The organism is Pseudomonas gorinensis (assembly GCF_042015035.1).
Lineage (GTDB): Bacteria > Pseudomonadota > Gammaproteobacteria > Pseudomonadales > Pseudomonadaceae > Aquipseudomonas > Aquipseudomonas gorinensis.
In genome coordinates, this window is the sequence record NZ_CP167125.1 from 5,782,350 (window position 1) to 5,891,402 (window position 109,053).

General features: G+C 59.3%; 136 protein-coding genes and 1 pseudogene (2 of these 137 running past the window's edge). 71 read left to right on the forward strand and 66 right to left on the reverse strand.

Annotation, left to right across the window (positions count from 1 at the left end; translation table 11 throughout):
- The 9 genes from AB7933_RS26190 to AB7933_RS26230 form a co-directional block, all read right to left on the reverse strand.
- Positions 1-533, reverse strand: the 5' end (the start) of a protein-coding gene (locus AB7933_RS26190) for a carbohydrate porin (RefSeq protein WP_024077087.1). Its footprint begins 814 nt before the window's first position; only the first 533 of its 1,347 coding nucleotides appear in the window; its start codon is at positions 531-533; its stop codon lies beyond the left edge, outside the window.
- Between the two features lie 86 nt (positions 534-619).
- On the reverse strand, positions 620-1,780 hold the full coding sequence (locus AB7933_RS26195) for an ABC transporter ATP-binding protein (protein ID WP_024077088.1): 1,161 nt from the start codon (positions 1,778-1,780) through the stop codon (positions 620-622).
- Positions 1,781-1,782: 2 nt separating this feature from the next.
- A complete protein-coding gene (locus tag AB7933_RS26200) occupies positions 1,783-2,628 on the reverse strand; it encodes a carbohydrate ABC transporter permease (RefSeq protein ID WP_024077089.1) in 846 nt (281 codons plus the stop codon).
- Positions 2,621-3,529, reverse strand: a complete 909-nt coding sequence (locus AB7933_RS26205) for a carbohydrate ABC transporter permease (RefSeq protein ID WP_024077090.1) — start codon at positions 3,527-3,529, stop codon at positions 2,621-2,623. Before AB7933_RS26205 ends, AB7933_RS26200 begins: the two co-directional genes overlap by 8 nt.
- An 80-nt stretch (positions 3,530-3,609) precedes the next feature.
- Positions 3,610-4,896 (reverse strand): ABC transporter substrate-binding protein, encoded by a 1,287-nt coding sequence (locus tag AB7933_RS26210; RefSeq protein WP_024077091.1) that lies wholly within the window; start codon positions 4,894-4,896, stop codon positions 3,610-3,612.
- 105 nt (positions 4,897-5,001) lie between these two features.
- Positions 5,002-6,261, reverse strand: coding sequence for an AGE family epimerase/isomerase (locus AB7933_RS26215; protein WP_024077092.1), 1,260 nt, complete (start codon positions 6,259-6,261; stop codon positions 5,002-5,004).
- Positions 6,262-6,629: 368 nt separating this feature from the next.
- Positions 6,630-7,475: an ATPase gene (locus AB7933_RS26220; protein WP_024077093.1), complete on the reverse strand. Its 846-nt coding sequence runs from the start codon at positions 7,473-7,475 to the stop codon at positions 6,630-6,632.
- A gap of 127 nt (positions 7,476-7,602) precedes the next feature.
- On the reverse strand, positions 7,603-8,601 hold the full coding sequence (locus tag AB7933_RS26225; protein WP_024077094.1) for an NAD-dependent epimerase/dehydratase family protein: 999 nt from the start codon (positions 8,599-8,601) through the stop codon (positions 7,603-7,605).
- 52 nt (positions 8,602-8,653) lie between these two features.
- Positions 8,654-9,547: a LysR family transcriptional regulator ArgP gene (locus tag AB7933_RS26230; RefSeq protein ID WP_024077095.1), complete on the reverse strand. Its 894-nt coding sequence runs from the start codon at positions 9,545-9,547 to the stop codon at positions 8,654-8,656.
- A gap of 98 nt (positions 9,548-9,645) precedes the next feature.
- On the opposite strand from AB7933_RS26230, the gene AB7933_RS26235 reads away from it, so the two are divergent.
- The 7 genes from AB7933_RS26235 (at position 9,646) to AB7933_RS26265 (ending at position 17,213) form a co-directional block, all read left to right on the forward strand.
- Complete coding sequence (locus AB7933_RS26235; RefSeq protein WP_024077096.1) at positions 9,646-10,047, forward strand: ACT domain-containing protein; 402 nt, start codon at positions 9,646-9,648, stop codon at positions 10,045-10,047.
- A gap of 5 nt (positions 10,048-10,052) precedes the next feature.
- Positions 10,053-10,652 (forward strand): LysE/ArgO family amino acid transporter, encoded by a 600-nt coding sequence (locus AB7933_RS26240; RefSeq protein ID WP_024077097.1) that lies wholly within the window; start codon positions 10,053-10,055, stop codon positions 10,650-10,652.
- 178 nt (positions 10,653-10,830) lie between these two features.
- Positions 10,831-11,427: a superoxide dismutase [Fe] gene (sodB, locus tag AB7933_RS26245; protein ID WP_024077098.1), complete on the forward strand. Its 597-nt coding sequence runs from the start codon at positions 10,831-10,833 to the stop codon at positions 11,425-11,427.
- A 149-nt stretch (positions 11,428-11,576) separates the two neighbouring features.
- Complete coding sequence (locus AB7933_RS26250) at positions 11,577-11,750, forward strand: hypothetical protein (protein WP_158244156.1); 174 nt, start codon at positions 11,577-11,579, stop codon at positions 11,748-11,750.
- Positions 11,751-11,988: 238 nt separating this feature from the next.
- Positions 11,989-14,040, forward strand: a complete 2,052-nt coding sequence (locus tag AB7933_RS26255; RefSeq protein ID WP_024077100.1) for a putative bifunctional diguanylate cyclase/phosphodiesterase — start codon at positions 11,989-11,991, stop codon at positions 14,038-14,040.
- A 126-nt stretch (positions 14,041-14,166) separates the two neighbouring features.
- On the forward strand, positions 14,167-15,510 hold the full coding sequence (locus tag AB7933_RS26260; RefSeq protein ID WP_024077101.1) for an imelysin family protein: 1,344 nt from the start codon (positions 14,167-14,169) through the stop codon (positions 15,508-15,510).
- Between the two features lie 248 nt (positions 15,511-15,758).
- The gene (locus AB7933_RS26265; protein WP_024077102.1) at positions 15,759-17,213 is read left to right on the forward strand and encodes a TrkH family potassium uptake protein; all 1,455 of its coding nucleotides are present in this window, start codon (positions 15,759-15,761) and stop codon (positions 17,211-17,213) included.
- On the opposite strand, the gene AB7933_RS26270 is transcribed toward AB7933_RS26265, so the two are convergent.
- The gene (locus AB7933_RS26270; RefSeq protein WP_024077103.1) at positions 17,170-18,228 is read right to left on the reverse strand and encodes an AraC family transcriptional regulator; all 1,059 of its coding nucleotides are present in this window, start codon (positions 18,226-18,228) and stop codon (positions 17,170-17,172) included. The genes AB7933_RS26265 and AB7933_RS26270 overlap by 44 nt on opposite strands.
- Before the next feature lie 264 nt (positions 18,229-18,492).
- Between AB7933_RS26270 and AB7933_RS26275 the strand changes: the two genes are divergently transcribed.
- Positions 18,493-19,011 carry a GNAT family N-acetyltransferase gene (locus AB7933_RS26275; protein WP_102642865.1) on the forward strand — a complete coding sequence of 173 codons (519 nt, stop codon included), beginning with the start codon at positions 18,493-18,495 and terminating at the stop codon, positions 19,009-19,011.
- Position 19,012: 1 nt separating this feature from the next.
- Here AB7933_RS26275 and AB7933_RS26280 read toward each other — a convergent pair whose 3' ends face one another.
- The 47 genes from AB7933_RS26280 to AB7933_RS26510 all read right to left on the reverse strand — a co-directional run bounded on the left by AB7933_RS26280 (position 19,013) and on the right by AB7933_RS26510 (position 49,897).
- A complete protein-coding gene (locus AB7933_RS26280; RefSeq protein ID WP_102642866.1) occupies positions 19,013-19,528 on the reverse strand; it encodes a DUF2514 family protein in 516 nt (171 codons plus the stop codon).
- Positions 19,525-20,076, reverse strand: a complete 552-nt coding sequence (locus AB7933_RS26285; RefSeq protein WP_102642867.1) for a glycoside hydrolase family 19 protein — start codon at positions 20,074-20,076, stop codon at positions 19,525-19,527. Before AB7933_RS26285 ends, AB7933_RS26280 begins: the two co-directional genes overlap by 4 nt.
- 1 nt (position 20,077) lies before the next feature.
- Complete coding sequence (locus AB7933_RS26290; RefSeq protein ID WP_102642868.1) at positions 20,078-20,659, reverse strand: DUF7338 family protein; 582 nt, start codon at positions 20,657-20,659, stop codon at positions 20,078-20,080.
- Between the two features lie 78 nt (positions 20,660-20,737).
- Entirely contained in the window at positions 20,738-21,100 is a 363-nt protein-coding gene (locus AB7933_RS26295) for a tail fiber assembly protein (RefSeq protein ID WP_158244157.1), read from the reverse strand.
- Positions 21,097-22,182: a hypothetical protein gene (locus tag AB7933_RS26300; protein ID WP_375156278.1), complete on the reverse strand. Its 1,086-nt coding sequence runs from the start codon at positions 22,180-22,182 to the stop codon at positions 21,097-21,099. Before AB7933_RS26300 ends, AB7933_RS26295 begins: the two co-directional genes overlap by 4 nt.
- A 1-nt stretch (position 22,183) precedes the next feature.
- Positions 22,184-22,825: a DUF2612 domain-containing protein gene (locus tag AB7933_RS26305; RefSeq protein WP_375156279.1), complete on the reverse strand. Its 642-nt coding sequence runs from the start codon at positions 22,823-22,825 to the stop codon at positions 22,184-22,186.
- The gene (locus AB7933_RS26310; RefSeq protein ID WP_375156280.1) at positions 22,825-24,045 is read right to left on the reverse strand and encodes a baseplate J/gp47 family protein; all 1,221 of its coding nucleotides are present in this window, start codon (positions 24,043-24,045) and stop codon (positions 22,825-22,827) included. The genes AB7933_RS26305 and AB7933_RS26310 overlap by 1 nt, the downstream gene beginning before the upstream one ends.
- Positions 24,038-24,385 (reverse strand): hypothetical protein, encoded by a 348-nt coding sequence (locus AB7933_RS26315; RefSeq protein ID WP_375156281.1) that lies wholly within the window; start codon positions 24,383-24,385, stop codon positions 24,038-24,040. The genes AB7933_RS26310 and AB7933_RS26315 overlap by 8 nt, the downstream gene beginning before the upstream one ends.
- Positions 24,382-25,089, reverse strand: a complete 708-nt coding sequence (locus AB7933_RS26320; RefSeq protein WP_375156282.1) for a Gp138 family membrane-puncturing spike protein — start codon at positions 25,087-25,089, stop codon at positions 24,382-24,384. Before AB7933_RS26320 ends, AB7933_RS26315 begins: the two co-directional genes overlap by 4 nt.
- 79 nt (positions 25,090-25,168) lie before the next feature.
- Positions 25,169-25,576, reverse strand: a complete 408-nt coding sequence (locus AB7933_RS26325) for a hypothetical protein (RefSeq protein WP_305452173.1) — start codon at positions 25,574-25,576, stop codon at positions 25,169-25,171.
- A 74-nt stretch (positions 25,577-25,650) separates the two neighbouring features.
- Entirely contained in the window at positions 25,651-27,066 is a 1,416-nt protein-coding gene (locus AB7933_RS26330; protein WP_375156283.1) for a baseplate hub protein, read from the reverse strand.
- On the reverse strand, positions 27,063-27,371 hold the full coding sequence (locus tag AB7933_RS26335) for a phage baseplate plug family protein (RefSeq protein WP_375156284.1): 309 nt from the start codon (positions 27,369-27,371) through the stop codon (positions 27,063-27,065). Before AB7933_RS26335 ends, AB7933_RS26330 begins: the two co-directional genes overlap by 4 nt.
- On the reverse strand, positions 27,371-28,027 hold the full coding sequence (locus AB7933_RS26340; RefSeq protein WP_375156285.1) for a phage baseplate protein: 657 nt from the start codon (positions 28,025-28,027) through the stop codon (positions 27,371-27,373). Before AB7933_RS26340 ends, AB7933_RS26335 begins: the two co-directional genes overlap by 1 nt.
- A 2-nt stretch (positions 28,028-28,029) precedes the next feature.
- Positions 28,030-29,433, reverse strand: coding sequence for a hypothetical protein (locus tag AB7933_RS26345; protein ID WP_305452178.1), 1,404 nt, complete (start codon positions 29,431-29,433; stop codon positions 28,030-28,032).
- Positions 29,434-29,589: 156 nt separating this feature from the next.
- Positions 29,590-29,991 carry a hypothetical protein gene (locus tag AB7933_RS26350; RefSeq protein ID WP_375156287.1) on the reverse strand — a complete coding sequence of 134 codons (402 nt, stop codon included), beginning with the start codon at positions 29,989-29,991 and terminating at the stop codon, positions 29,590-29,592.
- Positions 29,992-29,994: 3 nt separating this feature from the next.
- Entirely contained in the window at positions 29,995-30,402 is a 408-nt protein-coding gene (locus AB7933_RS26355) for a hypothetical protein (protein WP_102642881.1), read from the reverse strand.
- Positions 30,403-30,412: 10 nt separating this feature from the next.
- Positions 30,413-31,555 (reverse strand): DUF3383 family protein, encoded by a 1,143-nt coding sequence (locus tag AB7933_RS26360; protein WP_102642882.1) that lies wholly within the window; start codon positions 31,553-31,555, stop codon positions 30,413-30,415.
- 18 nt (positions 31,556-31,573) lie between these two features.
- On the reverse strand, positions 31,574-32,119 hold the full coding sequence (locus AB7933_RS26365; RefSeq protein WP_102642883.1) for a phage neck terminator protein: 546 nt from the start codon (positions 32,117-32,119) through the stop codon (positions 31,574-31,576).
- The gene (locus AB7933_RS26370; RefSeq protein WP_102642884.1) at positions 32,116-32,493 is read right to left on the reverse strand and encodes a hypothetical protein; all 378 of its coding nucleotides are present in this window, start codon (positions 32,491-32,493) and stop codon (positions 32,116-32,118) included. Before AB7933_RS26370 ends, AB7933_RS26365 begins: the two co-directional genes overlap by 4 nt.
- The gene (locus AB7933_RS26375) at positions 32,490-33,089 is read right to left on the reverse strand and encodes a hypothetical protein (RefSeq protein WP_102642885.1); all 600 of its coding nucleotides are present in this window, start codon (positions 33,087-33,089) and stop codon (positions 32,490-32,492) included. The genes AB7933_RS26370 and AB7933_RS26375 overlap by 4 nt, the downstream gene beginning before the upstream one ends.
- A complete protein-coding gene (locus tag AB7933_RS26380) occupies positions 33,090-33,512 on the reverse strand; it encodes a DUF4054 domain-containing protein (RefSeq protein ID WP_102642886.1) in 423 nt (140 codons plus the stop codon).
- A gap of 39 nt (positions 33,513-33,551) precedes the next feature.
- On the reverse strand, positions 33,552-33,785 hold the full coding sequence (locus tag AB7933_RS26385; protein WP_256581040.1) for a hypothetical protein: 234 nt from the start codon (positions 33,783-33,785) through the stop codon (positions 33,552-33,554).
- Positions 33,786-34,075: 290 nt separating this feature from the next.
- A complete protein-coding gene (locus tag AB7933_RS26390; RefSeq protein ID WP_102642887.1) occupies positions 34,076-35,104 on the reverse strand; it encodes a DUF2184 domain-containing protein in 1,029 nt (342 codons plus the stop codon).
- A gap of 5 nt (positions 35,105-35,109) precedes the next feature.
- Complete coding sequence (locus tag AB7933_RS26395) at positions 35,110-35,604, reverse strand: structural cement protein Gp24 (protein WP_102642888.1); 495 nt, start codon at positions 35,602-35,604, stop codon at positions 35,110-35,112.
- Positions 35,605-35,606: 2 nt separating this feature from the next.
- Positions 35,607-36,767, reverse strand: coding sequence for a DUF2213 domain-containing protein (locus AB7933_RS26400; RefSeq protein ID WP_102642889.1), 1,161 nt, complete (start codon positions 36,765-36,767; stop codon positions 35,607-35,609).
- Positions 36,768-36,792: 25 nt separating this feature from the next.
- Positions 36,793-37,608: a phage minor head protein gene (locus AB7933_RS26405; protein ID WP_375156288.1), complete on the reverse strand. Its 816-nt coding sequence runs from the start codon at positions 37,606-37,608 to the stop codon at positions 36,793-36,795.
- Between the two features lie 2 nt (positions 37,609-37,610).
- Positions 37,611-38,987, reverse strand: coding sequence for a DUF1073 domain-containing protein (locus AB7933_RS26410; protein ID WP_375156289.1), 1,377 nt, complete (start codon positions 38,985-38,987; stop codon positions 37,611-37,613).
- Between the two features lie 16 nt (positions 38,988-39,003).
- Entirely contained in the window at positions 39,004-40,554 is a 1,551-nt protein-coding gene (terL, locus tag AB7933_RS26415) for a phage terminase large subunit (RefSeq protein WP_102642892.1), read from the reverse strand.
- Positions 40,554-41,201: a hypothetical protein gene (locus AB7933_RS26420; RefSeq protein ID WP_176464924.1), complete on the reverse strand. Its 648-nt coding sequence runs from the start codon at positions 41,199-41,201 to the stop codon at positions 40,554-40,556. The genes terL and AB7933_RS26420 overlap by 1 nt, the downstream gene beginning before the upstream one ends.
- A gap of 4 nt (positions 41,202-41,205) precedes the next feature.
- Positions 41,206-41,379: a hypothetical protein gene (locus AB7933_RS26425; RefSeq protein ID WP_158244159.1), complete on the reverse strand. Its 174-nt coding sequence runs from the start codon at positions 41,377-41,379 to the stop codon at positions 41,206-41,208.
- Positions 41,380-41,427: 48 nt separating this feature from the next.
- A complete protein-coding gene (locus tag AB7933_RS26430) occupies positions 41,428-41,760 on the reverse strand; it encodes a phage holin, lambda family (RefSeq protein ID WP_102642893.1) in 333 nt (110 codons plus the stop codon).
- A 350-nt stretch (positions 41,761-42,110) separates the two neighbouring features.
- Positions 42,111-42,275, reverse strand: a complete 165-nt coding sequence (locus AB7933_RS26435) for a hypothetical protein (RefSeq protein WP_155401141.1) — start codon at positions 42,273-42,275, stop codon at positions 42,111-42,113.
- Positions 42,276-42,420: 145 nt separating this feature from the next.
- Positions 42,421-43,002 carry a hypothetical protein gene (locus tag AB7933_RS26440; RefSeq protein ID WP_134939186.1) on the reverse strand — a complete coding sequence of 194 codons (582 nt, stop codon included), beginning with the start codon at positions 43,000-43,002 and terminating at the stop codon, positions 42,421-42,423.
- Positions 42,999-43,802, reverse strand: a complete 804-nt coding sequence (locus tag AB7933_RS26445) for an HNH endonuclease signature motif containing protein (protein ID WP_305452220.1) — start codon at positions 43,800-43,802, stop codon at positions 42,999-43,001. Before AB7933_RS26445 ends, AB7933_RS26440 begins: the two co-directional genes overlap by 4 nt.
- 47 nt (positions 43,803-43,849) lie before the next feature.
- Complete coding sequence (locus AB7933_RS26450; protein WP_305452221.1) at positions 43,850-44,479, reverse strand: recombination protein NinG; 630 nt, start codon at positions 44,477-44,479, stop codon at positions 43,850-43,852.
- Positions 44,476-44,754 carry a hypothetical protein gene (locus tag AB7933_RS26455; RefSeq protein ID WP_305452222.1) on the reverse strand — a complete coding sequence of 93 codons (279 nt, stop codon included), beginning with the start codon at positions 44,752-44,754 and terminating at the stop codon, positions 44,476-44,478. Before AB7933_RS26455 ends, AB7933_RS26450 begins: the two co-directional genes overlap by 4 nt.
- Positions 44,751-45,191: a recombination protein NinB gene (locus AB7933_RS26460; RefSeq protein ID WP_271673568.1), complete on the reverse strand. Its 441-nt coding sequence runs from the start codon at positions 45,189-45,191 to the stop codon at positions 44,751-44,753. Before AB7933_RS26460 ends, AB7933_RS26455 begins: the two co-directional genes overlap by 4 nt.
- Complete coding sequence (locus AB7933_RS26465) at positions 45,188-45,673, reverse strand: hypothetical protein (protein WP_305452223.1); 486 nt, start codon at positions 45,671-45,673, stop codon at positions 45,188-45,190. Before AB7933_RS26465 ends, AB7933_RS26460 begins: the two co-directional genes overlap by 4 nt.
- A 232-nt stretch (positions 45,674-45,905) precedes the next feature.
- Complete coding sequence (locus tag AB7933_RS26470; RefSeq protein WP_042948049.1) at positions 45,906-46,175, reverse strand: hypothetical protein; 270 nt, start codon at positions 46,173-46,175, stop codon at positions 45,906-45,908.
- Positions 46,172-46,360, reverse strand: a complete 189-nt coding sequence (locus AB7933_RS26475; RefSeq protein WP_305452225.1) for a DUF1382 family protein — start codon at positions 46,358-46,360, stop codon at positions 46,172-46,174. The genes AB7933_RS26470 and AB7933_RS26475 overlap by 4 nt, the downstream gene beginning before the upstream one ends.
- Complete coding sequence (locus AB7933_RS26480; RefSeq protein ID WP_305452227.1) at positions 46,357-47,133, reverse strand: hypothetical protein; 777 nt, start codon at positions 47,131-47,133, stop codon at positions 46,357-46,359. The genes AB7933_RS26475 and AB7933_RS26480 overlap by 4 nt, the downstream gene beginning before the upstream one ends.
- Positions 47,108-48,028: a hypothetical protein gene (locus AB7933_RS26485; protein WP_177428967.1), complete on the reverse strand. Its 921-nt coding sequence runs from the start codon at positions 48,026-48,028 to the stop codon at positions 47,108-47,110. The genes AB7933_RS26480 and AB7933_RS26485 overlap by 26 nt, the downstream gene beginning before the upstream one ends.
- On the reverse strand, positions 48,028-48,348 hold the full coding sequence (locus tag AB7933_RS26490; RefSeq protein WP_102642903.1) for a hypothetical protein: 321 nt from the start codon (positions 48,346-48,348) through the stop codon (positions 48,028-48,030). The genes AB7933_RS26485 and AB7933_RS26490 overlap by 1 nt, the downstream gene beginning before the upstream one ends.
- Before the next feature lie 2 nt (positions 48,349-48,350).
- Positions 48,351-49,139, reverse strand: a complete 789-nt coding sequence (locus AB7933_RS26495) for a KilA-N domain-containing protein (RefSeq protein WP_102642904.1) — start codon at positions 49,137-49,139, stop codon at positions 48,351-48,353.
- Between the two features lie 127 nt (positions 49,140-49,266).
- Positions 49,267-49,455, reverse strand: a complete 189-nt coding sequence (locus AB7933_RS26500) for a hypothetical protein (RefSeq protein WP_102642905.1) — start codon at positions 49,453-49,455, stop codon at positions 49,267-49,269.
- Between the two features lie 18 nt (positions 49,456-49,473).
- Complete coding sequence (locus AB7933_RS26505) at positions 49,474-49,662, reverse strand: hypothetical protein (protein WP_010568074.1); 189 nt, start codon at positions 49,660-49,662, stop codon at positions 49,474-49,476.
- A gap of 31 nt (positions 49,663-49,693) precedes the next feature.
- On the reverse strand, positions 49,694-49,897 hold the full coding sequence (locus AB7933_RS26510; RefSeq protein WP_102642906.1) for a helix-turn-helix domain-containing protein: 204 nt from the start codon (positions 49,895-49,897) through the stop codon (positions 49,694-49,696).
- A 99-nt stretch (positions 49,898-49,996) separates the two neighbouring features.
- On the opposite strand from AB7933_RS26510, the gene AB7933_RS26515 reads away from it, so the two are divergent.
- The 30 genes and pseudogenes from AB7933_RS26515 to AB7933_RS26660 all read left to right on the forward strand — a co-directional run bounded on the left by AB7933_RS26515 (position 49,997) and on the right by AB7933_RS26660 (position 67,261).
- Positions 49,997-50,656, forward strand: coding sequence for an XRE family transcriptional regulator (locus AB7933_RS26515; RefSeq protein ID WP_102642907.1), 660 nt, complete (start codon positions 49,997-49,999; stop codon positions 50,654-50,656).
- A 403-nt stretch (positions 50,657-51,059) separates the two neighbouring features.
- Positions 51,060-51,584 (forward strand): hypothetical protein, encoded by a 525-nt coding sequence (locus AB7933_RS26520; protein WP_305452234.1) that lies wholly within the window; start codon positions 51,060-51,062, stop codon positions 51,582-51,584.
- A 625-nt stretch (positions 51,585-52,209) separates the two neighbouring features.
- Positions 52,210-52,458 (forward strand): hypothetical protein, encoded by a 249-nt coding sequence (locus AB7933_RS26525; RefSeq protein WP_305452236.1) that lies wholly within the window; start codon positions 52,210-52,212, stop codon positions 52,456-52,458.
- 28 nt (positions 52,459-52,486) lie between these two features.
- Complete coding sequence (locus tag AB7933_RS26530) at positions 52,487-52,714, forward strand: hypothetical protein (protein ID WP_305452238.1); 228 nt, start codon at positions 52,487-52,489, stop codon at positions 52,712-52,714.
- A 21-nt stretch (positions 52,715-52,735) separates the two neighbouring features.
- Entirely contained in the window at positions 52,736-52,996 is a 261-nt protein-coding gene (locus AB7933_RS26535) for a hypothetical protein (protein ID WP_305452240.1), read from the forward strand.
- Between the two features lie 21 nt (positions 52,997-53,017).
- Positions 53,018-53,455, forward strand: a complete 438-nt coding sequence (locus tag AB7933_RS26540; protein ID WP_305452242.1) for a hypothetical protein — start codon at positions 53,018-53,020, stop codon at positions 53,453-53,455.
- A complete protein-coding gene (locus AB7933_RS26545; RefSeq protein ID WP_305452243.1) occupies positions 53,452-53,637 on the forward strand; it encodes a hypothetical protein in 186 nt (61 codons plus the stop codon). Before AB7933_RS26540 ends, AB7933_RS26545 begins: the two co-directional genes overlap by 4 nt.
- On the forward strand, positions 53,634-53,837 hold the full coding sequence (locus tag AB7933_RS26550) for a hypothetical protein (RefSeq protein WP_177024620.1): 204 nt from the start codon (positions 53,634-53,636) through the stop codon (positions 53,835-53,837). The genes AB7933_RS26545 and AB7933_RS26550 overlap by 4 nt, the downstream gene beginning before the upstream one ends.
- 107 nt (positions 53,838-53,944) lie before the next feature.
- Entirely contained in the window at positions 53,945-54,127 is a 183-nt protein-coding gene (locus tag AB7933_RS26555; protein ID WP_305452246.1) for a hypothetical protein, read from the forward strand.
- A gap of 161 nt (positions 54,128-54,288) precedes the next feature.
- Entirely contained in the window at positions 54,289-55,446 is a 1,158-nt protein-coding gene (locus tag AB7933_RS26560) for a hypothetical protein (protein WP_375156290.1), read from the forward strand.
- Positions 55,447-55,453: 7 nt separating this feature from the next.
- Positions 55,454-56,398, forward strand: a complete 945-nt coding sequence (locus AB7933_RS26565; protein WP_060773040.1) for a recombinase RecT — start codon at positions 55,454-55,456, stop codon at positions 56,396-56,398.
- Positions 56,385-57,017, forward strand: a complete 633-nt coding sequence (locus tag AB7933_RS26570) for a lambda exonuclease family protein (protein ID WP_083377808.1) — start codon at positions 56,385-56,387, stop codon at positions 57,015-57,017. Before AB7933_RS26565 ends, AB7933_RS26570 begins: the two co-directional genes overlap by 14 nt.
- Positions 57,014-57,262 (forward strand): hypothetical protein, encoded by a 249-nt coding sequence (locus tag AB7933_RS26575; RefSeq protein ID WP_083377807.1) that lies wholly within the window; start codon positions 57,014-57,016, stop codon positions 57,260-57,262. Before AB7933_RS26570 ends, AB7933_RS26575 begins: the two co-directional genes overlap by 4 nt.
- Positions 57,259-57,729, forward strand: a complete 471-nt coding sequence (locus tag AB7933_RS26580) for a hypothetical protein (protein ID WP_169956888.1) — start codon at positions 57,259-57,261, stop codon at positions 57,727-57,729. The genes AB7933_RS26575 and AB7933_RS26580 overlap by 4 nt, the downstream gene beginning before the upstream one ends.
- 69 nt (positions 57,730-57,798) lie before the next feature.
- Positions 57,799-58,287: a hypothetical protein gene (locus AB7933_RS26585; RefSeq protein WP_102642920.1), complete on the forward strand. Its 489-nt coding sequence runs from the start codon at positions 57,799-57,801 to the stop codon at positions 58,285-58,287.
- A gap of 92 nt (positions 58,288-58,379) precedes the next feature.
- A complete protein-coding gene (locus AB7933_RS26590) occupies positions 58,380-58,859 on the forward strand; it encodes a hypothetical protein (protein ID WP_375156291.1) in 480 nt (159 codons plus the stop codon).
- A 9-nt stretch (positions 58,860-58,868) separates the two neighbouring features.
- Positions 58,869-59,366, forward strand: coding sequence for an HNH endonuclease (locus AB7933_RS26595; protein WP_083377803.1), 498 nt, complete (start codon positions 58,869-58,871; stop codon positions 59,364-59,366).
- A 4-nt stretch (positions 59,367-59,370) separates the two neighbouring features.
- Positions 59,371-59,502, forward strand: a pseudogene (locus tag AB7933_RS26600) (reverse transcriptase); the annotation flags it as partial.
- A gap of 44 nt (positions 59,503-59,546) precedes the next feature.
- Positions 59,547-60,050 (forward strand): DUF4406 domain-containing protein, encoded by a 504-nt coding sequence (locus tag AB7933_RS26605; protein ID WP_256581045.1) that lies wholly within the window; start codon positions 59,547-59,549, stop codon positions 60,048-60,050.
- Positions 60,050-60,367, forward strand: a complete 318-nt coding sequence (locus AB7933_RS26610) for a hypothetical protein (RefSeq protein ID WP_102642924.1) — start codon at positions 60,050-60,052, stop codon at positions 60,365-60,367. Before AB7933_RS26605 ends, AB7933_RS26610 begins: the two co-directional genes overlap by 1 nt.
- A gap of 142 nt (positions 60,368-60,509) precedes the next feature.
- On the forward strand, positions 60,510-60,959 hold the full coding sequence (locus AB7933_RS26615) for a hypothetical protein (RefSeq protein ID WP_207280385.1): 450 nt from the start codon (positions 60,510-60,512) through the stop codon (positions 60,957-60,959).
- A gap of 67 nt (positions 60,960-61,026) precedes the next feature.
- Entirely contained in the window at positions 61,027-61,791 is a 765-nt protein-coding gene (locus AB7933_RS26620; RefSeq protein ID WP_375156292.1) for a DNA-methyltransferase, read from the forward strand.
- Positions 61,788-61,928: a hypothetical protein gene (locus AB7933_RS26625; RefSeq protein WP_375156293.1), complete on the forward strand. Its 141-nt coding sequence runs from the start codon at positions 61,788-61,790 to the stop codon at positions 61,926-61,928. The genes AB7933_RS26620 and AB7933_RS26625 overlap by 4 nt, the downstream gene beginning before the upstream one ends.
- Before the next feature lie 86 nt (positions 61,929-62,014).
- Positions 62,015-62,167, forward strand: a complete 153-nt coding sequence (locus tag AB7933_RS26630) for a hypothetical protein (RefSeq protein WP_375156294.1) — start codon at positions 62,015-62,017, stop codon at positions 62,165-62,167.
- Positions 62,168-62,300: 133 nt separating this feature from the next.
- Complete coding sequence (locus AB7933_RS26635; protein ID WP_346099816.1) at positions 62,301-62,435, forward strand: hypothetical protein; 135 nt, start codon at positions 62,301-62,303, stop codon at positions 62,433-62,435.
- A 50-nt stretch (positions 62,436-62,485) separates the two neighbouring features.
- Positions 62,486-63,532 (forward strand): DNA-methyltransferase, encoded by a 1,047-nt coding sequence (locus AB7933_RS26640; RefSeq protein ID WP_375156295.1) that lies wholly within the window; start codon positions 62,486-62,488, stop codon positions 63,530-63,532.
- Between the two features lie 257 nt (positions 63,533-63,789).
- Positions 63,790-65,031 (forward strand): Arm DNA-binding domain-containing protein, encoded by a 1,242-nt coding sequence (locus AB7933_RS26645; protein ID WP_102642929.1) that lies wholly within the window; start codon positions 63,790-63,792, stop codon positions 65,029-65,031.
- Between the two features lie 71 nt (positions 65,032-65,102).
- Positions 65,103-65,414 (forward strand): DUF962 domain-containing protein, encoded by a 312-nt coding sequence (locus AB7933_RS26650; protein WP_024077104.1) that lies wholly within the window; start codon positions 65,103-65,105, stop codon positions 65,412-65,414.
- Between the two features lie 363 nt (positions 65,415-65,777).
- Entirely contained in the window at positions 65,778-65,960 is a 183-nt protein-coding gene (locus AB7933_RS26655; protein ID WP_024077106.1) for a hypothetical protein, read from the forward strand.
- 104 nt (positions 65,961-66,064) lie between these two features.
- Positions 66,065-67,261 (forward strand): MFS transporter, encoded by a 1,197-nt coding sequence (locus tag AB7933_RS26660; RefSeq protein ID WP_024077107.1) that lies wholly within the window; start codon positions 66,065-66,067, stop codon positions 67,259-67,261.
- Here the strand turns inward: AB7933_RS26660 and arfB are convergent.
- Positions 67,258-67,671: an alternative ribosome rescue aminoacyl-tRNA hydrolase ArfB gene (arfB, locus tag AB7933_RS26665; RefSeq protein ID WP_024077108.1), complete on the reverse strand. Its 414-nt coding sequence runs from the start codon at positions 67,669-67,671 to the stop codon at positions 67,258-67,260. The two genes, AB7933_RS26660 and arfB, sit on opposite strands and share 4 nt — an antisense overlap.
- A 69-nt stretch (positions 67,672-67,740) precedes the next feature.
- Here arfB and AB7933_RS26670 point away from each other — a divergent pair, with 69 nt between their 5' ends.
- Positions 67,741-68,115, forward strand: coding sequence for a c-type cytochrome (locus AB7933_RS26670; RefSeq protein ID WP_024077109.1), 375 nt, complete (start codon positions 67,741-67,743; stop codon positions 68,113-68,115).
- Between the two features lie 84 nt (positions 68,116-68,199).
- Here the strand turns inward: AB7933_RS26670 and AB7933_RS26675 are convergent, their stop codons facing one another.
- Positions 68,200-69,621, reverse strand: a complete 1,422-nt coding sequence (locus AB7933_RS26675) for an amino acid permease (protein ID WP_024077110.1) — start codon at positions 69,619-69,621, stop codon at positions 68,200-68,202.
- Between the two features lie 646 nt (positions 69,622-70,267).
- Here AB7933_RS26675 and AB7933_RS26680 point away from each other — a divergent pair.
- Complete coding sequence (locus tag AB7933_RS26680) at positions 70,268-70,405, forward strand: hypothetical protein (protein WP_003237751.1); 138 nt, start codon at positions 70,268-70,270, stop codon at positions 70,403-70,405.
- Between the two features lie 73 nt (positions 70,406-70,478).
- On the forward strand, positions 70,479-71,438 hold the full coding sequence (locus tag AB7933_RS26685) for a Leucyl aminopeptidase (aminopeptidase T) (protein ID WP_024077111.1): 960 nt from the start codon (positions 70,479-70,481) through the stop codon (positions 71,436-71,438).
- Positions 71,439-71,629: 191 nt separating this feature from the next.
- Here AB7933_RS26685 and rluB read toward each other — a convergent pair whose 3' ends face one another.
- The 5 genes from rluB to AB7933_RS26710 all read right to left on the reverse strand — a co-directional run bounded on the left by rluB (position 71,630) and on the right by AB7933_RS26710 (position 76,466).
- Complete coding sequence (gene rluB / locus AB7933_RS26690) at positions 71,630-72,874, reverse strand: 23S rRNA pseudouridine(2605) synthase RluB (RefSeq protein WP_024077112.1); 1,245 nt, start codon at positions 72,872-72,874, stop codon at positions 71,630-71,632.
- Between the two features lie 291 nt (positions 72,875-73,165).
- Positions 73,166-74,128 carry an SMC-Scp complex subunit ScpB gene (gene scpB / locus AB7933_RS26695; RefSeq protein WP_024077113.1) on the reverse strand — a complete coding sequence of 321 codons (963 nt, stop codon included), beginning with the start codon at positions 74,126-74,128 and terminating at the stop codon, positions 73,166-73,168.
- A 12-nt stretch (positions 74,129-74,140) separates the two neighbouring features.
- Positions 74,141-74,839, reverse strand: coding sequence for a segregation and condensation protein A (locus AB7933_RS26700; protein WP_172831386.1), 699 nt, complete (start codon positions 74,837-74,839; stop codon positions 74,141-74,143).
- 120 nt (positions 74,840-74,959) lie between these two features.
- On the reverse strand, positions 74,960-75,589 hold the full coding sequence (locus AB7933_RS26705; protein WP_024077115.1) for an L-threonylcarbamoyladenylate synthase: 630 nt from the start codon (positions 75,587-75,589) through the stop codon (positions 74,960-74,962).
- 13 nt (positions 75,590-75,602) lie between these two features.
- The gene (locus AB7933_RS26710) at positions 75,603-76,466 is read right to left on the reverse strand and encodes a PHP domain-containing protein (RefSeq protein ID WP_024077116.1); all 864 of its coding nucleotides are present in this window, start codon (positions 76,464-76,466) and stop codon (positions 75,603-75,605) included.
- Positions 76,467-76,553: 87 nt separating this feature from the next.
- Between AB7933_RS26710 and AB7933_RS26715 the strand changes: the two genes are divergently transcribed.
- The 7 genes from AB7933_RS26715 to AB7933_RS26745 all read left to right on the forward strand — a co-directional run bounded on the left by AB7933_RS26715 (position 76,554) and on the right by AB7933_RS26745 (position 82,153).
- Positions 76,554-77,150: a septation protein A gene (locus tag AB7933_RS26715; protein WP_024077117.1), complete on the forward strand. Its 597-nt coding sequence runs from the start codon at positions 76,554-76,556 to the stop codon at positions 77,148-77,150.
- 1 nt (position 77,151) lies between these two features.
- Positions 77,152-77,451 carry a YciI family protein gene (locus tag AB7933_RS26720; RefSeq protein ID WP_024077118.1) on the forward strand — a complete coding sequence of 100 codons (300 nt, stop codon included), beginning with the start codon at positions 77,152-77,154 and terminating at the stop codon, positions 77,449-77,451.
- 106 nt (positions 77,452-77,557) lie between these two features.
- Positions 77,558-77,965, forward strand: a complete 408-nt coding sequence (locus AB7933_RS26725; protein WP_024077119.1) for a translation initiation factor 2 — start codon at positions 77,558-77,560, stop codon at positions 77,963-77,965.
- Between the two features lie 7 nt (positions 77,966-77,972).
- The gene (locus AB7933_RS26730; RefSeq protein WP_024077120.1) at positions 77,973-78,650 is read left to right on the forward strand and encodes a response regulator transcription factor; all 678 of its coding nucleotides are present in this window, start codon (positions 77,973-77,975) and stop codon (positions 78,648-78,650) included.
- Between the two features lie 237 nt (positions 78,651-78,887).
- Positions 78,888-79,352 (forward strand): LTXXQ domain-containing protein, encoded by a 465-nt coding sequence (locus tag AB7933_RS26735; protein WP_024077121.1) that lies wholly within the window; start codon positions 78,888-78,890, stop codon positions 79,350-79,352.
- A gap of 67 nt (positions 79,353-79,419) precedes the next feature.
- Positions 79,420-80,763, forward strand: coding sequence for a sensor histidine kinase (locus AB7933_RS26740; RefSeq protein ID WP_024077122.1), 1,344 nt, complete (start codon positions 79,420-79,422; stop codon positions 80,761-80,763).
- 40 nt (positions 80,764-80,803) lie between these two features.
- Positions 80,804-82,153 (forward strand): CoA transferase, encoded by a 1,350-nt coding sequence (locus AB7933_RS26745; protein ID WP_024077123.1) that lies wholly within the window; start codon positions 80,804-80,806, stop codon positions 82,151-82,153.
- Between the two features lie 205 nt (positions 82,154-82,358).
- On the opposite strand, the gene arcD (AB7933_RS26750) is transcribed toward AB7933_RS26745, so the two are convergent.
- The gene (gene arcD, locus AB7933_RS26750) at positions 82,359-83,786 is read right to left on the reverse strand and encodes an arginine-ornithine antiporter (RefSeq protein ID WP_024077124.1); all 1,428 of its coding nucleotides are present in this window, start codon (positions 83,784-83,786) and stop codon (positions 82,359-82,361) included.
- 446 nt (positions 83,787-84,232) lie between these two features.
- On the opposite strand from arcD (AB7933_RS26750), the gene arcD (AB7933_RS26755) reads away from it, so the two are divergent.
- The 12 genes from arcD (AB7933_RS26755) to AB7933_RS26810 all read left to right on the forward strand — a co-directional run bounded on the left by arcD (AB7933_RS26755) (position 84,233) and on the right by AB7933_RS26810 (position 98,715).
- Complete coding sequence (gene arcD, locus AB7933_RS26755) at positions 84,233-85,660, forward strand: arginine-ornithine antiporter (protein ID WP_024077125.1); 1,428 nt, start codon at positions 84,233-84,235, stop codon at positions 85,658-85,660.
- Between the two features lie 24 nt (positions 85,661-85,684).
- Positions 85,685-86,941 (forward strand): arginine deiminase, encoded by a 1,257-nt coding sequence (gene arcA / locus AB7933_RS26760; RefSeq protein ID WP_024077126.1) that lies wholly within the window; start codon positions 85,685-85,687, stop codon positions 86,939-86,941.
- Between the two features lie 69 nt (positions 86,942-87,010).
- Complete coding sequence (locus tag AB7933_RS26765) at positions 87,011-88,021, forward strand: ornithine carbamoyltransferase (protein ID WP_024077127.1); 1,011 nt, start codon at positions 87,011-87,013, stop codon at positions 88,019-88,021.
- Between the two features lie 148 nt (positions 88,022-88,169).
- Complete coding sequence (gene arcC, locus AB7933_RS26770; RefSeq protein WP_024077128.1) at positions 88,170-89,099, forward strand: carbamate kinase; 930 nt, start codon at positions 88,170-88,172, stop codon at positions 89,097-89,099.
- 18 nt (positions 89,100-89,117) lie between these two features.
- The gene (locus AB7933_RS26775; RefSeq protein WP_024077129.1) at positions 89,118-89,480 is read left to right on the forward strand and encodes a DUF5064 family protein; all 363 of its coding nucleotides are present in this window, start codon (positions 89,118-89,120) and stop codon (positions 89,478-89,480) included.
- Between the two features lie 189 nt (positions 89,481-89,669).
- A complete protein-coding gene (locus tag AB7933_RS26780) occupies positions 89,670-91,178 on the forward strand; it encodes a sigma-54-dependent transcriptional regulator (RefSeq protein ID WP_024077130.1) in 1,509 nt (502 codons plus the stop codon).
- A 413-nt stretch (positions 91,179-91,591) separates the two neighbouring features.
- Positions 91,592-91,975, forward strand: coding sequence for a glycine cleavage system protein GcvH (gene gcvH / locus AB7933_RS26785; protein WP_024077131.1), 384 nt, complete (start codon positions 91,592-91,594; stop codon positions 91,973-91,975).
- Positions 91,976-91,985: 10 nt separating this feature from the next.
- The gene (gcvP, locus tag AB7933_RS26790) at positions 91,986-94,835 is read left to right on the forward strand and encodes an aminomethyl-transferring glycine dehydrogenase (protein WP_024077132.1); all 2,850 of its coding nucleotides are present in this window, start codon (positions 91,986-91,988) and stop codon (positions 94,833-94,835) included.
- 143 nt (positions 94,836-94,978) lie between these two features.
- Positions 94,979-96,355, forward strand: coding sequence for an L-serine ammonia-lyase (locus tag AB7933_RS26795; protein WP_024077133.1), 1,377 nt, complete (start codon positions 94,979-94,981; stop codon positions 96,353-96,355).
- Between the two features lie 39 nt (positions 96,356-96,394).
- On the forward strand, positions 96,395-97,519 hold the full coding sequence (gene gcvT, locus AB7933_RS26800) for a glycine cleavage system aminomethyltransferase GcvT (RefSeq protein WP_024077134.1): 1,125 nt from the start codon (positions 96,395-96,397) through the stop codon (positions 97,517-97,519).
- A 387-nt stretch (positions 97,520-97,906) separates the two neighbouring features.
- Positions 97,907-98,119 carry a cold-shock protein gene (locus tag AB7933_RS26805; protein WP_024077135.1) on the forward strand — a complete coding sequence of 71 codons (213 nt, stop codon included), beginning with the start codon at positions 97,907-97,909 and terminating at the stop codon, positions 98,117-98,119.
- Positions 98,120-98,226: 107 nt separating this feature from the next.
- A complete protein-coding gene (locus AB7933_RS26810; RefSeq protein WP_024077136.1) occupies positions 98,227-98,715 on the forward strand; it encodes an RDD family protein in 489 nt (162 codons plus the stop codon).
- 135 nt (positions 98,716-98,850) lie between these two features.
- Here the strand turns inward: AB7933_RS26810 and nadA are convergent, their stop codons facing one another.
- Positions 98,851-99,909, reverse strand: a complete 1,059-nt coding sequence (gene nadA, locus AB7933_RS26815; RefSeq protein WP_024077137.1) for a quinolinate synthase NadA — start codon at positions 99,907-99,909, stop codon at positions 98,851-98,853.
- 640 nt (positions 99,910-100,549) lie between these two features.
- On the opposite strand from nadA, the gene AB7933_RS26820 reads away from it, so the two are divergent.
- The 11 genes from AB7933_RS26820 to AB7933_RS26870 all read left to right on the forward strand — a co-directional run.
- A complete protein-coding gene (locus AB7933_RS26820; protein WP_305452926.1) occupies positions 100,550-101,410 on the forward strand; it encodes a ParA family protein in 861 nt (286 codons plus the stop codon).
- A gap of 1 nt (position 101,411) precedes the next feature.
- Positions 101,412-102,170, forward strand: coding sequence for a hypothetical protein (locus AB7933_RS26825; protein ID WP_305452925.1), 759 nt, complete (start codon positions 101,412-101,414; stop codon positions 102,168-102,170).
- Positions 102,170-102,868, forward strand: a complete 699-nt coding sequence (locus tag AB7933_RS26830) for a DUF2786 domain-containing protein (protein ID WP_073451670.1) — start codon at positions 102,170-102,172, stop codon at positions 102,866-102,868. Before AB7933_RS26825 ends, AB7933_RS26830 begins: the two co-directional genes overlap by 1 nt.
- The gene (locus tag AB7933_RS26835; protein WP_073451672.1) at positions 102,865-103,584 is read left to right on the forward strand and encodes an HNH endonuclease signature motif containing protein; all 720 of its coding nucleotides are present in this window, start codon (positions 102,865-102,867) and stop codon (positions 103,582-103,584) included. The genes AB7933_RS26830 and AB7933_RS26835 overlap by 4 nt, the downstream gene beginning before the upstream one ends.
- The gene (locus AB7933_RS26840) at positions 103,568-103,786 is read left to right on the forward strand and encodes a hypothetical protein (RefSeq protein ID WP_056791344.1); all 219 of its coding nucleotides are present in this window, start codon (positions 103,568-103,570) and stop codon (positions 103,784-103,786) included. The genes AB7933_RS26835 and AB7933_RS26840 overlap by 17 nt, the downstream gene beginning before the upstream one ends.
- Entirely contained in the window at positions 103,783-105,132 is a 1,350-nt protein-coding gene (gene dnaB, locus AB7933_RS26845) for a replicative DNA helicase (RefSeq protein WP_073451674.1), read from the forward strand. Before AB7933_RS26840 ends, dnaB begins: the two co-directional genes overlap by 4 nt.
- A 162-nt stretch (positions 105,133-105,294) precedes the next feature.
- A complete protein-coding gene (locus AB7933_RS26850; RefSeq protein WP_020303015.1) occupies positions 105,295-105,816 on the forward strand; it encodes a hypothetical protein in 522 nt (173 codons plus the stop codon).
- Positions 105,813-106,052, forward strand: coding sequence for a type II toxin-antitoxin system HicA family toxin (locus tag AB7933_RS26855; protein WP_020303014.1), 240 nt, complete (start codon positions 105,813-105,815; stop codon positions 106,050-106,052). Before AB7933_RS26850 ends, AB7933_RS26855 begins: the two co-directional genes overlap by 4 nt.
- The gene (yejK, locus tag AB7933_RS26860) at positions 106,052-107,053 is read left to right on the forward strand and encodes a nucleoid-associated protein YejK (RefSeq protein WP_305452924.1); all 1,002 of its coding nucleotides are present in this window, start codon (positions 106,052-106,054) and stop codon (positions 107,051-107,053) included. Before AB7933_RS26855 ends, yejK begins: the two co-directional genes overlap by 1 nt.
- Before the next feature lie 34 nt (positions 107,054-107,087).
- A complete protein-coding gene (locus AB7933_RS26865) occupies positions 107,088-107,324 on the forward strand; it encodes an Arc family DNA-binding protein (protein WP_056791336.1) in 237 nt (78 codons plus the stop codon).
- Positions 107,321-109,053: the 5' portion of a ParB family protein gene (locus tag AB7933_RS26870; protein ID WP_056791333.1), read on the forward strand. The gene runs 34 nt beyond the window's last position; 1,733 of the gene's 1,767 nt are visible here — the first part of the coding sequence; the start codon lies at positions 107,321-107,323; its stop codon lies beyond the right edge, outside the window. The genes AB7933_RS26865 and AB7933_RS26870 overlap by 4 nt, the downstream gene beginning before the upstream one ends.

The window sequence follows — 109,053 nt, forward strand, 5'->3', positions numbered from 1 at the left end:
AAGTCGCATGGGAAGGTGTTGAAGTCTTCGCCTTCACCGAAGTAACCCAGCTTCACGTCCAACTTGTTGTCGAACATCTGGTGCTGGATCCAGAACTGGGTCAGACGCACCATGTGGCCGCGACCGTAGACTTCCATCGACGAACTCAGCGTGCCGGCACGCGGGTCGCCAATGCGGTCGTTGGAGATGTTCTGGCCATTACGGTTAGTCAGCTGGATCTTGGCCTGGGTGTTATCCCAGCCCCACAGCTTTTGCAGGTCCAGCGCTACGCCCAGACCGAACTGGTCGGAGTAACGGCCGGTTTTGTCGTCGTTATAGCCGCCGTGCAGGTTGGCGCCCATTTCCCCTACGTAGTCAGCCTTGATGTCGATACCTTGCTCGATCAGCTTGGTACGCTCACCGCCCCAATCGCCGGTCATCCACTTGGAATCGGCGCTGAATGCATCGGCCGCCATCGCATTGGCGGACAGTACAAGGGCTGCTGCTGCTGACAGTTGGCAGATCAGCCGAGTGTTGTTGTGTTGCTTTTTCATCCCTACATCCTCGTCTTTATTGTTATTAAACTGTTTTTATCTAACGCGGGTTACTTTTTTTCATCTAAAACAACAACTTATCTACTTCAGCGACCTTTGAATTGGGCCACATTGTCCGCATGCCCCTGTGCGGGCAATGAAGAAGCAGTGCCGAGGCGCTCGCCAGTGTTGGCGTCGAACAGCAATACCTTGGATGGATCGAATTGCAGTGTCAGGGTCTCGCCCACCTGCGGCGCCACATCAGGCGCCAAACGGCAGCAGACCTTGGTGTCATTGAGCTGCACAAACACCAGTGTGTCCGGCCCGGTCGGCTCGGTGACCTGGACCTCGGCACGAATGCTCGATGAACCATTGCCCTCACCCGCCGCCAACACGATCTGCTCCGGGCGCAGGCCCAGAATCACATCACGGTCTTCCAGACCGGCGTCGTTCATACCCAGCGGCAATTCACAACGCGCCTGGCCGCTGTCGAGCAGCGCCACCAGCCCCCCGTCCTTGCGTTTTAGGCGCATAGGAACGAAGTTCATTGGTGGTGAACCGATAAAGCTTGCCACAAATAGGTTAGCAGGGTCGTTGTAAATTTCTTTCGGCGTGCCAAATTGTTGGATGATGCCGTCCTTCATCACCGCCACTTTATCGCCCAGGGTCATCGCTTCGATCTGATCGTGGGTGACGTAGACCGTGGTGGTTTTCAGGCGCTGGTGCATCAGCTTCATTTCGGTGCGCATCTCGACGCGTAGCTTGGCGTCGAGGTTGGACAGCGGTTCGTCGAACAGGTAGATCTTCGGGCGACGCGCCAGGGCACGGCCCATGGCCACCCGCTGTTGCTGGCCGCCGGACAATTGGCCCGGCTTGCGGTTGAGCAGGTGCTCGATCTGCAGCAGCTTGGCCACACGGGCCACTTCGGCGTCGATGTCGGACTGGGCCATCTTGCGAATCTTCAGGCCGAACTCGATGTTCTCGCGCACGCTCATGGTCGGGTACAGCGCGTAGGACTGGAACACCATGGCGATGTCGCGATCCTTGGGGCTCATGCCGCTGACATCCTGGTCACCGATCATGATTGCGCCGCCGGTGATGGTCTCCAGGCCCGCGATGCAGTTCATCAGCGTGGATTTACCACAGCCCGAGGGACCGACCAGGATCAGGAATTCGCCTTCCTTGATCGACAGTTCGATGTTCTTCAAGGTGTCGGGCAGGCCGGCGCCATAGGTCTTGTTTACATTGCGAAGTTCAAGCGTAGCCATGATTACCCCTTGACCGCGCCGGCCGTGAGGCCGCGCACGAAATACTTGCCTGCGATCACATAGACCAGCAGGGTCGGCAGCCCGGCGATCATCGCCGCCGCCATATCCACGTTATATTCCTTGGCCCCGGTGCTGGTGTTGACCAGGTTGTTCAGCGCCACCGTGATGGGCTGGGAGTCGCCGCTGGAGAACACCACGCCGAACAGGAAGTCATTCCAGATCTGGGTGAACTGCCAGATCAGGCAGACCATGATGATCGGGGTCGACATCGGCAGGATGATCAGACGGAAGATGGTGAAGAATCCTGCACCGTCCAGTCGCGCCGCCTTTATCAGCGCATCGGGAATGCTGACGTAGTAGTTACGAAAAAACAGCGTGGTGAACGCCAGGCCGTAGACCACGTGCACAAACACCAGGCCGGTGGTGGTGCTGGCCAGCCCCATCTTGCCGAGGGTGAACGAGGCCGGCAGCAAAACGGTCTGGAACGGCAGGAAGCAGCCGAACAACAGCAAACCGAAGAACAACTGTGAACCACGGAAGCGCCAAAACGACAGCACATAGCCGTTCAACGCGCCGATGGCGGTAGAAATCAACACGGCCGGCACGGTGATCTTGATCGAGTTCCAGAAGTAACCGTCGACGGTGGCCCAGGCCTTGACCCAGCCGATGCCGGTGACCACGGTTGGCCAGCTCAGCAGGTTGCCGGTACTGATGTCTTCCGGGGTCTTGAAGCTGGTGAGCAGCATCACCACCAGCGGTACCAGGTACAGCAGTACCGCGAGGATCAGCACCGCATAGATCGCGATGCGACTCAGGCTGATGGCAGGTTTGGAGGCGAGACTAGTCATGACGCTTGGTCCTCAGCTCGGAATACAGGTACGGCACGATGATCGCGAGGATCGCACCGAGCATCAGGATTGCACTGGCCGAGCCCATGCCCATCTGGCCACGACTGAAGGTGAACGAGTACATGAACATCGCTGGCAGGTCGGAGGAGTAACCCGGGCCGCCAGCAGTCATCGCTGCCACCAGGTCGAAACTCTTGATTGCAATGTGTGCCAGGATCATCACCGCACTGAAGAACACCGGACGCAGGCTTGGCAGCACCACGCTCCAGTAGATGCGCGGCATGCTCGCGCCATCGATCTGCGCGGCACGGATGATCGACTGGTCCACGCCACGCAGGCCGGCCAGGAACATCGCCATGATAAAGCCAGAGGCTTGCCACACTGCGGCGATCACCAGGCAGTAGACCACGCGATCCGGGTCGATCAGCCAGTCGAGACGGAAGCCTTCCCAGCCCCAGTCACGCAGGAGTTTGTCCAGGCCCATGCCTGGGTTGAGCAGCCATTTCCACGCCGTACCGGTGACGATCATCGAGAGCGCCATCGGGTACAGGTAAATGGTGCGGATAAAGCCTTCGCGACGAATTTTCTGGTCGAGGAAAATCGCCAGTGTCACGCCGATCACCAAGGTGATACCGATAAACATCCCGCCGAAAAGGGCCAGGTTCTTGCTCGCGACCCACCAGCGATCGTTGTCGAACAACCGCTCGTATTGCGCAAGGCCCGCCCATTTGTAGCTCGGCAGGAACGTAGACGTCGTGAACGACAGTACAAACGTCCACAGGATGTAGCCGTAGAAGCCCACCAACACGATGAACATGCTGGGCGCCAGCACCAGTTTGGGGAGCCAGCGCTGCAGTGCATCGAACGGCGAGGCTTTGCTGAACACAGCAACAGAACTCATGGGGAAATCCAATACAGGAAAAAAGGACTACAGGAACAGGCCTTGTGAGGGGTCAGGGGGCCCCCTCACAAGGTCAACCGTTACTTGGCAGACTTGATCGCAGCGCCGAGTTTCTTGGCGGTGTCGGCCGGGTCGGCTTTCGGGTCGTTGATGTAGTTGGTCACGACATCAAAGAACGCACCTTGCACGGCCAGGGTGGTGGCCATGTTGTGCGCCATGCTTGGCTGCAGGCCGCCGGTCTTGGCGTCGGCCAGGAAGTCCTTGGCCGCGGTCTGGGCGCAGGAGTCGAAGCCGAGCTTGTCCATTTCATTGAGCATGTCGGTACGAACCGGGATCGAACCCTTGTTGATGCTGAACACCTTCTGGAAGTTTTCACCCAGCACGACCTTGGCGATGTCCTGCTGGCCAGCGGCAGTGCCTTTGTCTTTCTGCTTGAACACCGCCAGGGAGTCGATGTTGTAGGTGAAGGCCTTGTCGGTGCCTGGGAAGGCTACGCACTCGTAATCCTTGCCGGCGACTTTCTTGGCAGCGGTCCATTCGGACTTGGCCCAGTCACCCATGATCTGCATACCGGCCTTGCCGTTGATGACCTTGCCGGCCTCGAGGTTCCAGTCCTGGCCTTTGCCGTCGACGTCCATATAGGTCGCGACTTTCTTCAGCTCGGTCAGGGCCTTGACCATCTGCGGACCGGTCAGCGCGCCGTTATCCAGGTCGACCAGGGCTTTCTTGTAGCCATCGGCCCCCATCACCGATAAGACGACGGCTTCGAACACGGTGCTGTCCTGCCAAGGCTGGCCACCGTGGGCGAGCGGGATGAAGCCCGCGGCCTTGAGCTTGTCGCCGGCTGCGTAGAATTCTTCGAGGGTGGTCGGGTTCTTGGTGATACCGGCTTTCTTGAAGACGGCCGGGTTGATCCACAGCCAGTTCACGCGGTGGATGTTGACCGGTACGGCGACATAGTCACCGTCGAACTTCACGGTATCGGAGACTTTCTTGTCGAGCAGGGAGTCCCACTTTTCTTCTTTCGCGACGTCTTTGAGTACGTCGGTATCGAGCAGGCCAGTAGACGCCCATTCCTGGATGTCCGGGCCTTTGATCTGGGCAACACCTGGCGGGTTGCCAGCCACCGCGCGGCTTTTCAGCACGGTCATGGCTGTGGCGCCACCGCCACCGGCAACGGCGCCGTCTTTCCAGGTGAAACCATCTTTCTCAACTTGGGCCTTCAGGACATCTACGGCCGCTTTCTCACCACCGGAGGTCCACCAATGCACAACTTCAACCGTCCCTTTCGAGTCGGCGGCAAAAGCACTGAGGGGAAACAACGAGGCGACGGAAATAGCGATGGCGAGGCGATTAATCGCGTTCATCTGAGTACCTTTTTTTTGTTGTTATGCATGCAAGTCTGGAGCTTGCGCTGCACGGAGTTTAAACAGGGATGTTGCAAGCGCAGGTAACAAAGGGATGCACAAATGTCACCATCTGGTGACATAGCACCCCTCTGCCAAGGCGCTGGCCATGCTTGGGGACAAGGGCAGTGCAGGCAGCACTACCGCTTGCCAGGCGTGATACAGGTCCGGTTTGCCACCCCATATCCGACTGCTGGGCTGGTTATGCGGGCTGAGTTCGTGGTGCCAACTGCCATGGGCTCGATCAATAAAATGGGTGTCACAAAACTCCCAGAAGCACCGGTACCAGGTTTCATACTGCAACTCGCCGGTACGCTTGAGCAAAGCCTGGGCGGCGGCGCTGGCTTCGGCGTGGGTCCAGTGCAGGCGCTCGCGCACTACCGGGCGGTGGTTCCAATCCAGGGTGTAGACGATGCCGGGGGCACCATCCACCGCCCATGCAGACTCGCAGGCACTGGCGAACAGGCCTTTGGCGGCGGTCAACAGCCAGCCCGGCGTGGCCAGGCCGGCTTGCAGGCGTGCGGCTTCCAGGTGCAACACCAGGCGAGCCCATTCGAAACCGTGGCCAGGGGTGATGCCGTAGGGGCGGAATCCGTCAGCGGGGTTGTCTTCGTTGTAGTCGAGCAAGGGTTGCCACTGGGCGTCGAAATGCTCGATCACCATGAATTGGTTGCCGGCGGCGTGGGTCTGGATCACACGCTCGACGATACGCAAAGCACGGTCCAGCCAGCGGGTATCGGCGGTGACATCGGCCAGGGCGAGAAACGCTTCGGTGGCGTGCATGTTGCTGTTGGCGCCGCGATAGGCTTCGACGCTGCTCCAGTCCCGGGCAAAGGATTCGAGCATCACGCCCTCCTCCTCACTCCAGAAGAACTGGTCGATGATAGAGACGGCATCGTTCAGCAAGGTTTGCGCACCGGGTGCACCCACCGCCACCGCCGAGCTCGCGGCCAGGGCGACAAAGGCGTGCAGGTACGCGGCCTTACCGGTGTTGCCATCCAAGGCGCGAGGGGCGGCGAACCAGCCACCATGTTCGCTATCGCGCAGCGGGCCACTGAGCGCGGCGACCCCATGTGCGACCAGCTCGGCATAGCCCGGTACGCCCATGGCGTGGGCCATGGCGAAGCTGTGGGTCATGCGAGCGGTGTTCATGGTTTCGGCCTGGGCATTGGCTGGCAACTGGCCTTGATCGTCCAGGTTGCCAAAGCCTTCAGGCAAGCGGGCGGCCTTGGCGAATGACAGCAGGCGCTGGCCTTCGTTGGCGAGCCAGGCGTGATGGGCAGGTGCGTTCAGCCAACTGCTGGCAGGCAGTGGTTGCGTGGTCATGGGTAGCCCTTTTTATTTTTTATGGGATGGGCCCGAGTCTAAACAAGGGCGGGACGAGGGCAAGTAACGAAGGGGATGGGAAATGTCACCGGATGGTGACATTCACACCACTGAGTTGGCTATGGGGAGCGGGCAAGCCCTAATGCCGTTCAGTTAAGCGTACATCGCCTTCTGTAGGAGCGAGGGGGACGCCTAGTTCTTGCTCGCGAAAAACGTCAACGATAACGCGTGTTTCCTGAATCAACGCGGCGCCTGTGAGTTTTTCGCGAGCAAGCTCGCTCCTACAAAAAAGCCTTAACTGAACGGCATTAGGGCAAGCCCGCTCGCCACACGCAAGCCCTCGCCACAGGCACACTCAGGAGCGAGTGTTACTGGATGAGTGGCGTGACAGCCGCCGGCGCATTGAGGCGCTGATTCAGGTTTTGCACCTGGCTCTGTAAGGTCGTGATATTGCGGGTGGTCTGGATGCGGAACACGTCGAACTCTTTGTTGGTCGGCGCATCGCTATTGGCTGACTGGTTGTCCTGGGCGCTCTTGAGGACCATGACATCCTGTTCCAGCCGGGCGACGGCGGCGCTTGGGTTGCCCTGTTTCTTCAAGGCCGCCACGTCGGCGGCCAGCTCCCTGATCTCGGTATCACGCTTGCTGGCATCGACCTGCGCCGCCTTGAGGGTCGCCACGGCATCGGTCAGGGCCTGCACCTGGCCTTGCAGCTTGGCGTTGGCGGTCGACAGGTCGGTGGTGCTGGCGGTCATTTGCGCCAGGCGCTTGTCCAACTCGGTGGCCTGGCCGGCCACGCCCACTTGCTGCTTGCTCTGCTCCAGCAACTGGGTTTCCAACTGCTTGATCTGCAGTTTCAGCGCTTCGCTGCCGTTGTTCACGCTGGCCTCGCTGGCCACCACCTTGCCGGAAATATCCTGCAGGCGCCCCGCCGCTTCTTCACTGATGCGCGCAAAGCTTTCCTGGGTGGCGACCAATTGCTGGCCCATCAGGGAAATCTGCTGGAAGCTCCACCAGGCCAGGCCGGCAAAGGCGATCAGCAGCGCACCGACCAGCGCCCACAATGGCCCGGTGCTGGCGCTCTTGACCTTGACCACGGGGGTACTGCGCGAGCGCACGGACGTGGCGGGAGTCGGCACGAAATCATCGTCATCCCCGATGTCGGCCCGCAGGCTGGGAACATTGTCAAAATCGTCATTAGCATCGTTACGCATGAATCAACCTTGAATCGGTGAGGGAGCTACCTGGAACGCCGAGCGACGGGAGTATAAACCGCAGTCCCGCTGCACTGATCGACCCGGAACCCGGAATTCGGTTCCCGATGTGTTGCTGGTTATGAGCTTACTTCAAGTCAGGGTCCTGGGCTTTCCACCAACTGCAGAACTCGTCGAGGGCCGCCCACAGGCTGACCTTGGGCTCGTAGTCCAGATAATGCCTGGCCCGGCTGATGTCGAGGGTGAAATTTTTGTTCATCACCTGCATGCCCAGGCGCGACAACGCCGGCTCGGGGCGCCCGGGCCACATCGCACAAAACGCCTCGTTCAACGCCGCTACGCTGTAGGACAAGCCATACGACCGGTAACGGGTAACCTGAGGCATCCCCATCTGGCGCATCACGTAGTTCACCACATCCCACACCGGCACCGGCGTACCGTTGCTGATGTTATAGGCCTTGCCCAGCGCCGAACCGGTGGCGAGCAAGCCGCTGAGCAGCGCTTCGTTGAGGTTGTGCACGCTGGTGAAGTCGACCTTGTTCAGGCCGTCGCCGACGATGGCCAGGCGGTTCTTGCGCTGCATTCTCAGCAGGCGCGGGAAGATGCTCATGTCGCCGGCGCCGGTGACAAAACGCGGGCGCAGGGCCAGCACTTCGAGGCCGAACTCCTGGGCGCCGAACACCTTCTGCTCGGCGAGGTACTTGGTGGCGGCGTACGGGTGCTTGAAACGCTTGGGCACCTGCTCTTCGGTCAGCCCGAGGTGATCGCGCCCGTCGAAGTAGATCGACGGCGACGAAAGGTGCACCAGGCGCCTGACCCGTTGCTTGAGGCAGGCTTCGACCACGTTTTCGGTCACCAGCACATTGCCTTGATGGAAATCCTGATAACGCCCCCACAACCCGACAGCGCCGGCGCAATGCACCACGGCTTCGACATCGCGGCACAGGTCGCGCACCAGGTCGGCGTCATTCAAATCACCCTGGATAAACTCGGCGCCGCGCCGTACCAGGTGTTCCACACCTTCGGCGCGCCGCCCGTTGACCCGTACGTCCAGGCCCTGCTCCAGGGCGAAACGCGCAAAGCGCCCGCCGATGAAGCCGCTTGCGCCGGTGACCAGAATTTTCATGTATTACCCCGTGTTCTTTCGTTTTTCATCGCTGCTGCCTTGACGCCTGCCATCACTCCAACGGCACCAACCATTGACCACAGGCCTGAGCCAGATGGTCGGTCAATAAGCCCAGCAGTTGCCCGCCACTGCGCCAATGATGCCAGTACAACGGTACATCGATGGGCTTATCTGGCAATAACTCAAGCAACACGCCCTTTTGCAACTGGTCGCGCACCTGCAACTCCGGCACCAGGCCCCAGCCGAGCCCGGCTTCAGTCAAGCGAATGAAGCCTTCGGATGATGGGCATAAATGATGTTCAAAACCGCCTTCTACTCCAAGAGAGGCCAGGTAACGGTGTTGCAGGAAATCATCAGGGCCGAACACCAAGGCGGGCGTGCGCGCCAGTTCATCGGCACGCACGCCTGCCGGGAAATGCCGGGCAATAAAGGCCGGGCTGGCCAACGCCCGATAGCGCATGGCCCCCAGCAACAGGCTGCGTGCACCGGCCACCGGGCGTTCGCTGGCACAAATGCAAGCCGCCACTTCGCCGGCGCGCATGCGTTTGAGGCCAACGGTCTGGTCTTCCACCACCAGGTCCAACAACAAATGCTGCTCGGCGCAAAACTCGCTGACGGCCTCGGCCCACCAAGTGGCGAGGCTGTCGGCATTCAGGGCGATACGCAGGCGCTCGGGCATGCCCTCTTCGTCCAGTGCCGGCACCTGGCTTTGCAGGTCACGCTCCAGCAACCGCACCTGCTGCACATGGTTGAGCAGGCGTCGGCCGATATCGGTGGGTGTCGGCGGCGTAACCCGCACCAGCACCGGCTGGCCGACCCGCGCTTCCAGCAATTTGATGCGCTGAGAGATTGCCGACTGCGACAGCCCCAGCACCTGTGCGCCGCGTTCGAACCCGGCCTGTTCCACCACCGCCGCCAGGGCGGAGAGCAATTTATAGTCGAACATCAGTTTCTCTAATGAGCGATCAGCAATATTGGTTTTTCTTATACAACTCGCCCCATGAGAATAGCCAGCATTGCTTCTCTCTTTAAAAGGAACCTCACATGGCTGGCGAAACCGCCCTGGCGACCCTGCTGCGCAGCATGAGCCCGCAGTTGAACACGGGTGAGTATGTGTTCTGCACCCTGCCCGACCACCGTATCCCTGCGGGTTGCGAGGTCATCGGCAGCTTTCGCGAACCGCAAGGCCTGACGTTGATCCTGGAACGCCAGCAAGCCGAACTGGCCGGGCTGCCCTTCGACTATGTGGCGGCCTGGATCACCTTGAATGTGCATTCGGCCCTGGAGGCGGTGGGCCTGACCGCCGCCTTCGCCGGCGCGTTGGGCAAGGCCGGCATCAGTTGCAACGTGATTGCCGGGTATTACCACGATCACCTGTTTGTCGGCCATGCGGATGCCGAACGCGCCATGGACGTACTACGGCATTTGGCGGCGAACGCGGAGTAAACCCTATGTGGCAAAGCTATCTGAATGGCCTGTTGGTGGCCCTGGGCCTGATCATGGCGATCGGCACGCAAAACGCATTTGTATTGGCGCAGAGCCTGCGCCGTGAACATCACCTGCCAGTGGCGGCATTGTGTGTGGTGTGCGACGCGATTCTGGTCGCCGCCGGGGTTTTCGGCCTGGCGACGGTGTTGGCGCAGAACCCGCTGTTGCTGGCAATTGCCCGCTGGGGTGGGGCGGCGTTCCTGCTGTGGTACGGCACCCTGGCGTTGCGCCGGGCGTTTTCCAGACAAAGCCTGGAGCAAGGCGGCAACCTCAAGGTGCGTTCATTACGCGCGGTCATGCTCAGTGCCCTGGCGGTGACGCTGCTCAATCCCCATGTATACCTGGACACGGTGTTGCTGATTGGCTCGCTCGGCGCGCAGCAGACCGAACCCGGCGCCTACGTCGCCGGCGCAGCCAGCGCTTCGTTCCTGTGGTTCGCCACGCTGGCGCTCGGCGCGGCCTGGTTGGCACCCTGGCTGGCACGCCCGGCAACATGGCGCCTGCTGGACATGCTGGTGGCCGCGATGATGTTCAGCGTCGCTTATCAATTGATTGCTGCATGACGAATATTCCAAAACGCTCTGGAACCTCTATCCCACACAGTTGTTGCGTGGTTTTGCCGTACCCCCGGTGCTATGATCCGGACCCTGCGCCGCAAAGAGTACAAACTCCCCGGCGCTTGTTTGGCCGCCCGTGATCGGCCTTGCGCTCACCGCAACTGACCTGATTAGGAGAATCATCATGGCTTTCGAATTGCCGCCGCTGCCCTACGCACACGATGCCCTGCAGCCGCACATCTCCAAGGAAACCTTGGAATATCACCACGACAAGCACCACAACACCTATGTCGTGAACCTGAACAACCTGGTGCCTGGCACCGAGTTCGAAGGCAAGACCCTGGAAGAGATCGTCAAATCCTCTTCGGGCGGTATCTTCAACAACGCCGCTCAGGTCTGGAACCACACCTTTTACTGGAACTGCCTGGCGCCAAACGCCGGTGGCCAACCGACCGGCGCACTGGCTGAAGCGATCAACGCTTCGTTCGGTTCGTTCGACAAGTTCAAGGAAGAGTTCACCAAGACGTCCGTCGGCACCTTCGGTTCCGGTTGGGGCTGGCTGGTGAAAAAGGCTGACGGTTCCCTGGCCCTGGCCAGCACCATCGGCGCCGGCAACCCACTGACCAGCGGCGACACCCCGCTGCTGACCTGCGACGTCTGGGAACACGCTTACTACATCGACTACCGCAACGCCCGTCCAAAGTATGTGGAAGCGTTCTGGAACCTGGTCAACTGGAAGTTCGTGGCTGAGCAGTTCGAAGGCAAGACCTTCACTGCCTAAGCAACCCTTGCAGTAGAAAGAGCCCGGCAATTGCCGGGCTTTTTTACGGGCGCAGGATAGACAGGCCATAAGCACGGGAACCCAACAACAGAATTCGCCACACAAGCGATAGGAGGAATGAACCTCTTAATCAAGTGTGAGGAATGACGATGGATCCGATATCGGGAGCAGGTGCAATCTCAATGATAATGGGCCTTCTGGGGACGGGGATGGATCTGGCAAAAGACGCAATGGACATGGCCAATAAAGCAATGGACACAGCCGGCGACGGCGCGAAGATCGGCGGCGAAGAGCAACAGCCACAGGGTCCGATTAGTTTTTAAGACACTCTGCGAATAATAAAGGCGCAGCTCCTCCGCTTTTTTCCCAGTAGGGCTTGCAGCGCCTGCCCCTCTCCTCGTCCACTTCAGACAAGCCATGAGATAACCTGCCATCTCTCGCGTTTATCCAGCCAAAACGTCGATTGGGCGCTTGCTCTTAATGTCCCTTTGACTGCCCTCACCAGATTGCCAATACTCATGGCATATTGAAGGCCACCCGCATGGAACAAGGAATGACCCTTTGAAGCTGGAACTCAAAAACAGCTTGTCGGTGAAGTTGTTACGGGTTGTGCTGCTGTCGGCATTGATCGTGGGTGTGGCGCTGAGCGTCGCGCAGATCGTCTTCGATGCCTACAAGACACGCCAGGCCGTGGCCAGTGATGCCCAACGCATCCTCGATATGTTTCGCGACCCCTCGACCCAGGCCGTCTATAGCCTGGACCGCGAGATGGGCATGCAGGTGATCGAGGGGCTGTTTCAGGACGACGCGGTGCGCATGGCCTCCATCGGCCATCCCAACGAAACCATGCTCGCGGAAAAAAGCCGCGCCATGCAGCAGTCCCCCAGCCGCTGGCTGACCGACTTGATCCTCGGCCAGGAACGCACATTCACCACCGCCCTGGTCGGCAAAGGCCCCTACAGCGAATATTACGGCGACCTGAGCATCACCCTCGACACAGCCACCTATGGCCAGGGGTTTATTGTCAATTCGGTGATCATCTTCATTTCCGGTGTGCTGCGCGCCCTGGCCATGGGCCTGGTGCTGTACCTGGTGTACCACTGGCTGCTGACCAAACCGTTGTCGCGGATTATCGAGCACCTGACGTCGATCAACCCCGACCGGCCCAGCGAACACAAGATCCCTCAGCTCAAGGGCCACGAACGCAACGAACTGGGGCTGTGGATCAACACCGCCAATCAGTTGCTCGAATCCATCGAACGCAATACCCACCTGCGCCACGAAGCTGAATCCAGCCTGCTGCGCATGGCCCAATACGACTTTCTCACCGGCCTGCCGAACCGCCAGAAACTGCAGGAGCAACTGGACAAGATCCTGATCGACGCCGGCCGCCGGCAGCGCCGCGTGGCCGTGTTGTGCGTGGGCCTGGACGACTTTAAAAGCGTCAACGAGCAGTTCACCTACCAGGCCGGCGACAAATTATTGCTCGCCCTGGCCGACCGCCTGCGCGCCCACAGTGGCCGCCTCGGTGCGCTTGCCCGCCTCGGCGGCGACCAGTTTGCCCTGGTGCAGGCCGATATCGACCAGCCGTACGAAGCCGCTGAACTGGCGCAAAGCATCCTCGATGACCTGGAAGCGGAATTCGCCCTCGACCATGAGCTGATCCGCCTGCGCGCCACCATTGGCATCACGTTGTTCCCGGAAGACGGCGACAGCACCGAAAAGCTGCTGCAAAAAGCCGAACAAACCATGACCCTGGCCAAGAGCCGCTCGCGCAACCGGTACCAGTTCTATATCGCCAGCGTCGACAGCGAAATGCGCCGTCGCCGCGAACTGGAAAAAGACCTGCGCGACGCCCTGAGCCGCGACCAGTTCCACCTGGTGTACCAGCCGCAGATCAGCTATCGCGACCACCGTGTGGTCGGCGTCGAGGCATTGATCCGCTGGCAGCACCCGGAGCATGGCCTGGTACCGCCAGACTTGTTTATCCCGCTGGCGGAACAGAACGGCACCATCATCCCCATTGGCGAATGGGTGCTCGACCAGGCCTGCCGGCAACTGCGCGAATGGCATGACCAGGGCTTCACCGGCCTGCGCATGGCGGTCAACTTGTCCACCGTGCAGTTGCACCACGCCGAGCTGCCGCGAGTGGTCAATAACCTCATGCAGATCTACCGCTTGCCGCCGCGCAGCCTGGAACTGGAAGTGACCGAGACCGGCCTGATGGAAGACATCAGCACCGCCGCCCAGCACCTGCTGAGCCTGCGCCGTTCCGGTGCGCTGATCGCCATCGATGACTTCGGGACCGGTTATTCATCCTTGAGCTACCTGAAAAGCCTGCCCCTGGACAAGATCAAGATCGACAAGAGCTTCGTTCAGGACCTGCTGGACGACGATGACGATGCAACCATCGTGCGCGCCATCATCCAGTTGGGCAAAAGCCTGGGCATGCAGGTGATCGCCGAGGGCGTGGAAACCGCGGAGCAAGAGGCCTATATCATCTCCGAAGGCTGCCATGAGGGTCAGGGCTATCACTACAGCAAACCGCTGCCAGCGCGGGAATTGGCAGCTTATTTGAAGCAGTCCGAGCGCAATAACGCAGCCATTCTTTGAGCCGATAAAACAATACTGAATATTTCCCTCGTTTAAGCCTTTACACAAAATGCAAATCTTTCGCATTATGTTGCAGTTTTGCGCGGCCCCGCGCGCCCTATTAACAACCGAAGCAGGATGTTCGCCATGATTCGTATGCCCCTGGCCACCGCCAGTCTGCTGGCCATTGCCATTTCTCTCGCCGGTTGCGGCGAAGGTAAAGACAAAGCCGCTGCGCCCCAGGCGCCGACCCCGGCTGCCAGCACTACCGCTCCAGCGGCTGCCACCCCTGCCGGCCAGGTCGACGAAGCAGCCGCCAAGGCTGTGGTCGCGCATTACGCCGACATGGTATTCGCGGTCTACAGCGACGCCGAATCCACCGCGAAAACCCTGCAGACCGCGATCGACACCTTCCTCGCCAATCCGAACGACCAGACCCTGAAAGCCGCCCGTGCCGCCTGGGTCGCTGCACGCGTACCGTACCTGCAGAGCGAAGTGTTCCGCTTCGGCAATACCATCATCGACGACTGGGAAGGCCAAGTGAACGCCTGGCCCCTGGACGAAGGCTTGATCGACTACACCGACAAATCCTACGAACACGCCCTGGGTAACCCAGGCGCCAACGCCAACATCATTGCCAATACCGAGATCCAGGTGGGCGAAGACAAGGTCGACGTGAAGGACATCACCCCGGAAAAACTCGCCAGCCTCAATGAGCTCGGCGGTTCCGAAGCCAACGTCGCCACCGGCTACCACGCCATCGAATTCCTGCTGTGGGGCCAAGACCTGAACGGCACCGGCCCAGGTGCCGGCAACCGCCCTGCATCGGACTACATGACGGGCGACGGCGCCACGGGCGGCCACAACGAGCGTCGCCGCACTTACCTGCGCGCCGTGACCCAACTGTTGGTCAGCGACCTGGAAGAAATGGTCGGCAACTGGAAACCCAACGTCGAAGACAACTACCGCGCCACCCTGGAGGCAGAACCTGCCACCGACGGCCTGCGCAAAATGCTGTTCGGCATGGGCAGCCTGTCCTTGGGCGAACTGGCTGGCGAGCGCATGAAGGTTTCCCTGGAGGCCAACTCGCCGGAAGACGAGCAGGACTGCTTCAGCGACAACACCCACAACTCGCACTTCTATGACGCCAAGGGCATCCGCAACGTCTACCTGGGCGAATACACCCGAGTCGACGGCACCAAGATGACGGGCGCCAGCCTGTCGTCGCTGGTGGCCAAGGTCGATCCGGCGGCCGATAGCGCCCTGAAGGCTGACCTGGCCGCGACCGAAGCGAAGATCCAGGTTATGGTTGATCATGCCAACAAGGGTGAACATTACGACCAGTTGATCGCTGCCGGTAACGACGCGGGCAACCAGATCGTGCGTGACGCCATCGCTGCGCTGGTCAAGCAGACCGGCTCGATCGAAGCCGCTGCAGGCAAGCTGGGCATCAGCGACCTGAACCCGGATAACGCTGATCACGAGTTCTGATCCGTGCCGTGTTGAATGAGGCGACCTTCGGGTCGCCTTTTTTTTGCGCTATCTCTTCTACCACAGACCCCATGTGTGAGGGGGTTGCCCCCGATGGCGATGGGTCAGCCGGTACTTCCTTCACTGACAGGCCGCTATCGGGGGCAAGCCCCCTCCCACAGTTGACCTGCATCGTCTCGACGGCCCGGTTTACATGCCCTGCACCCCAGGTAGAATGGCGCCTCTCTCCTTTCACCCGAGTTCAATTCATGGCGTTGCCGACCCTACGCATCATCGGTTTCATCATCGGCATCTTCCTGATCACCCTCGCGATCGCCATGGTTGTGCCCATGGCCACCCTGGTGCTGTTCGAGCGCACCCAAGACCTGCCCTCGTTCCTGTGGGCCAGCCTGATCACCTTTGTCGCCGGCCTGGTGCTGGTAATCCCCGGGCGCCCGGAGCATGTGCACTTGCGGCCCCGAGACATGTACCTGCTGACTGTCAGCAGTTGGGTGGTGGTGTGTATCTTCGCCGCGCTGCCCTTTTTGCTGACCCAACACATCAGCTACACCGACTCCTTCTTCGAAAGCATGTCCGGTATCACCGCCACCGGTTCCACGGTCCTGAGCGGGCTGGACAGCATGTCGCCGGGCATCCTGATATGGCGCTCGCTGCTGCACTGGCTCGGCGGTATCGGCTTTATCGGCATGGCGGTGGCGATCCTGCCGCTGCTGCGCATCGGTGGCATGCGCCTGTTCCAGACCGAATCCTCGGACCGCTCGGAGAAGGTCATGCCGCGTTCGCACATGGTGGCGCGGCTGATCGTGGCGGCATACGTAGGCATCACCATCCTCGGCAGCCTGGCGTTCTGGTGGGCCGGGATGGGCTTGTTCGATGCGATCAACCATGCGATGTCGGCGATTTCCACCGGCGGTTTTTCCACCTCCGATGAGTCCCTGGCCCACTGGAAACAGCCGGCCGTGCACTGGGTGGCGGTGGTGGTGATGATCCTCGGCAGCCTGCCGTTCACCCTGTATGTCGCCACGTTGCGCGGCAACCGCCGGGCGTTGATCAAGGATCAGCAGGTGCAGGGGCTGCTCGCCTTGTTGTTGGTGACCTGGCTGGTGCTCGGCACCTGGTACTGGTGGACCACCAACCTGCATTGGCTGGATGCCCTGCGCCATGTGGCGCTGAACGTGACGTCGGTGGTTACGACGACGGGCTTTGCACTGGGGGACTACAGCCTGTGGGGCAACTTCTCACTGATGCTGTTTTTCTACCTGGGCTTTATCGGCGGCTGCTCGGGGTCCACGGCGGGCGGAATCAAGATCTTCCGTTTCCAGGTCGCCTATATCCTGCTCAAGGCCAACTTGAACCAACTGATTCACCCGCGCGCGGTGATCAAGCAGAAGTACAACGGCCACCGCCTCGACGAAGAAATCGTACGCTCGATCCTCACGTTCTCGTTCTTCTTCGCGATCACCATCTGCATGATCGCCCTGGCCTTGTCGCTGCTGGGCCTGGATTGGATGACCGCCCTGACCGGCGCCGCCAGCACCGTGTCCGGCGTAGGCCCGGGCCTGGGAGAAACCATCGGCCCGGCCGGCAACTTCGCCAGCCTGCCGGATGCGGCCAAGTGGATTTTGTCGCTGGGCATGTTACTGGGCCGGCTGGAGATCATTACAGTCTTTGTTCTGTGTATTCCTGCGTTCTGGCGTCACTGACCGTCGAGGTTTCCAACAGACGCGCCCGGTACTCGCCGGGCGTGCTATCGAACCAGCGGCGAAACGCGCGAAAGAAGTTGCTCGGGTCAGCAAACCCCAACAGGTAGGCAATTTCCAGCAGGGTCATGCTCGGCTGCGCCAGGTATTGCTCGGCCAGTTCGCGACGGGTGTCGTCGAGCAAGGTCTGGAAACTGGTGCCCTCCTCCTGCAAACGCCGTTGCAAGGTGCGCTGGGACAGGTGCAGGGTCTGGGCCACCACTTCGCGCTTGGGCTCACCCTGGGGCAACAGGCGGCACAGTACCTGCCGAGCCTTGTGGGTCACACGGCTTTCCGAGAAGCGCGCCAGGTATTCACCGGCAAACCGATCATGCAACAGCGCCATGGCCTCGTTAGCGGTGGGCAGCGGCGCGTCCATGTCGGCGCGCTCGAAGATCAACGCGTCGTAGGGCGCGTCGAACTCCAGTGGGGCATGGAACGCTTGCCTGTAGGGCGCCAGGTTCGCGGGCTGCTCGCCTTGCAACAGCACCTTGCGCGGTTGCAGGGTGCGACCGGTCAGCCAGCCGCACAATGCCAATGCACAGGCCAGCGACGCTTCGGCGCTTTGCCGGGTCGGTGGCAGGTGATCGCCATGAACCGTGAGGATCAGCGCATAACCTTCGGGTAACAGGCGGAAACTCAGGTCGGCACTTTCGGCAATGATGCGCTGGTAACGCACCAGGCGCATAAAACCTTCGGCCAGGGTGTTACTGGACATCAGCGCATAGCCGGCCACATGGAACGACGCCGGGCGCACCACCTTGCCCATGTTCAGGCCGATCGCGGGGTTGCCCGATAACTCAACCGCGCGCTGCCAGAGCCGCGTCATGGAGTCTTGCGGAAAACGCGCATCGGGATCGTTGAGGGCGGCGTAGTCCAGGCCCAGTTGCTGGAACAAGGCATGGCAATCCAGGCCGTCCATTTCCAATGCCTTGACTATCCCCATCGCCCAGCTTGCAGAAGTTGTTCGTTCGCTCATGGCGTCTTCTTAAAAAAGCAGGCTCAACCAGCAGCCAGGAAGCCAAGGATACTAACCTGTAGAGGTTAATTCAGAGCCCGCTAATAGCAAGCCCTCCAGCCAGATCATTTTGGCTGGATGGGGTCTCATAGGGCCTGTTGGGGCCCGCAATGCCAACATTATGACAGCTTGTCATTTCTCACGGCGTCCTGCCGAACGAACACAATCCCATAAAAACCATCGTTTGGTATAAAGTAACCAACCCAAATCATAAGGACATGCGCTATGAACCTGAATTCAAAAACCGTAAAGCTGCGCCTGGTCGAAGAATCGGATGCAGAGTTCATCGTAAGCCTGCGGATTGACGAAAAGTACAACAAGCACCTGTCTGCCGTGACTGGCGATGTCGACGCCCAGATAAACTGGATTCGCCGCTATAAAGAAGACGAAGCCAATAAGCAACAATTCTACTTCATTATCGAACGCCTGGATGGCGTGCGGTGTGGGACCGTCCGGATCTACGACTTCGTAGGCAATTCATTCAGTTGGGGCAGCTGGATACTCAACGAGCAAAAGACGCGTTACGCCGCTATCGAGAGTGCATTCCTGGTTTACAGCTTCGGATTTGAAGAGCTTGGATTTGAACGGTGCCACTTCGAAGTTCGCAAAGGAAACGAGCGTGTGATCTCGTTTCACGAAAAAATGGGAGCGGCAAAGACCGGCGAGACTGATCTTGAATATCTCTTTGAGATAACAAAGTCAGCCGTGTATGAATCGCGCGCCAAGCTACAGAGCAAGCTGTGACCTACTTGTAAATCGCGTCATAGGCCTGCTCGCAGGTCACTCCCCGGCTGTGGCTTTGATCAGCAAATCCTGCCAGGTCGCCCGCTCGCTGGTCAGCGCGCTTGAGCACGTCGGCAAGCACCATGACGGCACGGGTAGCTGCCGCGCTTGCGGCGGCAGTGCAGGAATGGCTGCCGGCTTGACCGACTGCGAGTCGAGCGGCAAGGTTGTCTGCCGCCCCGCGCAGGCTGTCAGCAGAAGCGCGAGCGGTAGCAGCATCACCAACCGCTTGATCGATCGCATGTTGTCCATCTTCCGTCACCTTGTCGAGTTTGAGTTGCCATGCTTGTTCTTTGTCGCGCGCGGCGGCCTCGTTAACGGCTTTTGCCGTAGCGTCATCCGTATCGCGGGCACTCCACTTGGCCTGCCAGTCGTCATTTGTGACGGACACCCCATGGTGATAGGCGCCATACAGCACGCCCAGGGCCAGAAGCACCGCGGCTATATAAGGAATGGATTTCAGCAGGATCGTGTTCATGCCAACACCTTCAGCGCAGTGTTGTAGAAGGCGACGCGCTCGGCCAAGCCGTTGATCCCACCATTGATGCGACGGGTGATCATCTCGAACGAGCCAGAGTCAGCCAGTTTGTTCAGGTCGCGGGAGTTCCAGAACCAGGCCGCAGACTTAGCCGCCAACTCGGCCTGCTCCAATAGCTCTGGTGTGCGTAGCAGGCGGTCGTCGCCGAACAGCGCCTTACTGCACGCCAGATAGTTGTCATGCCCTGTAATCTGGATCAGCCCGCGCCCGCGGTACTTCTGCCCGTCACCGTCGGCCTCTGGTGTATTGCCCAGCCGCTTCGCCAGGGTGCCAGTGTCGTACTTGCTCAGGTACTGATCGCCGCCCAGCTCGCGCACATACAGGAACTGGCCCGACTCATGGCCGACCTGGGCGATAAACGCCGCCATCCGGAGCTTGGTGTTGATCTGGTACCGCTGCATGGCCAGGTTCAGCGCAGATGCAAAAACACCGGCATTGCGGCCGGCGTTCGGGGTGATCTGCAGCAGTTGCTGTGCTGTGATTGGCATGTCAGATCGCCTTGTAGAAGTTGATTTTCGTGGTCATGCCTACAGGCTCGCCGTCCGTTCCGGCGTCGTCCGGCTGCACCTTGAAGCCCAGGCGTATTACAAAGGCCCGCGTCTCGCTCCACTGGTGCACCAGATAGAACCCATACCAGTGCTTCCCACTGTTCTCGGTAGTCACAAACTGCCAGCCAGCCTCGCCTGGGTGATCGCGGACGGTGTAGTCGCCGACATAGGTGATCGTGCTGCCCTTTATCGGCGCCTGCCACAGCTTGACGAACCGCATGTTGTTGACCGGGTTCCGTACCGCAGCCCACCACCACATCGCCATGAACGAGTCGACCTTCCAGCCGAAAGGGGTGTTCTCAGCCCACCAGCCGCGCCGATCACCCTGAAGGCCGTCGTAGTCATTACCGAACAGCCATGCCCAGCGCGGAAGGCTCACGATTGCGCGGCCATCACTCTTGCTGATGTCGTCAACCCTGAACGGGATAGCGGCTGCGACCACAAGCAGGCCGACTAGGTCGGTGACAATATTGCAGGCAAGCAAAAACACCCACTGGCATATCGCCCTTGAGATTTTGAGCATGGTCATCTCCAAAAGAAGCCCAAGGCGCAGCAGCCCCGGATTGTATTGCTTGATTTATTAACTTGAACTATTAAACAATTACGATGCCGGTTTTTCTGGCCAGACCGGATTAGTAACAGTGAGATCAACCGCTTTTAAAGCGCGGTAGTAAGCCTGCCAAGCTTTGGCGATTAATGCTTCTTCGTCTGTGGCATCGCCAAGCTGGAGAGACACCAAGATAGGCGCCATAACCCTCGATGCTTCATCAGTTCTTGCAAGCTGCTCGTTACCATTCCGCATAACGACCTGCTCGTGCGTTGGGACAGGATGCAGATGCGCTTCCAGCGCCGCGCCAACAAGCGGCACCATGTCAGCACCATACCCCATAGCGATCTGACTCTCGTCATATGCGTATACGAGCCCGTCAATAGGGTTTGTAAAATACAAGTATGTATCGTTCATATCATTTCTACCCATTTGCTAATGGTTGCGCCGCCGGTAAGGCCCACTTTATAAGTCTGCCCATTCCCCACAAGGAAGCTTACCGGAGCCGTCGCCCCAGAAGTTCCGAGGTCTCCAGTGTAGACAATGGTCGAGCCAACCGTGACCGTGACCGTATCTACGCCAGGCTGGGTGGCTATGGAGACAACCACGAGAATCGGAAAGTTATTTGAGTTTGTGTAAGTGGTGCCGCCCACTCGCGAGCCGGTGACATCGGAGTATGTCCTGTTGTAACCAGCAGTCATCATCAGGGCGTTATTAATTTTACCCTGAAGGCGTAGCGGGGTTACTGCTTTTGTCGACTCGGTTCCCGCCGAAACCTCTTCGGAGGTCGCTAAGAAAACTAGGCCGCGAGCGGTCTCGCTTGCGGCAATTAAATATGACTGAAGCTCTTGATAGACAAAGTTTGTATTTGCCAATCTCGCACTATTGTCGTGTAGTGGAGGAGTTGAGTTTGTGCCAGGCGTCCCGGTGAAAAATGGGCTGTTGATAGGTGCAAAAGAGGTAACATCTATTGGTAACTGGTCGAGAATTACCAAATCAGTGCCGTCGTACTCAACGTCTGCGAGCTGGTTGGCTGCGAACACGGCCGCCACCTTGGCACCGGTGGAGTCGTATTGCTTGATGCTCTTGGCGCCTTTGCCGGAAACGTTGATGGTGTCTGTGCCCGTGCTGTTTTGGCTGAATTTCACACGGAGTCGCAAAGGTGCCGAGTACGCAGAGATTGACGGAGTCGGAGTAAGAGTTAGTGCTCCAGCGCTTCCCGCAGTCGTAAATGCAGTTCCGGACTGAAGCTGCTTCAAGACCTGAAGTGCGTCGAAGAACTGCGACGCACCCACGGCATCAACAGCGCCATTGGCTGTAACGCCTGCAGCACTTAGAAGCGACTGAAAGAAACCTTCTTTGTCGTTCGCCCAGTCTTGCTCAAGATATGATCCGTCTTTGGCGTTCGGTGCAGTCCTGTTTTTGAATGATCCCAGCGGGTATTCGGAAGATGGGTTGTTGAACCGGTTTGGGTACCGCTCGTTAAGCTTCAGCGACATGTTAAGCCCCTATATATCCTGCAAATTCTGCGTCTTCGTCACCGAACTCAGCATCCATATCGCCGAACTCGACCATTCCGAACCCCTCAAGGAATCCGTTAAATCTCACCGATTGCGGCTTAGGAACCAGTCCTGCATTTAGCAGTGCGAACCGCTCAAGATTGGTTATCTGACCGTAGAACTCGATGCTGAACGACATGTCCTCGCCGTCGGTGACGCGCAAGACCTCCGCCTTCGGCAGGAGAAAATTCATGCCGTCGAGGATGTTCTCGATCGTGGCGTCGCCATTGTTCTTGATAATCTTGGCTTTAATGACCAGTCGATAAAGGTCATCCGATAGCTGTCCGTCTTGATCAACCGTCAGGGCGCTGAACATCGCGCCATCGTCGCCAAACTCATCGCCGTCAGTGAGATCAAATAGCCCAGGATTCATTGGGAATGCGCCAACGAAGCTACGCGGCGCCACGACGATCCGGCCGATTACGTTCAGTTGCTCGCCGAACGAGTTATCAATGTCGTAGCTCTTGCGCACGGCCTCAGCGGCATCCTCGATGCTCCCGCCGAGCCTCTTGGCGATCGCATACCAGGCGACTGCCTTGGGCTTGTCTCGGTATTGCGCGTAAATGCGGTCTGGGATGTTCATCAGGTGATCACTACGGTGATGTTGCTCTCCGTCCACCGGGATATCTGGTTGTAGGCGATGACAGCGTTCGCCTGGACGCCATTGAGGCTTGACGAAGGAAAGTCGACGTAGCTGTTGCCGTATGCCCCGATGACCTTGTTGACCGGCGTGAAGATCGTGCTGAACGGCACGGTCTCGCCAATATCAAATCCACTGATCTTGAAGCCCACGTCGGCCGGGATCAGATCGCCGGCCGCGTACTCCATCATCGCCTCCTTGATGAGCTGGTCGGCGTTGGCCGGGAGCGTTCCGTCGTTGACGACGTGAATGACCGGGAGCATGTCCACGTAGATTGGCCGGCTGGCGCGGATCACCTTCTTGTTGGTCGGGTATTTTGGAGATGTAACCTCGACCTCGAACGGCGTGCCGGCCTGGTACAGCAGAGGGCCGGGGTTCTTCTTCAGATAGATCGCCATGGCGATATCTTCATTGGTACCGCCGTCGACAATCACCGCATACGATTTTCTTGGTAGGCCGTGAGGGTTGTCGACTGATACGGCTGAGCTATCGGTGTCGTTCTCGTAGATCTTGACGCGGCGCACGCCAGGAACTGCGTACAGCTCGCCGTAAGTGGAGTCGATCTGGTTGTTGCCCGGTTTGCCCACGGCCGTCGCGCGGGTGACGCGCAGCTGCTCGTCGCGCTGGCCGTCAGTGCCTGGTGTTGCCGGAGCGGCGTTTGTAACGCTGGCCAGGCCTGCCACCACGTCCACGATGCGAGTAATAGTGCCGGCGTCAGCCTGGGTAGGCCCGACGACTGTGCACGTCGCGTTGACGGTAGCCGAACCCAATGAGTCGGCGGTCACAGCCTGGTCTGTCGTCCAGCGGCTGCCTGTGGTGACCGACTCGAAGCGGTTGCCTGCCTGAATCGGCGTGCCGGGAGTAGCGGTGATGGTCAGTTGCACGCTGGAGCGCGACCCGCCAGATCGGATGGTGCCAGTCAGCGAGCAGACAATGTCCAAGTCGCTACCCTTGGCCTTGTTCGGGTCTTTCGAGTTGTAGGCCTGCTGCAGCGTCTCGTCGAGCGCGTAGAAGATCTCCGAGTCGTGCGCCATCTTCAGGCCGTCGGGCGTAGAAGGGTCCAGGTTCCACAGCGGATCAATATCCAGGTAGAACTGGCGCTCCTGGGCGAACCAGTCGTTTTGCGTCTGTAGCACGTAGCCGGTCGAAGTCAGGCTAGCCATTCAGTGTTACCTCTACCAAACCGAACTCAGTGAGAGCCCCAGCTGTCACGCCGTAGGTGCGATTGTTGATGTTGAAGTCGGCGGAAAATCTGGTGAGGCGGATCACGCCCTGGGTGTTGGCGATCCTGGCTCGTAGCGCCGCCTCAGCGGTTGATAGACTGGTGAACTTGCCCAGAATCTGCTCGTACCACGGCGTGCCGTCGGTGATGTCGCGGAAGTACTCACCAAAAAATAGTCGCAGCCGGGTCAGCACCGTCTGCGCAACCTCGGACTGCCCGGTGATGAATTGTTGGCCGCGCGTCACGATGTCGCCGTTGTCGTCCAGTCTGCGAACGGTCATATAACTGGAACTCCGCTTGTCCCGGAGCCCGGGGTTACACCGCTATGGCGGTGCGTATTGAGGTTTACGCCGGCGGCGGTGATGACGTTGCCGTCCGGCGTGATCTTCAGGCCGTTAATCAGGAAGGTACCGTCCGCCTGCAACTGAAAGCTGCCGGCGCCGTTCTGCATCAGGGTTGTGCCGTCGGCCAGTACGTTGAACCTGGCCACCCCGTTGTCCATTGAGATGCTGTTGTCGTTCTTCAGCCAGACGAATTGGGTGCCGGCCTTGTTGCGCATGCGCACGCCGTTGTTCTGGAAGTTCGGCAGCACATTGGGCTTAGACCTGAACCCAGGAAGGAACATGGCGTCCTGCATGTTGTGGAATCGCCCGATTGGATTTGCCGCCACCCCGCCGCTCTGAACCCACCCGTCAATGCAGCGCTGAGAGAACAGGATGTCCCCCTCGCAGCCATCATCAATCTGGTATTCGACGCAGTAGTCACCGCCGGGGAAGTAGACCGGAACCTCGATGATTGGAGGTATCGTGAACTCGGCACCGTTGATGTCGACCCTCAATATCCCTGGCTGCACCTGGGCAAGCTGCGTGACTGGGTCGAAGGTCCGGACGTGCCCAGGCAGCGAAGTGCAAACGCCTTTCATCACCTCGCGAAAGGCGTCGCGCATCATCTTGGCCTGCTTGGTGCGGCCTTCTTGTTTGAGCATTTCCCGCTCCAGCCTTTGTCGTAGGCAATAAAAAACCCGCCGAAGCGGGTTTGTTAAATTTCATGATGCCGGTTCTGATTTATCTGACGTTTCCGAACCCGTCGGTCAGTACGCCTTTTTGGCTGTACTGACTGTTAATGAGATTGCCAATCTTGGCGTCAACCTGGCGCAAGCTGGATAGCATTCCTTTGGTGGGTCCGCCACTCAGCGATTTGCAGCCCATGCGCGCCAGGTAAAGGTCGTGCTCTCGAATCGATACAGACATGGCATTGTAAACCTCCATGTTCCTTGACCTTAGAGCCAGCGTAACAGCGCCCGCTCCGTACAAAGGATCATTGGCCACATTCACGACTCCAGAACCAGAGCTCAGCGCGGTGTCGACATAGTTGTACATCTGCCGACCATCGCACTGGCCGCCATCATCAGCTAGAGCGATGAATGGCAGCATTACTGCTGCGGTGAGGATAATCAGACTTGGCTTCAACATTTAAGGGTACCGGCGAGGCTTTGGGTATTGCTCGGAAATGTAGCAGATCGCCAGCGCAAGTCCTTGACCAGTCGTCATCGCACGAACTGCTGCCCCCGCATGTAGGAAGTGTTGACGGAGGCAACGGCCTCGCCACGGGTGATTATCCCGTTACGGCTCACGTCCAGGCCTGAGTTGGCTGCGTACTCACGCTGGTAGGGGCCGGTGTCTCGCTCCCACATTACGTATGAGTCTGGGCGCCCTACCGCTGCCGGCCATAGAACGGCCAGGTAGGCGTCTCCCAGGTTGCGGATGCGGCCTGAGTAGGGCTTGTAGTAAGCCTCCACGTAGTCGAGCTGGCGCACAGCGGTCATGCGGGCGAGCTGGGCGGTGGATGTACCAGCCTCACGCGCAGACGCCTCCAGGAACTGGATAAGGCCTGTTGCGGTGCTACCTGGGTTGCGCGCGGCCGGGCTGAACGTGTAGCCGGTCTCAAATCCCATCACGGCCATGAGCCAGTTGGGATCGAACGACACCCGGTCGCATATCTCACGCACCTTCACCCGGAACGCCTGGTCGACCCTGGCGCCCCAGATCAGCTTTCCGTTTTGCTGGGTTGCGATTTCGGTAGCTGCTGGCGCGGTACCGGCGCGCAGGCCGTCGATCTCGGTTCGCCACAGGTCGCTGTGCGAATCACCGGAGTGCTTCATGGCGAAAATGTTGTACTCGCCGTTCGCACTGGCGTCACCGCTCAGTTCGGACACGAAGAGGTTGCCGGTGTTGAAGGTGGCGAACTCGCTCTCTACGTCGATCTTGCCGTTGATGCGCAGCGCTGGGTTGAGTTGCACCGCCACGAAAACGCCGAGGCCGTCTGGCCCACGGGAGACCTCTGGGATGCCGATCATTCCGCTGAACTGGTCCACCTTCACCATCGTGGTGGTGCGCGGCATGTTCGGCTTCGTGACAACGATCCGCCCGCGGTCCTGCATCCATTCGAATTTGTAGGCGTATGCCAGGTCGGTCATGGCTTGTGGGATATCACCATCCACCACCAGACCGGACGATAGTGGCTTCGCATCGGCAAACTGAGCGTTGTCGATATCGATCGGCAGCGGCCAGGCAGCGGCCAGGGCGCGGAGCACTTCCTCGACTCTGGTGCTGATGCCGAATGACAGCTGGGCCGACGCCCGGTCAACTGCCGGCTGCCCGGACCTGCAGATCAGACGAGTAATGATCTCCGGTGCGCCTGGCTCCCGCTCCCGCAAGGTGTTGGTCACGAAGCCTGTAAAAATCGCGTCTACGTTGTCGTTGTACCCAGCGCGAAGCACGATGCTCGAGCGCTGGGCGATGGCTGAGCCCTTGTTCATGTTGTAGAGGCGGATGTCGGCGAACGACAGCGCGTCACCGGGAGAGATATCAATGTTGAACTGGATGCGGAACTGCCGGCGACCGGACTGGAGCCCAATGTACGGCTGGCCGTTCACGTCAATCGACCAAACACGCTCTCTCATGTTTCCACCAGTGGAGGTATCCAGACGAGGAAGTTATCGATGCCCAGGTTATCGAGGGTCACGTCTTTGCCGGTGAACACCATCTGCCCGATACCGGATCGGTAGCTCTGGATGATGTCGCTGCCAGGCTCGAGCATTGCACCGGCCACGATGCGGCTGCCGTCACGTAGCAGGTTCATGGACCAGGCTGGCGCATCCAGGTAGGAGATAAAGTCAATTTCAAAGTCGATCAGGTTATCGCCAAGCTGCACGCCGAACCGCTGGTGGGCATTGGCGGACCCGGCACGCAGTGGGATTGTGTACATTAGGCGACTCCGTCAAGAATTCCGTTAACCGACTTTACAACGCTGTCGGATGCCTCTTTGGCTATCGCCTGCCCGCGGTTGATTGCGCGGGTTAATGCCGACTTTGATGGGTCACCATCGCGAAGCTGGCTTTGCGTGCACTGGTAGTCTCGGCCAATCCGATCAAGATCAATCACCTCCTGCATCTCGACTACAAACTCAAGGCCGCCCTCGTTGCGCGGCTCCTTGGTTCTGGAGAGGCGCGTGATGGCCATGTTCTTGAGCAGGATGTCGCCGGCGTCGATGTCAAACGGATCGTAGGACTGCATCAGCCAGATCAGGAAGTCGAGGGTAGTGCTTGCCCTTGTCTCATCGCTGCCGGCCAGCCAGCCAGCCGACAAGCCAGCAACCGTGGAGACGATTGGGTTGTCGGTCAGATTGGAAAGCGCGCCGCCGAGGAAATCCGTCAGTTGAACCTTGACCGGGTTGTTGCTGATAGCGCCGGTCATGGTCCACTTGAAGGGATTCAGGATTCGGTGATCCGATATCCTCACCCCCGACTCAATCGGGATGGAGGTAATCGTAACCGTAGCCTCGAACGTGTCTTCCAGAACCGCATCGAACGAGTAGCCAGCAATGGTCGGGGCCTTGCGCGTGAAGATGTTGATAATGCTCACGGCTATCGCTCCGTTGTGGTCTTCAGGTCGCCCAGCGTTTCGTAGTTTTGGCGCTCGTTGACCTGGTTGATCTTGGTTTCAAGGGCCTGGCCGTCGAGCTCGAGAGTGATGCCGAGTTGGTTTTTAACGTTGATCGGTGCGCGGGCCAGCACACCCGCAAGCGCCTCAGCCGACGCCTGGCGGTCTTCGTCCGGCGTGGTACCGCTGGCAGGTGGCATGCTGTCAGATGCCGACCGGTCCCGATGTTCCAGGTAGTCGATATCCTCCTGCGATCGAATAACTTGCCCGGTGTACTCCTGCGGCTTTTCGTACTTGGCCCCGCTCCAACTCTGCGTGCCGTTTCCGTCGCCGCCAAACATGAGTTCCATCGGGCCTTTGATCCTCTCCAGCCCCGTGGCGCCCTTAAGCAGATCATCAAATCCCCGAGCTGCATCACCGTATCCCGGCACATACTCATTCAAGGACCGGTTGAGCAAGTTCGAGCCGATAGCGCCGCCAGTAATTGCAACGCCAGCTGTCCCAGACTTGCTGATCAGGCCGCCCAATGAGCCAAGCCCGAGCTTTGCAAGTGTCGCGCCAACAACGGCAGCAACGGATGAAGCACCAAGCGCAGCAGTAGCCGCGGGGTTGTCCGAGGCGTAATCAATCACACCGCTCACGTTGTCGCGGTGTTCCTTTAGGAAGTTATTGAGCGCACCACCCGCACCAATCAGGCTTTTCATGAACTTTTCAGATAACTCATTGCTGACGCCGTCGATGATCAGTCCAAACTCTGCTGAGTTCTCGGCGAGCTTCCTTGCGTTATCGGTCAGTTGGTCGACGCTTCCGGTCAGCGAGTTGGCCCGCTTCATGGTGTCGTCCAGCTTCTCTACGCCGCCGGCCAGCGAGCGGAATACACCGTCTGACAGCCCGAGCGAGCTTTGAACCTGGGCGCGCTGCCCCTCGTCCAGCTTGGGAATCATCTCCGCGAGCGCGCGCATGAACTCTTCGCCAGTGCTGGTCTGATACAGCGAACTGACATCAATGCCGGCCGTTGCCAGATCATTGATTGGTCCGGCATCACCCTTTAGGCGAAGGTTGTTTTGGATTTCCTCGAATCGCTTCAGGGTATCGACGGCATCCTCTGCGTCCCCACCCATCAGCTTTAGGGCGTTGCCATAGTTGTACACGGCGGCTTGAGACGTGCGCAGGTTCTGCGTGGACATGGCCAGCTTGTCGACCTTGCCCGCGACACCAACGATAGCGCCAGCAGCAGCACCAAACGCACCAATCAGGGATGCTGAAATGCCAAGGGCTCCAGACTTGATGCCATTCAGGCTGGCGTTGATCTTCTTGTCGCCCTCTTCAAGGGCCCTGGTGTCATAGCCGATGCCGATCAGGAATGACTTCAGAACTTTGCTAGCCATTCTTCACAGCCTCGTATTGATCCCACAGTTCGTCCATCGCCTGATTAAAGCGCTCCACGCTCGCTAGAGAGTGGGTGCCGTCTTCAAGCTGGGCCCAGGTGCAAAGCGGAGGGCAAACCCCGACAATCCCGACACATGGGCGCATCAGGAACCAATTTACTGCGCTGCGCTTTCCGCGCCCGGCTGCCTTGGGCTTTTTTCGCCGCTTGGCAGCCAGTCGAAAAAATCGGACAGGTTCCAGCGCAGAAGCTCGGCCAGCAGTTGGTTGTACTGCACCATCTTGCCGCCGAAGTCAGCGACGGTGACGGTGCGCTCTGTCCCGTTGATGAACACCCGGGTCATGAGAATCTGCACGGCCTGGGCCTTCGCATCCTGGCGCATCGACATGAACATCGAGCAGATCACCTTGTCATCGACCTCAATGCCGGCTTGCGCGGCGGTGGCGAATCGCTCCAGCACGGCGCCGGACAGCAGCGACATCAGGCGGTCCTGATCGACAGCGCTGGCCATGGCGGCGTTGTACTGCACGCCGCCAACGGTGAATGATTTAACGCTCATCTATCAGCCCCTTGTCGCTTCCCAGATATTGAAGTGCATCGTGAACTGGTCGTCCGTGATGGTGGAGCCGGCCCGGCCGCGCTGGCCGTCGTTCGCGATGATGCCTTCAGAGCCAAGCGCCGTTTCCAGCGTGCCGATCTGGGTGAAGGTCAGCGTGATGTTGGCGTTCGAGTTCATCAGCCCCTGCACGTATGCGGAGTCGGACGAGCCCGGGTTGAGGTAGACGTTCACCTCGCGGCCCGGGTTTTGGCGGTCGAGGCGCACGGCGTTCCCACCCTGGCCCCGGCGCAACTGGCTGCGCGGGTCGATCGGCGCGTCCGTGTACGGGGTAGCGGTTTCGCCCCAGTCCTGGATCTGCCGGCCATTGATGGTGACGACTGTCAGGTCGTTCGAGAAATTACTCAGGCTCATGGGTCACCTATCAATAAACGTCGAGGTCGACATCAACAATGCGGATGGAGCCTTTGCGGAATAGTCGGATACGCAAAGGAGCTGCCTTGTGGTCATCCCGATCAACATCTGAAAGGTCAAGAATTTCCTCAGGCTTGGTCAGGATCTCGAAGCCAAAGGTGTACTTCTCAAGACCATCATCAGGATCGGTGTAGTTGCGCGGGCCGAGATAACCGTTGCCGACAAAGGTCCGAAGGGTTGCGCGCGCAGAACCGATCAGCGTTGCCTGGCCAGCAGGGTCTTGACCCAATTTGGTCGGCTGATTTGCCGTCGTGTTGTAGAGGGATGTGCGCAGGAAGTTGATGCACGCATCAAGATTCACAACGTCGTCAATGGTCTCCCCATAGGTGCTATGGGTGTTGGTATTGATCCATCGACCCACGTCTTTCGAGCCCTGATTGTCCACTTCCGTGTAGAAGGCGACGTTCTTGGACTTGCTTTTCATGGTCGTATAGGCCGTACCGCTTAGAGATTCAGCGATCACGCCTGGAGATTTCTTGTACTCGCCGTCAATGGTCGAGTTGTCGGCGCTGTAGTTCACGGCAGCGAAGTGCTTGGCCAGGGCCGAGCCTGAGTAGGCGTCAGTGGCGTGCGCGGCAGTGAATGCGTGACGGAAGCCGGCAGAAGTCAACTGAGTTGCAATATCGTCAACATCAGCCGGGTCGCGAATCTCGCCTACCGATGCGCCAGTCTGGTTGTCGATGAACATGCTGGTGTTGTCTTCGCACCATTGGGCGATTGCCAGCACGTCCGCCTTGACCGCCAGAACTGGAGCCGTCCACATGGTCCAGTACCACCAGGTGATGTTCCGGGCCTTGTTGAGCGTGGCAGCACGGGTAGCGTCGGCGGTGGCCGCACCCCAGACTTGAATCTGGCGGGTTGCCGGAGTGCCGCCAAGCCAGCGCTGAGCCGCCTTGTACGTCTCGGTGGTGTCGGCGAAGTCTTCAGACAGCGCGGGAAGCGTGAAATAGGTCCGGTATGTGTCCGGCGCGAAGCCCACCGGCAGCTCAAGCTGCGGAGCGAACAGCATGGCGCTGGCAAAGTTCGCATTACCAAGGCCTGCCGGGCTGATCCTGGCGTTGATGCGGATGATTTCTGAGGCGGGGTAACTCATCTCGAGCGCTCCAATGATTTATGCGGGGTCAATTTCGACGGTGAAGGTCTCAATGACCCGCGCCTTTTCGTTCTGGAGCGCCACTTCGACGCTCAGGATGTTGTTGATAGCCGGAAGGCTGCTGGTCTCGTACATCAGGCGGATGGTGATCTGCGCCCGCTGCTCGAAGTTGGCCGATTGCAGGCTGGTGAGGTTGTTCACGGCGTCCGTGCTGTTCCAGCCGATCTTTGCCCTGAGCAGCATCATGCTCACATCGGGGCGCTTGTTGGCTTGCTTCAGGCGCTCGGCGTACATCAGCGCCTCGCCGCGATAGAAGTTGATGCTTGCCGAGCACATGATCTGCGCTCGGACATCAACCTCGACCTGATCCCCTGCTATGTCGCGCGACACGATGTTGGCCTGGCCGCGCTCACTGATGGACTGCCTGGGCGTGATCGTTGCGTATGCGCCCTTGGGCGCCGGCATGCTGCCTGGCCCGACCTGATCCGCCAGGATGCACTCAGGCACACCGGTCGCCAGCATCACGATCGGGCGCAGCTTCTTGAATAATTCTTCGTTGGTCATGCTGGGCCGCCTGACTGGTCGTCAATGCGCATAACGATGACTTTGCAGTAGTCGCGCCAGTATCGGTTGTCGCACTTGACGGCCTTCCACTGCTGGCCGAGAAACGTCCATGTCCCGGTCTGGTCGATCAACTGCATCTCGCCCTGGTTGATATAGATGCGGCGCACGTCGGTGATCCGCTCGCCGCCCTGGCGGATGAAATCCACTTCCCGGTCACTGGCCTGTTGGATGTTGACCGTGTAGGGCTTCGTATCGGTCGTGCCGGGAACCCATATGCCTTCGACATACTGACCGTCCACCGAGACAGTGCGCGATGCCGGAACACTGACGAACGTGTCATCAACGTGACCGGCCATGCTCAGCGTGCTGCTCATTCCAGTCCCTCCGTAACGGGTCCGATAGATACTTTGTGCGTGACTGACTGGCGCATGTGCCCATCAGCAATCAGCGGGTTGGAGCTGCCTTTCTTGCGAATGGTCGATGCGGCGTTTGGCGGGGTCTTCAGTTCGGTCATGTAGACCTTCACCGCGGCCGCCGCGACCACGCCGACAGCCTCAAGGATCTGATCCATCGATTGTCCGGCCTCCATGCCATCCTGAATGGTCAGCAGGACCTCTGGCGTTGCGCTCGACACTCCCGGCTCAAGCCATGGCCTAGCCGGGATGTTGATGGTGTGCGCCTGGGTCACGCCCAGTTCCATGTATCCCTTGCCCGTCTTGAGGAAGCGAACCTCATCGCGGTCGGCAGCAGCCTTGCTGGCGTAGCCGTAGGACGTTCCGCCCGGGTGTTTGATGTCGGCGCCGAACTCGTTGATCGCGCCGAGACTGGCCATGGTCAGGTCGCCTGACTCGACATCGCCGGCCTCCTCATGAATGCCGACAGTTACGACCTTGTCTGACCTCAGCGCCGCAAGTTCCTTGGACAGTTCGTCCTGCAGCTCCTGAAAGCCTTGGATGTCGAGGGTGATCATTTAAACCGCCTTGGCACCCATGCCTACGCGACGACGCAGTCGCAGGAACTGAACGCCGTAGTTGGTGAGGGACAGCCAGTCGTTTTCGGTTTCCTGAATGGCGCCGACCCGGTATGTCACTGACTCATCGCCAATCGACTTGGCAGCCACGTTGAGGCGTGCGGTCGACGGGATATTTGTCGGGTCAGTGGCGCCAAGACCGGTCGGGTACGTGACCGATAGCCAGTGCGCGGCGAAGTAGTAGAGCCCGCGGCGCTTGAGGTTGTGGCATTCATCCTCGTAAGCGCCCCAGCGGCTGCTACCGGTTTCGCAATCAGCCTCGCACAGGGATTCCTGCACCACGGCATCGGGCCACTTCGTTGTGTCCGTGAATGCGAGCTGAACCGCCCGGAATGAGGCGACAATTTCGGGCGTGATTTGCATGCGTTCACCTTGAATGAGTGGGCGCCAGGCGCCCGGGTGTTACTTCTTGCTCTTTGCAGGCGCTTGCTCTGCTTCGCCGTCTTCCAGATCATCGGCGCCAACACGGCGCAGGTCACCGTTTTTCAACAGCGCCTTGACGAAATCGATCTTGGCGGCCTCATCCGGTACTTCGACGGGTGGGTTTTCGCCCGGCAGGATCGGGTAGCTGGTCTCTTTTTCGCCGACCAAGTGGTTGATGGTGATCAGTCGTGCTGCTTCGTTCTTCAGGAACATGTCGAATCCTCTTTGGGTTAGAATTGGGAGGCCCTTGGGTATTCACCGGCCGATTTCGCCGGACACATGGAATCCCTCTTTTTAGAAGGCATGTCATGGGCCAATCATGGCGAATGGCATATCGACCATGTGATCCCACTAAGCGTATTGATCAGGCGCGGAGTAAGCAGCCCAGCAGTGATCAATGCGCTTTCAAACTTGCAGCCGTTGTGGGCTGAAGACAATCAGCGAAAATCAGCAAGGATTCAATAAAAAAGGCCCGTTCGGGCCTTTTTCATATAACCAATCAATCAAAATTGATCGCGATAAGCCCCTGCAAATACATAGCGGAATTCAACGCCAGAGCACTTGTATTCACACGGAATACTAACCGTCAGGTTATGGAACTGCGGGGCCAGGGAGCGCCACGGGATCGGCACCTGCATGCCCAGGTTCTCGTCGTTCAGCTCATAAGCGACGATGCGGTCCTTGTTGCCGTTGGACACGCCGGCGGCGGCCAGCTGGGCAGCAGACAGTTGCAAGCGGCTGAAGATGTTGATCGGGCGACCGGTCAGCGCGGTGAACTGGTTGTTGGTGCGGAAATACTCGAGGATCGTCTTGTCGGTGATGGTGCCCATACGCTTGTTCGAGATGAACGCGAAGCGGGCGGCATCCAGGATGATCGTGTCCGGGACGTGAACAGTGGCCGAGTTGATGTAGACATCAACCAGGATCTTATTCAGGTCGGCGACGATCTGGTCACCGGTGGTGGCCGCGTTGTACCAGTCGAGGGTGGAGTTCGACAGCGCCAAGTTGGGGTTGTTGAACAGGCCGGTCATGTTGCGAGCGGCGTCACCGAAGTAAGCCACACGCTGGGTGTGCTCCTGGGCGCCACGGAAGGCCAATCGCGCTTTGGTGGTGTCCAGCGGAATGCGCAACTGCTGCGACTTGCGCAGCTCATCCAGGCTGTAGCTGTACTTGTTGCCCGCGTAACCGATCGGTACGGACGACTTGTTGGCAGACAGGGTTACATCCGGCAGGTCGTCAGCGCTGGCGCCGATGAACTTGCCCAGTGTCACGCCGTCGTAGCTGATGTAGTCCCAGCTATCCACCCACTCAGGGAGCGAGGTATCGACCGGGATCAGCTCGTCGTAGTTGATGGCTGCGTACTTGGCCTCGTAGATACGAGCTTCCAGGTTCGCCAACTGGCTGATGTAAAACGCCAAGCCGTCGTCGAGGGTCGGCAGACCGTCGTTGAAGGTCACTTGATAAGCATCGCGGCCAATCTGGTGCGCAATAGCGGCATCGATGGCTACGACGATTTTTTTAAGCTGGGTCATGTCGATTAGCCCCCGATCTTCAGAGAAATTTTAGCCAGCGCGCCGGCGCCGGCGGAGCTGACCCATTTGGCGTTCGGGATCAGAACGGCCAGGGTTGCAGCAGCGCCGACCACGTTCGAGAACTGGCCCTGGTTGGTGCCGGTGCCGTCGCCGATGACCAGATACACCGGGTCATCCTTGGCGACTGCGACGCGGGCGGTCACCCACACAGGCGCTACGGTCTCGACCGACATATCGCGCTTGGCGACTGCGCCGACCACATCGGTAGCGGTGTAGGCACGGTTCAGTTCGCGCTTAACGATGCCGATGAACTGGGCCGCAGTGGAGCCGGCCACAGGCAGCTTGGCGCCGTCGTCACCATCGGTAACAACGCCCAGGCCGAACGCGATGTTCACGGTGCCCTTGTTGACTTTGGAGACGGCGTTGGACAGTTCGCCGTCGGCGACCATACCTGCGTAAGCGACGCCGTGATTGAGTGCGTTACCACCTTGAACAGCCATGGTCAGGCTCCTTTCTGGGGTTGTTTGTGGGCGCCCGACAGCTTCTGCTTGTGCTGCTGGTATGGGGTCGGCGCGGCGTCGGCGGTCGCCGTGGTGGCTGCGCCGTCCTTAGCCAACTGCATGAACTGGGCGAAGAGCGCGGCAGTGTCACCAGTAGCGGCCTTGGGCTTCTTCTTGCCTTCTTCGTCCATGTCGTCTTCGTCAGGCTCTTTCTCAGCCTCGGCGTCGAAGGCGCACTCGACATAACCGGCAGACTTGTCGCCCCACGCCATTTTCGGACGCTTGACGGCCAGCGCGGCGCGCTTTATCTCGATCACATCGAGGCTGTCGCAGGTGAACGAGTCGCCGGCGATCTTGCGGGCCAAGGCCTGGGTGCTGCCGATCAGGACGACGCGAGCATTGATCGCCTCGTCGCTCGAAGCCTTGCGGGCCTCGGCCAGATCTTCGGCTGCCTTGTCAGCGGTTGCCTGGGCCTTGTCAGCCAGTACCTGTGCATCGTTTGCCTTCTTGTTCAGGCGCTCGAAAGCGTCAGTGATCGCGACAGCGGTTGCCGCGTCTGACACTTCGACCGAGCTACCTGAGTCCAGCGTGACTTTATGGGTCATGTTGCTCTCCGGGGTGTGGTCAAAAACGCGAGCATTGGCGCCCGCCCTTGCTCTTTCTACGATCGCGACGTGATTTATCTTGATATCGCGCTGGATGTAGTCGTATGTCTGGCCGTCCTCGGTCACCCCTGGGGTTTCGTCGTAGACAGCGGTGTATCCGGCGGACAGTTCGCACTTTCCGCCAATGATCTCGTCGATGGTCTTCTGGTCTTTGACGATCAGGTCGCAGATCACGAAGTCGCCATCACGGCGCCCAGGGCCGCGCACTACGCCGACGGCGACACCCTTGTAGGTGGCAGCGGTGACCAAGGAATGCGGGTGGTTGTTCGTAACGTCCGAAGCGTCGTAGGTGCCGAGCGAGGCGTCGCTGAACACCTCATCTTCAGGCCGGTACACGCGGACAACCCGCATCGGGTCGCCATCGAGACCAAGCTCGCGGGCCAGGTATTCCTGAATCCCCGTGCGGGCAACCCGGCCCGGAACCTTGAGGAACCCCTCGTCGGTGTACTCTCGCTGGGTAATGCGATACCCGGCCCGGTCGAAAACCGTGCATTTCATGTTGCGGCCTCGCGGGATGGATGAATTAGCGAAGAACGCCCGGCGCTGTCTTGCCTGCGTCTTGGTTGGCCTTGACCTCGCGGGCGCTCACTGGCTCCGCGATGCATCGGCAGGAATAGTCAGACCCAGGCTTGATCGGGACACCCTTGTCGCTCAGCGGAAGGTTGTCCCAGCGGTAAACCCCTTTGCCGTAGGCGGTGACCTTGTTGGCGATCTCGTGATGGCGGTGCCGAACACGCTGGTCGTCCGAGTCACGCCATCTGAAGTACTCGAAGCCGGCACCCTTCTGCTGCTTCTCGGCCAGCTCGCCCTGAATCTTCGATGTCTGGTCGCGGGCGATCATCTTGGCGCGGCGCTGGGTCACCCCGAACTGCTCCTGCAACGCCTTCTCGATGTAGCCAGGCCGCATACCGGAGCGCATGTTCGCCATCACCAGCGTCTGCACCTCTTCCAGATACTTGGCGGGGATTGACTTGATCAGCTGGGCGTTCTGTTGGGCCGAGGCCTTCAGGTAGTCCTGCATGACGCTGTTGCCGCTGTACACGTCGATGCCGGCCGACTTCTTCAGGTCGCGCTCGGACTTCTTCAGCGATGACTGGACGAACTCGCCGGCTATCCTGCTCGCGCCAGCGCTGACCCTTTCGTTTTGCCACTTGCTGAACAGGAACGACATTGCGTTGCTGATTAGGTCAGACCAGGCGTCAGTCGTGGTAACCGCGTCCTGCGTGTACTCCGGCGCCAACTGGCGAACCAGCGGCATCACCTCCTTGGCGATGTCCGCTTTGATCTGCTTGACCAGCCGCTGCAGCTTGGCGTTGTACTGGATGCCGATCATGCTCATGGTCATTCAACCTTGTCGTCGTCATCCACCGGGTCATTGAACATGGTCAGGTCCTCATCCTCTTCCAGCGCGGCGATCTTCTCGTCGTTGAACTGGTAGAGCTCTTCGGCCTGCAGGCGTCGCATGATCTGGCTTGGCAAGACGATGCCGGCGTCCTTGTACAGGATGTCGGTCTCGGCCTTGGCCTTGTTCGCCGTAGCGATCTGCACCGCGTCAGGCTGCTGGAATGGGTTCCAGACGTAGTTGAAGTCTTCGAGCCAGCGGCCGGTCGCTGACCGCACCATCACCTCATCAAGCTGACGAAGGCCTGGGTCAATCTGAGTCAGGCGCTTCGAGGACAGCGAGTTGAAGTAGTTGTCCATGTCCCCTTCGCCGGTGGCGTTGAGGCCTTTGGCGGATGTGCCGAACAGCCGGGTGAGCGGGATGTCCGCCGCGCCGCTGATCCATGTCATGAGCGTGTCGAGCACCGGCGCAACCCCGGACAGGTCCAGGGTCTTGCGGTCGTAGGTCTCTTCACCGTCCAGCAGCGCCAGATTGATTGAGGACTTCATCATGCTGAACAGGGCGTAACGCGCCGTGATGGCGTCGTCCTGATCGCTCGCCAGCTCATCGGAGAGCCCGTTGCGCTGGATGATGTCGACGTTCGCTTCCTGCATCAGCTCGGCAATGCCGTCCTTGCTGGCTACGATGTCCATGACGTCGTCGAGGCACTTGCGCAGCTCTGAGTCACCCCAGCCCTGCGTCTGTGCGCGCTGGCGCCGTGGCAGCTTGGCGCCAGCAAACCGGGCGAAGTGCGTCCAGTGGATCTGCTGGGCGCCGGCGGAGATGGTGTAGAACTCCGGCTGCAGGTAGTTCGCGGCCAGGATGTTCGACTGGTTCATGTTCATCGCCGTCATGTCGAAACGATCGATCACCAGCAGGCGGTAAAGGTCGCCCTTCTTGATCTTCTCCGGCCTGAGCGGCTTGGTCAGGTCCTGATTGGTCAGCATTAGGATGCCGGCGCCACCGTACAGGCGCGCCCAGCTTGTCGCCTCGCTCACCATGGCAGGCAGGTTCAAACGGTCTTCTTCGGCCCGGATCACATCTGCGTCGTCGCACTTGAGGGTGCGCCACTCGCGGGTCATGTCCTCGGCCGGGTAGTCCACGATCGCCCGGGCAAGCCAACTGGTTTGGTAGGCCGCGTCGAGTTGCTGGAAGTTGTTCAGGAAGCCGTATTCGAACTGGTTGTGCGACCGCTTGGCCTTTTCGGTTCCCAGGCCGGACACTACGTTCACCAATCCATCGGCGGTCTGTTTCGTGCCGGCCTTATATTCAACCAAGGCCCGAGTGAGGGCCTTGCCCAGCTTTTTGGTTGCTGGCGCTTGGCCCTTCTTACTCATGGGGTCACCAATTTGGTTATAGGAGGTCGCGGATCGATCGCTTGCCTTTGATGTAAACCTCGGACAAGGCGTCGATCATCACGTCTGTCTGGTCGTCGTACTTGTGGCTGTCGTCGGCGGTGAAGGATGCGACCTCACACACGAACTCGTAGTTTTGGCTGTCGTCGTACGGCAGGCAGACCAGCTTGGCAGCGTGGAAGCCTTGAACGTCCAGGGCGCGGGTCAGCTTGTCGCGGTCCCGAGGAACTGGCGTAACCTTGAGCGGCAGGCGCTTCTCCATCTCCTGGATCAGGCCGGTACCGCTTGATTTGTCCTCGACGTAGACCCGACGCAGGATGCCGTTGGCCTTCCCGTTCTTGGCCCAGGCGCCTTTGACGAACGCCTCGAACTCACGGCGTAGCGTCTTTGCGTCCATCCGCCCGCGCTTCATGCCAACGCGGTAGATGCGGCCCTCGGCGACGCCCCACTCCGCGAACACAGTCCAGTCATTCCAGGTGTTGGTCTTCTGGGCGGTATCCGCAGTGATGAAGCGGTAGTCGAACTTCTCCGGCAGCGGCAAGTCCGCCCCAGCATCCACGTCGCCGTAGTACTGGAAGTCATCAGCCGAGAATATCCCGCCGTCCAGCGTGTCGGGGTCTTGCATGTACTGGCTGCTGAAGGTGTACGGGTGAGCCGTGCGGAGCGCGATCAGGTCATGAACGCTTTCCTTGGCCGGCCAGTACGACCAGTAGCCGTCTACCTGCTCAGACCCGCACACGCTCTTGATGCAGCGCTCGCGGATGCCGTCAGGCAGTGAGTCGATGTAGTCCTGATTGACCAGGGCCGGGATCTTGATGTGCAGGTCGATCTTCAGGCCCATGCCGCCCGACAACAGGAACGCGGTCGAGTCGTCGATGTGGCCGCGCTGCTGGATCGCTACGAACGGTGTGCCGCTGTGCGCCTTCCGGCTGCGCAAGGTGTTCACCAGGCGCGTGTGCGATTTGCGGCGCTTTGCCTCGCTGAACAGATCGTCGATCTTGTCCCAGTCATCCGCCTGGATGTGGCCGCTGTACTCGTCGCCCATGTAGCCGCCACGGACACCGGTGATCTGTCCGCCACTGGAGCGGCTGAACAGTTGGTGTACGCGCTTCCCATCCTTGGCGAGCGTCCAGTCGTCTACCTTGTCCTTCTCAATATCGAAGGGGTAGAACTCGCGAAACTCAGCAGACTTGACCAGGGCGCGGCTGCGCTCGCTGTTCTCGTCGACCAGGCTCTTGGAATAGCTGGTGTTGAGGATTCGCACCCGGCGGTGCTTGACCATCGTGTAGACCGGCAGGTGGACGGACCAGAATTCGGTCTTGGTGCCGCCTGGCGGTATGTTCACGACGATGTTCTGCGCGTCACCTGCAAGCATCTTGCGGGCGGCGTAGTCGAAGTAGTGGTGGTGCCAGTTCGTTCTGAAGCTGTCGCCCTGGGTGATGTTAAACCACAGGCTCGTGAAGGCCAGGGGGCTATGCTCGCCCGCCGCGACCAAGGCGGAGCGCTCAGCGTGGCTCAGCGCGTCCCACTCGATCGGTTTGATAGCCATCAGTCAACCAGTTTGTCTACCAGCGCGGCGATGAGCGATGAGTCGACCGGCGCCTGGCCTGTATTGCTGCCTGGAGCCCTGTCGCCTTCCGCCTCATCAAGATTGAATGCCTGGCGCTCAAGCATGACGAGCGTCTTCAGGGTGTCGGCCAATTCCTTCATAGTCTTGGTGCGATTCGGGAGCCCGCTCATCTTGCTGGCCAGCTTCAGGACATCGGCCATTGCATCGCCGTCGTCGTGATCGCCATCCTTCAGTTGAGCAATCAGTTCCTTGATCGTGCCCTGCTCATCAGTCAGCGCTTCCAGCTCATCCAGCAGTTTGTTGGTGAGCCGGCGAGACCTTCCAATGTCAGTCCGATGCGCAATCCGGACATCGGCAATAACCTGAGCGTTTGCATCAACGATGCCTTTCTCGGTTAACACCCGCTCCTTGTTAACCTCGGTGTTAACCACCTGGCTGTTAACCAGTGCATCAGCCTTTGCTTTGATCTTCCCTGCGAGGTCTCGCGTCCATCCGTCACGCTTGGCGCGCTTGTGGATGGAGACATGGGACACGGTGCAGGTTGTTGCGATCTCTCGCACTGACAGCACGCCAGCCCTGTAGAGCTGCTCGATGCGCTCCCAGTCGGTGGGCTGCTTGTCGGTCATGTCTTTACTCTTGCTCTGCTGGCTTGGCGATCAGGTAATCGAACTCGGCGAAGATGGCAACATTCTGACCACTGGCATCCTCGATATGCAGCACGCCGCAATCGACATATGCGCGCGCGCCATTGACCGACTCAATTCGGTGCCCGCCATCAACCGAAACTTCATAAACCTTTTCCATGCTCTATCTCCGCGCCACGTTTTCTAATGCGCCAAATCGTGGCGCGGATTAATCGACCTTGCGACCTGGCAACTTGAAGTCAGTCACCCGGTCAGCAATTGACCGGATCTTCTCCACGCCCAGGAAGCCAACCCAGCCGCCTGCGAAGGTGGCCATGCTCTGGGGCAGACCGAAGAAGTCCAGGCCGCTGATGATCGTCAGCGTCAGGCCGCCGCAGATAGCACCCTCGACCAGCATCTGGCGCCGCGTGCCGCCACCATAGGTGATGCGCAGGACAGCCATGATGCAGGACAGCGCAGCCGCATAGAGGATTGGCGAATGCTGGCTCAACCACGCAAGCGCTATCGCCCATGTGTCTGGTTTGTCTGGCATGTTGGACATCTCGGTTCCTCCCCGTCAGGGAGTTATGGATATGACAGGCCATGACCTGCGGAATAGATCAGCCCCGGCGGCACTCCCAGCTCAGAGCGAAGGGTGTGGCGGGGCCGAAAACAAGAAGGCCCCGATCAATGTCGAGGCCCTGAATAGGTGCGCGTGTCTTCCCACGCTGCCAGCCAAAGACCATCACGGCGTCGACACCCAAGTGCATCGATCTCGCCGTTCCTGTCTCGCGCCACCCTGAAAGCGTGTTAGGTCATGGCGCGCGGGCTGCCGGTGTTTTTCCGTAGCGCTGCACTACCGGCTTATCGACGTCTAGGCCTTCCCGAGGGCTGTCCTGGCTACAGGTGAAACTACAGATTCTTTTTGTGGATCCGCCAACCCATGGCGACACCGGGATGCAAATACTCGCCGGTGCGTGGATGGCGCGAGAAGTCGGTCTCGCCAACTTGGCGTGCGACCGCCTCCCATGCCGTTCTGGCGCGCTCCAGCAGATTGCCTTTGGCTTTCAGCTTCACGTACACCTCCAGAAGGTTGAATTCAAGGCAATAAAAAACCCGGCGCAGTGGCCGGGTTTTCTTGGATCGGTGATCAAGTTGCCGAAGGCAAAATTATCATGATGGCGCTAATATGCCACCAGCCGCACGGGAACGCAATAGGCCCTCATGCGGCCTCGCGCATTTCGTAAATTACCGCCGCCACCGGGCTGAGTGCCCGCCGGTCCAGATCCTCGCAGCAATCGAAGATCAGTTGCAGCATTCCGCCCCAATCCCGCTCCCAGTTGCATGACTCCAGGCGCACACCGTAGAACTGCCACATCCACTCCCTGAACTTCTCGGGATTGGCGAACGGGTCTTCGTTGGCCGACTGGCCACCCTGGTGCATGTACTGGTACCGACGCATGACGCCCTTCACCACATACTCCAGCTTCTCCCGCTTGGCTGCCGTCATGCGCGGTGACTTGCTCTGCACCACCAGGAATACCACTTCCTCGGCTGCCTCGCGGATATCGTCACTCTGCTCGGCGGCGTACATGAAGTCGCCGAAGACTCGGATCTGCGGGTGTAGCCGAGCGATTGCCGACTGGATATGCCCAGCCAGGGCGCCGTGGACTGCGTGATTCGCCGTAGGGCCACGCTCGGTGTTCTGCACCACCACGCCCAATTGCACAACATCAGAGGTCTGGCCCGGGGCCGGGTTGTATTTGCAGTCATGCCACGCCTGGCGCGCTGAGTTGATCTTCATGCTGCCTCCCCCTTCTTCAGCTCTCTGGTCTTTGCCCGGTACTTGGCCTTGATGGCTTCGTCTGCAATCGGCCTTTGCCGTCCTGGAGTGATAAGCGCCTCAATAGGGTCCCATCCAGATCGAACCCTGCTGATGATGGTATTTTCAGTAACCACCGCCCCATCCGTCCTGGACCACTCGGCAGCAGACATGGTCACGCCCTCGATGGTTATGGCTACGGCATTGCTACGCTCGTGCTTGTGATTGGTTTTGCGAGGAGGTGGCAACGGCTTGCGGCCGTTATGTGTGATTTTTGGCGCGAACACAGCATCGAAGTCGCTCATGCCGGATTTCTTCCGAAGGATTATCGTGTTACCAGAGACTTTTACCTCCGGCTCGCGACTCCATTCCTGTGGCGTTTTAGAAACCCCATCGATAGTGATTTTGTGGTTTTTGGAAAGCTCGCATTGCTCTGGGTAGTCTCGCCATGTATTGCAACGCGCACAAAGAGGCCTAAGGTTGTCCTCCCTGTTGTTCTTTACATCGCGATCCTTGTGATCGATGTGGCAGGTCTTCCAATACAGATCGATTCCGCACAGCTCGCAGTCAGGTAGCGTGTCTCCGTATTTTGCGAACATGACGGCCCGATGCTCAGCCACATAACCCTGGCTATCTCTCAGCGGGTGATCTGGCTCGTACAATCGCTGGTAACCCTTTCCAGGCATGGTCACCCGGTAAACCCTGGAATAACCCAGCTTCTTCCGCTTCTTTTCAAGGACCAAAGAGAAATCACCATTGCGGCGCTTGCGGTGGTAGTGCATCTGACAGAGCTGCAGGCCTCTGTACATAACCGAGCGACCGCATTCTTCTACGCAGCATTGCATTGGATTCGAGCCTCCAGGCGCAGGCACTTTTTTGTAAAAACTGCCTTGATACGTTTCAGGTATGGAATGTCGTGCCGAGCTACCGAATGGTTGCTTTCAAGCCAATCGACCTTGTTCTGACCTATTTTTTCGATGAGCTTCGGCCTATAGCCGGCAATGTTTCCGCTCAAGTGGTTATTGCAAACGGAGCAGGCGCGATTCATGTTCCAGAGGTTGTATCTGATGTGAGGTGCCGCCCCAACGCTGCGGAAGTGAGAGCAATGCCATTGGCCGCCCCAGGTCGCCGGTTTGTTGCAGCTGATGCAGCCCAGATGAGCATCACGCAACCGAACGTAGCGGTTCATGACCGTTTGGGCCTCTTTGGCATGATCCGCCCGGGTCTTGAGCGCCTCTTTGCGCACCTTGATGTCCCGGCGCCCTACTTCTGCCAAGGCCTTCCCGGCGATCGCCCGGCCTTTCTCCGACTGCCCGTGAGCAATGGCGCACTCGATCTCACCGCATACAGCTTGGGAGGCACGGACGGGCACGAACATCACCCGACAGGCTGGGCAGCGCTTACGCCGAGCGCCGCCTGAATTGAGCGGGGTTTTGCGCTGTAGTGGGGTGCGCTTCATACAGCCTCCTTGGCTTTCTGCTGCTCTGGAGCGAAGTCTCCGCGCAGGGGCATCAATTCCGATGGACGATAAAGCCGATTATCCTCACCAGAGCCATCGGTGAGGCGGCACTGCCATGCACATTCTCGAATGCGAAAACGGCTACCCGTTTCTGCCTCGACTAGGACCGATCCAGCGGCATGGAACACATCAAGCTCTACCTGCGTCATCGGTGGCCATCCCATGCGATCGCGTAAGGTAAGCGCCAGGTCGCCCGGCTTGAAGTTATGACTCATGCGGCCCTCCTTTCGCCGTAGATGGCATACATCAGGTCGTCGGGATGAGGGAGCAAGAGCTGCAGGTGTTCGGCGCAGTACGCGTCCAGGCGCTCCAGATACTCGGTCATCTCGGCGATGGTGAACTTGCGAGTCTTGGCGCGACCCACGCGGTATTGGGTGCCGTCGGGCAATTGGACCGGATGAACCTCGGCAGGCCACAGCTTAGACACGAGGATCTCGTGCCACTCTTCTGAGCTGGCGAGCTGGCCGAATGAATCGCGCAGGTGCGACTGGATGAGACCGTTCCACATCCACAGCAGCTTGTTCTGGGCATCGCTGCGCTTGCTGCGGATTTCGACGATAGTCAGCTTGCGGGGCTTGGACAGATCGAGCGCAGTCAGGTAGCCGATCAGGCGAGTTCGGTCGGATTCGTTGCGAAGCATGAGGTCGGTCATGACTGCTCTCCCTGGCCCAGGGCGACGCGACACCCGGCCACCTCCGCCATATCGCGGTCGTACTCCCGGCGGGTCACAGGGTGCATGTCGTCCGGCAGTTGTCCGCCGAACTTCTGGAGCATTTCGCCGTGCAGGGAGTCGGCGCACTCGGCCAAGGCATTGCGCAGCTTTGAGATGACCGAAAATATCTCGACCGGCAGGTGCTTCATGAAGTCCAGGGTGCATTCGACCGAAACAGCAGCACCGCAGGAGGTCGCGCTATCGCTGATGATCTGGCGCAGCGCCCCCACCTCAGCCTTCAGCTCAGCATTCACCCGCTCGTAGGCTTCGTAGCCGGTGCGTAGGCCGGCGACTTCGGCCTTGAGCGCTTCAACCTCCTGCCACAAGCGGTCTGCAAGTGGGTCATGCCAGCCTGGCATCTTCTGCAAGCTGCGCATGTGCACAGCGAGCTCGGTAGATGATTGCTCTCTGACGTAGGTCATGGCTTCACCTCAAACAGCTCAGGATGTAGTTGGCGTGCTGGACCTGCCATCCAGGGGCGCCGAATGACTACGTGGAATCTCCACGCCCAAATCGATAAGTGATTCGCCCCTCGGCTACGCATAAAGCTCCTGCATGCCTGATAGCGCCATGGCAGGAAGGTGACCTTCAGAAGGCAAGACTTCGGCAGGGCCTTGTGCTTGACCGTTGCGTCGTGTGGCATCGAATGAATGTTCATGACTTCACCTTCAGGCCGGCAGCTTCTAGGACATCAACAACGTCACGCTTGCCTTGGCGATGGCCTTTGGCGTAGTCGCTTTGGGCGTCTGCGTATTCGCATTTTTCGGGAAGTTTGATCACTATCGCCCCGATAGCGGCATCAGCCTCGGCCCACACGGAATGGTCGGCGCCAATGTCCTCAAGCTCCATGTCGCACCGGTCTTCTTCTTCGCGGCGGATATTCCAGATTGCTCTCGCAACCGCTTCACGCATCTTGTCGGTCATGTCCGTTGCTCCGCTGCTTCTGCGATCAATGCCATGCGCTCCAGGCGCTCGGTGGCCTGGCTGGCGAGATTGGCTAAGTCCGCCTCATCCACTACCGGCATGCACACGAAACGGATTCCGTGCTTGACCATGGTGTTCGCCATCTCAAGGGATTGGCGTAGCTGTGCTGGGTTTGCTCGTTTCATGTCCGCTGCTCCAATTCCTGGGCTTGCTTGATCAGTAGTGCGCGGCGATCTGCCAATTCGTTGGCCGCGGCAATCCGCATTTCGGTTTTTCGTTCGGCGCTGGCCATTCGCATTTCCATCATTGAGTTCTTGACCAGTTCCAGCTTCTTGCGCAGCACAGGCGCTGGCTGAGTGACGTTGCCAGTCAGCAAGCCGGCAATGGCGCGACCGTCTTCGGTGATCGGCTCAATGCTCAGGTCGGCGAGGTACTTCTGGGCGTGTTCGCGAGGAATGCGCTTCAGCTCCATTGCCTTGGTTACCGCCTGGATTCTGCGGTTGGCGTCAAAGCCCACAGAGACGTGCCAGTTCACAGGCTTGGCATCCTCTCGGGATTGGCCGACAAACCGCTCATACGCGCTGATGAAGGCCATCCTGGCGCCAATCTTGTCCCCGGCATCGAGCACAGGCTTGGCAGCGGCCAGGGCCAACTGGATTTCATCGGTCAGAACCACGGTTTCGTATTCGTCGTTGGTGGTCATAGCGATGGCCCAGGCTTCGTCCTTGCCTGGACGGCCGTCGGCGGCCTGGACGCGCTGGAGGATCGCGGCAAGGGTCAATTTTCCAGTGACTTCGCGGCGACAGGCCCACAGTGCGTTGGCGATCACGTCCATAGGGTGCTCTGCCAGGTCTTCAGCCATCAGCTTGGCGGCCGGCGCGCTCAGGGTTTGCCCAAGGGTTTCAGCAGTGGCGCAGATGGCCATGCTCAGTTCAGCGGTTTCGGCGTAGGAAAGCATTGGGCGCACCTCCTTCGAGAATGCTGCGGCTGGCTTCCTGGGCGGCGCTGATGTTGGCCTGGGTGTTCTCCATCTGGCGGGCGGTTACAGCATTGACCTGACGCCCGGTGAGCCACTGCGTGCGGATGCCCTCGGCGCGCGAGACCAGCAATCCGAACTCGTGCGAGGCGCGAATGAAGAACGAGTCGTTGATCGTCACGTAGAACGCGGCGACACCCGGAGCCTCTTCAGCCCCGAGACGCTGAACAAGTTGGGCAACCTGCCCATTGACCTTGGCGTTGCGCACCGGCTCCACTCCATAGCGCTCAAGGTAAGCGATGGTGTAGGCGTCCCAGGTGTTGGTGTTGGCAATCTGCGCGTCGGTCTTTTGCTTTTGCTTCGGCTTCAGAACCTTGATGTTCGTCGGCGCCGGAGCCTTGGCGACCGGCAAGGTTTTTGAATCCGGGTTCAGGACATCAGGAATCAGTGAATCAGGAATCAGAAGATCAGAATCAGAAGAGAGGGAATCAGCCCGAGTCGTACCGATAATTTCGGAACGAGTACCGAGAATATCGGAAGTGATACAACCGTCTGAAATAGAAGGGATTTCTGAGTCCTTCTCGTTCTTGTGTGGGTTCTGGTGTTTGGTGAAGTTCACGACCTCGATGTAGGCCTTCCCGCTCGCCGTGTACCGAACGATGAAGCCTTTGTGCGCCAACCAGTGCAGCATCGCGTCAACGTCGGCTTCGCGGTAAGGGAAGATTTCGGCCTTGATGCGCAGAGGGCGATCCTCAAGACGGCCCTCTTTATCAGCCAGCAGCCATAGACCCTGGAACAGAAGGGTACATAGGGGGTGTCCAACGCCGAGTATCTCATTGGTGAACAGCGCGGGTTTTATGTTGCGTGCGCGGGCCATTACGCGGCCTCCTTGGTCTTGGCAGGCCGGTATGCGTTGAGAGCCCGCAACGCGGTGTGGTGACGACGCTGGGCGTTGTACTCGGTCTTCTTGGCAGCGCGAACACGCTGGAACTGCGCCTCGGTGAAATCCATCACAGGAAAGAAGGCGTCGTTGTAGGGGTCGAACTTCCCATCAGGTCGGCCATGGGCTCGGAAGTAGGTGTCGTACAGCGATCGCAATTCAGCCTTGAGGGCCTTTTTAGTAGTCTGCGCCTGGAACAGCTCAAGGGCTGTCAGGGCTGCGCGCTCGATCAGTTGCTGGTAGGTCATGGGCTTCATAGTCAGAACTCCAGGCGCTTGATTTCGGAGAGAAGAGCCCGGCTATGGCGCTGGATGTAGATCTGGCTGAGCTTCTGCTTGCGGGATTCGAAGTCCATGCCCACGTCGATAAGGGATGCATTGACGCGCTGCAAGTGTTCAATGCAGCGGATCTCGCAGGGAGTGAGGTGGTCGCGGATCGAATCGGTTGGGCTGATGCAGTGCGCCGCCCGGTACGCCTTGGAAGGCATGCCCAGGGCAATGCGGTTGATCAGGTCGAATTCATTGCTGAAGTGGTAGTGCTTGGTTTCTTTACCGGCGGCGAGACGCCCGTGCTTGATCGCGTCAGTTAGCGCTGGAGCCTCAAGACGAGCACGCTCCCTAGCCTGCTTCCCCTCGACAAGCTGAATATGACCGATGACGACAGCGTCGAAGGTGCGGATGACGTGCAAGTGGAATCGAGCATTGACCCACATTGCATAGGCGTAGATCAGCTCCTTGACCACGTAAGTCCCGCCGCTGCGCCCCTCAATAGTCACCACAGGTAAACTACCCGGATTCTGGGTAGTTAATTCATCGAACATTTCCGTGAACGATTCGGTTGCCATGTACTTGCCCGGCTCTTTGGTGCGCTTGTTCGCGCCATCCGCCACCGCCGCCTTGTGTAGGTCATTCAGGCAATACCGACCTTCAAGGTCTTGCTTGATTTTGACGCCGCCGAGACTAAGGGCCATTGTCCGCGCCACGTTTTGCGATTGCAGAAAACGTGGCGCGGATTCGTTGGTGTTGACGACTGATTGTGGAATAGGCATTATTCGCTCCAGAACTGATTTGTATGTGCTGCACGAAAAGCCACCCTTGCCCGGTGGCTTTTTTGTGCGTCCGATTTACTGCTTGGTTGTTTCATTGGCAGATCCTCAATAGTCCCTGAGGGGCTAATCAGCCCTTGCGTCCTATGGAAGCGACGTTGCTCCGGCTTTTTGGTGGGCGCGTCATTCGATCTAGCGCCTCGTTCATGATCTTGGTGGTCAGCTGTTCGGTTGTGATGCCGTTCGCTTTGGCTAACAGCTCCAGTTGCGATTGGCCTTTCCCGTCAAGCCAGACCTCCAATGGTTTTCTTTCAGGCACAGGGACTCCTTGGCAACTTCATGCCACGTCTGTTTTCGCGTTAAGCTCTTCCATCATCTGGTTCAGGCCGCGCTCGAGGATTTCCCGGGCGAGTACTGCTTTCTGGGTCCGCTGGAACCTGGCCATGGCGGTCAGCAGGTCGTCGGCCACCTCGTCGAGGCGGACCTTTGTGGGTTTGTCGTGCATGTGGCTTGGGTCGAAGTGCATCGTTTTTGCTCCTTTGAGCATGCAAGGTGAATTAAGCGGCTTGAGTAGCAGTGTTCTTGGCGGCTTCTTCGCGATCAGCCAGCAGCAGCTCAATGGCTTTGCCGGTGCTGTAGCCGACCATCGTCCCGCTGGTTGCGCGGGAGATCGTGGCCTGCGTGGTGCCGCACTTCTCAGCTACTTCTGTCTGCGACAGCCCGAGCTGGAAAAGGCGATTCAACATCTCTTGAACTGTCATGACGGGAATCCTATGAGGTTTTGCATGACAAATCATACGAATAAGTATGAGTCCATGCAATAGAATTCGCATAACCCGTATTCGTATAATTGGTGAGCAATGGATATCGCTGGGCGCTTGCGCGCAAAAATGGCTTCTCTTGAGATGAGCGAGAGTGAGCTTTCGAGGCGGTGCGGTGTTCCCCAGCCAACCATCAACCGCATTCTTTCCGGTGAAAGCAGCAGTCCACGCAAGAGCACTGTCGAGCCGCTGGCCAGGGCCCTGAAAGTTTCGCCTGACTGGCTTCTATTTGGAGGCGATGACTCCAGATCTAACGGATCTCCCAGTGAGGCCGACTATGCACTCATCCCCCAATACAAGGCGCACGGCTCGTGTGGCGATGGATACCTGAACGACCACGTCGAGGTCACCGAGGGCCTGGTATTCAAGCGGGACTGGCTAGCGCGCATGAAGGCCAAGCCTGAAAACCTGCGCATTATCTACGCCGAGGGGGATAGCATGGAGCCCTACGTGTTCGAGGGCGATGTCGTGCTGTTTGATAGCTCAAAGACCGAGCCAAAGGATCGCCAGGCCTACGTCATCCGACGACCAGATGGTGGGATCAGCATCAAGCGCATGATTCAGCAGATGTCCGGGGCCTGGATGATCCGTAGCGACAACGGTGACAAGGCCAAGTACCCGGACGAAATGCTGTCGGAGAACGCTTTGCACGAGATTCCCATCTTGGGGCGCGTCATCTGGCGTGGCGGCGAGATGTAGTACCAGCCACATAGCCATTCACTAATAGAGCCTGCCTTGTGCGGGCTTTTTTACGCCCATGAAAAATATTATGCAAAAACGTATTGACGACTGTTATGAGGATTCGTATAGTTCATCCATCGAGTCACCCAACAGGGACTCGCCAGGGCCTCACAGCCCGCCGCTCTTTAGTCGCACAGCTTCACCCTTGCCGGATCACCACCGGCCCAGATTCAAAGGCAGCGATGAACCGGCCTCAACGGTTCAGAGGGTTGGCAACTGACCCGGGTGTGCAGCGTAAAGCACCAGAAGCAGTTATCCGGCGGACAGAGTCGCGGTCGGAGTTAAGGAAACACCCACAGATTTCCTCGATGACCTTGGCGACAGGGTCATCCGGGAAACCAACTGCCCGGAGGGCAAGACGATGGCCTACTACAAAACAAGCGATGCCGGTGTTCTGGCGGCTTGGAAGGCGTACAGAGAAAGCGCGGATCGTTTGCAGGTGCTGGGCGAAGAGTTCGCCAAGCGCTTCATAGGCGCCACCGCACTGTTTCAGACCAGCATGCACAGCGGCCGTAACTTCTACGGCCTGAAGTTCAGTCCGCCAATGCCGCAGCCACTGTGGACAAAGCCAGACCCGAAGGCAGATAGCTCGCAGTTCCCGCGTTCAAGTCTGCCGCCGGGCACCAAGGGTGAAGAGCGCAAAGCGTTGAAGCTTGAGCTGGAAAAGCTTCAGGAGGAATTCAAGGCTCATAAGCCAAAGGATAAAGCTGACCTACAGCCATTCCTGGATGCGATGGGGCTTGGCGGTGGTTCGTTGTTCTTCTCCAGCTACAAACATGTGGTAACGCCTGACTGCATTTACGTCAGCACATCCGCCAAACCCAATGGTGTGATGACCGAAATTCTCGGCAGCGAGTACGAAGCCGCTGAAGCCGCGAGCAACTAAACAACCAGCGCCACGACAGCCTGTCGTTAACTGCCCGATCCTCTCTATGAGAGCGCATCGGAGATTGATCTGGTTGCGACGGAGGTTCGCCCTCGATGGCGGATCGACGGATTGGGTCAGATCAATCTTCGATGCGGACGAGAACACACCGCGAAAGCGGCCCCCTGCATCAACCGTACGGCGGTATAGACCGCGCCGGATAGCGTAACCGGCAAGCAGATGAATGCCCAGGCTGATGGGCAGCGTGAACGATCAGGTGGCCTCTTGCTGGTCAAGATCACACCTGCGTTAGGCGCGAAAGGAAACAAGTGAACCCTTGTACGCGCTGGAGGGTAGCCGCCAGCAACCCGGAGATCAGCACCGGGCATCTGCATCACCCATTCAACAGGTAGCCACTGCCTTCCCAGTGAGCGAACAACGGAGGGCTTCATCATGGACTAGCCAATAGCTGCCCGACGCCTCATGCGCCCGGCAGGCTTGTTACATACGAAGGTAAAAGCCCGGTTTCGACTGGGCTTTTTTACGCCTCGCCTCTACCCGTCAGCACTCCCCGGCACCCATCGGTAAACAGCCGTGCGTGAGTGTTGAGCGAATACAGGTGAACCAAACAACTGAGGTATCAGCAATGAACGACGAAGACAGCCAGTCAGCACTCAGCGCGATTTCGCACCACGCGGCCCAGTGCTTCCAAACGATTTGGGATCACGCGATCCAGCCATCTGTTCTCTACCGCCCAAAGCTGAGCATTGATGGCGATCAGTGGTGCGCGCTGTACGGCGAAGACCTGCAGTGCGGCGTTGCAGGTTTCGGTGCTTCGCCCGAGCTGGCCATGTTCGACTTCAACAAGCAATTCACCAAGAAGCTCGCGGCCTAACCGGGTGAACCAACGAATGGAGAGAGTCATGAGCAAGATGATTGAGATCGAGGTGTCAGGCCCGACAGGAAGCGGAAAGAGCCACGTTATGGCCGTCATTCGAGCTGCGCTGCTGGCTGAGTACGGCGCGCGCATTCAAGTCGCGTCGTACGACCTTGCTGAAGAATCCGGCCTGAACGGCGATGACCACTCCAAGTGGAATAAGCCGCGTTGTAAAGAGACCGTATTCGTGATTCGCGAAACGAACCTTTCCTAGCGTCAAGTACTGGAGATCGCAATGGCCCGCACTTATGAATACTGGATGGTAAAGGATGGCGAAGATATTTCCATCAAGCTGACCGTCGCTTATTTCTCGGCCCGAAAAGGAAATTTCAGCTCCCAAGCCGCCGATCCCGATGAGTACTTCGGACATTGCGAAATTAATTGGGAGTCGAAAGACGACACCAGCTTCATGACTGAATCTGAGATCGCCTCGATGGAGGAATGGCTTGTGAATGAGCATTCCGAATATCTGGCTGATCAAGACTACTACGACTAACCCGCCACCTTGGAGGTGACCATGAGCGCAGTATTGAAATTATGCCAGGAGCGTTACGACGCTCAGTTGCCTCCAGAGGTCAGCGAGGCGAACCCGGAACAGGAGTGGCTGGAACACTCGGCGGAACAGTTGGTGTGCGGCATAGACATCAAGTGGAAGCGCCGCTACGGCAGGCTGAAGGTTGTTACGTTCGACCGGTACTGCACGTACCTGCAAGGCATCTTGAATCAGCGCCAGATCGACGACCTGGACGAGCGCGACTCGTTCGCACGCCTGTTTCTGTCGGCAATCCTGGGAAGCCAAGGCGACTCACGCGGCTACGCTGCCGACTTGATCGGCCAGCAACACCCCATCGAAGCCGCTGAACGGATCGCCATGGACCTGCTCAGGCCATACGCCGACGACGCGGTGGCAGCAGAGCGGGAAGCGGCCGAGGACGACGTGGATGGTGACCTATGAGCGCGCACATCCTAATCGACGAAGCACTCGAAAGCCTCATGCATGCAGCAAGCACGCGAGAGGAGGCCGTGATTGTTCAGCGGATGATCGCCCAGTTCTTGATTGACGAAACGATCACTCTCAAGGAATTCGACCACTACTGCGCACGCCTAAACAAGCTCTCGCGCAAGGAGGCTGCATGACCACTCCAGTTGTAAAATCGCTGGTCGACGAGCAAATCGAAGAACTGCCAGCCGACCGCATGATTCTGGCCTTCACTCACACCAAGTGGCTGGGCGCCCTTTCGCTGGCGCATGACGCTGGCATCCCGAACGTGCATGCATGGAGCGGCCGGGCCTGCATGTGTGGTGAGTGGACAGTGGCTTATGAGGTGAAGGCGTGAGCATCAGCGAAGACTCAGTGCCGCCATTCAAGGCCTGGCGCCTAACCCCAAAACGGCAAGCTTCACCTGTGCAAATCGTTAGTACAGAGCGGTGGGGGAACAGAACAGTGTTCGTCACCAGCCGGCGAGGAACGCTTTACGCGGGTGACCTCTGGAGCGACGAAAAGCATCTTCTACTTCATGTTCAGGAATGGCTTGAGATTCGAAAGGCCACGCTGAAAGCGGAGTTGGCAAGTGTTGAGCTGCGCGAACTCAAGACAAATCAGCGCCTTCGCGAGCTGGCCCCATGACCACCCACCAGCGGCACCGGCGCCGCGCCATCCGCTGGGCCTTCTTCATCACCGGCCTGATCTTCTACGCCGTCCTGTTCCTGGGCCCCGCTATCGGCGGCCTGATAACCGAATAACCCCCAAACCTTAAATCGCTGCGAGCATCGCGGCAGGGAGTCACCGTGTCCGCACAACAGCAAGTCATCACCATCGACGACATCAGCGCAGACAACGCGCCGGCCATTTACGTAGCAGGTGGCCTTAGCCAGTTCTTCGAAGCGGTGAAGGCCGAGGTTACCACCGAAGTTCCTGATCTCAAGACCGCCAAGGGCCGCGCTCGTATTGCCAGCCTGGCCGCAACCGTCAGCAAGTCCAAGGCTGCTGTCGAGAAGCCTGGTCGCGACTACCTCAAGCGCCTCAAGGAAATGCCAAAGGTCGTCGAGGCTGAGCTGCGCGAGTTTGTCACCAAGATGGACCGCCTGCGCGACACAACCCGCCAGCCCCTGACCGACTGGGAAAATGCCGAGCAGGCCCGCAAGGACCGGCACGTCGACAACATCCAGGCCATCAAGGACATGGAAGTGTTTGGCGCAACGCCGACTGCAGCTGCGGTGGCGCAAGTGATTGTCCAGCTGGAAGCCATCGAGCTCGGCGATTCTTGGGAAGAGTTCCTTCCGGAGGCCGCCCAGGCCAAGGACCGAACCCTTTCCTTGTTGCGGGCCATGCAAAACGAGCGCACCCAGTACGAGGCCGAACAGGCCGAACTCGTAAGGTTGCGCGCCGAATCAGAAGCGCAGGCCCAGCGAGACCGTGACGCTGCTATCGCCCAGGCCGCCGCTGATCAGGCCCGCCGTGAAGCAGCTGAGCGTGCTGAGACTGAGCGCTTGGCCGCCGCCCGCCGAGAACAGGATCTACTTGATCAGGCCGCCGCCGCACAGCGCGCCGCCGCTCAAGCCGTACTGGATGCCGAGGCCGCCGCCGAGCGCCAGCGCATGCGACTTGAACTACAGGCCGAGCAGGCCCGTGCAGCAGCGGCGCAGGCCGAGTCAAGCCGTCTGTCCGCCGAACAGCGCGCCGAGCAAGATCGTGCCGCCGCAGCGCAGCGCCAGGAGCAGGCAGTCGAGCAAGCACGCCAGAACGAACTGGCACGCCAGGCCGCAGCCGTAGCGTTCGAACTGGAGCAGGCCCAGGCCCGCGAAGCTGATGAAGCGCATCGCCGCGCAATCAACCGTGCAGCCCTGGACGCCTTTATTGCTGGCGGCATGCCAGAAGAGTGCGCCAAGCAGGCCGTTAAGTTGATTGCCCAGCGCAAGATTCCAGCCGTATCCATTTCCTACTGAGGTCGCCATGAGCCAAGCCGTCGCAACAATCACTCAGGACATCTACGGTGCGCGCAATCAGTTCGCCAACGTCCTGACCGACCGCTCGCTGAACTTCGAGCGCGAGGCTGAATTCGCCATTCAGGTGATCACCTCCAGCGAGTACGCCACCAAGATCGCCGTACAGAACCGGCAGTCAGTGGTCAACGCAATCACGAACATCGCCGCCATCGGTATCAGCTTGAACCCTGCGAAGAAGCAGGCCTATCTGGTTCCTCGGGACGGCAAGATCTGCTTGGACATCAGCTATATCGGTCTGATGGACCTGGCCATGGCCACTGGCGCAATTCGCTGGGCCCAGGCCGAGCTGGTTTATACGGCTGACTCCTTCGCTCTCAACGGCTTCGACAAGCCGCCGACCCACTCATACAACCCGTTCGCAAAGGATCGTGGCGAGGCTGTCGGCGTTTATGTGGTGGTCAAGACGGCAGACGGCGACTACCTCACCGAGACGATGAGCATCGACGACGTGAACGCGATCCGTGACCGTTCAAGCGCTTGGAAAGCATGGATCAGCAAGAAGTCATCCTGCCCATGGGTTACCGACCCGGGTGAAATGGCAAAGAAAACCGTGGTGAAGCGCGGCTACAAGTATTGGCCGAAGACGGAGCGACTTGAGCAGGCCATCCATCACCTGAACACCGATGGCGGCGAAGGCCTCGCATCGATTCAAGGCTCGGCTCCAACCGACCCTGAGATGGTGAACGACTGGATTGATTTGGCTATGCGCGCCGGAAGTCTGGAGTCACTCGCCGAGGTTTACCACAACGGCACGGCCGCGATGAAGCAAGCCAAAGATGCTGCTGGTCACGCCCGCTTTAAGGCGGAAGTGACCAAGCGCAGCGAAACCCTGAAAGCAGCAGCCGAGCCAATCGAAGGTGAAGCTGAGGAGGTGTTAGATGGAACAGCGTAGCGCTGAATGGTTTGCGGCAAGGCTGGGCAACGTCACGGCCAGCCGCGTCAAGGATGTGATGGCCAGCGGGCGCGGCGGCGCACCTTCTGCCACTCGCAAAAATTACATGATGGAGCTGCTCTGTGAGCGCCTGACCGGACAGCAAGGCGGTAGCGACCTTTCGCGCAACGCTGCAGTACAGCGCGGCGTCGAGCTTGAGCCGTTCGCCTGCATGGCCTACGAGGCTGATAAGGGTCTGATGGTGGAAGAGACCGGGCTTGTCATGCACCCCAAGATCCAGGGCTTCGGTGCATCACCAGATGGGCTTGCAGGTGATGATGGCGTTCTTGAAATCAAGTGCCCGAACACCGCAACCCACATCGCGACGATGCAGTCAGGCAAGCATGACCCTCAGTACGAATGGCAGATGCTGGCCCAGATGGCTTGCACCGGCCGCAAGTGGGCCGACTTCGTGAGCTACGACGACCGCTTGCCTGAAGAGCTTCAGTACGTTTGCTTCCGGTACGAGTTCGACTTCAAGCGAGCCCGCGAGATGGAATCCGAAATCACGGCATTTCTGGAAGAGCTGGCCGACCTTGAGAAGGAAATGCGGGAGCGGATGAGGAGCAAAGCAGCATGACCTACGTCAGCAACCACCTAAGCCTGGTAGAGCAGCACCGCCAGCACGCCGACTCAATATCGGAACGCACCGCGCAGTTCCTGGCTGCCGGCGGGAACGTCGCCCAGGTGCCAAGCCTGGCGGGCAATCCGATCCCTCCCAAGCGATCCGCGAAGATTGATCCCGAAACCATCCTCAAGCGCCGAAAGCCAGCCATCACCAGGGCTGAGCGTAACGCGCTGCGCAAATTGGCGGAGGCATTATGAGCAAGCGTAAGCCTCACAACCTGCAGGCGCGCATCGCCCGGTCGTGCCGGTCACTCCTGACATCCAACCATGTCGCGGTGGTGAACATTGATCCCAGCGGCCGCCAGGGCATGATCAATTACAAGTCACTCAAGAACATTGCGCCGGGGAAGATCGGCCAGGCCGTGTGCGGCATCCCTCACCGCTGGACGATCTACATGAGCGCAATGTGCATTGACGCTCGCGGCGACCGCTACAGCAAGTCGGTGGAACTGGCACCGGACGGGGTTTACCTGTCCGACCACCTGGAAGACGTGATCGAGCATTGCTACATGAAGCTGCGCGCCGAGGCCAACCAAAGCCAGATGGTGGCCTCCGGCTGGATCGCCATCCCCGACACTCTGTCGCTGGACGAGGAACACGCCGCGCGAATCTTCGAAGCGGTCGGTGCTTGGCGCCAGGTGAAGGTCGATTCATGCGCCGCATAGCCCGCACCCAGCAACGCAAACGTCAAACCTGGCTCGCACTGCCGGCCAGCGGAATAGAAGAGGTAGGCCATGGCAGCCGAACAGAAGGAACGCACGGCCAAGCTTGCCGAGAGGCGGCAGGAGCTGGGCGAGCAGGAGTTGCGGCACACGGTACAGCCCGGCATACGCAAGATGCTCAACGAAATGATGGCCTGGTATGGCGTCGAGGAAGTGAGCGAGGCGGTGCAGTTGTTGGTGATGAACGCCAAGCCTCAAGAAATACCGCCGGCACCGCCCAGGCAGCCCGGAAAGTCTGAAACGATCCGCCACTACTTCCGCCAGGGTATGCGCGACCGGCTGGCCGAGCTCGCATCAGGCCTGGGCGAGACGAAAGACGCCAAAGCCATCGAGCGAGTGATTGCACATGCCTACTCGCTGAGCGTCGACCAGTGCGCTGCGTACTTCTCAATTCCGCGCCACGCTTTAGATGTATCTGAAAACGTGGCGCGCAAATTACGGCAAGCAGGCTTTGCAGAAGCGCTACAGATGAACGCCGAAGACGACTGCGACAACGACTGATCCGGCTCCATGCCGGTGACCCGTAATACCCCAACCCAAACCAAATTGCCACCACCGGACTCCGGAGGGCGGCGCTTACCCGGAGTAACCCCATGACCAAGCAAGCACAGCAAACAGTACTCGCCGCCGAACTCCCTGAGCGCGGCCAGCCTCTGGCCGGCGGCGTGTTCGTTACCCGCTACTGGCTCAACGGCATCGAGCGCGCCCTGATTCTCCTGCCTGACGAACTCGGCGGGCCGTGGGGCGAGTATGGCGTCGAGATCAAGGGCGCCGGCAGCTACAGCGATGGCGAAGCCAATACCCGCGCCATGGCTGAGGCCGGCAGCGTGATCGCCATCAAGGCCCTGGAGCTGGATGGGTTCATCCCGTCCTCCCTGGAAGGCCAGCTTTTGATGGCTGCCAAGGCTGATGGCCTGGTGGAGCTTCGCGAAGACCGCTGGCACTGGCTGAGTTCGCAGCGCTCCGCCTACACCGCCTACGGCATGGCCTTTGAAGATGGCTGGCTCTACCACTACGTCAAGTTCAGCGAGCGTCTCGCGCGCCCTGTCCGCCGTATCTATGTCACCTCCTGAGGACTGAACATGACTGAAGAGCAATGGCGACGAGTATCGGATTGGCCGGACTACGAGGTAAGCAGTCACGGGCGGGTCAGGCGCGGCTCTCACATCAAGAGCCACTACTTCGACAGGAAGGGGTATCCGAAAGTAAAGCTTTGGAACAGACAGGTTTCCAAGGGCTTCCTGATCCACCGCTTGGTCGCCATTCACTTCATAGGGCCTATCCCGGACGGCCACATTTGCCGCCACCTGGATGGCGACAAAACCAACGGTCGCGTCGGCAATCTTGCCTATGGCACGCCGACCCAGAACGAGGCCGACAAGAAGCTCCACGGGACCGACGGCACAGGCGAGCGACACCCGGCGGCGAAGCTGACCGAGGCACAGGTCATTGAGATCAGGTCTATGTTCAAACCGCATAGCCGAGAGTTCGGCGGCGTCGTCTTGGCGAAACGGTACGGGGTAACTCAGGCGCTGATCAGCGCGATTGTATGCCGACGGATCTGGAAGCACGTGGCATAACCCAGCAAACAGCTACTTCGTCCTGCTCAGCCAGGCAAGCCACAGTCAGAAGGATCGTGCAGCACTCGCCCGAGTCGTGCTGAAGCGCGGCAATAGCGTCAATGCCGACCTGACCAAGACCTTCAAGAAGCAGTAACTCCCCCACTCCACTGCCCGGGCATGGCCCGGCAAGGACTCCCCATGCCTACAGAAAACCGAAATCACCCTGAAGACCATGCCGCTATCGAGCGCCTGCACCAGAACTATGTGGGCAAGATCGAGCGATTCTCCGATGAGCTGATGACGTTTCAGGACGCGGCCTACGCCATGGGCCTGGATCGCGGCAAGAAGCTCGCCAGCAAGCCACGCGTAACCCTCCAGGCCGCACGCGCCAACCGTGTGTACGTCGCCGGACCCATGACGGGTATCGCTGACTTCAACTACCCGGCGTTCAATGCCGTCGCCGACCAACTGCGGGCCCAGGGCTACGAAGTCGAAAACCCGGCAGATCACGGCATCGTCGAGGGCGCCCAGTGGGCCGACTATATGGCCTACGATCTGACCCGCCTGGGCCTGTGCGGCGTCATCGTGCTGCTTCCGGACTGGGAGAAATCGCAAGGCGCCCGCCTGGAAGTCCTGATCGCCGAACGCCTCGGCATGACGGTTGTGAATGCCCATGATCTGGTAACGAGGGAGATCGCGTGATGAGCAAGCCAATTCAAACGGTTGAAGAACTGGACGCGGTGCTGCACTGGCGCGGCAAGCACGCGCTAGCGATCAAAGAGCGAGACGCCCTGCAACAGCGCCTGACCGCAGCGGATGAGCGGGCGGATCGTCTTGAATTGGCTCTCAAGTTTTATGCCGATGGCGATCATTTGCTCCTTGCCGATCCTGATGCCTGGGACACTTGCAGTGGCGAGCCTGTCAACTTTCTGCATGACGACGCTGGCACTGCATCTGTCGAGGATGGCTCAATTGCCAAGGTCGCACTCAAGCCAGCAGAGGGTTGTGGCGATGCCTGACGTAGCCGCTCTGTTCGTTCAACCTGACGGGTGCTACGCCAATGACCCATCGATCGATGCGTGGCCGGAATCCAGGGATGCCAGGAGATACAGCGGGTGCTTGCCAGTTGTGGCGCATCCGCCTTGTCAGCTTTGGGGGCCGATGGCTGCCGTCAATTTCAAGCGATGGGGTGGTGAGCACAACCGCCCAGGCAATGACCATGGTTGCTTTGCTTCAGCTCTCGCTTCGGTACGTGCAAACCGTGGTGTTCTTGAACATCCGAAAGCAACTCGGGCGTGGGCTGCGCACGGCCTTACCAAGCCAGTCGCCATCGGATGGCAACCGTGCGGCGAAGGCTGGGTTTGCGAGGTCTGGCAGTCCGCGTACGGCCACAGGGCCAACAAAGCAACTTGGCTCTACTTTGTTGGCGAACAGAAACCCTTCGAACTTGACTGGTCACGCCCTCAAGGCACCCACCAGATTGGTTTCAAGGACCAGCGCGGGAAGGCCGCGAACAAGCCGACGCTTTACAAGCGCGAGGCAAATGCTACGCCGCCAGCGTTCAAAGAGGTTTTGCTTCAGCTGGCCAGATTCTCGAGGATCAAGCCATGAAAGCCCAACTCCCCGCCTACTGCTGGTGCCTGCTGGCACTGGCACAACTGATTTGCTGAGGTGATTTATGAGTGATGTTCAAATGATGCAAGGCGACTGCCTGGAGCTGATGAAATCCATCCCGGATGCGTCCGTGGATATGGTCCTTTGCGATTTGCCGTACGGCACTACAGCTTGCAAATGGGACAGTGTGATTCCATTCGAGCCGCTCTGGACAGAGTACAGACGCATTACTAAGCCGAATGTGGCAATCGTTCTAACGGCGAGCCAACCATTTACCACGGCGCTCATAATGAGCAATTTGGAATGGTTCAAATACCAATGGGTGTGGGAGAAGGACAAGGGGAGCAACTTCGTCCAAGCCAAGAACATGCCAATCAAGTTCCATGAGGACATTTGCGTATTTTCCGAGGGGTCGACGGTGCACGCTAGCCAGTCGGCCAGGCGGATGCCGTACAACCCTCAAGGGCTCGTAAAAGTGGATAAAAAGTGGTCGCGTCCCAAGAAATATGAGAATGGGCACAATATGAGCCGCGAGAGCCATAAGCTAGAGCGCACGATTGAGTTTGAGAACTACCCTCGCAGCATCGTCAAATTTAGCAATAGCGACAACCGTGAACGCGGCCTTCACCCAACCCAAAAGCCCGTAGCCCTTATGGAGTACCTAATCCGCACCTACACCAACGAAGGCATGACCGTTCTCGATAACTGCATGGGCAGCGGAACCACTGGCGTTGCGTGCGTCAACACTGGCCGAAAATTCATTGGCATCGAGATGGATGAAAAGTATTTTCAGATCGCGAAGGATCGGATCGAGGGCGCCAAGCCATGACCACCAACCAAACGATTGACGGCGTGCCGCGTGACTGGCTGCAAGAGTGGGCACTTGAACTTGTCGAGGCCGCGCAGGATGGCGGGCAGATGTCGAATCAAGTCGAGCACCTTCTCGAAATCCATTCCAAGCCGTAACCCCTCCCCCTTCAAAGTCAGCCGCTATAGCGGCAAGGACGAACTCGCCCATGAAAAGAACAGTCGTGCTCACCGGAAAAGCAGTCGTGAACTTCCGAAAGGTCATTGAGAACGTCGATGACGACGAGGTGGAGGAACTGCTGGCAAGCAATGACCACCGTGAATCGCAGATTGACGACGATGATCTGCTCGATATCGATTGGATCCATGACGACGTGGATATCAAGGTTACGCCATGATCGCCACCCTCTGGTTCGCCTACGTCTTCATCTACAAGGTGAATAGCTCATGACCTGTATTCGAATTGAGCACGGATTCATATGCCTATCACCGTTCTACCGCTTAAGGCTTGGTGATGGAACTTGCGTTTTCATGGCCTGGCACAACTACCTCGGCCCCACCTTCTACCGAGATCGGAATGAGCGGCGTGAGCTGGACGACTGGTACAAAAATCCGCTGATCTGCATTGCACTCGACTGGTTTTGCAAACGCGGCCATCGCGCCTAACCCCAATCCCCCTACATGCCTGCCGGTGAGCGGCGGGCGAGGATTTCTGCATGCCTGAATTTACGCTTCATCTAGGAGATTGCCTGCAAACAATGCGCGCAATGCCAGATAACTCAGTCGATAGCATTGTTACCGATCCACCCTATGGATTGTCTTTCATGGGCAAAAAGTGGGATTACGACGTGCCAGCTGTTGACGTGTGGGCCGAATGCCTGCGCGTGCTAAAGCCAGGCGGTCACCTTCTCGCCTTTGCCGGTACCCGCACGCAGCATAGAATGGCCGTCCGTATCGAGGACGCCGGGTTCGAGATTCGCGACATGATTGCTTGGGTGTATGGGTCCGGCTTTCCGAAGTCTGGAAACACAGCATTGAAGCCCGCTCTTGAGCCGATCACCATGGCGCGCAAGCCACTGATTGGAACCGTCGCAGCCAATGCGTTGAGGTTTGGTACAGGCCCTCTGAATATAAATGATTGTCGGGTAGAGCCCACAGGCGAGAGTCGTCAGCGATCGGGTGATGAGTCGCAGGATCGGCGATACACCGAGAAGGGAGGCACAAACTTCGCCGCTAAGCCGGGAGTTCGTGGTGGCGATCCTGCTGGTCGATGGCCAGCCAATCTGATCCATGATGGTAGTGCGGAGGTTGTGGCGATGTTTCCGCAAGCTCCAGGCCAGCAAGGTGACTTGAAAGAGACTGGTCGCGCCAGGCCAAGCTCTGGAAGGTTTGGAGACATGGCGCCACCTGTAGCGCATAAGGCCCGTATTGAGGCAGAAAAGAGCGCATCACGATTCTTCTACTGTGCCAAGACCAGCAAGAAGGATCGCGGCACGGACAACACGCATCCGACCGTCAAGCCTACCGAGCTCATGGCGTACTTGCTCAGACTTGTAACTCCTCCTGGCGGTACCGCGCTCGATCCTTTCATGGGGTCAGGCAGCACAGGGAAGGCGGCCATGCGCGAAGGTTTCCGGTTCATCGGCTGCGAGATTGACGAGCAGTACGCTGCGATCGCCCGAGCGCGAATCGAGCGCGAAGCGGGCCTGCATAAGTCCCGCAAGTCGGAAACAGATCAGATCGACCTTTTCGCTACCGCATAAACCATCCCACACCTTCTGCCGCCCAGCGCGGCAAGGACACCAAATGACCATCAATTCAGCGCGGCCCGGAATGGGCCGTGGGAGCGAGCTATGAGCGGGCCAGTCAGATACAAGACCGTCGAGCAATTCTCGCGAGAGTCTGGCTATACACCGGATGCCATCCGAACCAAAATCCGTGACGGCATTTGGCCGAAGCACGCCGTCTGGAAGAAAGCGCCGGACGGTCGGGTACTTATAGATGTTGAGGGGTATTACTCATGGGTAGAGATGGGGGAGGCGTCCGCGCCGCGTCTGCAAGTAGTATCGAGATCACATTCCAATACCAGGGCGTCCGGTGCCGCGAGAGGGTCCAACTCAAGCCCACCACCGCTAACCTGAAAAAGGCCGAGCTGCATAAGGCCGCAATTGAACACGCCATCCTCGGCGGTACATTTGATTACGCCAAGACATTCCCAAATTCAAAGAAGGCCCTGGCTTTCAAAACGCCGGAGGATCGGCAGAATCTGGGCGTGTATCTGCTTGAGTGGCTGGATAAGAAAAAGGCTCAGCTCAAATCCAGCACAGCCGAGCACTACCGGGAGATGATCGCCGGTCGGCTGATCCCGATGTTCGGCCACCTTTCATTGGGAGAGCTTTCCCGAAAGCACGTCAGGGACCGGCTCTCGCAGTACAAGGTTGGCAACAAGACGATGACCAACCTGCAGAGCTGCTTGCGGTCGTCTCTTGATGATGCGGTAGAAGATGAGATCTTGGAGATCAACCCGATGGTCGGGTGGAACTACAAAAACCGGGAAGAGCTCAAGGAGGACGATGATGTCGATCCGTTCACCGTCGAGGAACAGGAAGCTCTTCTGGCTGCGACGCCGCGGGATCAGCGCGCACAGATGATCTTCTCGTTCTGGACAGGACTTCGCCCGAGCGAGCTTATTGCTTTGGAGTGGGGGGATGTCGATTGGATTGGCGGATCAGTTCGCATTGTTCGCGCCAAAACGCGAGCGGCGAATTCGCCGGAGACACCGAAAACCGCGAGCGGCCGTCGGACGGTGAAATTGTTGAAGCCTGCCCTGGATGCTCTGACCCAGCAGAAGGCTCTGACATTTTTGGCGGGGGGAAGGATATTTTTGAACCCGCATAGTGGCGAGCCATGGGAAGAGTCTGGACGCATTAGAAAGCTGCTCTGGCTTCCAGCGATGAAGAAGTCAGGAGTCCGCTACCGCAGGCCGTACCAAACTCGCCATACCTACGCGTCAATGATGCTTTCTGCCGGAGAGCATCCGATGTGGGTGGCGAGTCAGATGGGACACAAAGATTGGACCATGATCGCAAGGATTTATGGTCGCTGGATGCCTTCGGCGGACACCGGGGCAGGCAGCAAGGCAGAGGCTCTTTTCGGAGCTAATGCCAAGGTTATGACAACATCACCTCTACAGGCCGCAATTTACGCGACTGCGACCAAGGATACTAAAGTGGCATCTATTGTCACTGGCTGTTACCACTGATCACTCTAGACTCAAATAAGCTCCCCGCCGAACATCTGTTGGGCGGCATAACAATCAAAGGGCCGCCCGTCGTGCAAAACATCAAGCGATTCAACAGCTTTGCCGAGTTCTACCCCTATTATCTGGCGGAGCACGCCAATAGCACGTGCCGGCGCCTGCACTTCATCGGGACCACGCTGGTGATTGGCTTTTTGGCGTATGCGGTGGGCAAAGGCTCCCTGGGCCTGTTGCTGGCGGTGCCCATCGCCGGCTATGGCTTCGCCTGGGTGGGCCACTTCTTCTTCGAAAAGAATCGGCCGGCGACCTTCCAGCACCCGTTCTACAGCCTGCTGGGGGATTTCGTGATGTACCGCGACATGATCCTCGGCAAGGTGCCGTTCTAGCCGTGCGGCCTCTTGTCACTTGCGTAAAAAAATCAAGGCTCGCACATCCGTCGATATAAAAGTCTTTTTGTCATTTACAGTGCTGTATCCTGCCAAGGCTTTTTGAGAGCGCGGAATCACCTGCGATTGAAAACCACAGACCTTGCGAGGAGCGACGACGATGCACGAGATACCTAATCTCCCCTTCCCAAGCCTGCACGAAACTGAGCAGCCAACCCCGCAGCAGGCCAGCGCGAAGCAGCCTGAGGCCAAAGAAGCAAAACCAGTCGACAGCAAAAGCCAGGACTGACGCCGTACCAGACCGTGTGGAAAGCGCACCTTTGAGCGCTTTCCACACTGCCTGAATTGCCCGAGATCCCCACCATGACCGATACCCCTCCCGACAGCCGCGACACCGCCGTGCTTGATACGGCCTTGCAGATGGTCGACGTCTGGAACCGCCTCAGCGCGGACAAACAAGCCGTTTTGCTCAAGCGCTTCGGTACCCAGGAAAATGCGCTGGCCGCCCTGGTCACCACCCAATTGCTGGCCCCCGCTCGAGCCTGAGGTCTTTTTGATCTGAGGTTTTTGCGTTTTACCGCCCTGCGCGGACCAAAGCCCCGGTATCATTAGCAGCCTATCTTTACCTGCTGCGACAGTGGACCTCTCCCATGCCAGATACCCAGCGCCCCATGGCGGTCACGCTGCAAGTTGTTTCCATCGTGTTGTTCACCTTCATCGGCTACCTGAACATCGGCATCCCCCTTGCCGTATTGCCCGGCTATGTCCACAGCGAACTGGGCTATGGCGCGGTGATCGCCGGGCTGGTGATCAGCGTGCAATACCTGGCCACCTTACTGAGCCGCCCCTACGCCGGGCGCATCATCGACAACCTGGGCAGCAAGCGTGCGGTATTGATCGGGCTGGTGGGCTGCGGCCTGAGCGGCGTGTTCATGTTGCTCGCAGCCTGGTTTTCCAGCCTGCCGGCCTTGAGCCTGGGCAGCCTGCTGATCGGCCGCCTGGTCTTGGGCAGTGCTGAAAGCCTGGTCGGTTCGGGCGCCATCGGCTGGGGCATTGGCCGTGTGGGCGCGACAAATACCGCCAAGGTGATCTCCTGGAACGGCATCGCCAGCTACGGCGCGCTGGCGGTCGGCGCACCGTTGGGGGTGCTGCTGGTCAGTCATCTCGGGTTGTGGAGCATGGGGGTCAGCATCATTCTGCTGGCGGTCATCGGCGTCGCCCTGGCCTGGCCCAAGGAAGCGGCGCCGATTGTGGCCGGGGTGCGCCTGCCGTTCATGAACGTGCTGGGTCGGGTCCTGCCCCACGGTTGCGCGCTGGCCCTGGGCTCCATCGGCTTTGGCACCATCGCCACCTTTATCACCCTGTACTACACCACCCAGCACTGGGATAACGCGGTGTGGGCCTTGAGCCTGTTCGGTGCCAGCTTTATCGGCGCCCGCCTGTTGTTCGGCAATTTGATCAACCGGATTGGCGGCTTTCGTGTGGCGATCGCCTGCCTGTCAGTGGAGATCCTTGGCCTGTTGTTGCTGTGGCTGGCGCCGGATGCCCACCTGGCCCTGGCTGGGGCGGCGTTGAGCGGCTTCGGCTTTTCCCTGGTGTTCCCGGCGCTCGGGGTGGAGGCGGTCAACCTGGTGCCCGCGTCCAGCCGGGGTTCGGCGGTAGGGGCTTACTCGTTGTTTATCGACTTGTCGCTGGGGATTACCGGCCCGCTGGCCGGGGCCGTGGCGGCAGGCTTCGGCTTCGCCTCGATCTTCCTGTTCGCCGCCCTTGCCGCCCTGGGAGGGTTGCTGCTGAGTGTCTACCTGTACCGGCAAGCGCCCAAGGCCCGTGAGTCGCGCGGCGCCTAGAAATCGACCTTGCCGCGCCCGGCCTTGATGCTGCCGCGTTTGGTCTTGGATTCCAGGCGGCGCTTCTTCGAACCCAGCGTGGGCTTGGTGGGGCGGCGCTTCTTCTCGACCTTGGTGGCGCTGAGGATCAACTCCACCAGGCGCTCCAGCGCATCGGCGCGGTTCTGCTCCTGGGTCCGATATTGCTGGGCCTTGAGCACCAGCACCCCTTCGCTGGTGATCCGACTGTCACGCAGCGCCAGCAACCGCTCCTTGTAGAAATCCGGCAACGACGATGCTGGAATATCAAACCGCAGGTGCACCGCGCTCGACACCTTATTGACGTTCTGACCACCGGCGCCCTGGGCGCGGATGGCAGTCAGCTCGATCTCGGCATCGGGTAGCTGCACATTATTGGATATCACCAGCATCGATCAAAAACCTTAGGCAACGGACACGCCCAACTCGGACAACAACATCAACAACAAGGACGCATGAACATGAAAATACTATTGATCATTTTGCTCGGCACCTTATCACTCATTCAAACGCCACTGTCCCTTGCAGACAATACCAATGGCAAAAACCTCTATTCACAGCGATGCGCCATGTGCCACGGGCCAGACCTCAAGGCAACGGGGCCGTTGGCCAAGAAAAGCAACCCACCCACACCTGACCTTACAACCCCGGCCTTCAAAAAACGGCTGGCGGCTTATCCGGGCGTTATTGTGTCTTCGGTCATACTCCGCCCGAATGGAGACCTGATCCCAAAAACGCTGCGCGAGAATGGGGTGAAGGTCGCGCCGCATGCCTGGAACGTCAAGGACTTGCGCGACTTGAACGAATACATGAGCGGTGTGATTTCAAAAAGTTGACGACTTCAACATTCAAAAACCCCGCGCCCTGAGTTCCCGACAGCGGAATACAGGGTGCGGGGTTTTCTTTAGGCGTGCGCCTGTTTACTTCAGTGTCGCACTCGCTGCGCTCAACGCGGCTTCAGCACTGCGCTTGTTCTTGATCCCGTAACACAGCGCCATGAACGCGACCCACACCGGGATCGCGTACACCGACACCTGGATCCCCGGAATCATCAGCATGATCACCAGGATAAACACCACGAACGCCAGGCAGACGTAGTTGCCATACGGGTACCACAACGCCTTGAACAGCGGCACCTGGCCGGTGCGATTCATGTGCTGGCGGAACTTGAAGTGCGAGAAGCTGATCATCGCCCAGTTGATCACCAGCGTGGCCACCACTAGGGACATCAGCAGCTCCAGCGCGTGTTGCGGGATCAAGTAGTTCATCAACACTGCCACCAGCGTGACCGCCGCCGAAGCGAGGATCGAACGCACTGGCACGCCGCGCTTGTCGATCTTCGCTAACACCTTGGGCGCATCGCCCTGCTCGGCCATGCCCAGCAGCATGCGGCTGTTGCAGTAGGTGCCGCTGTTGTACACCGACAGCGCCGCCGTCAGCACCACGAAATTGAGGATATGCGCGGCGGTGTTGCTGCCCAGCATCGAGAACACCTGCACGAACGGGCTGCCGCTGTAGGCATCGCCGGACGCGTTGAGGGTCGCCAGCAGGCTGTCCCACGGCGTCAGCGACAACAGCACCACCAGGGCGCCGATGTAGAAGATCAGGATGCGGTAGATCACCTGGTTGATGGCCTTGGGGATCACGGTGCGTGGCTGGTCGGCTTCGGCAGCGGTGAAGCCGAGCATTTCCAGGCCGCCGAAGGAGAACATGATAATCGCCATGGCCATCACCAACCCGCCGACGCCATGGGGGAAGAAGCCGCCATGTTCCCACAGGTTGCTCACCGAGGCTTGTGGGCCGCCGCTGCCGCTGACCAGCAAGTAACTGCCCAGGGCGATCATGCCGACGATGGCCACCACCTTGATGATGGCAAACCAGAACTCGGCCTCACCGAAGACTTTGACGTTGGCCAGGTTGATCAAATTGATCAGCACGAAAAACGCTGCCGCCGACACCCAGGTCGGGATCTCCGGCCACCAGTAATGCACGTACTTACCGACAGCCGTCAGCTCCGACATGCCCACCAGAATGTACAGGATCCAACAGTTCCAGCCCGACAGGAAGCCGGCGAAACCGCCCCAGTACTTGTGGGCAAAGTGGCTGAAAGAACCGGCGACCGGCTCTTCGACAATCATTTCGCCGAGCTGGCGCATGATCATGAACGCGATAAAGCCGCAGATGGCATAGCCGAGGATCATCGACGGGCCGGCGGATTTGAGCACCCCGGCCGAGCCCAGGAACAGGCCGGTACCGATGGCACCACCGAGGGCGATCAACTGGATATGCCGATTTTTCAGGCCGCGTTTCAGCTCGCCTGAAGAAGAATGGGGTCCACTCATGAAAAGGGTCTCACGCAAGGTTTGATGATGTTGAATGCACGTTGCTGGCTTGAATTACCGACTCAAGCAGCACCGCTCAAACCCCAGCGCAGGCACCAGGAGTACAGCGTCGTTCTAACGGTCATGCGTCACCTGTTTGTTTTTATCTGTGACGAAATCGAACCCGACTGGCTCGTGGCCAGGCGGAATGATCAGGGCGAGTCACCCTGAGGTCTTGGCCATTTGCGTGGTTACGCAAGGGGGTCACAGTAAAACGCGGCGCATTGTACACCGCTCGACAGCTTCGGGAGGCCGTCGCAGAGCGTGCGCGACAATCTGTCAGGTATTCCTTACAGCTTGGCGAGGCTGAGAAATGCCCGGCCAATATCGTAAATTTATTGTTACACCGCGGAAACCCAGCGTTACAGGCACGCTTATCCGTCATTCAGCAGAAAATTGTCGCCAGGAAATTGCTGACCTGTCGTGTCAGCTAGCCAACTGTTTTTTCTGAATAAATCGACGCCCTGAAAAAACAGAACAAAAAATGCAAATGAAACCGTGTCAATAAATTTTTTGCATTACCAAACACTCTCACCTAGGTTCTTTCACTTGCCCAGCGAAGCCGCTGGCAAGCCGTTCTCAAACAACGTCCTCTAGGAGATACACCATGCAAGCACTGGAAAAAGACCTGGAAACCGAACTGCAACTTGACGATTGGTTTGAAGCACCGACCCACGAGGCAGCCGTTGAAATGATGCAAGCCGACGCCGTTGTGCCCTTTGGCACCGCGATGTGGCCTTTCTAACACGCGGCAGGCATCCGGCAGGTGCTGTGCACGGCACCTGCCCCCTTACCCAAGGCACAGAAGGACATACGTCATGGACAAGGCCCGCGCCGTCGAACACTTTCTCTACTACCTCGCGCATCACCCGGCCCTTATCGGCCTGAGCCGCCCGACCGTGTTACTGGGCCATACCGAACGCTACGACGCCATTGCCCAGGCCATCACCCACGGCAGTGCCGCCCGTTTTAACTTCCAGCTACAACGCCTGGACCTGGCGCCCAGCCACCACCTGGCCCAGGCCATCGAAGCCTGCGACCTGTACCTGTTTCTGTACGACTCCTCGACCTTGCCCAACCCACGCGCCGAAGGCCCGGACTTTATTCGTGCCTTGCATGAGGTCATGGCTGAACACTGGAAGAAATCCCTGCTGTTCAAGGATTACGGCGACTATTTCTACGACACCTTCAGCGTCGAACCGCAGCGTATCGCCGACCTCAATGCCACGCTGATCCGGCGCATGTCCCAGGCCACGGTGCTGAGCTTTACCGACGAACACGGCTCGCGCCTGGAAGCGCCGCTGAGCAGCATCAAGAAGTGGACCAATATCAACGGTATCGGCAACCACGACCTGGCCCCCGGCGAGATCGCTACCCACAGCGAGGCGATCAATGGCCAAGTGCGGTTCATGGGGACCTTCCTCAGCACCATCCCCTTTGCGCGCAAATACGGTGTACTGCAATCACCCTTGGAGTTGTGGATCGAGAACTCGACCATCTGCAGCGTGGCCAGTGACGTGCCGGGGCTCGCGGAGGATTTCAACAAATACCTGAATGCCAACCCCTCCAACCGCCGGGTGGAAGAGCTGGGGATCGGCACCAATGAGGGGGTCAAGGATCTGTACGCCCGCAATGCCGGGTTCGAGGAGCGTCATTGCGGCTTGCACCTGGGCTTGGGCGGCGGGCAGAAAGGCAGCCATCACCTGGATCTGATCTTTGCCAGTGGGGTCTTGACCCTGGATGACAAACCGGTGTTTGACGGCACGTTCGCGTTCTGAGCACCGACCTTGAAAAGGATGAAGATCCAAATGTGGGAGGGGGCTTGCCCCCGATAGCGGTGCATCAGTCGCCGGATTGGCAAGCTGATACACCACTATCGGGGGCAAGCCCCCTCCCACATTTTTTGCCTGTATTCCAAGGCAAAAAAAAACGCCAACCCTAGGGTTGGCGTTGGTGTGCAGCGCTTACATCACTGCGGCTTCTTGCGACCAAACCCCGGACGCTGACCAGAACCCGCAGGAGCGCCACGGCGCTTGCCCGACGGCTCGTCTGCGACCAGTTTCAGGCCCGGGCGCTTTTTCGGCGCTGGCTTGGCTGGGCGTTTGGTGTTGGCGCTGTCGGCCGGACGATCCGATGGCGCACCGCGACCGGCCTCACCGCGATTACTGCGACCACCAGCAGGTGCTTCACCACGGCCTGCCGGGCGCGGTGCGCGTGGTGCACGCTCGCCTTCCTGGCGCGACGGAGCCGTTGGGCGGCGCTCGCCTTCAATCTGCGGCTCACGAGAAATACGCCCGCCGGTTGCCGGTGCGTTCAGTGCCGGGCGCAGGGTGCGCGCAACGCGCTCGGTACGGGCCACAGGGCGCGACGATTTACGCTGCATACGCTCGAGCTTGTCTTTGCTCTTGGCGTTCATCTGCGGCATGGCGACCGGCGTCAGGCCAACTTCGGCGCTGAGGATGTCGACTTCGTACTGGCTCATTTCGCGCCAGCGGCCCATTGGCAGGTCGGAGTTGAGGAACACCGGGCCAAAACGCACGCGCTTCAGGCGGCTGACCACCAGGCCCTGGGATTCCCACAGGCGACGGACTTCACGGTTACGACCTTCCATCACCACGCAGTGGTACCAGTGGTTAAAGCCTTCGCCGCCTGGAGCCTGCTTGATGTCAGTGAACTTGGCCGGGCCGTCTTCCAGTACCACACCAGCCTTGAGGCGTTCGATCATCTCGTCGTCGACTTCACCGCGTACACGCACCGCGTATTCACGGTCCATCTCGTAAGACGGGTGCATCAGGCGGTTGGCCAACTCACCGTCGGTGGTGAACATCAGCAAGCCGGTGGTGTTGATGTCGAGGCGGCCGATATTGATCCAGCGGCCTTCTTTGGGCTTTGGCATCTTGTCGAACACGGTCGGACGGCCTTCCGGGTCGTCACGGGTGCAGATTTCGCCATCGGGCTTGTTGTACATGATGACGCGGCGTACCGATTCGGCAGCCTCTTCACGCTTGATGACCTTGCCATCAATGGTGATTGCATCGTGCAGGTCGACGCGCTGGCCAAGGGTGGCCTCTACGCCGTTGACCTTGATGCGCTTCTGGGTGATCCAGGCTTCGACGTCGCGGCGCGAGCCCACGCCGATACGTGCCAGCACCTTTTGCAGTTTTTCGCCTGCTGGGCCGATTTCCTGGCTGTCGTTCTGGTCTTTGTCGTTCATCTTAAGCACCTCCCGGTGGGTCGATTCAGGCGTGGCCTGAAGAGTGTTGAAAGCGGGGCTTTGGCCGAATACGTCGGCAAAGGGTCGCGAATCATACGCGCATGCTGCGCGTTGCGCATCAGAGACTAGTCGATAAGCGCCAGGTCAGTGGTCTTTCCGCCGACCGGTGGTGCCCAGGGCACCACAGAACCCATGTGGGAGGGGGCTTGCCCCCGATAGCGGTGGTTCAGTGAAGGACATTGAGACTGACACACTGCTATCGGGGGCAAGCCCCCTCCCACATGGGGCGTGTCAGTCTTCTAGCTGGCGTCGCTCGTTCTCGATGGCTTCGGCCAGCGCGCGGGCTTCGTCTTCTTCATCGCTCAACGGCGGTTGTTCGAGGGCGGCGACGGCGGCCAGGAGTTTTTCCCGGGCTTCGGCGACGCCGAGGATGTCTTCCTCGGCCTCGGCCTCGGCCTCTGCTTCAGGTTCAGGTTCAATTTCGACTTCGACCACCGGCTCGGTTTCGACGTTTACCTGGGCGTCCGGTTCGGATGCGCCGTCACGCAACAAGTCGTCGAAGTCGGTCTTGATGCCCTGCTCCATGTCGTCCAGTTCCAGCAACAGGGTGTGGAAGCTGGTTTCGTCCTTTGGCTCCTCCGGCTCGGCGGTGGCATCGGCCAGTTCCTGCAGGCTGGCCGGAACCGGCACGTCGTCGAAGTCGAGCACCGGCTCGGCTTCCATCTCGCGCAGTTCGGCGAGCGGCGGCAAGTCGTCGAGGTTTTTCAGGTTGAAGTGGTCGAGGAATGCCTTGGTAGTGGCGAACATCGCCGGCTTGCCGGGCACATCGCGGTAGCCAACGATGCGAATCCACTCGCGCTCCAGCAGCGTCTTGACGATATGGCTGTTGACCGCCACGCCGCGCACGTCTTCGATTTCGCCCCGGGTAATCGGCTGGCGATAGGCAATCAGCGCCATGGTCTCGAGCATCGCGCGGGAATAGCGCTGCGGGCGTTCTTCCCACAAGCGGCCGACCCACGGGGAAAACTGCTCACGGATCTGCAGGCGGTAACCCGACGCCACTTCGCGCAGTTCAAAGGCGCGGCCATCGCAGGACTTGCGCAAAATCTCCAGCGCCTTTTTAAAGACCGGGGGTTCAGGGCGCTCGGCTTCTTCAAAAAGTTCGAACAGGCGCTCCAGGGATTGCGGCTTACCCGAGGCCAGGAGAAAGGCCTCCAGCAACGGGGCCAGTTCGCGGGGTTCAGTCAGATTCATCGATTCAGCTCTTTATTCGGCTCGCGCCCGCACGTGGATAGCCGCAAAAGGCTCATTCTGGACCAACTCGACCAAGGACTCCTTGACCAGTTCGAGGATCGCCATAAAGGTCACCACCACCCCCAGGCGCCCTTCTTCGGCTGTGAACAGCTCGACAAACGGCACGAAGCCACCGCCCTTGAGGCGTTCGAGCACGTCGCTCATCCGCTCGCGGGTCGACAGGGCCTCGCGGCTGACCTGGTGGTGTTCAAACATATCGCCACGGCGCAGCACCTCGGCCATGGACATCAGTAACTCTTCCAGGCTCACGTCCGGCAGCAATTTGCGCGCTCGGGCCTCCGGGGCGTCCAGCTTGGGCACCAGCACATCGCGGCCCACGCGGCTGAGGCCGTCGATGCCTTCGGCGGCGGCCTTGAAGCGTTCGTACTCCTGCAAGCGGCGGATCAGTTCGGCACGCGGGTCGTCCTCTTCAGCCTCGACGGTTTCCGAGCGCGGCAGCAGCATGCGCGACTTGATCTCGGCGAGCATGGCAGCCATCACCAGGTACTCGGCGGCCAACTCCAGGCGCACCGACTGCATCAGCTCGACATAGCCCATGTACTGGCGGGTGATTTCCGCCACCGGAATGTCGAGGATGTTGATGTTCTGCTTGCGGATCAGGTACAGCAGCAAGTCCAGCGGGCCTTCGAAGGCGTCAAGGAAGACTTCCAGGGCGTCCGGCGGGATGTACAGGTCCAGCGGCATTTCCATGACCGCCTGGCCGTACACCATGGCGAACGGCAGTTCCTGTTGGGCGCCGGCCTGGCTGTCGACGGTTTCCACGGCCGACATTCAGGCCTCGACCATAAACGGAGTCGGGTCACCGCAGCCGACACGCACCACTTCCGGCTCGCCGTCGGCCAGGTTGATCACGGTGGAGGCTTTGTTGCCGCCATAACCACCGTCAATGATCAGGTCGACGTGTTTTTCCAACAGGCGGCGCATTTCGTAGGGGTCGTATAGCGGCTCGGCTTCGCCGGGCAGGATCAACGACACGCTCATCAACGGCTCACCCAGCTCGGCCAGCAGGGCCAGGGCAATGGGATGTTCCGGCACGCGCAGGCCGATGGTGCGCTTCTTGGGGTGCAGCAGCAGGCGCGGCACTTCGCGGGTGGCGTTGAGGATAAAGGTGTAGGGCCCCGGCGTGTGGGCCTTGAGCAGGCGGAAGGTGCCGGTGTCGACCTTGGCGAACAGGCCCAATTGGGACAGGTCGCTGCAAATCAGTGCGAAGTTGTGGTTCTTGTCCAGGCCCCGCAGGCGCCTGACACGCTCGACCGCGTTCTTGTCGCCAATCTGGCAACCAATGGCGTAGGACGAATCCGTTGGATAGATCACCACGCCGCCGGCGCGGATGATCTCCACAGCCTGCTTGATCAGGCGCGCCTGGGGATTTTCCGGATGAATCTGGAAGAATTGACTCACGTGTTCTACCTGTTCAGACGGTGGCAGTAATGGGGTCATGCTTGAATCGCCCCCACAAGAGCGGCAAGTCTTCCGGGACGGGGCGATACTCGCCAATCTCGGACCAGCCGCCTGGGCCATGAAAGTCACTGCCGGCACTGACCAGCAGACCAAATTCGCGGGCAAGAATCGCCAGGCTGCCAACCTGTTCGGCGGGTTGATGCCCGTTGACCACTTCAATCGCGTGGCCGCCCGCACCAATATAGTCGCCAATCAGCTTGCGGCGCTTGCTGCGGGTGAAATCGTAATGCCAGGGATGTGCCAGGCTGACCCAGGCCCCGGAGGCCCGCAGGGTCTCGACGGTGTCTTCCAGGGTTGGCCAGTGTTGCTTGACGTCGCCCAACTTGCCGGCGCCCAGCCATTTGCGAAAAGCTTCGGCGCGATCCCTGACAAACCCTTCACGCACCATCCAGTCGGCAAAATGCGGACGGGCCGGCGCGTTGCCGCTGTCACCCAGTTCCTGCTGGATGGCCCGGGCGCCGTCGAGGGCGTTGGCCATGCCTTTAAGGCCGAGCTTGCGACTTATTTCTTCGGACCGCAGCCAACGGCCATCGTGCAATTGGGCGATGGCCTCGACCAGCGCAGGGGCTTTTTGATCGAAGCCATAGCCCAGCACATGAATGGTGGCGCCCCCCCAGGTGCAGGACAATTCCACGCCGTTGACCAGTTGCATGCCCAGGGCATGCGCCGCCTCGCGGGCTTCATCGAGGCCTTCGAGGGTGTCGTGGTCGGTCAACGATAGGACTCGCACGCCTTTTTCAAACGCACGCGCAACCAGTACCGCGGGCGCCAGGGCGCCGTCGGAGGCCGTGCTGTGGCAGTGCAAATCAACATTCACGGGGGAGTGTAACCTCAAGTCAGCTGGCGCTTTCGCTACCAAGGATGTTTGTTATTATGCCGCCACATCCAGCTTCTGGCTCTTACTGTGAAACAATTCATCGACTTCATCCCGCTGTTGCTGTTTTTCATCGTTTACAAACTCGACCCCAGGGTCATCGATCTCGCCGGCCATGAGCTGACCGTCGGAGGCATCTACAGCGCCACCGCGGTGCTGATCATCAGCTCCATCGTGGTCTACGGCGCCATCTTCATCTCCCAGCGCAAGCTGGAAAAAAGCCAATGGCTGACCCTGGTGGCGTGCCTGGTCTTCGGTAGCCTGACCCTGGCCTTCCACAGCGAAACCTTCCTTAAATGGAAAGCCCCGGTGGTGAACTGGCTGTTTGCCCTCGCATTCATCGGCAGCCACTTCATCGGGGATCGCCTGCTGATCAAGCGGATCATGGGCCATGCATTGACCCTGCCGGAGCCGGTCTGGACCCGCTTGAACGTGGCCTGGATCGTGTTTTTCCTGTTCTGCGGCGCCGCCAACCTGTTCGTGGCCTTTACCTTCCAGGACTACTGGGTCGACTTCAAAGTGTTCGGCAGCCTGGGCATGACCGTGCTGTTCCTGGTCGGTCAGGGCATCTACCTGTCGCGTCACCTGCATGACACCGAGCCCACCACGCCGAAAACCGAGGATTGACATGCTCTACGCCATCATTGCTACCGATGTTGCCAACTCGCTGGAAAAACGCCTGTCCGTGCGCCCGGCCCATGTCGAGCGCCTGAAAGTGCTGCAAGCCGAAGGCCGCATCGTGCTGGCCGGCCCGCACCCGGCCGTTGACAGCAACGACCCGGGCGACGCCGGTTTCACCGGCAGCCTGATCGTCGCCGAGTTCGCTTCCCTGGCCGACGCCCAGGCCTGGGCCAAGGCCGACCCCTATGTCGCTGCCGGCGTCTACGCCGACGTCGTGGTCAAACCGTTCAAGCAAGTCCTGCCTTGATTCGGGTCGCGCCGAACCTAATCGGTTCGGCGCACTCCTATTTGCTCATTATTCTCGGTAACCTGCCGACAACGTTCTGAATATTCGTGTGGAATCAGGAGTTCCGATGCGCTTACGTCAGTTGTGTCTGTTGGCAGTGTTAATGATCGGGGCTACGGCCCACGCTGAAGAAACCTCGAACACCGGCAGTTCTACGCCCCTGTCCTTGAGTGCCGGCAGCCAGATCACCGAATTGCAGCAACGTTTGAAAGAAAGCGAACGACTGCGCGAAGAACTGAGCAAGCAACTGCAAACGGCCGATGCGGCCCGCGAAAGCGCTCAACTGAGTCGCTTGCGCCAAGAGAACCAACGCCTGGTCCAGCAACTCAAAGAAACAGAGGGTGGCGGCTTGACCCGATGGCTGACCGAGCAACAGCAATGGTTCGTCACCGGTGGGGCCGTCGCGCTGATCGCCTTGCTGTGCGGGATCTTCGCCAGCGGTGGACACCGTCGTCGTCGACAATGGCTAAATTGAGTGAGTCATGAGCGAGCTGCTACTGATAGATGATGACCAGGAGCTCTGTGAGCTGCTGACCAGTTGGTTGGGCCAGGAAGGCTTCCAGGTACGCGCCTGCCACGACGGCTTGAGCGCCCGTAAAGCATTGGCCGACAGCGCCCCAGCGGCGGTGGTGCTCGATGTGATGCTGCCCGACGGCAGCGGCCTGGAGCTGCTCAAGCAATTGCGCAACGACCACCCGGAGCTGCCGGTGTTGATGCTCTCGGCCCGGGGCGAACCGCTGGACCGTATCCTCGGCCTGGAACTGGGTGCCGACGATTACCTGGCCAAGCCCTGTGACCCCCGCGAATTGACTGCCCGCCTGCGCGCGGTATTGCGCCGCAGCCACCCGGCGGCCGTGTCGACCCAGCTTGAACTGGGCGACCTGTGCTTCAGCCCGGTGCGCGGCGTGGTCAGCATTGATGAACAGGAATTCACCCTCACCGTCTCCGAAAGCCGCCTGCTGGAAGCCTTGCTGCGCCAGCCCGGCGAACCGCTGGATAAGCAGGAACTGGCGCAGATCGCCCTCGGCCGCAAGCTGACCCTTTACGATCGCAGCCTGGACATGCACGTAAGCAACCTGCGCAAAAAGATCGGCCCGCACCCGGACGGACGGCCACGGATCGTGGCGCTGCGCAGTCGCGGTTACTACTACAGCCTCTAACCCCCCCGCCCCTGTAGGAGCGAGCTTGCTCGCGAAAAACGTCAACGATAATACGGGCGGCCTGAATGCCCGCGCTTATCTTGCGTTTTTCGCGAGCAGGCTCGCTCCTACAGGGTTTTGTCAGTTCGCGACAAAACCCTCTTTACCCAAGCTTTACCCACACCTGACCGCCGCTGACCTTGATCTCCGTAATCTACTCACATCCGGACTCACCGGAATAGAGACAGGAGAATCACCATGCGCAAGACCCTAATCGCTCTGATGTTCGCCGCCGCCCTGCCGACCGTTGCCATGGCCGCGATGCCCGAAGGTCCAGGCCCGATGGGCGGCCCTGAAGGCCACATGATGGGTGGCCCGGGCCACGGCGGTGAACACGGCCCGCGTGGCAAGGGTGGCCCATTCAGCCAGCTGGATTTGAGCAAGGAACAGCGCGAGCAGATCGGCAGGCTGATGGGTGACCAATGGCACGCTCGCAAAGACCTGGTCAAAAAGTACCTGGACAAACTCCCGGCCGCTGACCAGAAAGCCATGCAGGATGAAATCGCAGCCGGCAGACAGAAAACCCAGGCCGACATCCGTGCCGTGCTCAAGCCCGACCAGCAGAAAAAATTCGACGAAATCGTCAAGAAGCAAGAACAGCGCCGTGCCGAGTGGAAGGAATTCCAGGCCTGGAAGGCGCAACAGCCGCAAAAAGCGCAATAATGCGTTAGCGTCACTCCCCCAGCCCAGTGGCTCACGCCACTGGGCTTTTCCTGTTTGAGGGTTTCCTGTGCGTTCATTGTTCTGGCGCATCCTGGCCAGTTTCTGGCTGGCCATCGCCTTGGTTGCCGGGCTGTCGATCCTGCTTGGGCATATGCTCAACCAGGACGCCTGGATTCTCAGCCGCCATCCCGGCCTCAATAACCTGGCCGAAGAGTGGACCCAACTCTACGAAACCCAGGGCGAGGACGCCGCCCAAGACCTGCTGCAACAGCGCAAGCGCCAGTACCACATCGACGTGCAAGTGCTCAACGAAAGCGGCGAGCCCGTGGTGCGCGGCACCTTCCCGCGACGCGCCGCCGCCTTCGAGGCCCGGCAGAACGACAGCAAGGACGGCCACCTGCCCTGGCGGCGCCTGACCGCCGAGTACACCAGCGAAAAAACCGGTGACACCTACCTGCTGATCTACCGCATCCCCCACCCGGAGTTGGATGCCTGGCACCGTAACAGCCTGTTGTGGCCGTTGAGCGCACTGGCGATCGCGCTGGTGGTGCTCACGCTCTTCAGCCTGTTGGTGACACTGTCCATTACCCGCCCCTTAAGCCGCCTGCGCGGTGCGGTGCATGACCTCGGCCAGGCCACCTACCAGCAAAACAGCCTGGCGCAACTGGCCAACCGCCGCGATGAATTCGGCGTGCTCGCCACCGACTTCAACCGCATGGGCGCACGCCTGCAAAGCTTGATCGGCAGCCAGCGCCAATTGCTGCGCGACGTGTCTCACGAACTGCGCTCGCCCCTGGCCCGCTTGCGGATCGCCCTCGCGCTGGCTGAACGTGCCAGCCCTGAGGAACGGGAAAAGCTCTGGCCGCGCCTGACGCGTGAATGCGACCGCCTGGAAGCGCTGATCAGTGAGATTCTGGTGCTGGCCCGGGTCGATGCCGACAACGCCAGCGCCGAGGAGGTCGACCTTATCCCGCTGCTCAAGACCCTGCAAAAAGACGCCCAGCTCAGCGCACCGGACCAGGTGGTGCAACTGACGGCCGACGCCGACCTGCATCTCAAAGGCTGGCCGACCATGATCGAACGCGCGGTGGATAACCTGCTGCGTAATGCCCAGCGCTTCAACCCACAGGGACTGCCCATCGAGTTGCAGGCCCAACACCAGGGCGAACGCATTCTGATCAGCGTGCGTGACCATGGCCCTGGCGTCGACGCCGAGCACCTGAGCCAGTTGGGCGAACCGTTCTACCGCGCGCCCGGCCAGACTGCGCAGGGCCACGGCCTGGGCCTGGCCATTGCCCGTCGCGCCGCTGAACGCCACGGCGGCAGCCTGATCCTGGCCAATCACCCCGACGGTGGTTTTATCGCCAGCATTGACCTGCCGCTGGAACCGGGAGTTGTCACACCGATGTGAGGATCTTCTATAGTGGCCCTTCTCTTACGGAGGGCCTTTGATGACTGACCTGCTGACTCCCATCCAAGCCGCACTCGATCTGCCGCAAACCCCGCTGCCCCTGACCGAGGCCGGCGCCCTGCCCTCGACCTTCGCCGTGACCGACCTGGCCAGCGCCAGCATCGGTGCCGCCGGCCAAGCGGTCGCCCAACTGATCCAGCAACAGACCGGGCGCCTGCCCAGTGTGAGCGTGGACCGACGCCTGGCCTCCTTCTGGTTCTCTTCCTCGATTCGCCCAGTGGGCTGGCAAGTGCCGCCACTGTGGGACCCGGTGGCCGGCGACTATGCCAGCGCCGATGGCTGGATTCGCTTGCACACCAACGCGCCCCATCACCGTGCCGCCGCCGAACGCATACTGGGCAAGGTCGCTGACCGCACCGAAATGGCGAGCAAGGTCGCCGCGTGGAACGCCGCCGAACTGGAACAGGCGATTGTCGAGGCTGGCGGTTGTGCGGCGCAGATGCGCACCCGTCAAGCCTGGCAAACCCATCCGCAGGGGATGGCGGTGAATGCCGAGCAGTTGGTGCAGCGCCAGACCTTCGCAAGCCCCCATGCCAACCCCTGGCTCGGCTCGGTAGCGCGCCCGCTGGGCGGGATCAAGGTGCTGGACCTGACCCGCGTCCTCGCGGGCCCCGTGGCCAGTCGTTTTCTCGCGGGCCTGGGCGCCGATGTGCTGCGCATCGACTCACCCACATGGAACGAACCCGGCGTGGTGCCGGAAATGACCCTGGGTAAACGCTGTACACGCCTCGACCTGAAAAGCCTCGAAGGCCGGCAGGTGTTCGAAAACCTGCTCAAACAAGCCGACATCCTGATCCACGGCTACCGTGCCGATGCCTTGGAGCAACTGGGTTACACCGCTGTTGAGCTGCAAACCATCGCGCCCGGCCTGATCGATGTGAGCCTCAACGCCTACGGCTGGAGCGGCCCATGGCGCAATCGTCGCGGTTTCGACAGCCTGGTCCAGATGAGCAGCGGCATTGCCGAGGCGGGCATGGCCTGGAAACAGGCGGATAAACCAGTGCCGCTGCCGTTGCAGGCGCTGGACCATGCCACCGGGTATTTGATGGCGGCCAGTGCGATCCAGGCGTTGCGCGAGCGCTTGAGCACGGGCCATGGCGGTTCGGCGCGGTTATCGTTGGCGCGGACAGCGAAGTTGCTGGTCGATGCGGGACAGGTGCCAGAGCAGCCGGCGTTGCGAGCCGAAGAACCGGACGATCAGGGTCAGGTGGTGGAACAAACAGCCTGGGGTCAGGCCCACCGTTTGCTGGCGCCACTGAGCATTAGCGGCACGCCGGTGCAGTGGGATTTGCCGGCTGGGGAACTGGGCTCACACCGGCCTCAGTGGTGACTTGAAGATCGCCATCGGGGGCAAGCCCCCTCCCACGCTCGAGCGCATTTCGAAGGAAATACTCAGTCATCCTGTGGGAGGGGGCTTGCCCCCGATGAGGCCAGCACAGCCACTATCAATCCCCGACCCAGCAATGTCCGCAAATGCCGCGCCGATAGAAAACCCACCATGGCCGCCCTGTCATCGGGCGGCTGATACGCCAGCCTCACAACGACAACACCCCGCTATACAGCCCGTACGCCGCCAACCCCGCACCGGCGATCACGCAGCCGAAAATGCCTTTTTCCACATGGCTGAACAAGGGCTGGCCCTGCTCGCGCTTGGCCAGCGCGAACAGAATCACCCCAGGGGCATACAGCAACGCCGAGAGCAGCAGGTATTTCAAGCCCCCGGCGTAGAGCAGCCACACGGCATAGCCCAAAGCGATCAAGCCAATCAGCAGGTCCTTGATGCGATGGTGCGGGGCGCCTTCATAGGTTTCGCCGCGCCCGCTCAGTAGCACCGCGTAGGCCGCCGACCACAGGTACGGCACCAGGATCATCGACGAGGCCAGGTAAATCAGGGTGGTGTAGGTGCTGTGGGAAAACAGCGTAATCACCAAGAACAGCTGGATCATCACATTGGTCAGCCACAGCGCATTGACCGGCACCTGGTTGGCGTTTTCCTTTTTCAGGAAGGCCGGCATGGTCTTGTCATGGGCAGTGGCGTAGAGGATTTCCGCACAGAGCAACGCCCACGACAGCAACGCGCCCACCAGCGATACCGCCAGGCCGATGCTGATCAGCAATGCGCCCCAGGGGCCGACAATATGCTCCAGCACGCCGGCCAGGGATGGGTTCTGCAATTGCGCCAGTTCCGGCTGGCTCATGATGCCCAGGGACAGCAGGTTCACCAGCACCAGCAGCGCCAGCACGCCAAGAAACCCGATCACGGTCGCGCGGCCCACGTCCGAGCGTTTCTCCGCCCGCGCCGAATACACGCTGGCGCCTTCGATACCGATAAACACGAACACCGTCACCAGCATCATGTTGCGCACCTGGTCCACCACGCTGCCGAATTGCGGATTGCCCAGGCCCCAGATATCACGGGTGAAAATATCCGCCTTGAATGCCACGGCAGCGATCACGATAAACAGCAGCAGCGGCACGATCTTCGCCACGGTGGTGATCTGGTTGATGAACGCCGCCTCCTTGATCCCACGCAGTACCAGGAAATGCACGGCCCATAGCAACACCGACGCGCAGCCGATGGCCACCGGCGTATTGCCCTCTCCGAACACCGGAAAAAAGTAACCGAGGGTGCTGAACAGCAACACGAAGTAGCCGACGTTGCCCATCCACGCACTGATCCAGTACCCCCAGGCGGACGAGAACCCCATGTAGTCGCCGAAACCGGCCTTGGCATAGGCATACACCCCGGAATCCAATCCCGGTTTGCGATTGGCCAGGGTCTGGAACACGAACGCCAGGGTCAACATGCCCACGGCGGTGATGCCCCAGCCGATCAATATCGCGCCCACTTCGGCGCGGGCGGCCATGTTCTGTGGCAGGGAGAAGATCCCGCCCCCCACCATCGACCCCACCACCAGGGCAATCAGGGCACCCAGCCGAAGTTTTTGGACCGGTTGAGACATGCAGACTCCTGAATCAATAACGTTTGAGCTGACAACCGTGCACTCAACTAATTAACTCAGCGAGTGTAGCGTTTATTAAAGACCGCGATAAAACTGCCACGCTCATAACTCAAGGGCATGACAGTTTTCTTAGTTTAGGCTTATTTAGAATTTAAATACGACGAATACTTTGTCGCCTCCAAGCTACTTATCGTCGCCTTTTGGAAAAGTTTGCACATTCAGAAAAAAGGACTAGCTTCAAACGTCCACGCATTGCACTAAAAGATTGACCACACCGCACAGATCGCTCTGGAAAGCGCCTTTGCGAAGAAAAGTGCTGCCCGCGGCTTTTCAGCCTAAGTCATTAATTCACAATGGAATGTGCCAATGATGTGATCTGAGTCAGCTGTTTGAATAGCGCACGGAATTATTCTGTGGTCTCTCTTCTCCTGCATTGGAGTTATGCAATGTCTGAATCTGCCGGAAAACTTCGACTCGGTGCACTGGTTGCACTTGTCGTGGGTTCAATGATTGGCGGCGGGATCTTCTCCCTGCCGCAAAACATGGCGGCCAGTGCCGATGTTGGCGCTGTCCTGATTGGTTGGGTCATCACGGCCGTGGGTATGTTGACCCTCGCCTTCGTGTTTCAGACGTTGGCCAACCGCAAACCCGACCTCGACGGCGGCGTATATGCCTACGCCAAGGCCGGGTTTGGCGACTACATGGGGTTCTCGTCCGCCTGGGGGTACTGGATCAGCGCCTGGCTGGGTAACGTCGGCTATTTCGTGCTGCTGTTCAGCACCCTCGGTTACTTCTTCCCGATCTTTGGCGAGGGCAACACCCCGGCCGCGGTGATCGGCGCCTCGGTCCTGCTCTGGGCCGTGCATTTCCTGGTACTGCGCGGGATCAAGGAGGCGGCGTTCGTCAACCTGGTGACCACCGTCGCCAAGATCGTGCCGCTGGTGCTGTTCGTGTTGATCGCCGTGTTCGCGTTCAAGCTGGACATCTTCACCGCTGACATCTGGGGCCTGAAAAACCCGGACCTGGGCAGCGTGATGAACCAGGTGCGCAACATGATGCTGGTCACCGTGTGGGTGTTCATCGGCATCGAAGGCGCGAGCATCTTCTCGGCGCGTGCCGAAAAACGTTCGGATGTGGGCAAGGCCACCGTGATCGGCTTTATCACCGTGCTGCTGTTCCTGATGCTGGTGAACGTGCTGTCCCTCGGGATCATGACCCAACCGGAACTGGCCAAGTTGCAGAACCCATCGATGGCTGCCGTGCTGGAGCATGTCGTGGGCCACTGGGGCGCCGTGTTGATCAGTGTCGGCCTGGTTATCTCGCTGCTCGGTGCGTTGCTGTCGTGGGTGCTGCTGTGTGCGGAGATCATGTTCGCCGCCGCCAAGGACCACACCATGCCGGAGTTTTTGCGCCGCGAAAACGCCAACCATGTGCCGGCCAACGCCCTGTGGCTGACCAACGCGCTGGTCCAGTTATTCCTGGTGATCACGCTGTTTTCCGCCAGCACCTACCTGTCGCTGATCTACCTCGCCACCTCGATGATCCTGGTGCCTTACCTGTGGTCCGCTGCCTATGCGCTGCTGCTGGCGGTACGTGGCGAGACTTACGAAAACGCCGCGGGCGAACGCAGGAAAGACCTGGTCATCGGCGCGATCGCGCTGATCTATGCGGTCTGGCTGCTGTATGCCGGCGGCACCAAATACCTGCTGCTCTCCGCCCTGCTCTATGCCCCTGGCGCGATCCTGTTCGCCAAGGCCAAGCATGAACTGGGCAAACCGATTTTCACCAACGTCGAGAAGCTGATTTTCGTCGCAGTGGTCATTGGCGCCCTGGTGGCCGCCTATGGGCTCTACGCCGGCTTCCTGACTATGTAATTGTTGCTCACTGGAGGATCTGTAATGACCACGGAAAAAGTGAAGTACGGCGTACATTCCGAAGCCGGCAAACTGCGTAAAGTCATGGTGTGCTCCCCAGGTTTGGCCCACCAGCGGCTGACCCCCAACAACTGTGATGAATTGCTGTTCGATGACGTGTTGTGGGTGGCCCAGGCCAAGCGCGACCATTTCGATTTCGTCACCAAGATGCGCGAGCGGGACATTGATGTGCTGGAAATGCACAACCTGCTGACCGACATCGTTGCCAACCCCGAAGCCCTGGACTGGATCCTGGAGCGCAAGATCACCTCCAACACCGTCGGTCTGGGCCTGGTCGATGAAGTCGGTTCCTGGCTGCGTAGCCTGGAGCCACGCAAGATCGCCGAGTTCCTGATTGGTGGCGTGTCGGCCGATGACCTGCCGAGCAGCTTCGGTGGCAAAACCATCGAGATGTTCCGCGACTTCCTCGGCCACGCCAGCTTCATTCTGCCGCCGCTGCCCAACACCCAGTTCACCCGCGACACCACTTGCTGGATCTACGGCGGCGTGACGCTCAACCCGATGTACTGGCCGGCGCGACGTCAGGAAACCCTGCTGGCCAGCGCCATCTACAAATTCCACCCCGAGTTCACCAACGCCGACTTCCAAATCTGGTATGGCGACCCCGACCAGGAACACGGTGCCGCCACGCTGGAAGGTGGCGACGTCATGCCGATTGGCAATGGCGTGGTGTTGATCGGGATGGGCGAGCGCTCGTCCCACCAGGCCATCGGCCAGTTGGCGCGCAACCTGTTCAAGAACAAAGCCGTGGAACGGGTGATCGTTGCCGGCCTGCCAAAATCCCGCGCGGCAATGCACTTGGACACCGTGTTCAGTTTCTGCGACCGCGACCTGGTCACCATCTTCCCCGAAGTGGTCAGCCAGATCGTGCCCTTCACCCTACGCCCTGACGAGAGCAAGCCACACGGCATCGATATTCAACGGGAGAAAACCAACTTCCTCGAAACCGTGGCCGCAGCGCTCAACCTCAAGGCCCTGCGGGTCGTCGAAACCGGCGGCAACAGCTTCGCTGCCGAACGCGAGCAGTGGGACGACGGCAACAACGTGGTCGCCGTGGAGCCGGGCGTGGTCATTGGCTACGACCGCAATACCTACACCAACACCCTGCTGCGCAAGGCCGGCGTGGAAGTCATCACCATCAGCGCCGGTGAACTCGGCCGGGGCCGGGGCGGCGGCCACTGCATGACCTGCCCGATCATCCGCGACCCTATCGACTACTAACTTTCAAACCTTGGCCGCCGCTCATAAGGCGTCGGCCCAGGGGATAACCTGAACAGAAGGAGATCCACCATGGCTTTCAATATGCGCAACCGCAGCCTGCTGTCGCTGATGCACCACACCACCCGCGAACTGCATTACCTGCTGGACCTGTCCCGCGACCTCAAGCGCGCCAAATACACCGGCACCGAGCGTCCACACCTGCAAGGCAAGAACATCGCGCTGATCTTTGAAAAAACCTCGACCCGCACCCGCTGCGCGTTCGAAGTGGCAGCCCACGACCAGGGCGCTCACGTCACCTATATCGACCCGGTGTCGTCGCAGATCGGCCACAAAGAAAGCATGAAAGACACCGCCCGCGTGCTCGGCCGCATGTTCGATGCCATTGAATACCGTGGCTTCGAGCAGGAAATCGTCGAAGAGCTGGCCAAGTTTGCCGGCGTGCCGGTGTTCAACGGCCTGACCGCTGAATTCCACCCGACCCAGATGATCGCCGACACCCTGACCATGCGCGAACACAGCGACAAGCCGCTGCATGACATCAGCTACGCCTACCTGGGTGACGCACGCTACAACATGGGCAATTCGCTGCTGATGATCGGCGCCAAGCTGGGCATGGACGTGCGCATCGGCGCGCCAAAAGCCCTGTGGCCCCATGAAGATTTCATCAAGCAGTGCCAGGCCTTTGCCGAAGAAAGCGGCGCGCGTATCACCATCACCGAAGACCCAAAAGAAGCGGTCAAAGGCGTGGACTTTATCCACACCGATATCTGGGTCTCCATGGGTGAGCCGGTGGAAGCGTGGGACGAACGTATCGAGCAACTGCTGCCGTACCAGGTCAACACCAAGATGATGAAAGCCTCGGGCAACCCGCGCGTGAAGTTCATGCACTGCCTGCCGGCGTTCCATAACAGCGAGACCAAGGTCGGCAAGGACATCGCCGCGCGTTATCCGAACCTGGCCAATGGTGTGGAAGTGACTGAAGAAGTGTTCGAGTCGCCGGCCAACATTGCCTTTGAGCAGGCGGAAAACCGCATGCACACCATCAAGGCGATCCTGGTGTCGGCACTCGCGGATATCTAAACCCTGCTGCGATCCCACTGTAGGAGCGAGCTTGCTCGCGAAAAATTCAAGGGCACCGCGTTCATTCAGGATGGGCGCGTTATCGTTGACCTCCTTCGCGAGCAAGCTCGCTCCTACAAAGGATTACGAGCTCTAGAAGGATTGCATTATGCGTATCGTCGTAGCCCTGGGCGGTAACGCCCTGCTCCGCCGTGGTGAACCCATGACAGCGGACAACCAACGCATCAATATCCGAATCGCTACCGAACAGATCGCCAAGATCCACCCCGGCAACGAGCTGGTCATCGCCCACGGCAATGGCCCGCAGGTCGGCCTGCTGTCGTTGCAGGCTGCGGCCTACACCAGCGTATCGCCCTACCCGCTGGACGTGCTCGGTGCGGAAACCGAAGGCATGATCGGCTACATCATCGAACAGGAACTGGGCAACCTGCTGGACTTCGAAGTACCCTTCGCCACCCTGCTCACCCAGGTCGAAGTGGACGCCAACGACCCGGCCTTCCAGCACCCCAGCAAGCCCATAGGCCCGGTGTACTCCAAGGCCGAAGCCGAGCAACTGGCCGCTGAAAAAGGCTGGGCGATCGCCCCGGATGGCGATAAATACCGCCGCGTCGTGGCCAGCCCGCGGCCGAAACGCATCTTTGAAATTCGCCCGATCCAATGGCTGCTGGAAAAGGGCAGCATCGTGATCTGCGCCGGCGGCGGCGGTATTCCAACGATGTATGGCGAAGACGGCAAGCTCAAGGGTATTGAAGCGGTCATCGACAAAGACCTGTGCTCATCGCTGCTGGCATCGCAACTGGAAGCCGATTTGCTGGTGATCGCCACCGACGTCAACGCGGCGTATATCGACTTTGGCAAACCGACCCAGAAGGCTATCGGCCAGGCCCACCCGGATGAAATGGAAAGACTCGGTTTCGCCGCCGGCTCCATGGGGCCCAAGGTGCAAGCAGCCTGCGAGTTCGCCCGCCAGACTGGCAAAACCGCAGTGATCGGTTCACTCTCCGACATCGAAGCCATCGTCCAGGGCAGTGCCGGCACACGCATCAGCACGGCAACACCTGGCATCACCTATCTGTGAAGTAGAGGAGATACGCCTATGGCCACCTTTGAACCCGGTCACTTGCACGTTGAACGTCACGCGCTGAATACCCAGGACTACAGCTACAACCTGTGTATTGACTACGAAATCAGCCAGGACCCAAAGGAAGGCAAGGGCATGCTGTTCAAGCTGCACGGCTCGGTGCAGGGCAAGGACCTCAAGGAAGAGTTCTTCCTGCCCAAGGACCAGGCCTTCGACTTTGCGCGGCATGCGATGAACATCGCGCAGAAATACGGCATGCCGAAGATCGCCGTGTTGAATGGATCGATGCACAAACAGTACGACCAGATGTTCGAGGATGTACGGCATCAACTGGATGTGAAATCCGGCGATCCGATCAAGCCTGAACACTTGGAATAACCCGGTTGCACTGACACAACACTGCTCAAAATGTGGGAGGGGGCTTGCTCCCGATGGCGGTGGATCAGCTGACTGACACACCGCCATCGGGAGCATGTTGAATCGTCGCACCGCCCCTCCCATATTTTGATCTCCATCCGCGCCAAGGCATACTTGCCGCCTCTCGCTCCCCAGAATTGTTAGCGCCCCATGCGTATCCACGTCAGCTTCATCGACCGCGTCGGCATCACCCAGGAAGTCCTGGCCTTGCTCGGTGGGCGCAATCTCAACCTGGATGCCGTGGAAATGGTGCCGCCCAACGTCTACATCGACGCGCCGACCCTGAGTGCCGAAGTCCTCGAAGAGTTGCGCGATGCGCTGTTCAGCGTGCACGGCGTCCAGTCGGTCACCGTGGTCGACATCCTCCCCGGCCAACGTCGCCACCTGCAACTCGACGCCCTGCTGGCGGCCATGACCGACCCGGTACTGGCCCTGGACAGCGCCGGTACGATCCTGCTGGCCAACCCGGCGTTGATCGCCCTGTACGGCCGCGAGCCGGCCGGGGAAAGCATTGCCGAGCTGTTCAATGACCCCGCGTTGCTGGACACCTTGCTGGAACAGGGCTTTCGTTTGCCGTTGCGCGAAATCAACGTCAACGGCCAGACCCTGTTGCTGGATGCCACCCCGATCACCGATGCCGGCGCCCTGCTCACGCTCTATCAGCCCAACCGCATCGGCGAGCAATTGTCTGCGCTGCACCACGACCATGCCGAAGGCTTCGATGCACTGTTGGGCGAGTCCCCGGTGATCCGCACCCTCAAGGCGCGCGCGCAGCGGGTGGCCGCGCTGGATGCACCGCTGTTGATCCAGGGCGAGACCGGTACCGGCAAGGAACTGGTGGCCCGTGCCTGCCATGCCATCAGTGCGCGGTACAGCGCACCGTTCCTGGCGCTGAACTGCGCGGCGCTGCCGGAGAACCTCGCCGAAAGCGAACTGTTCGGTTATGCCCCCGGTGCGTTTACCGGCGCCCAGCGCGGTGGCAAGCCGGGGCTGATGGAGCTGGCCAACCAGGGCACGGTGTTCCTGGATGAGATCGGTGAGATGTCGCCGTACCTGCAGGCCAAGTTGCTGCGCTTTCTCAACGACGGCAGCTTTCGCCGGGTCGGCGGTGATCGCGAAGTGAAGGTCAATGTGCGCATCCTCAGCGCAACCCACCGCGACCTGGAAAAGATGGTCAGCGAGGGGACTTTTCGCGAAGACCTGTTCTATCGGCTCAACGTGCTCAACGTCGAAGTGCCGCCCCTGCGCGAGCGCGGCCAGGACATCCTGCTGCTGGCGCGCTACTTCATGCAGCAGGCCTGTGCCCAGATCCAGCGACCGGTGTGCCGCCTGGCGCCCGGCACGTATCCGGCGCTGCTCGGCAACCGCTGGCCGGGCAATGTGCGGCAGTTGCAGAACGTGATCTTCCGCGCAGCTGCCATCTGCGAAAGCAGCCTGGTGGACATTGGTGACCTGGATATCGCCGGCACCTCGGTCGCCCGCCAAAGCGATGGCGAGGTCGACAGCCTGGAACAAGCTATGGACGATTTCGAGCGCAACCTGCTGGAGAAGCTCTACACCAGCTACCCCTCGACCCGTCAACTGGCGAGCCGCCTGCAAACCTCCCACACCGCTATCGCCCATCGCCTGCGCAAGTACGGCATCCCGAACAAGCCCTGAGATGGGCTCTGCTTACTGCAGGCGCAAGCTTGCTGGCGAAAACCCCAAGGGTGCTGCGTTCATCCAGGCTGCTTGCGTCATCGTTGACGATCTTCGCGAGCAAGCTCGCGCCTACAGGGTCGCGTTTCAAAAAAGGGTCTGAGAACGACATCCACTGTACTGAAAGCGCTACAGTGGAACGATATCGCTACAACCCTGTTTTTTACGCGCCATGCAAGGCTTTGATCCACATAGGCTTTTTTTAGACCGCCGGACTGTAGCGAAATCGCTACAGGCAAAACGCATAACGTCATAACCCATTTTATTAACCTATTGATTTGTAACGAATTAATAACATTGGCCGCAATATTGCTAAGCAACTCCCCATTATTCCAATCCCGTCCACCAGACGAATCTGGCCCCGAGGAGTTTCCATGAGCGAGTTGCGTTTCACTGAAGATCACGAATGGCTGCGCGCCGAAGCTGACGGCAGCGTCACCGTGGGTATCACCGCTTTCGCGCAGGACGCGCTGGGTGATGTGGTTTTCGTGCAACTGCCAGAGTTGCAGGCCTACGCCAAGGGCGCCGAAGCGTCCACCGTTGAGTCGGTCAAGGCCGCCAGCGGCGTGTACATGCCATTGGACGGTGAAGTGCTGGAAGTGAACGACAAGCTCGACGGCAGCCCGGAACTGGTCAACGAAGACCCGATGGGCGAAGGCTGGTTCTTCCGCTTTAAACCGGCCGATGCCGAGGCTATCGCTAAACTGTTGGATCAGGACGCGTACGACCGTCTGATCAAAGCCAACGCCGAAGCCTGAGGAGCGCGCCATGAGTATCAACCTGAGCACCGCCAACGAATTCATCGCCCGCCATATCGGCCCGCGCCAGGACGATGAGCAGCAGATGCTCGCCAGCCTGGGTTTTGACTCCCTGGAAGCCTTGAGCGCCAGCGTGATCCCGGAAAGCATCAAGGGCACCAGCGTGCTTGGCCTGGAAGACGGCCTGAGCGAAGCCGAGGCACTGGCCAGGATCAAGGCGATCGCAGGCAAGAACCAACTGTTCAAGACCTATATCGGCCAGGGCTACTACAACTGCCATACGCCGTCGCCGATCCTGCGCAACCTCCTGGAAAACCCGGCCTGGTACACCGCCTACACCCCGTACCAGCCAGAAATCTCCCAAGGCCGCCTGGAAGCGCTGCTGAACTTCCAGACCCTGATCAGCGACCTCACCGGCCTGCCGATCGCCAACGCCTCCTTGCTCGACGAAGCCACCGCGGCCGCCGAAGCCATGACCTTCTGCAAGCGCCTGAGCAAGAACAAAGGCAGCAATGCCTTCTTTGCCTCGATCCACAGCCACCCGCAAACCCTCGATGTGCTGCGCACCCGTGCCGAGCCATTGGGCATCGATGTGGTGGTGGGCGATGAGCGCGAACTGACCGACGTCAGCCCGTTCTTCGGGGCACTGCTGCAATACCCGGCCAGCAACGGTGACGTGTTCGACTACCGTGAACTGGCTGAACGCTTCCATGCCGCCCATGCGCTGGTGGCGGTAGCCGCCGACCTGCTGGCCCTGACCCTGCTGACCCCACCGGGTGAGTTCGGCGCCGACGTGGCCATTGGCAGCGCGCAACGCTTCGGCGTGCCGCTGGGCTTCGGTGGCCCGCACGCGGCGTACTTCTCCACCAGGGATGCGTTCAAGCGCGATATGCCGGGGCGTCTGGTCGGTGTATCGGTCGACCGCTTCGGCAAGCCGGCCCTGCGCCTGGCCATGCAGACCCGCGAGCAACATATCCGCCGCGAGAAAGCCACCAGCAACATCTGCACCGCCCAAGTGCTGCTGGCCAACATCGCCAGCATGTACGCCGTGTACCACGGCCCTAAAGGCCTGACCCAGATCGCCCAGCGCATTCACCACCTGACCGCGATCCTGGCCAAGGGCTTGACCACCTTGGGCCTTCAGGTTGAACAAGCCACCTTCTTCGACACGCTGACACTGGCCACCGGCACTCACACCGCCGCGCTGCACGACAAAGCCCGCGCCCAACGCATCAACCTGCGGGTCGTGGACGCTGCGCGACTGGGCCTGTCGCTGGATGAAACCACCACCCAGGCCGATATCGAGACCCTGTGGAGCGTATTGGCCGACGGTAAAGCCCTGCCGGACTTCGCCGCCCTGGCGGCCAGCGTCGACAGCACCCTGCCCGCCGCGCTGCTGCGCCAGTCGCCGATCCTCAGCCACCCGGTATTCAACCGTTATCACTCGGAAACCGAGCTGATGCGCTACCTGCGCAAGCTGGCCGACAAGGACCTGGCACTGGACCGCACCATGATCCCGCTGGGTTCATGCACCATGAAGCTCAACGCCGCCAGCGAAATGATCCCGGTGACCTGGGCTGAATTCGGTGCCCTGCACCCCTTCGCCCCAGCCGAGCAAAGCGCCGGCTACCTGCAATTGACCTCTGACCTGGAAGCCATGCTCTGCGCGGCCACCGGGTACGACGCGATCTCCCTGCAACCGAACGCCGGTTCCCAGGGTGAGTACGCCGGTCTGTTGGCCATTCGCGCCTATCACCAGAGCCGTGGCGAAGCCCGTCGCGACATCTGCCTGATCCCATCGTCGGCACACGGCACCAACCCGGCCACCGCCAACATGGCCGGTATGCGCGTGGTCGTCACCGCCTGCGATGCCCGGGGCAATGTGGATATCGAAGACCTGCGTGCCAAGGCCATCGAGCACCGCGAACACCTCGCCGCGCTGATGATCACCTACCCGTCCACCCACGGTGTGTTCGAGGAAGGCATCCGCGAAATCTGCGGGATCATCCACGACAACGGCGGCCAGGTGTACATCGACGGCGCGAACATGAACGCCATGGTCGGCCTGTGCGCACCGGGCAAGTTTGGTGGCGACGTGTCCCACCTGAACCTGCACAAGACCTTCTGCATCCCCCACGGCGGTGGCGGCCCGGGCGTCGGCCCGATTGGCGTCAAATCGCACCTCACGCCATTCCTGCCGGGCCACGCGGCCATGCAGCGCAAGGAAGGCGCGGTGTGCGCAGCGCCTTTTGGCAGCGCAAGCATCCTGCCGATTACCTGGATGTACATCAGCATGATGGGCGGTGCGGGCCTCAAGCGTGCGTCGCAACTGGCGATCCTGAATGCCAACTACATCTCCCGTCGCCTGGAAGAGCACTACCCCGTGCTGTACACCGGCAGCAACGGCCTGGTAGCGCATGAATGCATCCTGGACTTGCGCCCGCTGAAAGACAGCAGCGGCATCAGCGTGGATGACGTGGCCAAGCGCCTGATCGACTTCGGTTTCCATGCACCGACCATGTCGTTCCCGGTCGCCGGCACCTTGATGATCGAGCCCACCGAAAGTGAATCCAAGGAAGAACTGGACCGCTTCTGCGACGCGATGATCGCCATCCGCGAAGAAATCCGAGCGGTGGAAAACGGCACCCTGGACAAGGACGACAACCCACTGAAAAACGCCCCGCACACCGCGGCGGAACTGGTGGGCGAATGGAGCCACCCATACAGCCGTGAACAGGCGGTGTACCCGGTAGCTTCGTTGATCGAAGGCAAATACTGGCCACCGGTTGGCCGGGTCGACAACGTGTTTGGCGATCGCAACCTCGTATGCGCGTGCCCTTCGATCGAGAGCTACGCGTAATCAAATGTGGGAGGGGGCTTGCCCCCGATGGCAGAGTGTCAGTCACCAGAACTTTCTACTGACCCACCGCTATCGGGGGCAAGCCCCCTCCCACACTTGACCGCGTATGACCTCAAGAACAATAAGAAACCGGAGAACAACTCATGTCGTTAAGCGTGTTCGACCTGTTCAAGATTGGCATCGGCCCCTCCAGCTCCCACACCGTCGGCCCTATGCGCGCGGCCGCTCGATTCGTCGAGGGCCTCAAGCGGGACAACCTGCTGAGCGCCACCGCCGGCATCAAGGTGGAACTCTATGGCTCCCTCGGCGCCACCGGTAAAGGCCACGGCAGCGACAAGGCCGTGCTGCTGGGCCTGGAAGGCGAACACCCGGACACCGTGAACACCGAAACCGTGGCCGCACGCCTGGCGCAGATGCGCAGCGACGGTCGCTTGAACCTGCTCGGCGAACACAGCATTGCGTTCAACGAGAAAGAACACCTGGCAATGATTCGCAAACCCCTGGCCTACCACCCCAACGGCATGATCTTTCGGGCCTTTGACGCCGCGGGTATCCAGATTCGCAGCCGCGAGTACTACTCGGTCGGCGGCGGGTTCGTGGTGGATGAAGACGCCGCCGGCGCCGACCGGATCGTCGAAGACACCACCCCCCTGACCTTCCCCTTCAAGCACGCCAAGGACTTGCTTGGCCATTGCGCCACCTACGGGCTGTCCATCAGCCAGGTGATGCTGACCAACGAAAGTGCCTGGCGCCCTGAAGCAGAAACCCGCGCCGGCTTGCTGAAGATCTGGCAAGTGATGCAGGACTGTGTGAGCGCCGGTTGTCGCAACGAAGGCATCTTGCCGGGCGGCTTGAAGGTCAAGCGCCGCGCCGCTGCCCTGCATCGCCAACTGTGCAAGAACCCCGAATCGGCCCTGCGCGACCCGCTGTCGGTACTCGACTGGGTCAACCTGTACGCCCTGGCGGTCAACGAAGAAAACGCCAACGGCGGCCGCGTGGTCACAGCGCCCACCAATGGTGCCGCCGGGATCGTGCCGGCAGTGCTGCATTACTACATGCGCTTTATCCCGGGCGCGAATGAAGACGGCGTGGTGCGCTTCCTGCTCACCGCCGCCGCCATCGGCATTTTGTACAAGGAAAACGCGTCGATCTCCGGGGCCGAAGTTGGCTGCCAGGGCGAAGTCGGCGTGGCGTGCTCCATGGCGGCCGGCGCACTGTGCGAAGTGTTGGGCGGCAGCGTTTCCCAAGTGGAAAACGCCGCCGAGATCGGCATGGAACACAACCTCGGCCTGACCTGCGACCCGATTGGCGGCCTGGTACAGGTACCGTGTATCGAGCGCAATGCCATGGGTTCGGTCAAGGCGATCAATGCCGTGCGCATGGCCCTGCGCGGCGATGGGCAGCACTTTGTGTCCCTCGACAAGGTCATCCGCACCATGCGCCAGACCGGCGCCGACATGAAAAGCAAATACAAGGAAACCGCCCGTGGCGGTTTGGCGGTCAACATTATCGAGTGCTGACGCCCAACTGCGCGCCAGTACGTTTTTCAGGAGCTGAATATGTCCACCGAAACCCTGTTGAAAACCCCATTGCACGCCCTGCATATCGAGCTGGGCGCGCGCATGGTGCCTTTCGCCGGCTATGACATGCCGGTGCAATACCCACTGGGCGTGATGAAGGAACACCTGCACACCCGTGAACAGGCCGGGTTGTTCGACGTGTCCCACATGGGCCAGATCCGCCTCACCGGCGCCAATGCCGCCAAGGCCCTGGAAACCCTGGTACCGGTCGACATCATTGACCTGCCGGTGGGCATGCAACGCTATGCCATGTTCACCAATGACCAGGGCGGCATCCTCGATGACCTGATGGTCGCCAACCTGGGTAACGACGAGCTGTTCCTGGTGGTCAACGCCGCCTGCAAGGACCAGGACCTGGCGCACCTGCGTGCGCGGATCGGCGACCAATGCAGCATTGAGCCGCTGTTCGAAGAACGCGCCCTGCTGGCCCTGCAAGGCCCGGCTGCGGTGAAGGTACTGGCTCGCCTGGCACCTGAAGTCACGCAGATGACCTTCATGCAGTTCGCCTCCCTGCGCCTGCTGGGCGTGGACTGCTGCGTGAGCCGCTCGGGCTACACCGGCGAAGACGGCTTTGAAATCTCGGTGCCGGCCGCCAACGCCGAAAGCCTCGCACGCAGCCTGCTCGCCGAAACCGAAGTACAGGCGATCGGCCTGGGTGCGCGTGACTCGCTGCGCCTGGAAGCCGGCCTGTGCCTGTACGGTCATGACATGAACACCGACACCACGCCGATCGAGGCCAGCCTGCTGTGGGCGATCTCCAAGGCCCGTCGGGCTGACGGTGCACGTGCCGGCGGCTTCCCGGGCGCCGATCGCATCTTCACCCAGCAGCAGGCCGGCGTCAGCCGCAAGCGCGTAGGTCTGCTGCCCCAGGAGCGCACACCCGTACGTGAAGGCGCAGAGATCGTCGATGAACACGGCACCGTGATCGGCAGCGTATGCAGCGGTGGCTTTGGCCCGAGCCTGGGCGGCCCACTGGCCATGGGTTACCTGGACAGTGCATTCATCGCGCTGGATACCCAAGTCTCTGCGCTGGTGCGTGGGAAAAAGGTACCTCTTCGTGTAAGTAAAATGCCATTTGTGCCGCAGCGTTACTATCGTGGCTGATTGACTGTTCCTATAAGTAACGCGGTTGCGTTAATGTGCACTAATCTGTAACGCAACCGCCATAAAACAGTGCAGCAACGATAGTCTTTGTTAAAGGAATTAACCTATAACAAGTGACCCATTCTATCGAATAAGTCGCTTCCACATTATTCAACGAAGTGTCATGAGGCCAAGCAAAACCTGGGCTTTTGGCAGGGCTTGTTTTTTCTGCATTAGTTGTCGTAGAGTTTGTCCACTGTGTTTGCATGGGTCGCTTGGAACCTGACCTGGGCAGTAGCCAAAGCTTGCTACAACCCGTTCGACGTCTCTTACTTTCCTGCAACCCAGCCCAGTACTCTTTCATGCGAAGGGGCTGTCATCAATTTTTAGCGTCAAGGAAATAAGAAAATGTCTGAACGTAAGAGCGGTACCGTCAAGTGGTTTAACGACGAAAAAGGGTTTGGTTTTATCACTCCAGAAAGCGGTCCGGATCTGTTCGTACACTTCCGCGCTATTCAGGGCAACGGCTTCAAGAGCCTGAAAGAAGGCCAGAAAGTGACTTTCGTTGCTGTGCAAGGGCAAAAAGGCATGCAAGCTGATGAAGTGATCGCCGAAGGCTGATACTTCCCTGCGACAAAAAGCCCCTGATGTCACCATCAGGGGCTTTTTTATGGGCGCCGCAGGGGCATTGCCCCGTAAAATGCATTTTTTCTCCAGAGAGCCCTGCCATGTCAAAACCCCTGCTGAGCCCCCAAGGCGAGTTCCCCGCCGTTGGCCTGGGCCGTCGCCTGGCAGCGATGTTCTATGACTTCCTGTTGTGCACCGCACTGCTGATCGTCACCGCCTTCCTTTACAAACTGGTGTGGATCGCATTCGTGGGCGAAGCGAAAATGCGCACTCTCACCGAGTCCGGCGCGCTGGACGGCGACCCGCTGCTGTCGACCATTCTGTTCTTTGTGCTGTTTGGCTTCTTCGCCAAATTCTGGACCCATTCCGGGCAGACCCTGGGCATGCAGGTGTGGGGCGTGCGCGTACAGAACGCCGACGGCTCGCGGATCAGCCTGTGGCAGGCGCTGTTACGCTTTGTGGTGTCGATTGCGTCGTGGTTGTGCGTGGGGCTGGGGTTTATCTGGTCGTTGTTCGACAAGCAGAAACGCAGCTGGCATGACATCTACTCGGATACGCAGTTGGTGAGAATTCCGAAGCAAAAGAAATAACTCCCTGCCTGCTGAAATCAAAATGTGGGAGGGGTTTGCCCCCGATAGCGGCTCTACATTCAATATTTCTATTGACTGACACACCGTCATCGGGGGCAAGCCCCCTCCCACATTTTTAACCGAGCTCGCTTCGTTTCAGGCGTTACCGGCCAGCTTCAGGCGCGCAGCCTGAGTGAAATCCAGCATGCGCTTGAGCGGCCGCACCGCCTGCGGGATCACCGAAGGCTCGACGAAGATCTCGTTACTGCCCTCACGCAGGCACTGCAAGGTGCGCTCCAGCGTATTCATCGCCATCCACGGGCAGTGTGCACAGCTGCGGCATGCCGCGCCGTTACCGGCGGTAGGCGCTTCGACGAAGACCTTGTCCGGGCACAACTGCTGCATCTTGTAGAAGATGCCGCGGTCGGTGGCGACGATGAAGGTCTTGTTGGGCAGACGCTGCGCCGCGGCAATCAACTGGCTGGTGGAACCCACCGCATCCGCCAACTCGATCACCGACGTCGGCGACTCCGGGTGCACCAGGATCGCGGCGTCCGGGTACAGCGCCTTCATATCTTCCAACTGCTTGGACTTGAACTCTTCATGGACAATGCAGGCACCGTCCCACAACAACATGTCGGCTCCGGTCTGGCGCTGGATGTAGGTACCCAGGTGCTTGTCCGGGCCCCAGATGATGGTTTCGCCGTTATCCATCAGGCTTTCGACGATTTCCAGCGCACAACTGGAGGTCACCACCCAATCCGCCCGCGCCTTGACCGCCGCCGAGGTGTTGGCATACACCACCACAGTGCGCTCGGGGTGCTGATCGCAGAACGCCGAAAACTCATCCACTGGGCAACCCAGGTCGAGGGAGCACGTGGCTTCCAGGGTCGGCATCAGGATGCGTTTTTCAGGGGTAAGGATTTTGGCGGTCTCGCCCATGAAACGCACACCGGCGACCAGCACGGTCTTGGCCGGGTGGGCGGCGCCGAAGCGTGCCATTTCCAGGGAATCGGAGACACAGCCGCCGGTTTCTTCGGCCAGGGCCTGAATCACCGGGTCGCAATAGAAGTGAGCGACCAGCACCGCGTCCTGAGCTTTCAGCTCGGCGGCGATGGCGGTACGCAGGCCAGCCTCTTCATCGGCACTGAGGACCTTGGGCTGCTTGGCGTCGAGGTGGGCTTGAACCAGTAGGCGTTCGGAAATTTGCGTCATGTTCGCAAGACCTGCAGGCGCAGTTGCGCGAAAGTCGAGTGTACCACCGGCTCTGGAGCCCTTCGGGCGCCGCCGGACGAAGTGAGGGTGTTCATCAAGCACGGGTTAAAGTGAAGCTGGGCAAGGCTACAGAATATCGAATGGTTTCAAAAGCCTAATCTGGCGCTCGAGGCCGTGATAAGCGGGTAAAAAAACGGGAAACACCATCGCTGGTGTTTCCCGTTTTTTTATCTCGCTCAACGCCGACAGGGTTGATTCAGGCCAGGCGACAAACGTCAGAAGCGGTACGCGACCGAGACACTGGCCTTGCTGTTACAAAAACTCGTCAAGGGCCGCATAAGCCGACCGCAGGAGGGCGAGAATCGCCTCCTCGACGGGGGCGTATGACTCGACATCTCACGGACGGCGCATGACACATCGACTTTTTCACAAGACAAAAAAAAACCCGGAAATCCTCACTTGCGTGGGCCTTCCGGATTTTCTAAACCGCCAAAAATGGTGGGTCGTGTGGGATTCGAACCTACGACCAATTGGTTAAAAGCCAACTGGTTTTCAGGTCTCGAAACCAATTGGTTATGGGTCAGAATCTACCCGATTTTCGATGCAGCCTCTAATGAATTCACATTAGAGGCTCTAAACCATGAAAATCACTGCGGTCGTTTCGACCAAAGGCGGCGTTGGTAAAACCACCATTGAGGCCAACCTCGGCGCATTCTGCGCGGACGCGGGCCTTCGCACCCTCCTAATCGATCTGGATCCCGCCCAGCCTTCGCTTTCCTCGTATTACCAATTGGTCGAGGAAGCTCAGGGCGGCATCTATGACCTGCTCGCGTTCAATATCACCGACTCCCTCAAGATCATCTCCAGCACGACGATTCCTAATCTGTCCCTGGTGATCTCGAACGACGTAAATAACCAATTGAACAGCTTGCTCCTGCAGGCACCGGACGGCAGATTGCGACTGGCCAATCTGATGCCGGCATTCGAAGGCCATTTTGACCTGGTACTGATTGACACCCAAGGTGCCAGATCGGCCATGTTGGAAATGGTAGTTCTCGCGTCTGACTTGGTCATATCCCCTCTTCCACCCAACATGCTCGCCGCACGCGAATTCAGCCGTGGAACCATGCAGATGTTGGATGGCCTCCGTGCATATGGGCGCCTGGGTATGAAAATTCCTCCCGTGCGGATCGCAATTAACAACCTTGATCAAACCACCGACGCGCAGGTGATCGAGCAGTCAGTCCGCGAAATATTCCAAGACAATGAAGAAATCAGCGTTTTGGACAGCATTATTCCCACTGCAGTGGTGTTTCGTAGCGCTGCGTCCCAAGGCGTTCCAGCACACCGCCTGGAATATCGCCAGCCTTCCAACCGCAAATCCCCAGCAGCCCTAGTCGTCATCCGGCAATTGGCCATTGAGCTCTTTCCAGAATGGCGCGAGCGCTTCGAGGCCATGACCGAAGATAGGGTAGCCAAATTGGTGAAGGAGGATCGTTGAGATGGCGAAGCCCTCGATCACCGATGCTCGCAGTATTACTGCAGACGTCATCCTAGAGATTGGCAAGTACTACAGCGCTCAACAATTGCGCAGCTTGCAAGCCAAGCTAAGTGGTACCGCTCGTGACATCCACTCCCTGACAAGCGGAACACATTTACCCGGCCGCATTGGTGCTCATTTGAGCTTTGAACAGCGTCAGCTTTTGCAGGACGCTGCGAAGCTTATTGAGTCATTGAATTCGAACATAAAGCACGCAAAGGAGAAGCGCGGCCGCGACGAAAGCATGGCCAAGCGGCGTCAACAAGCACGAGATGCAGAGGCTAAGCGACTGGTAGCTGAAACATATCTGAAACCTTTTGTTCCTGACCCAGCTGCTCTGGAACCTCTCCTGGAGATTCTTAAAACAGCGCTGACGCTCAATCGCGCAGACGTTTTCAGGAATGGTTATTCCCCTGGTGAGTTCAATCTCAGGCTCCGTGATTACCTGTCGCCTGCCCGCACACGAAAGCTCATTGGCTGGACCAGCCCAAGTGCGTTCTGGATAAGCACGGTCCTCTCTCTGCGTAATGACGTTGCGCACTCTATTGAACAGGAGATTTCTTACGACGATGGCTCCAGTGTCCAGGACCGTCTCAACGTTCTGAAACAGAAGGTTTTGGACTGTCGCGCCCAGGTTTATCTCTCAGCGGATGAAGAGGAAACACTGCGACTTTGGTCAGAGGCGCTCTCTCCTCGTGCCCAGCAGGAAGGGGGTGAGTGATGGATAAGCAAAGAGTTCTTGAAAAAGTTGCTAAATGCTTTGCACTGGCCAACTCCAACGGTGCATCGCCGAATGAAGTAGAAACAGCGCTTCGTCAAGCCCGAAACCTGATGAAGCAGTACAACCTCGAAGCCATCGAGGTTGCGGCTCATACGGTTGATGAAGCGAGCGTTGCCACACATACCCGCCGGGCTCCACAAGATTGGCTTCACCTGCTCGCTCAGACGTGTGCGCGAGCGTTCGATTGCCAACACATTGCCTACTACAACCCTTTACAGGGCTGGTCCTTCAAGTTCCTGGGCAAAGGTATTTCGCCAGAGCTCACTGCACACGCGTATTCCGCACTGCTTCACCAATTGGTGGCAGCACGCCGTGAGCATGTAGCCCAACAAAAGCGATGCCAACTGAAAACCAAGCGTCGTCGCGGCGCTCTGTTTGCCGAAGGTTGGATAAACGCCGTGAGTTACAAAGTGGCTCAATTCGCCGGCTCTATGGACAGTGAAGCAAGCGAAGCTATCAGCGCCTACTTGGAACACCACCATCCAATGCTGAAAACCTTCGAGATCCAGTCCCGTGAAGCCAAAGGCCACGATACCGGGTCGCTAACCGCAGGTTGGAATCAAGGGCAAAACGTTCGGCTCCACCACGGTGTAGTGAAAACAGGCTACACCGCTCTCATTTCCGGAGGTGGGCAATGACACGTCAATGTCTGTCCCCTCTGGCTAAGGCTACCTTGGAGCATGCGCGCTCCCGATTGGGTTTTGTGCCGGTTCAAAAGCATCATATTTGGAGTGAGGCTGAGGAGCGCATGCTCATTGCCCGCTATCCCAACGAAACGACCCAGGCTCTGGCCGATGAAATCGGACTCAGCGTCTATCAGGTCTATGCCAAGGCCAAACGCCTTGGCATATCCAAGAGCGCTGAATTCCTAAGCAGCAATCTCTGTGGCCGATTTGATGGTAGCTCAGGCACGGACCACCGCTTTGCCAAGGGCATGACCCCTTGGAACAAAGGCGTCAAGGGACTCCCCTCAGTCGGCCGCATGGCAACAACACAGTTCAAGGCAGGAAACCGGCCCGAGAACTGGCTCCCGATTGGCAGCCTGCGCACAACACCAGACGGGTATCAACAGCGAAAAATCACTGACACCGGCTACCCACCAGTTGATTGGCAAGGTGTGCACATCCTGCTGTGGGAAGAGCACTACGGTCCCGTGCCCATCAACCAATGCGTGTGCTTCAAGGACGGTAATAAGGCCCATATCGCTCTCGACAATCTAGAGCTGCTCACACGAGCGGAGCGTATGCGCCGCAACACCATCCATCGCTATCCGGAAGAGCTGAAGTCCGCCATTCGCGCCATCGGCAAACTCAAGCGCACCATTCGTGAGGCTGAACATGAAAAACAAGATTGAGGATCTCCGTAACCACCTGTTCGCCACTATTGAAGGCCTGCTGGATCCAGACAAGCCAATGGAGCTAGATCGCGCCAAAGCCGTGGCCGAAGTTGCGCAGGTGATGATCAATTCGGCCAAGGTCGAAGTGGCGATGGTGAAGGCTCTGGACGCGGTTAGTGGAAGCGGCTTTATGCAGATTGGTCAGGAGCCCTTGAAATGAACCACCTCGACCTCTCCCCCCCCCACTCCGTCGAGGCAGAACAAGGCGTATTAGGCGGGCTGCTGCTCGACAATAACGCCTGGGATCTCGTCGCAGACAAGCTGGAATACTCGGATTTTTTTCGGCACGACCATCGGTTGCTGTTCGGGACTATTGCCAGCCTGGCCGACAAAGCCATTCCATTCGATATCGTGACCGTACATGACGCATTGGAGAATCCCGACGAAGCGGGTGGCCTCGCTTACCTCGGCGAATTAGCCAAAAACACACCGTCAGTGGCCAACATAGAGCACTACGCATTCATCGTACGTAACCGCTCTCAGCTCAGGCAGCTCATGACCCTGGGCTACCAGTGCTCTCGCGAAGCTACAGATCCGCAGGCCGACGCCACGGAAGTTCAGGAGTCCATCGAGCAGCAACTCTTCGCCTTGGGGGAAGGTAAAAGCGCGTCGGAGTTCGTCAACATCAACAAGTGCCTGACGGCGGTCGTCGAGCAAATCGATGAGCACTTCAATGGTGATGTAGTGGTGACCGGCGTGCCTTCAGGTCTGGACGATCTGGACGAGATGACGTCTGGTTTCCAGGAAGCCGACTTGATCATCCTCGGCGCACGTCCGTCGATGGGTAAAACATCTCTGGCCTTGAACTTTGTGGATACAGCGCTGCAGGCAAAGCCTGATCGTACGGTCCAGGTTTTCAGCATGGAGATGCCCGCTAAAGCGCTGCTCTATCGATTGATGGCCATCCTTGGCCATCTCGACCTTGGCAAGCTATTGAAGGGCAAGCTCGATAACGAAGACTGGCCAAAACTGACCGCCGCAGTTTCGCGCATCAATAGCTACGGTGAGCGCTTGGTCATAGACGACTCATCAGGTCTTACACCTGGTGCGATCAGGGCCAAATCCCGCCGTGCGGCTCGCCGGTTCGGCCACCCGAGCCTGATCCTTATCGATTATCTGCAGCTCATGCGCTGCCCAGGTCAAGAAAACCGGGCGAATGAAATCAGCGCTATCTCCCAAGCACTTAAAGCGCTGGCCAAGGAGATGAACTGCCCTGTAGTCGCTCTTTCTCAGCTCAATCGTGAACTGGAACGCCGCCCGAACAAGCGCCCTATCAACGCCGATTTGCGTGATAGCGGCGCCATCGAACAGGACGCGGACCTGATCATGTTCGTGTACCGCGACGAGAAATATCACCCGGAGACCGAACACAAAGGCATTGCAGAAATCATCATCGGCAAGGCTCGTAACGGCCCGACCGGAACGGTGCGCACCGCCTTTATTCCACACCAAACCCGCTTTGCAAATCTCAGTGCCAGCAGTGGCTGGCAAGGGGTTCAGCCATGAAAAATACTCCCGCTATCTCTCATTGGTGCCGTCATTGTGACGGTCACCATCCGATACATCAGGTGAGTGGAGTTGTACCGGCCTCCCCTGACGGTGAAGTGGACGTGCTGATTTGCCCAACCTGCAATAGCTATGACATCGAGGAGCTTCTGGAGGTGTCAGATGCACAGTAACGTCTCCCTTTTCCCAAGCATTCATGCCGGTGCCGGGTTCGAAGCCTCGGCCGTGGTTCACGCTCATAAAACGGGGATCAACCCCGTTGAACTGGACGCTCTTGCTCAATCGATTGGTCGCCTTGCTCGTGACCACAGCACAGTAGTCCCGTTGAGTATGCGAGGCGATCTTCTGGAGTTTCAGGAACTCGGCTACATCGAGGTATCCGAAACAGCAAGCTCAACGCTTACCGTCGAACTGCTCTGCGCAGGTGCGTTGCTCTCAAGCTACTTCTGGTCGGTTTGGGTTCCCCGTCATCTCCAAAGCTGCTCGTTGAAAGTGGCTGTGATGTCCCACCTGCAACATCCAGAGCCAGTTCAACACTGCAGCGTTGTATTCCGCGTGCCAGGCGCACGTGAAGCAACACGTCAATTTCTACATGAGTTGGGTACCAAGTTTCCTGGTGATCAGGCTGAAATCATTGCGATTCAGGCCGGCAACGTTCTGGCAGACAAGGATGTTGACCAATGACCGTCAGCCGTTTACGTGGACAGCACGAGAACCTTCGCTATTTGGTGGAGTTTGCTGAGGCTAACGGCTGGACCGTCTCTCGAACTCACGGTGGCCACATCAAATTCACCAAAGCTGGGCTTGGGTCCATTTACACCTCGTCGACCTCAAGCGATCACCGCTCAGGCCTCAACGCTAAGGCCCGACTTCGTCGCGCTGATCGGACTCAACCTCAACGTACTCAGGAAGCCATCTAATGCCTATTCGTCATTGCATCGTTCACTGGATCGACAAGAAGCCCGACGGCACACCTGCGGTCCTGGATGCCAGCCAACACGAATTGGCGAAGTCGCAAGCCCTAGAAAATATGCTGTCCGACTTCAACGAAGCCTACAACGCAAAACAAGGTAAAGCGTGGGGCTTCTTCCATGCAGAGTCCGGCGCATACCCTTTCAGTGGCTGGCTAAAGATGTACTTCGACGGTAACCAGGGCTTCACGCAGTTTAGCCTGGAGGCAGTCGAGCACCTGCAACGATTGATGGAAGAGTCAAATCTGTCCACGGGTGGCCACGTTCTATTCGCGCACTATCAACAAGGCATGACCGATTATGTGGCGATCGCCATGCTGCAACACAGAGAAGGCGTCATGGTGACGGACGATTTGGACGTATCCCCATCGCGTCACCTAGACCTTGGCCAACTGCACCTGGCAGCGCGGATCAACGTGTCCCAGTGGCAGAACAACAAGCAATCCAAGCAATACATCTCATTTATCAAGGGCAAGAGCGGCAAGAAGTTTTCGGAGTACTTTCGCGAGTTCATCGGCTGCCAGGAAGGCGTCGACGGCCCGGGCGAGACCCGCACCCTGCTCAAGGCTTTCAGCGACTTCGTTGAAAGCGAAGACCTGCCGGACGAATCCGCACGCGAGAAAACCAAGACCCTGGTGGACTATGCCAGCAGCCAGGCCAAGCTTGGCGAGCCCATTGGCTTGGAAGAACTGTCGAGCTTGATTGATGAAGATCGGCCAAAAGCGTTTTACGACCATATCCGCAACAAGGATTACGGCCTGTCGCCGGAAATCCCGGCGGATAAGCGCACCCTCAACCAGTTCCGCCGTTTCACCGGCCGCGCCGAAGGCTTATCCATCAGCTTCGAAGCGCACCTCCTGGGCGACAAGATCGAGTACGACGAGGCTTCAAGCACGCTCACCATCAAAGGTTTGCCTACCCAACTCAGTGATCAGTTGAAACGTCGCTGAACATACCCCTGCCCGATAAGTAATGGAGAACGCTATGAGCAATGAAACCAAACGTCAGCTCGAAGAAAAATTCGTAGTCCGCCTTCCGGACGGAATGCGCGAGCGAATCGCACTGCAGGCACGTGAAAACACCCGGTCAATGAACTCGGAAATCGTTCACCGCCTGGAAGCGACCGCGGGGCTTGAAGCCGCTTTGGATCGAGCCCACAAGATCATTGACCAACTGATGGCTGCAGCTCCGGCCAATGAGCAAGCTGGGGCAAGAGTATGAAACCGTCATTGGCACAGACTATGAAAGAAAAGCTGCAGCTTCCTGGATTTGAATCCAAGTCGCCAGCTGCTGCTCGCTTGAGCGACCCCATCGTCGACACACCGATGTTGCTGACATTGGACGATACGCTGCCGTATGACGAAAACCCACGGACCACGCGCAACCCTAAATACGACGACATTAAGGAGTCGATCCGTCAGCGTGGCTTGGATACGCCACCGCCAGTGACCCGTAAGCCTGGTGAGGAGAAGTTCCGAATCCGGAACGGAGGCAACACTCGCTTGGCGATTCTCAACGAATTGTATCGTGAGACTGGGGACGAGAAATTCTTCAGGTTCCACTGCCTGTTTCGTCCATGGGATGCAGTCCGGGGGGAGATTATTTCTCTCACCGGGCACTTGGCCGAAAACGATCTGCAGGGGCAACTGCTGTTCATCGAGCGGGCAATTGGTGTCGATAAGGCAAGAGCGCTATATGAGGAGGAAGCAGGCGGATCGATATCTCAAAGTGAACTCTCTCGACGTTTGAAAGCTGACGGGTATCCGATCTCTCAGCCCCACATCAGCAGAATGCAAGATGCTATTCGCTACTTGCTTCCTGTAATTCCTGCAATGTTGTACTCCGGCCTCGGATTTGATCGAGTTATAAAACTGTTAGGTTTGAGAAAAACCGCCCTTCAGTGCTGGGAGCGTAATTATCAGCAGCATGGAAACGAGCTGCCTCTTGAATTCGAAACAGTCTTCCAAGATGTTCTGTCTCAGTTTGAGGGAGATGCCGAAGAGTTTCTGTTTCAGCGCTTCCAGGACGAGTTGATAGCTCAACTGCAAAAGCCACTGAATCTCGGGTACGAGAAAATCCTGCTGGAGATTACCCAGAATCAGGACCAATTGCGCAGATCCACACCGATACTCGAACTGCCTCAACCCAGCTTAACCTTGGGTGGTATTCCGCAGGGTGTTAGCTCGACCGAGATCGGTAACCCTCCCTCTCAAAATCCGGCACAACAGTCGCCCGCCCCCCAAACCGGGGGAGCGATTCAAACCAACACAGCACAACAAAAAAGCAAAGATCCAATCAAACCGCAGGTTACGCCACCTCCATTGGCGCACATGAGTCTCGAAGAGCAAAAGAGTCGGCTGGACGGGCACATTGCGAGTCCAGTGACGACTTCGGCAAGGGTCGAAAAGATGAAGCGCGAAGTCGCGGCGCTTGATGGGGAGATTCTGCCTGACTTCGCGGCCAATGCTTTGGTGGCCATCCCGGTTCAAGCCGGTGGACTGAATCCCATTTCTGACCTCTGGTACATCGAACGCGAGATCGATAATCCCGTCACCCTGCGTCAGCATATCGCTCAGTTGGCACGGGAAGTTGCGACCACAGTCAATGCACCTGGTGAATTCCTGGACCTCGACGGAGGGGTGGGCTTTAGCTATCGACATCCAACTGAAGACGTCGAAGTCACCGCTACAGCCCAGCACACTTTGACGCTGCTCCAATCATTGAGCGGCTCAATCGCCATCGCGCTGAAGATGATTCAGCAACAGCCTGAACAGGCTGGTTCACTTGCCGATTTCGAATTTGCTGCAGGTCTCGGCCAGATCCTATTGGGTCAGCCCTATGCCAAGGATCAATCTCCAGAGAACACGAATCGTCTGAGCGATGGCGCGCTGGTGAAGCTCTTTCGAATTATTCGTCTCGCAAGACGTTTGATCGACTTAGAAATCAAGTC

Bases quoted from the DNA above. Each gene is read 5' to 3' on its own strand.
- AB7933_RS26325 (WP_305452173.1), bottom strand. From the start codon at position 25,576: ATGTTGAAGCCAAGTCTGATTATCCTCACCGCAGCAGTAATGCTGCCA.
- AB7933_RS26795 (WP_024077133.1), top strand. From the start codon at position 94,979: ATGTCGTTAAGCGTGTTCGACCTGTTCAAGATTGGCATCGGCCCCTCC.
- AB7933_RS26645 (WP_102642929.1), top strand. From the start codon at position 63,790: ATGGGTAGAGATGGGGGAGGCGTCCGCGCCGCGTCTGCAAGTAGTATC.
- AB7933_RS26605 (WP_256581045.1), top strand. From the start codon at position 59,547: ATGCCTACAGAAAACCGAAATCACCCTGAAGACCATGCCGCTATCGAG.
- AB7933_RS26625 (WP_375156293.1), top strand. From the start codon at position 61,788: ATGACCACCAACCAAACGATTGACGGCGTGCCGCGTGACTGGCTGCAA.
- AB7933_RS26480 (WP_305452227.1), bottom strand. From the start codon at position 47,133: ATGCTTTCCTACGCCGAAACCGCTGAACTGAGCATGGCCATCTGCGCC.
- AB7933_RS26360 (WP_102642882.1), bottom strand. From the start codon at position 31,555: ATGAGTTACCCCGCCTCAGAAATCATCCGCATCAACGCCAGGATCAGC.
- AB7933_RS26215 (WP_024077092.1), bottom strand. From the start codon at position 6,261: ATGACCACGCAACCACTGCCTGCCAGCAGTTGGCTGAACGCACCTGCC.
- AB7933_RS26365 (WP_102642883.1), bottom strand. From the start codon at position 32,119: ATGACCAACGAAGAATTATTCAAGAAGCTGCGCCCGATCGTGATGCTG.
- AB7933_RS26765 (WP_024077127.1), top strand. From the start codon at position 87,011: ATGGCTTTCAATATGCGCAACCGCAGCCTGCTGTCGCTGATGCACCAC.
- yejK (WP_305452924.1), top strand. From the start codon at position 106,052: ATGCCTATTCGTCATTGCATCGTTCACTGGATCGACAAGAAGCCCGAC.
- AB7933_RS26285 (WP_102642867.1), bottom strand. From the start codon at position 20,076: ATGCCAATCACAGCACAGCAACTGCTGCAGATCACCCCGAACGCCGGC.
- AB7933_RS26460 (WP_271673568.1), bottom strand. From the start codon at position 45,191: ATGACCGACCTCATGCTTCGCAACGAATCCGACCGAACTCGCCTGATC.
- AB7933_RS26420 (WP_176464924.1), bottom strand. From the start codon at position 41,201: ATGACCGACAAGCAGCCCACCGACTGGGAGCGCATCGAGCAGCTCTAC.
- AB7933_RS26545 (WP_305452243.1), top strand. From the start codon at position 53,452: ATGAGCGCGCACATCCTAATCGACGAAGCACTCGAAAGCCTCATGCAT.
- AB7933_RS26495 (WP_102642904.1), bottom strand. From the start codon at position 49,139: ATGCCTATTCCACAATCAGTCGTCAACACCAACGAATCCGCGCCACGT.
- AB7933_RS26320 (WP_375156282.1), bottom strand. From the start codon at position 25,089: ATGCTCAAACAAGAAGGCCGCACCAAGCAGGCCAAGATGATGCGCGAC.
- AB7933_RS26620 (WP_375156292.1), top strand. From the start codon at position 61,027: ATGAGTGATGTTCAAATGATGCAAGGCGACTGCCTGGAGCTGATGAAA.
- AB7933_RS26535 (WP_305452240.1), top strand. From the start codon at position 52,736: ATGGCCCGCACTTATGAATACTGGATGGTAAAGGATGGCGAAGATATT.
- AB7933_RS26580 (WP_169956888.1), top strand. From the start codon at position 57,259: ATGAGCAAGCGTAAGCCTCACAACCTGCAGGCGCGCATCGCCCGGTCG.
- AB7933_RS26865 (WP_056791336.1), top strand. From the start codon at position 107,088: ATGAGCAATGAAACCAAACGTCAGCTCGAAGAAAAATTCGTAGTCCGC.
- AB7933_RS26385 (WP_256581040.1), bottom strand. From the start codon at position 33,785: ATGTTCCTGAAGAACGAAGCAGCACGACTGATCACCATCAACCACTTG.
- AB7933_RS26820 (WP_305452926.1), top strand. From the start codon at position 100,550: ATGAAAATCACTGCGGTCGTTTCGACCAAAGGCGGCGTTGGTAAAACC.
- AB7933_RS26660 (WP_024077107.1), top strand. From the start codon at position 66,065: ATGCCAGATACCCAGCGCCCCATGGCGGTCACGCTGCAAGTTGTTTCC.
- AB7933_RS26300 (WP_375156278.1), bottom strand. From the start codon at position 22,182: ATGTCGCTGAAGCTTAACGAGCGGTACCCAAACCGGTTCAACAACCCA.
- AB7933_RS26225 (WP_024077094.1), bottom strand. From the start codon at position 8,601: ATGAAAATTCTGGTCACCGGCGCAAGCGGCTTCATCGGCGGGCGCTTT.
- dnaB (WP_073451674.1), top strand. From the start codon at position 103,783: ATGAACCACCTCGACCTCTCCCCCCCCCACTCCGTCGAGGCAGAACAA.
- AB7933_RS26775 (WP_024077129.1), top strand. From the start codon at position 89,118: ATGGCCACCTTTGAACCCGGTCACTTGCACGTTGAACGTCACGCGCTG.
- arcD (WP_024077125.1), top strand. From the start codon at position 84,233: ATGTCTGAATCTGCCGGAAAACTTCGACTCGGTGCACTGGTTGCACTT.
- AB7933_RS26205 (WP_024077090.1), bottom strand. From the start codon at position 3,529: ATGAGTTCTGTTGCTGTGTTCAGCAAAGCCTCGCCGTTCGATGCACTG.
- AB7933_RS26445 (WP_305452220.1), bottom strand. From the start codon at position 43,802: ATGCACTACCACCGCAAGCGCCGCAATGGTGATTTCTCTTTGGTCCTT.
- rluB (WP_024077112.1), bottom strand. From the start codon at position 72,874: ATGAACGACAAAGACCAGAACGACAGCCAGGAAATCGGCCCAGCAGGC.
- AB7933_RS26370 (WP_102642884.1), bottom strand. From the start codon at position 32,493: ATGAGCAGCACGCTGAGCATGGCCGGTCACGTTGATGACACGTTCGTC.
- AB7933_RS26440 (WP_134939186.1), bottom strand. From the start codon at position 43,002: ATGAAGATCAACTCAGCGCGCCAGGCGTGGCATGACTGCAAATACAAC.
- AB7933_RS26670 (WP_024077109.1), top strand. From the start codon at position 67,741: ATGAAAATACTATTGATCATTTTGCTCGGCACCTTATCACTCATTCAA.
- AB7933_RS26195 (WP_024077088.1), bottom strand. From the start codon at position 1,780: ATGGCTACGCTTGAACTTCGCAATGTAAACAAGACCTATGGCGCCGGC.
- AB7933_RS26430 (WP_102642893.1), bottom strand. From the start codon at position 41,760: ATGTCCAACATGCCAGACAAACCAGACACATGGGCGATAGCGCTTGCG.
- AB7933_RS26505 (WP_010568074.1), bottom strand. From the start codon at position 49,662: ATGCACTTCGACCCAAGCCACATGCACGACAAACCCACAAAGGTCCGC.
- AB7933_RS26850 (WP_020303015.1), top strand. From the start codon at position 105,295: ATGCACAGTAACGTCTCCCTTTTCCCAAGCATTCATGCCGGTGCCGGG.
- AB7933_RS26390 (WP_102642887.1), bottom strand. From the start codon at position 35,104: ATGACCCAGCTTAAAAAAATCGTCGTAGCCATCGATGCCGCTATTGCG.
- AB7933_RS26260 (WP_024077101.1), top strand. From the start codon at position 14,167: ATGATTCGTATGCCCCTGGCCACCGCCAGTCTGCTGGCCATTGCCATT.
- AB7933_RS26470 (WP_042948049.1), bottom strand. From the start codon at position 46,175: ATGACCGACAAGATGCGTGAAGCGGTTGCGAGAGCAATCTGGAATATC.
- AB7933_RS26295 (WP_158244157.1), bottom strand. From the start codon at position 21,100: ATGAACGATACATACTTGTATTTTACAAACCCTATTGACGGGCTCGTA.
- AB7933_RS26410 (WP_375156289.1), bottom strand. From the start codon at position 38,987: ATGAGTAAGAAGGGCCAAGCGCCAGCAACCAAAAAGCTGGGCAAGGCC.
- scpB (WP_024077113.1), bottom strand. From the start codon at position 74,128: ATGAATCTGACTGAACCCCGCGAACTGGCCCCGTTGCTGGAGGCCTTT.
- AB7933_RS26515 (WP_102642907.1), top strand. From the start codon at position 49,997: ATGGATATCGCTGGGCGCTTGCGCGCAAAAATGGCTTCTCTTGAGATG.
- AB7933_RS26590 (WP_375156291.1), top strand. From the start codon at position 58,380: ATGACCAAGCAAGCACAGCAAACAGTACTCGCCGCCGAACTCCCTGAG.
- AB7933_RS26685 (WP_024077111.1), top strand. From the start codon at position 70,479: ATGGACAAGGCCCGCGCCGTCGAACACTTTCTCTACTACCTCGCGCAT.
- AB7933_RS26585 (WP_102642920.1), top strand. From the start codon at position 57,799: ATGGCAGCCGAACAGAAGGAACGCACGGCCAAGCTTGCCGAGAGGCGG.
- AB7933_RS26610 (WP_102642924.1), top strand. From the start codon at position 60,050: ATGAGCAAGCCAATTCAAACGGTTGAAGAACTGGACGCGGTGCTGCAC.
- AB7933_RS26475 (WP_305452225.1), bottom strand. From the start codon at position 46,360: ATGAAACGAGCAAACCCAGCACAGCTACGCCAATCCCTTGAGATGGCG.
- arcC (WP_024077128.1), top strand. From the start codon at position 88,170: ATGCGTATCGTCGTAGCCCTGGGCGGTAACGCCCTGCTCCGCCGTGGT.
- AB7933_RS26635 (WP_346099816.1), top strand. From the start codon at position 62,301: ATGGCCTGGCACAACTACCTCGGCCCCACCTTCTACCGAGATCGGAAT.
- AB7933_RS26485 (WP_177428967.1), bottom strand. From the start codon at position 48,028: ATGGCCCGCGCACGCAACATAAAACCCGCGCTGTTCACCAATGAGATA.
- AB7933_RS26730 (WP_024077120.1), top strand. From the start codon at position 77,973: ATGAGCGAGCTGCTACTGATAGATGATGACCAGGAGCTCTGTGAGCTG.
- AB7933_RS26835 (WP_073451672.1), top strand. From the start codon at position 102,865: ATGACACGTCAATGTCTGTCCCCTCTGGCTAAGGCTACCTTGGAGCAT.
- AB7933_RS26400 (WP_102642889.1), bottom strand. From the start codon at position 36,767: ATGAAATGCACGGTTTTCGACCGGGCCGGGTATCGCATTACCCAGCGA.
- AB7933_RS26640 (WP_375156295.1), top strand. From the start codon at position 62,486: ATGCCTGAATTTACGCTTCATCTAGGAGATTGCCTGCAAACAATGCGC.
- AB7933_RS26595 (WP_083377803.1), top strand. From the start codon at position 58,869: ATGACTGAAGAGCAATGGCGACGAGTATCGGATTGGCCGGACTACGAG.
- AB7933_RS26450 (WP_305452221.1), bottom strand. From the start codon at position 44,479: ATGAAGCGCACCCCACTACAGCGCAAAACCCCGCTCAATTCAGGCGGC.
- AB7933_RS26235 (WP_024077096.1), top strand. From the start codon at position 9,646: ATGGCTGGCGAAACCGCCCTGGCGACCCTGCTGCGCAGCATGAGCCCG.
- AB7933_RS26735 (WP_024077121.1), top strand. From the start codon at position 78,888: ATGCGCAAGACCCTAATCGCTCTGATGTTCGCCGCCGCCCTGCCGACC.
- AB7933_RS26550 (WP_177024620.1), top strand. From the start codon at position 53,634: ATGACCACTCCAGTTGTAAAATCGCTGGTCGACGAGCAAATCGAAGAA.
- AB7933_RS26675 (WP_024077110.1), bottom strand. From the start codon at position 69,621: ATGAGTGGACCCCATTCTTCTTCAGGCGAGCTGAAACGCGGCCTGAAA.
- AB7933_RS26350 (WP_375156287.1), bottom strand. From the start codon at position 29,991: ATGAGCGTTAAATCATTCACCGTTGGCGGCGTGCAGTACAACGCCGCC.
- AB7933_RS26230 (WP_024077095.1), bottom strand. From the start codon at position 9,547: ATGTTCGACTATAAATTGCTCTCCGCCCTGGCGGCGGTGGTGGAACAG.
- AB7933_RS26465 (WP_305452223.1), bottom strand. From the start codon at position 45,673: ATGACCTACGTCAGAGAGCAATCATCTACCGAGCTCGCTGTGCACATG.
- AB7933_RS26810 (WP_024077136.1), top strand. From the start codon at position 98,227: ATGTCAAAACCCCTGCTGAGCCCCCAAGGCGAGTTCCCCGCCGTTGGC.
- AB7933_RS26510 (WP_102642906.1), bottom strand. From the start codon at position 49,897: ATGACAGTTCAAGAGATGTTGAATCGCCTTTTCCAGCTCGGGCTGTCG.
- AB7933_RS26275 (WP_102642865.1), top strand. From the start codon at position 18,493: ATGAACCTGAATTCAAAAACCGTAAAGCTGCGCCTGGTCGAAGAATCG.
- AB7933_RS26655 (WP_024077106.1), top strand. From the start codon at position 65,778: ATGACCGATACCCCTCCCGACAGCCGCGACACCGCCGTGCTTGATACG.
- AB7933_RS26280 (WP_102642866.1), bottom strand. From the start codon at position 19,528: ATGAACACGATCCTGCTGAAATCCATTCCTTATATAGCCGCGGTGCTT.
- AB7933_RS26330 (WP_375156283.1), bottom strand. From the start codon at position 27,066: ATGAGAGAGCGTGTTTGGTCGATTGACGTGAACGGCCAGCCGTACATT.
- AB7933_RS26745 (WP_024077123.1), top strand. From the start codon at position 80,804: ATGACTGACCTGCTGACTCCCATCCAAGCCGCACTCGATCTGCCGCAA.
- AB7933_RS26855 (WP_020303014.1), top strand. From the start codon at position 105,813: ATGACCGTCAGCCGTTTACGTGGACAGCACGAGAACCTTCGCTATTTG.
- arfB (WP_024077108.1), bottom strand. From the start codon at position 67,671: ATGCTGGTGATATCCAATAATGTGCAGCTACCCGATGCCGAGATCGAG.
- AB7933_RS26725 (WP_024077119.1), top strand. From the start codon at position 77,558: ATGCGCTTACGTCAGTTGTGTCTGTTGGCAGTGTTAATGATCGGGGCT.
- AB7933_RS26525 (WP_305452236.1), top strand. From the start codon at position 52,210: ATGAACGACGAAGACAGCCAGTCAGCACTCAGCGCGATTTCGCACCAC.
- AB7933_RS26310 (WP_375156280.1), bottom strand. From the start codon at position 24,045: ATGGCTAGCCTGACTTCGACCGGCTACGTGCTACAGACGCAAAACGAC.
- AB7933_RS26210 (WP_024077091.1), bottom strand. From the start codon at position 4,896: ATGAACGCGATTAATCGCCTCGCCATCGCTATTTCCGTCGCCTCGTTG.
- AB7933_RS26520 (WP_305452234.1), top strand. From the start codon at position 51,060: ATGGCCTACTACAAAACAAGCGATGCCGGTGTTCTGGCGGCTTGGAAG.
- AB7933_RS26405 (WP_375156288.1), bottom strand. From the start codon at position 37,608: ATGAGCATGATCGGCATCCAGTACAACGCCAAGCTGCAGCGGCTGGTC.
- AB7933_RS26290 (WP_102642868.1), bottom strand. From the start codon at position 20,659: ATGCTCAAAATCTCAAGGGCGATATGCCAGTGGGTGTTTTTGCTTGCC.
- AB7933_RS26375 (WP_102642885.1), bottom strand. From the start codon at position 33,089: ATGATCACCCTCGACATCCAAGGCTTTCAGGAGCTGCAGGACGAACTG.
- AB7933_RS26490 (WP_102642903.1), bottom strand. From the start codon at position 48,348: ATGAAGCCCATGACCTACCAGCAACTGATCGAGCGCGCAGCCCTGACA.
- nadA (WP_024077137.1), bottom strand. From the start codon at position 99,909: ATGACGCAAATTTCCGAACGCCTACTGGTTCAAGCCCACCTCGACGCC.
- AB7933_RS26395 (WP_102642888.1), bottom strand. From the start codon at position 35,604: ATGGCTGTTCAAGGTGGTAACGCACTCAATCACGGCGTCGCTTACGCA.
- gcvH (WP_024077131.1), top strand. From the start codon at position 91,592: ATGAGCGAGTTGCGTTTCACTGAAGATCACGAATGGCTGCGCGCCGAA.
- AB7933_RS26250 (WP_158244156.1), top strand. From the start codon at position 11,577: ATGGATCCGATATCGGGAGCAGGTGCAATCTCAATGATAATGGGCCTT.
- AB7933_RS26270 (WP_024077103.1), bottom strand. From the start codon at position 18,228: ATGAGCGAACGAACAACTTCTGCAAGCTGGGCGATGGGGATAGTCAAG.
- AB7933_RS26455 (WP_305452222.1), bottom strand. From the start codon at position 44,754: ATGAGTCATAACTTCAAGCCGGGCGACCTGGCGCTTACCTTACGCGAT.
- AB7933_RS26380 (WP_102642886.1), bottom strand. From the start codon at position 33,512: ATGCAAATCACGCCCGAAATTGTCGCCTCATTCCGGGCGGTTCAGCTC.
- AB7933_RS26335 (WP_375156284.1), bottom strand. From the start codon at position 27,371: ATGTACACAATCCCACTGCGTGCCGGGTCCGCCAATGCCCACCAGCGG.
- AB7933_RS26615 (WP_207280385.1), top strand. From the start codon at position 60,510: ATGGCTGCCGTCAATTTCAAGCGATGGGGTGGTGAGCACAACCGCCCA.
- gcvP (WP_024077132.1), top strand. From the start codon at position 91,986: ATGAGTATCAACCTGAGCACCGCCAACGAATTCATCGCCCGCCATATC.
- AB7933_RS26720 (WP_024077118.1), top strand. From the start codon at position 77,152: ATGCTCTACGCCATCATTGCTACCGATGTTGCCAACTCGCTGGAAAAA.
- AB7933_RS26240 (WP_024077097.1), top strand. From the start codon at position 10,053: ATGTGGCAAAGCTATCTGAATGGCCTGTTGGTGGCCCTGGGCCTGATC.
- terL (WP_102642892.1), bottom strand. From the start codon at position 40,554: ATGGCTATCAAACCGATCGAGTGGGACGCGCTGAGCCACGCTGAGCGC.
- AB7933_RS26200 (WP_024077089.1), bottom strand. From the start codon at position 2,628: ATGACTAGTCTCGCCTCCAAACCTGCCATCAGCCTGAGTCGCATCGCG.
- AB7933_RS26355 (WP_102642881.1), bottom strand. From the start codon at position 30,402: ATGAGCCTGAGTAATTTCTCGAACGACCTGACAGTCGTCACCATCAAT.
- AB7933_RS26425 (WP_158244159.1), bottom strand. From the start codon at position 41,379: ATGGAAAAGGTTTATGAAGTTTCGGTTGATGGCGGGCACCGAATTGAG.
- AB7933_RS26315 (WP_375156281.1), bottom strand. From the start codon at position 24,385: ATGACCGTTCGCAGACTGGACGACAACGGCGACATCGTGACGCGCGGC.
- AB7933_RS26680 (WP_003237751.1), top strand. From the start codon at position 70,268: ATGCAAGCACTGGAAAAAGACCTGGAAACCGAACTGCAACTTGACGAT.
- AB7933_RS26840 (WP_056791344.1), top strand. From the start codon at position 103,568: ATGAAAAACAAGATTGAGGATCTCCGTAACCACCTGTTCGCCACTATT.
- arcA (WP_024077126.1), top strand. From the start codon at position 85,685: ATGACCACGGAAAAAGTGAAGTACGGCGTACATTCCGAAGCCGGCAAA.
- arcD (WP_024077124.1), bottom strand. From the start codon at position 83,786: ATGTCTCAACCGGTCCAAAAACTTCGGCTGGGTGCCCTGATTGCCCTG.
- AB7933_RS26780 (WP_024077130.1), top strand. From the start codon at position 89,670: ATGCGTATCCACGTCAGCTTCATCGACCGCGTCGGCATCACCCAGGAA.
- AB7933_RS26825 (WP_305452925.1), top strand. From the start codon at position 101,412: ATGGCGAAGCCCTCGATCACCGATGCTCGCAGTATTACTGCAGACGTC.
- sodB (WP_024077098.1), top strand. From the start codon at position 10,831: ATGGCTTTCGAATTGCCGCCGCTGCCCTACGCACACGATGCCCTGCAG.
- AB7933_RS26265 (WP_024077102.1), top strand. From the start codon at position 15,759: ATGGCGTTGCCGACCCTACGCATCATCGGTTTCATCATCGGCATCTTC.
- AB7933_RS26570 (WP_083377808.1), top strand. From the start codon at position 56,385: ATGGAACAGCGTAGCGCTGAATGGTTTGCGGCAAGGCTGGGCAACGTC.
- AB7933_RS26345 (WP_305452178.1), bottom strand. From the start codon at position 29,433: ATGGCTAGCAAAGTTCTGAAGTCATTCCTGATCGGCATCGGCTATGAC.
- AB7933_RS26530 (WP_305452238.1), top strand. From the start codon at position 52,487: ATGAGCAAGATGATTGAGATCGAGGTGTCAGGCCCGACAGGAAGCGGA.
- AB7933_RS26830 (WP_073451670.1), top strand. From the start codon at position 102,170: ATGGATAAGCAAAGAGTTCTTGAAAAAGTTGCTAAATGCTTTGCACTG.
- AB7933_RS26220 (WP_024077093.1), bottom strand. From the start codon at position 7,475: ATGCGTAACGATGCTAATGACGATTTTGACAATGTTCCCAGCCTGCGG.
- AB7933_RS26565 (WP_060773040.1), top strand. From the start codon at position 55,454: ATGAGCCAAGCCGTCGCAACAATCACTCAGGACATCTACGGTGCGCGC.
- gcvT (WP_024077134.1), top strand. From the start codon at position 96,395: ATGTCCACCGAAACCCTGTTGAAAACCCCATTGCACGCCCTGCATATC.
- AB7933_RS26805 (WP_024077135.1), top strand. From the start codon at position 97,907: ATGTCTGAACGTAAGAGCGGTACCGTCAAGTGGTTTAACGACGAAAAA.
- AB7933_RS26575 (WP_083377807.1), top strand. From the start codon at position 57,014: ATGACCTACGTCAGCAACCACCTAAGCCTGGTAGAGCAGCACCGCCAG.
- AB7933_RS26540 (WP_305452242.1), top strand. From the start codon at position 53,018: ATGAGCGCAGTATTGAAATTATGCCAGGAGCGTTACGACGCTCAGTTG.
- AB7933_RS26305 (WP_375156279.1), bottom strand. From the start codon at position 22,825: ATGAACATCCCAGACCGCATTTACGCGCAATACCGAGACAAGCCCAAG.